Raw genomic sequence first — 109,227 nt, forward strand, 5'->3', positions numbered from 1 at the left:
GCCCATTCTTGTCCCCCCTCCCGCAAGGGGAGGGGGGACAAGAATGGGCATGGCCCGGATACGCCCCTCATGCCGCCTGCCCCGTCACCCCGGCCATCAGCAGGCCGAGGCCGGTCTCGGTGGCCTCGGCGCCGGGCACCTCGGCGATCACCCGGCCCTCATACATCACCAGCACCCGGTCGGAGAGGGCCAGGATCTCGCCGAGCTCGGCCGAGACCAGCAGCACGGCGCGCCCCTTGTCGCGCTCGGCCACCAGCCGGCCATGGATGAACTCGATGGCGCCGACATCGACGCCGCGGGTCGGCTGCTCGGCGATCAGCACCGGCGCCTCATGGTCCAGCTCGCGCGCCACCACCACCTTCTGCAGGTTGCCGCCGGACAGGGTGCCGACCGCCGTGCCCTCGCCCGGGATCTTGATGCCGAAGCGCGCGATCAGGTCGCGTGCCCGGTCCCGCATGGCGATGCGGTCCAGCACGCCGCGGCGGGACAGCGGCGGCCGCCGGTGGAAGCCCATGGAGAGGTTGTCGGTGGCGCTGGCCCGTGGCGCCGTGCCGGTGCGGGCGCGATCCTCGGGCACATAGGCGATGCCGGCGGCGCGGCGGCCGGCAACATCGACGGCGGTGACGTCGCGCCCGTCGACCCGGACCGACCCGGCATCGGCGGCGCGCAGCCCGGCCAGGATCTCGATCAGCTCGGTCTGGCCATTGCCGGCAACCCCGGCGATGCCGACGATCTCCCCCGCCTGCACGGCGAAGGAGACGCCGTCGATCGCCGGCTTCCCCGGCGCCGCCAGGGTCAGCCCCTCGACCTCGAGCAGCGGCCGGCCCGGCTGCGCCGGCGCCTTGTCGACCTTCAGCGTGACGTTGCGGCCGGTCATCGCCCGGATGATCGCCTGCGGGTCGGTCTCGGCGGTGACCATCCGATCCGCCACCCGGCCGTCGCGCAGCACGGTGATGCGGTCGGTCACCGCCATCACCTCATGGATCTTGTGGGTGACGAACAGGATGGTGCGCCCGTCCGCCGCCAGGCCGCGCATCACCTGGAACAGTCCGTCGCGCTCGCCCGGGGTCAGCACCGCCGTCGGCTCATCCAGGATCAGGATGCGGGCGTCGCGGTACAGCGCCTTCAGGATCTCGACCCGCTGCTTCACCCCGACCGGCAGCGTGCCGACGCGGGCGTCGGGATCGACCGGCAGGCCGTGGCGGGCCGCCAGCTCCGCCACCGTGCGGCGGGCGGCGGCGCGGTCGATGAACGGCCCGCGCCGCGGCTCGGCCCGGTACACCACATTCTCCCAGACCGTCAGGCTGTCGAACAGCTTGAAGGCCTGGTGCACCATGCCCAGGCCGGCGGCGATGGCGTCGGTCGGCGACCGGAACGGCCGCGTCCGGCCGTCGATCACGATCTCGCCCCCGTCGGGCTGCACCAGCCCGTACAGGATGCCCATCAGGGTCGACTTGCCGGCCCCGTTCTCGCCCATCACCGCATGGATCTCGCCGGCCTCGACCGACAGGTCGACACCGTCATTGGCCAGCACCCCGGGGTAGCGCTTGACGATGCCGCGCATCTCCAGGAATGCCACGCCCCCGCCCCTCCGCGCAGCGGGTTACTGGCCGGCCAGCATCGGGTCGGGGACCGACACCGTGCCGGCGGCGATGGCGTCGCGCAGCTCCCGCACCTTGGTGATGACGTCGGGATGCTCGGCGATCAGGCATTTCGAATTGGCGACGTCGTCGCCGAGCCCGGTCAGGGTGATGCCACCCTCCTTCACGCCATAGGAGGTCAGCGGCGCCTGGGTGCCGGCGAGGATGCCCTTCACCGCCTCGATCAGGGCGACATCGACCTTCTTCTCGATATTGTCCATCACCACGCCGGGCGCCAGCGGGCACTGGTTGACGTCGACGCCGAAGGCCAGCGTGCCCGGCGTCGCCTCCGCCGCCTTGAAGATGCCGCCATTGCCGCCGGAGGTGGCGGCCAGCACCCGGTCGGCGCCCTCGCTGATCAGCGACACCGCTTGCTGCTGCGCCCGCACCGGGTCGGAGAACGGGTGGTCGCCGCCGACCCAGACGGTCGGGCTGACCACGATCTCGTCATTCACCGCCTTGGCGCCGGCGGCGAAACCGTCGGTGAAGCGGTGCAGGAAGGGGATGTCGAGCGCGCCGATCGACCCGATGGTGCCGCTCTCCGAGGTCAGCGCCGCCTCGGCGCCGGCCAGATAGGCGCCCTCATGCTCGCGGAACACGGCGCAGTAGACGTTCGGCATCGGCTTCTGGATGCACTGGTCGACGATCAGGAACTTGATGTCCGGGAACTTCGCCGCCGCATCCGGCACGATGTCGCCGAACTCGAAGCCGATCACGATCACCACCGCCGCGCCCTCGCGCGCCGCCGCCTCGACATTCTGGCGGCGGGTGGCGGGATCGGTGCTCTCATACACCTTGGCCTCGCCGCCGATCGCGGCGGCCGCCTCCTCCGCCCCCTTGCGGCCGAGCTTGAGGAACTCGTTCACGCCGAGCGGATCGGGCGAGATGAAGACCAGCTTGCCGCCGGCCGCCTGGGCCGGCAGCGCCGCCCCGAGGGAGAGGGCCGCCGCCATGATGGGACCGATGAGATGCCGCCGACGCCCGTGGATGCGCATGGTCTGTTCCCTGTTTCCTCGCGATCGCCGCCCCGCGGACCGACGGTGATCCACCTTTGGCGGCTGCTGTTCGATTCGTCAATCGGCGCAGATCGCCTGCGACTCGGCGCTATCCGGCTGGACAGAGCGAAGAGATTGCAGTTTACTAAAATTGTATTTAATTGATTTGCCTTCCGCCCTGGAAATGATTCCGGCTCTAATCGGCGGAGGCCATCGGGCCATTCGTTCGATCGGGAGATGATTCGGAAGCCATGAGCGGCAGAGTTTCGACCGTCCAGCCGCCGCATGTGGCACTCCAGGCCCTCTTCCGGTCAGGGATGACCGTCCCGGCCCGATGACCGATTCGACTTCCCAATCCCTGGTCGCGCTGGAGCGCGACGCCCTGCAGGCCCTGGTCGACGGCGACCCGATCGACAGCGTCCTTCGCGATGTCGCCCGGGCGATGGGCCGGCTGCAGGTGCCCCCCTTGCATCCCGGCACCGGAGTCGCCTTCCTGCGGCTCGACGAAAGCGGCGCCAGCCTGTCGCTGCTGGCGCAGAGCGGGCTGCAAGGCGCCCCCCTGGACGCGCTGGGAACGATCCGGGTCGGTCCGTCGGGCCCGCCCCCGGGCGTCGCCGTCTTCACCAACGCCCCGGCCGCCGGCGCCCTGGGCCCGGCCGAGGTGACGGCGCTCACCGAGCCGCTGACCGACGATGACGGCCGGATCGCCGGCGCCCTGGTGCTCACCGGCCTGTCGCGGCCGGAGGAGATGCCGGAGCCGCTGCGGCAGACCATCGGCCGGCTGTTCGCCATGGCGCTGCGGCGCGACCGTCGGGACCGCGAGGTCCAGGACCTGATCTACCGGGACCCGCTGACCGGCTTGCCCAACCGACGCTGCTTCGACGAGCGGCTGGCCGAGACCTTCGCCCGCGGAGTCGATGCCGCCAGCCCGGTCTCGGTCCTGTTCATGGACCTGGACGAGTTCAAGAAGGTTAACGATACCCTGGGCCATGAGGTCGGCGACCTGCTGCTGGCGATCGTCGGCAGCCGGCTGCGCCGGGCCCTGTCGACCGAGGCCTTCGTGGCCCGGCTGGGCGGCGACGAGTTCGCCGCCATCGTCGCCGCCGATGCCGGCACCGCGACGGCGGCCGCGGGCCGGATCGTCCGGGCGCTGAAGGAGCCGGCGATGCTGCGCGGCTACCGGCTGCCGATCTATTGCAGCATCGGCATCGCCGCCTGCCCGGACCATGAATCCGACCCGGCCCTGCTGAAGCGCCTGGCCGACATGGCGATGTACTACGCCAAGCAGTCGGCCACCGGCATCGCCTCCGCCGCCACGCCGGAGGTGCGCCGGGCGATGTCGATCTCGGCGGTCGAGTTCGACATCCCGGCGGCGCTGCAGTCGAACCAGATCGGCCTGGTGTTCCAGCCGCGGGTGAACCTGGTCAGCGGCCGGGTCACCGGCTTCGAGGCGCTGGCCCGCTGGCACCACCCGACCCTCGGCGTGCTGGCGCCCAGCCACTTCATCCCCTGGGTCGAGCGCCGGCCCGACCTAGCGCTGAAATACACCGAATGGCTGCTGCAGTCCCTGGTGGATACGCTGATCCGGCTGCCGCGCGACGCGCTGGTGCCGATCTCGATCAACATCCCGGTCTCGATGATGCAATCCGATGCCGTGTTCACCGCCATGCTGAGCCGCATGAGCGAGGCGGGGCTGCCGCTGAGCCTGCTGCAGGTCGAGATCGTCGAGCGCGCCCTGACCCGCATGCCGGCCGAGGTCGAGGCGGTGGTTGAGCGCATGGTCGGGCTCGGCATCGCCTTCGAGCTGGACGATTTCGGCAGCGGCGAGGCCAATCTGGCGGCGCTGTCGCGGCTGCCCTTCTCCGCCATCAAGATCGCCGGCGAGATCGTGCAGACCGTGGCGACCGACCCGCGCTGCGAAAGGCTGATCGACGGCGTCACCCGCTTCGCCGAGACCTTCGGCGTCTCGCTCTGCGCCGAGCATGTCGAGAGCCCGGCGCAGCGGGACATCCTGCGGCGGCTCGGCGTCGAGCAGGGCCAGGGTTATCTGTTCGGCCAGCCCCTGCCGGCCAGCGAACTCGCCGCCGCCACGCGCACCGATCACCGCGGCGCATAGCGTGGGGATTCGAACGATGGTAACGTTCACACGAGACGCCGGGAACCATTTGCCGTCGTATTGATTATCTGCAATTCCTCGCCGGCCGGGATGGCCGGCCTTCAGCACGGGCAGGGCATGCCGACCACGGACAGCGGAGCAGCAGCGGGACATGCGTCATGTCGGAAGCCGCCGGCCTCACCCTCGGGGCAGGCGTCCGTGATCCGGCGGGCCTCGCGGCCGTGACCGGGCAGGCCATCCCGATGAAGATCCTCCTCGTCGACGACGACGAACTGTTCCTGGAATTCGCCGCCGCGATGCTGCGGGCCGACGGCGTCGCCGTCGAGACCTGCGCCAGCGCCGCCGAGGCGATGGCCGCCCTGCATCTCGAGGATGGCGGCCAGCCGGCGGGGGATTTCGACGCCGTGCTGATCGACATCGTCATGCCGGAGGTCTCCGGCACCGAGCTGTGCTCGCTGATCCGCGGCCATGGCGGCTATGGCAGCCTGCCGGTGATCATGATCAGCGCCACCCGCGACATGAGCCTGATCGACCAGGCGCTGACCGCCGGCGGCTCCTCCTACATCCAGAAGCCGATCCAGGCCGCGACCTTCGCCGGCGAGATCCGGCAGAAGATCACCGAAGCGCGCGGCTGAAAACCCGGGCGCCGGTCCTGCCATCAAGCCATCAGCTGCCATCTTGATGGCAGACCGCTGTGGGCGTACCATTCTCCCCTGGATGGAGAATGCCATGGCCGAACCCCAACTATCCGTTCGCAGCGCCAGAGCCCGGGATCTCGCCCACCGCCTCGCCCGCCGCGAAAACCGATCGATCGCCGACATCGTAGAGCGTGCGCTGGAGGCCTACGAAGTCCGCGAAGCCGGGCGTGAGCCCGCAGCCTCGTTCTATGCTCGGCTGGCCAAGGACCGCGATACGGATATCGATCTCGAGGCGGTGATCCGCGGCGCGAGACGCGTCGACCCAGGTCCGGACCTTTGATCTTCCTCGACACCAACGTCGTTTCCGAGACCCTGCGCAAAGCGCCCGATCCCACGGTGATCAACTGGCTGGTCCGGCATGACGCCGAATTGGCTTTGCCGACGGTGGTGATCGCGGAGATCGCCTTCGGTATTCAGAAGATCCGGCCGGATCGGCGCGCGGCCCGGCTTGAGCGGGAACTTTCGGATTGGTGCCACCGGTTCGCCGACAGAATCTTCGGCCTGACCGAAGAGGCCGCCCTTGCCTATGGCGAGATCATGGGCACGGCGTCCCGCCAGGGCCTCGGGATGTCAGCCCCCGATGGCATGATCGCCGCCATCGCCCGGGTCAATGGAGGCCGCCTGGCCACCCGCAACCTGACGGATTTCCGGACGACCGGGCTCGACCTCGTATCCCCATGGGCGCCATAGCCGAAGATACCATCGTCCCTACCCGTTGAACCGGGCCGTCCCGCGATAGGCCCCCAGCAGGGCCTGCCACCATTCGCCGTGGCGCTGCAGGAAGATCCCGTCGGGGAAGCGGTGCCGGGCGACGTGCTGCTGGGGCACGCTGTCCCAGCCGCGATGCTCGACGGTCACACGGGTCTGGTCGTCGACCGGGTCGAACCGGACCTCGACCTCGGTGGCCTGGTCGGGGGTAAAGCTGGCCTGCCGCCAGGAGAACACCAGGCGGCTGCCCGGTTCCCACACCAGGATCCGGCCGATCTCGAAGACCCGCCCGTCGAGATGGGTCTCGGTGAACCGGCCGCCAGGCCCCTGCTCGAAGCGCAGCATGCCGGGCGCGCCCGGGCTGAACTGGAACAGGGCGTTGGGCCGCCACCACAGGCCGATATCGCGGACGAAGGCGGTGAAGGCCCGCTCCGGCGCCGCATCGACGCGCAGGGAAACCAGGATCCTGGATGTCATTCCGGTCGCTCCAGATGCGCCTTGAAGGCGGCGAGCTGGTCGACCCAGAGCCGCTCGGTCTCCGCCAGCCAGGCTTTCAGATCGGCCATCGGTTCCGGCCTCAGGCTGTAGATGCGGACACGGGCATCGAACTCCGGATGCGCCTCCTCGACCAGCCCGCCCGCCTTCAGCGTGCGCAGGTGGCGGCTGAGCGCCGGCGGGTTGAGGCCCAGCGCTTCCGCCAGCTCCCCCGCCCGCCGCGGCCGCTCGCGCAGCAGCTCGACCACGCGCCGCCGGTGCGGATCGGCAAGGGCAGCGAGAGTCTGGTCGAGGCTGGCGGCCGGCCTCACACCCAGCCTTCGATCTTCAGCCCCGAGGCCTGCTCCGCCTCCTCGCGCGAGACCTGGCGGATGGCCTGGCCGAAGACCCAGACATGGCCTTCCGGATCCTGCGCGCGATAGGTGCGATCGCCGTAGAACTGGTCGGCCGGATCCTGCGGGACCACCGCCCCCGCGGCCCGCGCCCGGGCGCAGTGCCCGTCGATGTCGCGATCGACCCGGACATGGAGCATCTGCGTGTTCTTGCCGCCGATCGAGGCCGGGCTGGCGACGAACTCCGCCCATTCGGACCCGACATAGATCAGCCCGTCGCCGCCGACCCGCATCTCGGAATGGGCCAGCGTCCCGTCCTGGTCGGTGATCACCATGCAGCGTTCGAAGCCGAAGGCCTTCTCCAGCCAGTCGAGGGCGGCCCACGGGTCCTTGTAGAAGACGCTCGGCGTCAGCGCCGGGCGCGGGACGGACTCAGCCATGGCTCATCTCCTTCACCAATATGGAAATATTTAACGATATAGAGAAATATCGAGTCAAGAGGTCTCGGCTGCCCGGTGTGCGAGCCCACAACACCGGGACGCGAGCTACGGGCCGATCACCTTGGGCGACACCGACTCCACGAGCGCCTCGGCATTGCCCCGGGCGGTGTCCGCATCGTCGGCAATGGAGCGGATCGTCAGCAGATCGCCATCGCGAAGAATGATGGCGGTCGAGCCGATCATGGGCCCCATGGACCAATTGGTGATCCAGCCGACCGCGGGAGAAACCTTCAACTCGGTCAGGCTGCAGGCCGGGTCCTTGGCCCGGCAGAGCTTTTCCAGGTCGGACATCGACGTCTGGCCCGAGCGCACGCGCTGCTCCGTGCCGTCGGTCTGGCGGCCGATCTTGATGTCGACCATCGGCCCGCCCTTGCAGCCGGAGCAGAACAGCGTGACGCGCCCGGGCTCGGCCTTGTGGATGAAACCGGCCCCGAGCGCAGTGCTGGCCTCCTCCGCCACGGTCGAGAGGTCGTGGACGGCGAAGCCCTCCGCCTGCGCTTCCGTCGCGGCCAGGGCGGCAAGGCTCAGGATCAGGAAACGCATCGGCGGGCTCCTCCGGGAAAGGCCTACTTGATCGCCTGCGCCTTCTCAGCGAAGCGCGGGTCCCAGGTCTTGGACAGGTCGATCTGCGCGTCCTTCAGCTCCGGGCTGAAGCGATGCAGGATGTCGAGCGCAGTCTGCATCCCCTCCGCCTTGATCAGCCCGTCGCGGGAATACATCGGCAGCGAGGCCTTCACCGCCGCGACATAGAGGTCGCGGTCGCCCAACAGGTACTCCTCAGGCACCACGGCCGCGACATCCTCCGGCTTGGCGGTGGCCAGCCAGCGCAGAGACTTCATGAAGGCGTTGACCAGCGCCTGCGTGGTCTCGGGATTGGCCTCGATGAAATCCGCCTTGGCATAGAGCACGGCCGCCGGCACCGGGCCGCCGAACACCGCCTTCACCCCGTCCTCCGTCCGCGTGTCGACCAGCACCGAGACGGCGTCGGTCTGCTGCAGCTTGGAGATCACCGGATCGAGATTGGCCATGGCGTCGATCTCGCCATGCTCCATCGCCGCCACGGCGCTGGGGCCGCCGCCGACCGAGACGAAGGACACGTCGTCCGGCGTCAGCCCTTCCTTGGCCAGCAGCGCGTTGACGAAGAAGTTGGTCGAGGAGCCGGGGGCGGTGACGCCGATCTTGCGCCCCTTGAGGTCGGCCACCGACTTGATCTCGCCGGCCAGCGACTTGCGCACCACCAGCACGATGCCGGGGAAGCGGCCGAGCTCGATCAGCGCCCGGATGTCCTGGCCCTTGGCCTGCATCAGGATGGTGTGCTCATAGGCGCCGGTGGTGACATCGGTCGACCCGCCCATCATCGCCTGCAGGCTCTTGGCGCCGCCGGCGAAATCGCTGATCTCGACGTCCAGCCCCTCTTCCTTGAAGAAGCCCTTCTTCTCGGCGATCGTCAGCGGCAGGTAGTACAAGAGCGGCTTGCCGCCGACGCCGATATTGATATGCGTCTTCTCCGGCGCGGCCATGGCCGCCGGCGCCGCGAGCGCCAGGCCGAGGACCAGCGCCATCCCGCGCAGCAGGGTCTTCATCCGTTTCCTCCCATCATCCTTGGGCCGAGGCGCTGCCCGCGCTCTCCGGCCGCCACACCAGAAGCCGCCGCTCGATCACCGAGACGGCGGCGTCGATCGCCACCACGAAGGCCGACAGCACCAGCATGCCGGAGAACACGCCGACCACGTCGAACACGCCCTCCGCCTGGGCGATGCGGTAGCCGAGCCCGGCGGTGGCGCCGAGATACTCGCCGACCACGGCGCCGACCAGGGCGAAGCCGACCGAGGTGTGCAGGCTGGAGAACACCCAGGACAGGGCCGAGGGCAGGTAGACATGGCGCAGCAGTTGCCGGTCGTTCATCCCCAGCATCCGGGCATTGGCCAGCACGGTCGGGCTGACCTCGCGCACGCCCTGATAGACGTTGAAGAAGACGATGAAGAACACCAGCGTCACGCCGAGCGCCACCTTCGACCAGATGCCGAGGCCGAACCACAGGGCGAAGATCGGCGCCAGCACCACCCGGGGCAGCGCGTTGGCGGCCTTGATGTAGGGGTCGAACACCGCCGCCGCCGTCGCCCGCCGGGCGAACCAGAAGCCGAGCGCGACGCCGCCGAGCGAGCCGATGGCGAAGGCCAGCACCGTCTCCAGCAGGGTGACGCCGAGATGCCGCCAGATCACGCCGGAGGCGAAGTCCTTCCAGGTCCGCTCGATCACGCCGAGCGGCGTGGCGAAGAAGAACGGATCGAGGATCTTCGTCGCCGTCAGCACGTGCCAGGCCAGCAGGCAGAACACCGCGACCGCGATCTGCCAGGCCAGGATGCGGCCGCGCCCCCCTTTCGCAAAGCCCGCTTCAGACGGCATCGCCATAGGCCTTCATCACCTCGTCCTTCAGCGCCGCCCAGATCGCCCGGTGCAGCGCCACGAACTCCGGATCGTGGCGCGATTCCGCCAGCTCGCGCGGCCGGGGCAGCCCGACCCGGTGGTCGGCGATGATCCGCGCCTGGGGACCTGCCGACAGCACCACCACCCGGTCGGCCAGCGCGATCGCCTCCTCCAGGTCATGGGTGACGAACAGCACCGCCTTGCGCTCGGCCGACCACAGCGACAGCAGCAGGTCGCCCATCACGATCCGGGTCTGGGCGTCGAGCGGGCCGAAGGGCTCGTCCATCAGCAGCAGCTTCGGCTCCAGGATCAGCATCTGGGCCAGGGCGACGCGCTTCTTCTGGCCGCCGGACAGTTGGTGCGGATAGCGGTCGCCCATCGACGCCAGCCCGACCCGCGTCAGCCAGGACTGCGCCCGCTCCCGCGCCTCCTTCGCCGCCACGCCGCGCACCGCGAGACCGACGGCGACATTGTCGCGCGCGGTCTTCCACGGCATCAGGGAGTCGGCCTGGAACAGGTAGCCGGCGTCGCGGTTCAGCCCCTGCAGCGGCTTGCCGAACACGGCGCAGCCGCCGGAGGCTGCCGGCACCAGCCCGGCGGCGACGTTCAGCAGGGTGGACTTGCCGCAGCCGGTCGGCCCGACGATGGCGGTGAACTCGCCATCGGCCACCACCAGGTCAGTCTCGCCCAGCGCGACATAGCGCCCGCCGCCCTTCAGCGGATAGGCGACCGAGATCCCGGAAAACGCGATGGCTGGCGGGACCTCTCCGCCGCGCGCCGCCTCGGCGACTCTCTGCACTCCTGGCTTCCCCCGGATGACTGGCCGTGGACGGCCTCTTGGGACTCAAGGCGGCAAGTCTGTCCCAGATCCGGCCCGGCTTTCCAGTCAAACGCGCTCGACAATCGCGATTTGTCCGATCAATTTGGGGCCACCCCACCGCGAAGCCCGATCGGACCGACGATGAAAGCGATCCTCTGCGAGAAGCCCGAGACCCTGCGCCTGATCGACCGGCCGGAGCCGCAGCGCCGCCCGGGCGAGGTGCTGGTGCGGATCCGCCGGGTCGGCATCTGCGGCACCGACTATCACATCTACAAGGGCAACCAGCCCTATTTCGAATATCCGCGCGTGATCGGCCATGAGCTGGGCGCCGAGGTGGTGGAGGCCGATGCCGGCAGCGCCTTCCGCCCGGGGCAGGTCGTCGCCATCCAGCCCTATCTGCATTGCGGCACCTGCGGCGCCTGCCGGCGCCGCCGCACCAATTGCTGCAAGACCCTGTCGGTCCTGGGCGTTCATCGCGACGGCGGCCTGTGCGAATTCCTGTCGCTGCCGGAGGAGAATGTGGTCCCGGCCGAGGGGCTGAGCCTGGACCAGGCGGCGATGGTGGAGTTCCTGGCGATCGGCGCCCATGGCATCCGCCGCGGCGCGCCCGCCACCGGCGACCGGGTGCTGGTGGTCGGCGCCGGGCCGATCGGCATCGCCGCCACCATCTTCGCCAGGCTGCGCGGCGCCCATGTCAGCGTGCTGGACCTGAATCCCGGGCGCCTGGCCTTCAGCCGCGACGTGCTGCAGGCCGATGCGGTGTTCGAGGGCGGCGGCGACATCGACGACCGGCTGAGCCGAGCGACGGACGGCGCGTTCTTCGACCTGGTGGTCGACGCCACCGGCAGCCCGGCGGCGATGCGCAAGGGCTTCTCCTACGTCGCCCATGCGGGCAGCTACGTGCTGCTGAGCATCGTGATGGGCGAGATCGGCTTCTCCGACCCCGAATTCCACAAGCGCGAGACCACGCTGCTGGCCAGCCGCAACGCCACCCGCGAGGATTTCGAGCATGTGCTGGCGTCGATGCAGGCCGGCCACGTGCCGACCGATGCGCTCGGCACCCATCGCGGCGTCCTGGCCGAGGTGCCGGCCCTGGTGCCCGGCTGGAGCCGCCCGGAGGCAGGAGTGATCAAGGCGCTGGTCGAGGTGTGATAACGACGGCCTTTTTGAGACGACCGCGCCCATCGTCTCCCGTCATGGCGAGCCCCGCAGGGGCGTGGCCATCCAGGGGCCGCTCGCACTGGCCCCCTGGATGGCCACGTCGCTTCGCTCCTCGCCATGACGAATTAAATAATTCGAGCTGATCATGTGACCCGTGCTTAGCCGAACTCCGCCGCGAGGCCGGAAGCGGCCTCCTGCTCGGCTTCGGCGAGCAGGTGCTGGAGCCCCTGGCGGATGCTCCGGGCCTCGTGGCTCGTCAGCGGCATCGCCGGCATCTCGCCGGCGAAGACCGCCGCGCGGCGGTCATGCGGCAGATCCAGATAGTTGAGCGCCGAGATCGCGCCCTCCGGAACATCCCGCAGCAGGAAGTCATACCCGCGGCGCAGGAAATGCACCTCCCAGCGATCCTGCACGCGGTCGAGCCTCTCCAGGTACCGCTTCGCCAGCGGTGCTGAGAAGAGATCGTAATAGCTGCGCTTTCCCACGGACATCGGCAGTCCTCGGTTGATTCGGCAGTGGGATCCGACCGGCGTCACCCTGGGCGGGCGGCCGTTAATGCTCCGTGAAGCCTGCGTGCTTCAGGCGATCACATCAGGGTGCGGCCGGCGGCCTGTCCTCGGCCGGGCGGAATGGCCGGGCGCGCAGGTCGAGCCGCCGCTTCAGCCGCCGGATCTCCTCCTGCAGCCGGGCGTTCTCGCTGCGCAGCTGCCGCATCCACGAATCCGCCGCGGCCAGCCGGTCGGTGAACGGGTCCATCCATTGCGACCGGACCGGCCGCGACACCCGGGCCGGCGCCAGCAGGTCCCACCAGGTCCAGCCGCTGCCGCGCACCAGCCTGTCCGCCGCCAGGGCCGCGGCCGCCCGCTCGCCGTCATGGGCGGAGCCGAGCATCCCCAGGATCCGGATCAGCCGAGTCAGATCACCCTTGCGCATCCCGCCTCCCCCCGTCGCCGCACGTCCCCTGAGATGGCCGCGGGACCGCCGCCGGCAACCTTCCGCCCGCCCGGGTCTGGCCTGCCGTTTCCCGGCTGGTCCGGCACGGTCGGATTTGCTATGGTCCCATCATCGAGAAGGCAGCGGGCCGCACCGGAACTCCGGCGCGGCCCGTTCCGTTTCCGCGGCTCGTTTCCGAGGCGCGGCGGCGGGACCGCTTGCAGCGGACCGCCCCTGCCCCCACCATGGCGGCCGGGAAACGCCGGACCGGATATGATGAGCGAGACGCGCCGCCGCCTGGAGACCGTGAAGACTCGCCGGCGGCTGCCCGAGGCGGAATCGGCCGACCCGCCGGTCGACCCCGAGGCGCAGCAGCAGATCCGCATCGCCTGGGCCTATTTCGTCGAGGGCCTGACCCAGGCCGAGATCGCCGAGCGGCTGGGCCTGACCCGGCTGCGGGTGAACCGCATCCTGCAGGCCTGCCGCGAGGCCGGGGTGATCCAGATCCGCATCCAGTCGCCGCTGGCCTCCTGCGTGGCGCTGGAGCGGACGCTGATCCGCCGCTACGGGCTGCGCGACGCGGTGGTGGTGCCGACGCCGCGCGACGAGGACAAGATCCGCACCGCCATCGGCGTCGCCCTCGGCGGCTATGTCGAGAATGCGGTGCATGACGGCATGCTGGTCGGCATCGGCTGGGGCCTGACCCTGCGGCTGGGCCTGCAGTCGATGCGGCGGCGGCGGATGACCGACCTGTCGGTGGTCTCGCTGATCGGCAGCATGACCCGCGGCTCGGGCGAGAACACCTTCGAGATCGTCTCCCGCTTCGCCGACCTGCACGACGCCGACCGCTTCTACCTGGCCGCCCCGGTCTATGCCGATGACGAGGCCCAGCGTGGCAGCCTCCTGGCTGGTGGCGTGCTGCGTGAGATCTACGACAAGGCCAAGGCCGCCGACCTGGCGCTGGTCAGCGTCGGCAACGTCTCCGACCAGAACCTGATGCTGGCGCTGGGCGTGGTCGACCGCGAGGTCGCGGCGCTGCGCGCGGCCGGCGCCGTCGGCGACGTGCTGGGCACCTGGCTGGACGCCGAGGGCCGGCCGGTCGACCATCCGCTGAACCGGCGCATGGTGGCGCTGTCGCTGGACGATCTGGCCCGGATCCCGACCGTGGTGCTGGCCTCCGGCGGCAGCTACAAGTTCGAGATCATCCGCGCCGCGCTGCGCCGCCGCTACGTCAACGTCCTGATCACCGACGAGACGCTGGCGGAACGGCTTGCGGAAGACGGCGAAGGCTGAAGAGACCGTCCGGAAATGCGCTGGTATGAGTCGGCTGGTGGTGGTTTTGAGAACCGGAGCGCAGCGCACATTTGGTGCGTGAGCACCGGAAGCGGAAAAACCGCCATCAGACGGCCATACCAGTAGCATTTGTGGGCAGTCTCTGAGATGACTGGGCTCCGCATCGGCACCCGGCTCGGGTGTCTTCTCCGGATGGCGGACTGACACCATGGATTTCCAGGGCAAGCACTTCCTCTCGACGCGCGAGCTGACCCTCGACTCGCTCGCCGCGGTGTTCCGCGTCGCCGACCTGCTGGCCCCCGTGGCCCAGGGCCGCGCCACCACGCGGGTGCTGGAAGGCGCGGTGCTCGGCAGCCTGTTCTTCGAGGCGTCGACCCGCACCCGGTTGAGCTTCGAGGCCGCGTTCCAGCGCCTGGGCGGCGCCATCGTCAACACCACCGGCTTCACCTTCTCCTCGATCGCCAAGGGCGAGTCGATCTACGACACTGCCCGGGTGGTCGCGGGCTATGTCGACACGGTGGTGATGCGCCATCCGGAGGAGCGGGCGATCCATGAATTCGCCGAGGCGACGCACATCCCGGTGATCAATGGCGGCAACGGCGCCGGCGAGCACCCGACCCAGGCGCTGCTCGACATCTACACGATCGAGAAGGAGTTCGCGCGCATCGGCCGGCCGGTGAACGGCGCCCGCATCGCCCTGGTCGGCGATCTGAAATACGGCCGCACCGTGCATTCGCTGATCCACATCCTGTCGCTGTACCAGGACCTGACGCTGAGCCTGGTCTCGCCCGAGCCGCTGCGCATGCCGGCCGAGCTGGTGGAGCATGCCCGCAGCCGCGGCCATACGGTCGAGGAGCATGACGAGGTGGCGCGCGGCGTTGCCAAGGCCGACCTGATCTATGCCACGCGGGTGCAGAAGGAGCGTTTCGCCGAGGGTGAGCTGTCGGCCGACTACGCGCCGGACTTCCAGATCAGCCTGGGCATCCTGAATGCCCATGGCCTGCCGCACACGGTGGTGATGCACCCGCTGCCGCGCGACAGCCGGCCGGGCGCCAACGATCTGGCGCAGGATTTGAACACCGATCCGCGCCTGGCGATCTTCCGCCAGACCGACAACGGCGTGCCGGTGCGCATGGCGCTGTTCGCCTTGACCCTCGGCGTGGCCGACGGCATCGAGAAGACCTTCCAGCCGGCCCGCTGGTGGCGGCCGGAACGGATCGGCCCGGACGACGCGGAGTTCTACCGGCCGGGGAAGGCCGGGGCGTAAAGCTCTCCAAAACAATAAGAACGTCATCCCCGCGGAAGCGGGGATCTCGCGCAGATCTCCTGGACAGAGATTCCCGCTTTCGCGGGAATGACGACCGGAGGAGAATTGGAGTCCACTCCCAATCCAGCAACGCCCATGCGCATCGCAGTCGATATCCCCGACAACCTACTCGCCGCGCTGAGGGAGATCTGTGCCCGAGAGGGGTTGTCGCTGGATGCTGCGATCCGCGAGGCAGTCGCCTCCTATCTCGCCGATCGGCGGAAGCCGGCGGACGACGCCTTTGGCTCGTGGCAGCGTGACGGCAATGCGTGCGACGGGCCGACCTATCAGCAGACGCTGCGCGACGAATGGTAAGCCCGGACTAGCCACGCGGCTGACGATCTGATATCGGCGGCCGGAAATATTGACCCGTCATGGCGAGCCCCGAAGGGGCGTGGCCATCCAGCGGCACCGGCCCCTGGATCGCCACGTCGCTTCGCTCCTCGCGATGACGAGGAAGGGACCGGAGAGTCGATCTCAAAGGCCGACGATCTAGCCCCTTCCCTACTTCACCGCCCCCATCGTCAGCCCGCGCACCAGCTGGCGCGACACGATCAGGGCGAAGACGATCACCGGCAGCACGATCAGCGTGCCGGTGGCCATGATCTGGCCCCAGGGCAGGTCGTAGCCGCTCATGAAGCTGGTCGCCGCCACCGGCGCGGTGCGGCTGGCGCTGCGCGTCAGCACCAGCGCGTAGAGCAGCTCGTTCCAGGAGAAGATGAAGGAGAAGATCGCCGAGACGGCGACGCCCGGCGCCGCCAGCGGCAGGGCGATGCGCAGGAACACGGTGAAGCGCGAGGCACCGTCGATCCGCGCTGCGTCGTCCAGGTCGCGCGGGATGCCGCGGAACTGGTCGGCGCAGATCCAGACCACGATCGGCAGGTTGAAGGTCAGGTACAAGAGGATCAGCACCAGATGGGTGTCGATCAGGTTCAGGTTGCGAGCCAGGAGGAAGATCGGCAGCGCCAGCACGATCGGGCTGACCATGCGGTTGGTGATGAACCAGAACCACAGGTCGGACTTGCCGCGGAACTCGAACCGCGCCAGGGCGTAGGCCGCCGGAGTGCCCAGCAGGATCGCCAGCGCCGTGGTCGACACCGCGACGATGATCGAGTTCAAGAGGCTGGGGCCGACATCCTTCGGGCCCAGCACCATTCGGTAGTGGTCCAGCGTCGGCTCGAACAGCCAGGCGGGCGGCGAGGCCAGTGCCACCGCCTGGTCCTTCAGGCTGGTCGTCACCATCCAGTAGAACGGGAAGACGCAGATCAGCGCGATCGCGATCAGGGCGACCGCATGCCAGGGCGAGACCCGGATGCGGGCCTTGGCCGGCCGAGACTCCGCCCGCGCCGCTGCCGTCGACGCGACCATCACTCGACCTCCTGGTAGACGAGGCGGATATACATCCGCGACAGCACGATGGTGAGGACCAGGAGCAGGATCGCCTGGGCCGAGGCGACGCCCTGGTCGAACACCCGGAAGCCGACGCGCTGGATGGTGATCGAGATCAGCTCGGTCGCCGCGCCGGGGCCGCCACGGGTCATGGTGAAGATCATGTCGAACAGCTTCAGCGTGTCGGCGGTGCGCAGGATCAGCACGGCGGTGATGCCCGGCAGCAGGAAGGGCAGCTGGACATGGCGCAGGATGTGCCGGAAACGCCTGGTCTCCAGCCGCGCCGCCTCCTCGATCTCCGGCGGCACCATGGTCAGCCCGGCCAGCAGCACCAGGGCGCAGAACGGCGTCCACTGCCAGATGTCCATCAGCGCGATCGAGACGAAGGCCCAGCCCGGGTCGCCCAGCCACTCGATCGGACCGATCCCGACCAGGCCGAGGAACCAGTTCACCACGCCGAAATCGCGGTTGAAGATCAGCCGGCCGATCAACCCGACCACGGCATAGGTGGTGGCCATCGGGATGACGAGGCTGAGCCGGGCCAGCGTCTTCAGCAGGGACAGGCCCGGCTTGTGCAGCAAGAGGGCGACGCCGAGGCCGAGCAGCAGTTCCGCCGGCAGCACGATGACCAGGAACAGCAGCGTCCGCCCCAGCGCGTCCCAGAAGGTCGGGTCGGTCAGCACCGACAGGTAGTTGCCGAGGCCGACGAAGGGCGTCCCCTCGCGCGGGATCTTCGGCAGGATCACCTGGTGCAGCGAGTTCCACAGCGCATAGAGCGTCGGGAAGATGCCGATCGCGAACAGCGCGATCACGGCCGGGGCGAGGAACCAGACCGGGGTCCAGCGGCTGTCGAAACGGTGCGCCATGGGTCTACTCGAGATTGGTGTGCCGCGCCCGCATCGCCTCGGGCGCGACGCCGAGGCGGTCGCGCAGCCGGAGCACGACCAGCTCGAACAGCAGGAACTGTGCGCCCTCGTACAGGCTGCCCATCGGCAGCACCGAGGCGACTGTGGGGCCGGTGTCATTGGCCATGGTCTGGGCCGGCAGCACGAAGACGGTGTCGGCCAGGGCCGCGGCGCTGCCCTGGGGCTGGGCGGTGAACAGGAGGGTCCGCGCCCCGGCATCGCGGGCGACGCGCATCAGCCCGTCGATGGTGGCGAAGCCGCCCGGCCCGGCGCTGACCACCAGCAGGTCGCCCGGCCCGACCGGCGGCGCCGACATGTCGCCGACGACATGGACGTCGAGGCCGAGATGGTACAGGCGCATGGCCAGCGCCCGCATCATCAGCCCCTCGCGCCCGACGCCGTGGCAGACGATCCGGCGGGCGCCGGCCAGGGCGTCCAGCACCGGGTCGATCGCGCCGGATGGAAGCCGGCGGAAGACGCCGCGGATCTCGTCCAGCGCCCCTTCCGCCAGGGCGCCCAGGCTGTCGGGCATGGGGTGGTCTCCGGTCACGATCATCGGTCCGTTATTTTGCCTCTCCCGCGTGGCGGAAGAGGTCGGGCGTCCGCAGGACGACCGGGTGAGGGCCGGCACAGGCGGAGGGAAAGGGCCCTCACCCGGAGCCGCTTCGCGTCTCCGACCTCTCCCGCAAGCGGGAGAGGCAACGCGAAAGGACCATCGGGAGAAGGCCCGACCCTCAGGCCAGCTTACTGCAGCTTGTCCTTCTTGCCGTCGTAGTAGCCGGCCTTCTGCAGCACCGCCTCCATGCGCTCGCCGATCTTCTGGGCGCCGGACTCGGTCGTCTCCTCGCCCAGCATGATCTTGGTGCCGAACTCGGCGACGATCTCGGAGATCGCCGGCCATTCCGGGAAGCGCGGGCGGAAGGACGGCACGCCGCCCTGCCAGGACGCCACCGTCGGCTCGACGAAGGCGTATTTCGCCTTGATCGCCGGGTCGTCATAGACCGCGGTGCGGCCGGAGACGCCGCCGGCCTCGACATAGGGCTTGGCCATCGCCTCGGAGGTGATCCACTGGATGAACAGCCAGGAGGCCTTCTGCTCCGCCTCGCTGGCCTGCGACGCGACGCCGAGCGAGAAGCCGCCCAGCGCCGGCTTCAGCCCGGCCTCGCCTTTCGGCTCGGTGGCGACGCCCAGGCAGTCGCCCAGCTTCGAGGTCGCCGGGTCGACCAGCGTCGAATAGAAGGATGACCATTCGGTGATCATCGCCACCTGGCCCTGGGCCAGCGCGTTGACCGATTCCGCATGGTCGTAGTCGACGATGCCCGGCGGCATGAACTTCATCAGATCCTGCCGGAACTTCAGCCCCTTCTGCGATTCCACTGAGGTCAGATTGGACTTGAAGTCGGCGTTCAGCAGCGACCCGCCGAAGGGCCACAGCACGCGCATGAAGCTGTCGGCCGACTGGGTCTCGCCGCGGCGCGACTGCAGGGCGTAGGCATACTTCCCGTCATGGGTCAGCTTCGGCCCGTAAGTGGTCATCAGCTCGTCCCATGTGGCCGGCGGCTTGTCGAAGCCGGCATCCTTGAGCATGCACTTGTTGTAGAACAGCAGGCCGGAATAGTTGTCGAAGGGCAGGCCGTACAGCTCCTTGTTCCAGGTGCCGAAGCTCTCCAGCAGGATCGGGAAGAAGCCCTTCAGGTTCAGCGCAGGGTCGGCCAGGGCCGGGTCCTCGGTGAACGTCTTCAGCGGCACCAGCCAGCCGCTGTCGGCGTATTCGCCGATCCAGACGACATCGGTCAGGACCACGTCGATCTCGCCGCCGGCCGTGAAATCAAGGACTTCGCGCTCGCGGCTGTTCTCATAGGGCAGGATCTCATAGTCGACCTTGATCCCGGTCTCCTGCTCGAACTGCGGCAGCAGCTGGATCGCGGCGCGGTAGCCCGGCCGGTCGAGGAAGATCGCCTTGATGGTGGTGCCCTTATAGGGCTCCGCCGCCTCCTTCAGGCTCCAGGCCATGGCCTGGCCGGCGGTCAGCAGCGCGGCGATCGCGGCGCCGGAGAACAACAGCTTCTTCATTGGGTTCGCCTCCCTTTCCGATCTGTCATGCCCATTCGCCGGCGAAGGCTCGTTCGCGCCGACGCAAAACATTTGTATCTTCCCGGATACAATCGTCCAGCGGTCGCTCGGGTGTCAAGCCGGGCCGCTAGCGCCGCAGGACCGTGCGGCAGGCGCCGAGGCGGGACTGCCAGCCCTCGCGCTCCAGCTCCGGCACCGATTCCTCCGATTCGGGGAAGCCGAGGCAGAGATAGCCGACCAGATGCCAGTCGGGCGGCACGTCGAGCAGCGCCGCCACCGCCTCCGGCTCCAGGATCGAGACCCAGCCGAGGCCGACGCCCTCGATCCGCGCCGCCAGCCACAGCGTGTGGATGGCGGTCACCGCCGAATGGTCCAGCGTCTCCGGCATGGTCCGGCGGCCCAGCCCGTGCCCCTGCCCGGTCGACCGGTCGCAGAACACGGCGAGCTGCACCGGCGCCTCCTCCAGCCCCGCCAGCTTCAGCCGTCGGTAATGCGCGGCCCGTTCGCCCTCGTAGCCGGACGCCGCATCCGTGTTGCAGCGGCTGAAGACGGCCCGCACCGCCGCACGCCGCACCTCGTCCTCCACCAGCACGAAGCGCCAGGGCTGGCTGTTGCCGACCGAGGGGGCCAGGCAGGCGAGGTCCAGCAGCCGGTCGAGCAGCCCGGGCGGCAGCGGATCGCGGCGGAAGCGGCGGACGTCGCGGCGCCAGCGCAGCAGCGCGGCAAAGCGGTCGCGGAATTCGGGCGGGAAGTCGGGGGCGGCCACAGCGATCCTCCGGACGGCGATGTGCCGCTATAGACCCCCAATCACGGTCCGGGGAAAGGGGTGTCGATGCGGCCGGTTGTCCAGTAGGCGACCAGGCCGATCCATTCATGCATCGCGATGTTCAGCACGTCGATCTGCTCGACCAGATCCACCCGGGGCAGCAGCGTCGGCGGCAGGCCGCGATAGTCGACCGGCCAGGGCACCACCTTCCAGCCGGCCTTGGCGAACAGGCCCATCGACCGCGGCATGTGAAAGGCGCTGGTGACCACCACCCAGTTCTGCCCGGGCTGGGGCTGCACCATCTGCTTCAGCAGCAGCACGTTCTCATCGGTGTTGCGGGCCTGGCCCTCGAGCAGCAGCCGCTGCTCGGGCACCCCGGCCATCAGCATGACGTCGCGGAAGATGTCCGATTGCGGCGGGATGCCGTTCCACGGGTCGCCGAGCCCGCCGGAGAAGACGATCTGCGCCTCCGGGAACCGGCGGGCGAGGTCGAGCGCGGCGAACAGCCGCTCGGCGGCGCCGTTCAGCATCGGCTCGCCCCGGGCCCCGGACAGGACGTTCTGCTCGGCCCCGCCCAGCACGATGATCCCTTCCACCGTGGCCGGCAGCTCCCGCGGCTTGGCGAAGCGGTTCTCCAGCGGCAGGATCATCAGGTCGCCGACCGGCAGCACACAGATGGCGGCGAAGGCCAGGGTCAGCGCGATCACCAGCCGCCGGGCCAGGCGCCGGGAGCGATACAGGAACCCGGCCGTGGCCAGCAGCAGCCCCAGCAGCAGGAGGCCGAGCGGCTGGACGAAGAACCAGATCAGCTTCGACAGGAAAAAGAACACCGCTCACCCACCCGGCGCGACCGCCGAGGAATGGCGGATCGCGGCCGAAGATGCAACCCGCGGGCCATGCGCGCGGGTTGAAGCGGAGACGCGGCAATCGCACATGCGCTAGGCTGTCCGTCCCAGGCCACCGGAGTCCGCCGCCCGTTCATGGAGCTGTTTCCCACCGACCTTCTCGATCGGGCCGGCGAGCTGTTCGACCGTCGCATCCGCCTCGGCGTCACCGGGCTGAGCCGCGCCGGCAAATCCGTGTTCATCGCCGCGCTGGTGCACGGGCTGACCGACCCGCGGCGCTTCGGGCTGCTCGACGCCGTGGCCGAGGACCGGCTGCGCGCCGCGGTGCTGCGGCCGCAGCCGCATCCGGAGCTGCCGCGCTTCCCCTATGAGGAGGCGGTCGCGCGGTTGACCGGATCCGGCGGGTATCCGGACTGGCCGCCCGGCACCCGCAACATCGCCGAACTGCGCCTGTCGCTGCGCTTCGCGCCGAAGGGCGGCCTGCGCAGCCTGCTGGGCGACCAGGTGCTGCATCTCGACATCTTCGACTATCCGGGCGAGTGGCTGATCGACCTGCCGCTCTTGGAGCGCGACTATGCCGGCTGGGCCGAGGAGACGCTGGCCCTGGCCGGCACCGGCGTCCGCGCGCCGCTGTCCCAGCCCTGGCGCGACGCCATCGCGACGCTCGACCCCGCCGGGCCGGCGAAGGAGACCGACGCGATCGCGGCCGCGCGGCTCTACACCGACTATCTTCGCGGCTGCCGCACCCATGCCATCCCCTTGAGCCGGCTGCAGCCCGGCCGCTTCCTGCTGCCGGGCGACCTGGAAGGGTCCCCCGCCCTCACCTTCTGCCCGCTGCCGCGGCCGCGCGAGACGCCGCGCGGGTCGCTGTGGCGGCTGATGGAGGAGCGGTTCGAGGCCTACAAGGCCAAGGTGATCCGCCCCTTCTTCAACGACCATTTCAGCCGGCTGGACCGGCAGATCGTGCTGGTCGACCTGCTGGCCCATCTCGCCGCCGGGCCGGAGAGCCTGGAGGATCTGGGCCGGGCCATGGACGACATCCTGACCTGCTTCAAGACCGGCGGCATCAACTGGCTGTGGCCGTTCGAGAGCCGGATCCGCCGCGTGCTGTTCGCCGCCACCAAGGCCGACCACCTGCCGCGCGAGGGACACGAGCCGCTGGTCGGGCTGATGGACGAGCTGCTGCAGCAGAGCGTGCGCCGCACCGCCTTCCAGGGCGCCACCGCCCGGTCGATGGCGATCGCCTCGCTGCGCGCCACCCGCGAGGTCGACGTCAAGCATGAGGGCGAGACGCTGCGCTGCGTCGCCGGGGTGATCGAGCCGGGCGGCAAGCCGGTCGCCGCCTATCCCGGCGCCCTGCCGCGCAGCCTGCGCGAGGCGCGCGGCGGCGGCCGTTTCGGCGCCCAGCGCTTCCTGCCGCCGGCCGATCTGGGCGCCGACGGCCAGCCCTGGCCGCATATCCGCCTGGACGGCGCGCTGCAGTTCCTGATCGGCGAGGACTTGGCATGACCCGCCCGCCGCTGATCCTGGACCAGCCGCCCGAGCCGGAGCGCGAGACCGGCCGTGCGCCGGCCGTGTTCGCGCTGGATCAGGCCGAGGCCGTGCCGGTGGAGGATGCGCCGGTGCCGGCCGCGCCCGACGCGGTCGATCCGGGGCTGCGCCGCCGCCGCAGCCCCGGCAGCGTCGCCCTGCGCTTCGCCTTCGGTGCCCTGATTGGCCTTGTCGGCCTCGGCATCGGCCTGTGGGTCGAGCGGCTGGTCACCGATCTGTTGAGCCAGGGCGGGCCGCTGCAGGCGGTGACCCTGGCGCTGCTGACCGTGGCCGGGGCCGGGATCCTGGTCTGGGCAGGGTGGGAGCTGCTGGCGCTGCGCCGGCTCGGCCGGGTCGAGGAGATCCGCAGCCTGGGCCGGGCAGCGGCGGGCGGCGACGCCGAAGCGGCCGATGCCGTGATCGCCCGCTTCCGCCGGCTGCACAGCGACGGCCCTGCGGCCGACGGCCTGGCCCGGCTGGAGCGCGAGCGCGACGAGCTGCGCGACCCGGCGGAGCTGATCGCGCTCCTGGAGCTGCACGCCCAGCGGCCGATCGACGCCGCCTGCCGCGCCGCCATCGCCGCTACGGCCCGGCGCACGGCGCTGATCACCACGGTGACGCCCTTCGCCATCGTCGACATGGTCGCGTCGGGCGCCCTGAACCTGCGGATGATACGGCGCATCGCCGAGATCCAGGGCTTCCGCCCCGGCCTGTTCGCGACGCTGTCCCTGATCCGGCGGGTGGCGACGACGCTGCTGATCGCCGGCGGCATCGAGGCCGCGAACGACTATCTCGGCGACTTCCTGGGCGCCGGCCTCTTGCGCGCCTTCGGCCGCCGCGCCGGCGAGGGCGCGATCAACGGCATCCTCAGCGTCCGCATCGGCGTCGCCGCGATGAAGGTGTGCCGCCCCCTGCCCTACCTCCGCGACACCCCGCCCGGCACCATGAGCCTGGCCAAGGCCATCTTCGGCGCGGAGGCGACGCCGAAGGGGAAGGATTAGGTTGAAGGACCGCCGGGTGTTGCCGCGATCTCCTGCTGCAGTCGGTCCAGACTCGTCGCGACTTCCCTGGCGGTGAGCCGCTGTTCGTTCGCCACAGCCGCCGCGAGCTGTTCGCGGATTGCTGCCAGCCGATCGCTTCGGCGTGTTTTAAGGCGGTCCGTCGACTTCATACGACCATCCTCGCCCGGATCGCCGCCTGCCTCAAGATCTCCGGCTCTCAGCCCCTCCCACGTCATGGCGAGCCCCGAAGGGGCGTGGCCATCCAGGGCGGCTCGCACCGGCCCCTGGATGGCCGCGGCGCTGCGCGCCTCGCCATGACGAAGAAGAAGCCAACCTATGCCACTTCCTCAGTTCTGCTTCATCCCCGCGACCAGGTATGAAATGTTATACTGAAACATCTTCGCATACGTCGAAGCCGGTCCGTCCTCGGTCGACAGCGCCTCGGCGTACAGCTCGCCGCCCATCTGCGCGCCGGCGGCCTTGGCCACCTGCTGCACCAGGCGCGGGTCGGTGGCGTTCTCGATGAACACCGCCTTGATGTGCTCGCGCTTGATCTGGTCGATCAGCTTGGCGATGTCGCCCGCCGAGGCCTCGCTCTCGGTCGAGAAGCCGACCGGGGCGTGGAACTCGATGCCATAGGCGGCGCCCAGATAACCGAAGGCGTCGTGGCTGGTGATGACCTTGCGCTTGTTGGCCGGAATGGTCGCCACCTCGCGCCGGGCCCAGGCGTCGAGATCCTTCAGCTGCGCCTCGTACTTCGCGCCGTTGGCCTGGTAGGAAGCGGCATGGGCCGGGTCGGCGGCCGCCAGCGCCTTGGCGATGTTGGCGGCGTAGATCGCGCCGTTCGCTGCGCTGTTCCAGGCGTGGGGATCGGTGATCTCCTGCCCGTCCTCGTCCATCTTGCGGGTCGGCACGCCCTCGGTGGCGACGACGATGGTGGCCTTGCTGCCGGAGGCGGCGACCAAGCGGTCCATCCAGCCTTCCAGTTCCAGCCCGTTGACGACGACGAGGCCGGCCTTGGTCACGGCCTGCGCGTCCTGCGGCGTCGGCTCGTAGACATGGGCGTCACCATTGGGGCCGACCAGGCTGCGGACCTCGACATCGTCGCCGCCGACCTGCTTCACGATGTCGGCGAGGACGGTGATGCTGGTGACGACCGACAGCTTGTCGGCCGCCGCGGCGGGCAGCGACAGGACAACAAGGGACAGGCCGATCAGGCCGGCGCGGAACGGTATCCTCATGCGATGACTCCGTCGGAGTTCAGTGCGCGAAATGCGCGGTGGGCAGGTATCGGGCCCGCAGGCTGTCATGCGTCCCGAAGATCAGCGACAGCAGGTAGAAGCCGCCGGCGGTCAGCACGATGCTGGGGCCGGAGGGCAGGCTGCCGTGATAGGAGACCAGGAGGCCGGAATAGCCGGACAGGAGCGCCAACCCGGCCGCCCAGGCGAAGAGCGACCACAGCGACCGGCTCCAGAACCGCGCGGCGGCCGCCGGCAGCATCATCAGCCCGACCACCATCAGGGTGCCGAGCGCCTGGAAGCCGCCGACCAGGTTCAAGACCACCAGCATCAGGAAGGCGAAGTGCACCATCGCCCCGACGCCGCCGACCATGCGGAGATAGCCGGGGTCGAAGCATTCCACCACCAGCGGCCGGTACAAGAGCGCCAGGGCGATCAGCGTCACCGTGGCGATGCCGGCCATCAGCAGCAGCGCCGCGTCGTCGACCGCCAGGATGGTGCCGAACAGCACATGCATCAGGTCGACATTGCTGCCGCGGGTCGAGACGATCAGCACGCCGGCGGCCAGGGCGATCAGGTAGAAGGCGGCGAAGGACGCGTCCTCGCGCAGCGCCGTGACCCGGGTGACGGCGCCGGCCAGCAGGGCGACGGCCAGGCCGGCGATCAGCCCGCCCAGCCCCATCGACCACAGCGACAGGCCGGAGACCAGGAAGCCGACCGCGGCGCCCGGCAGCACCGCATGCGACATGGCATCGCCGACCAGGCTCATCCGCCGCAGCACCAGCAGCACGCCGACCGGGCCGCAGCCCAGCGACAGCGCCAGGCAGGCCACCAGCGCCCGCTGCATGAAGGCGTAGTCGAGGAAGGGCGTGACCAGGAAGTCCCACACCGCCGTCACGCCGCGCTCCGCACGCAGGCCTCGCCGCGATCGGCCCAGGCCTCGGCCATGGCGCGGGCGCGCAGCAGGTTCTCGGCGCACAGCACGTCGCCGGTCGGGCCCCAGCCGATCGGGTCGCGCGCCAGCAGCAGCGTGTCCGGGCAGACCTCGCGCACCTGGTCCAGGTCGTGCAGCACGGTGATCACCGTGCGGCCCTCGCCGTGCCAGCGGCGGACCACGTCGACCAGGTCGCGCGTGGTCTTGGCGTCCAGCGCGGTGAACGGCTCGTCCAGCATGATCACCCGCCCGTCCTGCAGCAGCAGCCGGGCGAACAGCACGCGCTGGAACTGCCCGGCGGAGAGGCTGCCGATCGGCCGCGCCTCGAAGCCGCCGAGGCCGACCGCCTCCAGCGCCTCGGCGGCGCGGCGGCGCAGCTCCTTCGAGGCGCCGCCGAAGATCCCGGTGCGGGCCCAGCCGCCCAGCAGCACGGTGTCGGCGACCGAGATCGGGAAGCTGCGGTCGATCTCCGCCTGCTGCGGCAGATAGGCGATGTCGCGCCGGCGCAGGCCGCTGAGGTCGACATGGCCGGACAGCGGCGCCAGCAGGCCGGCGATGGTCTTCAGCAGGGTCGACTTGCCGGCGCCGTTCGGGCCGACGATGGCGGTCAGCGTCCCCGGCTCGAAGCTGCCGTCGACATGATGCACGGCCGGGTGCCGCTCATAGCCCGCGGTCAGGTTGGCAAGGCGGATACGGCCCATCGCACTGCTCATGCCGCGCCCCCGAACCAGCCCATGGCCCAGGCCACGGCGACCCACAGCACCGCGATCAGCAGGAGGGCGACGAGCAGCCGAGCCCCGACCGGGGCGGCCAGGGCCGACGGCCCGATCTCCCCGGCCCGGCGGGCGGCGTGGTGGTGATGCGACACGGTCATGGATCAGCCGATGGCGTGAGAAGGTCAGGCACCATAGCGCCCGGCGGGCGCGGCACCATTGACGTTAATGTATAACATCTTTGCGCTATCGGAAAGCGGCGGCCGGGCGGATATCGACCAAGGCACAATAGATCGATCCCTTCCTCGTCATGGCGAGGCGCGCAGCGCCGTGGCCATCCAGAGGCCGGTGCGAGCGGCCCTTGGATGGCCACGCCCCTCCGGGGCTCGCCATGACGGTTCAATATTTCGCGCCGTGGGTTTCGGGATCAATCGCCCGGCTTGCCCGGCAGGTCCTCGAGGTGATGGATCCAGGGCACGGCCGAGCGGCACCACGCCTGGCGTTTCGGCGCCAGCCGGTCGCGCTGGCGGATGCTGCCCCAGCGGATGCCCCAGATTTCGGCATCGGCCCCCTCGCCGGTGACGAACAGCGGCGAGCCGCATTCCGGGCAGAAATACTGCAGCCGCCGGCGGCCGCTGTCGCCGACCTTCACATAGACCTTCGGCTCATGCGCGGTCAGCCGGATGCGGTCGCACGCCGCGGTCACCGTGACCCGGAAGGGCGAGCCGGTCAGCGCCTGGCAATCGGTGCAGTGGCAGATCCCCACCCGCTCCGGGTCGATCTCCGCCTCATAGGCGACATGGCCGCAATGGCACCGGCCATCGATCTTCATCACCACAAGCCTCCAGCGCCGCGCCCTCTCCGGGCCTAGAGCGCCGCCGCCTGCCCGATCAGATAGGTGTCGGCGAAGGTCGCCCCGCTGCGGATCGGGCTGGCCTTGGGACCATAGACCATCTCGGGTGTCAGGACCTTGCCGATGTCGTCCGGGCTGGCGGAGGCGGCATAGCCGAGGATATAGGCGCCGTTGTATTCATAGGCCCGGGTTGCGGTGCCGCCCTCGATCCAGGTCCAGTACGTCATGCAGACGATGAAGGCCTTCGCCCCCTGCGCCTGCAGATTGGCGATGATCGCCGGCTCATTGTTCCGCAGCCAGACCTTCAGGGCGTGGCTCAGCCCCTTCTCATTGAGGGTCTCCATCCCCTGCAGCATCAGGCCGGCGACGTTTCCCATCGTCTGGGCGCGGCTGAAATAGCGGTTCTGGTCCGGCCCGGTGCCATAGTCGAAGGACGGGCCGCGCCCCATGCGCTTGGGCCGCGGGATCAGCGCGTAGGCATCGATCTGCTGCAGCGTCAGGCGCGGTGTCTCGGCGGACAGGCTCGGCATGGGCTCCTCGCAACGGCCAGGGCACGAAAAGGGCTCGCATCGCAGGAACACATCCCGGTTGTGCCGGTTCCGCCTGATCGCGCCCCGCCTGGTGACTATGCGGCCTCCGACGCCCTCAGGCGATCCAGCACCACCCGCTTCAGAGCCGGCGGGATGCGATGCGGCGACGGCCAGTCGACCGACAATCCCAGGGCGGCGCATTCGGCAGCGATCTGGCGCCCGTTCTCGTAGCGCAGCTGGCCGATCCTGGGCAGCGCATCGACATATCGATGGTCGAAGGGCTGGCCGGACTGCGCCTCGCGGAAGCCGTGGTGGAAATCGGGATGGCCCAGCACCCGCCGCGCCTCGGGCCAGTGCCGGGCCCGTCGCGTGGCAACATCGGACGGATCGATTGAGCCGGGCCTCACGGCCGCAGGTCGACCAGCGTCGCCCGGCCGCCGGCATCGCCCGCCGCCAGCCAGCAGCCGTCGGGGGAGAAGGCCAGCGCCTCCACCGCCGCGCCGTTCGGCCGCAGCACCGGGACATAGCCGCTGCCGTCCAGCGGCATCAGCGCCACGAACCCGTCCTTGGCGCCCGCCGCCGCGACCGGCAGCAGCGGATGCGCCGCCACCCGGGTGATCGGCACGCCGCGGGTCCAGCCGCTTTCGCTGGCGGTGCCGCCCATCGGGCCGCCGTGGCCGGTGAAGCGCCAGGACACCACGCCCTCGGAGCCGGAGGTCAGCAGCGCCTTGCCGCCATTGGCCCAGGCCAGCGACCGCGGCTTGGTCGGATAGCCCGGCATCTGCATGTGCACGCCGTCCGACAGGCGCCAGGCATGCAGCGCCCTCTCCTGCATCGCCGAGACCACGAAGCGCGAGCGCGGATGCCACACGACCGCGAGATGCCCCCCCTGCCAGGCGTAGAGCCTGGCTGCCCATGTGCGCTTACGCGGCGACCAGACGGTGACGCCCCCGTAATGCGCCGCGGCGATGCGCCGGCCGCGCGGGTCGAAGGCGGCGCCATCCAGCCCGGCCGGCCCCCGCAGCTGGGTGACGGGCGTTCCATCCCCGTCGAACACCAGCACCTCGCTGCCGGCGACGGCCAGGCACCGGCCGGTGGCGGGCGCGGCGTCGACGGCGCTGATCCAGCGGCCGGACTCCGCGGTGATCTCCACCAGTGTCCCGTCCGGCGCGACGCGCAGCAGCCGGCCGTCATCGCCGCCGCTGAGGAACCCGCCCGCGGCATCCGGCGCCAGCGCCAGCACGGCGCCGCGATGCGCCGGCACGGTGACAGCCTCGGCCCCGCCCGGCAGCGCCAGGCGGATGGTGCCGTCGCCGAGGCCGAAGGCCAGGTAGCCGGCGGCGTCGAAGGCGGCCGCGACCACCGGCGCCGGCCAGGCCCAGACTATGCCCTTCTCCTCCGCCAGGGCCTTCGGCGGCAGCAGCAGGCTCATGCGGCGGCGCAGCCCTCGAAGCCGGCGCGCAGCACCGCGGCATCGAGGTTGCGGCCGATCAGCACCAGCCGGCTCTCGCGCTTCTGGCCGGGCCGCCAGGCCGGGGCGAAATCGCCCTCCTGCAGCATGTGCACGCCCTGGAACACGAAGGGCCGGTCCTCGCCGGCGAAGGCGAGGATGCCCTTGCTGCGCAGGATGTCGGCGCCGCGGATCGCCAGCAGCATGCCGATCCAGTCGACGAAGCGGCGGCCGTCCAGCGGCCGGTCGATCCGGAACGAGACGCTGCCGACGCCCTCGTCATGCTCGTGGTGATGGCGGCCGTGGCTGTCGAGCAGGTCGGGCTCGAGCGCCAGCAGCCGGTCGAGGTCGAAGGCGCCGTCCAGCACGGTGCCGAGATCGGCGTCGCAGCGCCGGGTGCGGATCAGCCGCGCCACCGGGTTGATGGCGCGCAGCCGCGCCTCCACCGTCGCCAGCCCGGCCTCGTCCGCCAGGTCGGTCTTGTTCACCAGGAGGGTGTCGGCGAAGGCCACCTGCTCCTCCGCCTCGTCGCTGTCGGCCAGCCGCGCCTCGATGTTGCGGGCGTCGACCACGGTGACGATCGAATCCAGCGCGGTGCGCTCGCGCACCTCGTCATCGACCAGGAAGGTCTGCGCCACCGGCGCCGGGTCGGCCAGACCCGTGGTCTCGACCAGGATGCGGTCGAAGCCGCCGGCCCGCTTCATCAGCCCGCCGATGATCCGGATCAGGTCGCCGCGCACCGAGCAGCACAGGCAGCCATTGTTCAGCGCGAACACCTCCTCGTCGACGCCGACCACCAGGTCGCCGTCGATGCCGATCTCGCCGAACTCGTTGACGATCACGGCATAGCGCCGGCCATGCGCCTCCGACAGGATGCGGTTCAGCAGCGTCGTCTTGCCGGCGCCGAGAGTGCCGGTCAGCAGGGTGACGGGGATGCGGGACATGGGAAGGCCTCGGGCTTCAGGAATTTAATTGTTATTATATAACATATTGGAAAGATGCAAGCCTGTCGCCGGATGGCCGCCGGGATGCTATGGACGAAGCTGCATCCGGCCGCCCATCTGGCATCGCGCCCCAGAATCGCCCAGATTCTCCGCGAGGGACGATGCCGGGCGGCCGACCGGCCGTCCCGTCACCCGAGGACCGACATGCCCGTTCCCGCCCCGTCCCGCCGCGCCTTCCTGCATGGCTGCGCCGCCGGCCTGTCCCTGGCGCTGATTCGGCCGGCGCTGGCCCAGGACGCGGAGACGCCGCCGCCGCTGGGCTTCCGCGAACTGACCGACGGCATCTGGCTGCACACCAGCTGGCGGAAGGGCGACCAGGGCTGGATTCCGTCCAACGGCCTGGCGCTGATCGGGCCCGAGGAGGCGCTGCTGATCGACGGCGCCTGGACGCCGGCGCAGACCGTGGCGCTGCTGGAACGGGTGGCGCAGGCCGCGCCGAACCGGCCGGTCAACCTGGTGGTGACGCATGCGCATGACGACCGGCTGGCCGGGCTGGCGGCAGTGCATGCCCGCGGCGGCTGGTCGCTGGGCCGCGACGAGACGGTGAAGGAGGCGGCCGGCACCGCCACGATCCAGCGCAGCTGGAGCGGCGAGTCGACCACGGTCACCGGCGGCGGCCGCGCGGTCGAGCTGTTCTATCCCGGCCCGGCGGACACCCGCGACAACACGGTGGCCTTCCTGCCGGACAGCGCCCTGCTGTTCGGCGGCTGCATGGTCCGGGGGGCAGAGCAGGCCAATCTGGTCAGCACCCCCGACTCCGACATCTGCCGCTGGCCGCAATCGGTCGAGGCGGTGATCGCCCGCTACGGCAAAGCGGCGAAGACCGTGGTGCCGGACCAGGGCGAACCCGGTGACGCCGGGCTGCTGACCCACACCCACCAGCTGGCCAAGGCCGAGGCGGCGAAGAGCTGCAGCCCTGCGGGATAAGTCGGCTTCGGGCGCTATCGCATTGCCCTTGCCGCTTGCTGGACCTTTGCACGCCTCCATTCCTCACCGTCATTGCGAGGAGGCGAAGCCGACGAAGCAATCCAGGGGCCGGTGCGCACCGGCCCCTGGATTGCTTCGCTGCGCTCGCAATGACGGTGCTGGAGTTCTGAGAAGCTCGCGCAAACGGCAGAGGCCACCCGCCTCTACGCTCACGACCACTTTCGTCCGACAGGACCCTACCCGGCGGCCACCGCGTTGGCCGCGCAGTCGCGGCAGCGGCCCAGGATCTCGATGGTGCGGCTGTCGGCGACGAAGCCGATGCGCCCGGTCCAGGCCTCGATCAGCCCGTCCACCGCGGGATCGGTGATCTCCTCCACCCGGCCGCAGTCGCGGCAGATGGCGAATTGCGCCGGATGGGTGTGGTGGTGGTCCGGCCCGCCGCAGGCCACATAGGCGTTGAGCGATTCGATCCGGTGCACCAGCCCGCGATCGAGCAGCCCCTTCAGCGCCCGGTACACCACCGGGGGCGCGGTGATGCCGTCGCCCTTCATCTCGCGCAGGATGTCGTAGGCGCTGGCCGGCTCGGCGCTGGCCCGCACCAGGTCCAGCACCCGCTGCTGCCAGTGCGACAGGCCGGCCCGCGGGGGCCGGCCGCGGCGGGCCGGACCGGTCGCCGCCTTGGATGCCGGCTTGCCCTTCGGCGCCGCCGGCGCGCCTTCCAGCTTCTGTCTCATGCGCCGAGTGATAGCATGCGCCCCATCCCCAACGCCACGCCCTGCCCGACCTTGAAACCGACCGGTCACCCCCCATTTCCTCTTTAACGAGAGTGGGGATGCCGCGTGGGCCCCGCTCCGCAGGCGCCGGGGAACCGGGCCGCCCGAGCCGGGGGTTCCGGCAGCTCGCTCTCAGGAGGAGTGACCATGACGCGGGTGTCGCTGTTCAACAGCCCGCTCCTGCTCGGCTTCGAGCAGTTCGAGCGGACACTGGACCGCATCGGCCGGACGCCGAGCGACGGGTATCCGCCCTACAACATCGAGCAGCTCGGCGAGGACCAGCTGCGCATCACCCTGGCGGTCGCCGGCTTCACGGATGCCGACCTGACGGTGCAGATCGAGGACAACCAGCTGGTCGTCCGCGGCAAGCAGACCGACGACAAGGAGCGCGTGTTCCTGCATCGCGGCATCGCCGCCCGCCAGTTCCAGCGCGCCTTCGTGCTGGCCGAGGGCATCGAGGTGACGGGGGCCTCGCTCGACAACGGGCTCCTCAACATCGATCTCCGCCGGCCGGTGCCGGAGAGCAAGGTCCGGACCATCGCCATCAATCGTTCCGCGGGCAAACCCAACGGCAAGACCGCGATCGACGTCTCGACCGACGTCGAAGGGTGAACCGAAACACCTGGTGACCATCATGAATACCAACGCCATCCCGACCTTCACCCAGATGTCGCCGACCGATTTCGCGGCGATCGGCCTGAACCAGATCGCCTTCGTCAAGCCGACGATCGTCGAGGGCGAGGCCGCTTTCGCCGTGCACGGCGCGGACGGCACCCCGCTGGCCGTGGTCAAGGACCGCGAGCTCGCCTTCGCCGTGGTCCGCCAGAACGACATGGAGCCGGTCAGCGCCCACTGAGCGCCCGCGCCTCGTCCTGATGAGCTGATGCGAAAGCCCCGCCGCCCGGCGGGGCTTTTTCTATTTCACGGCCCCGGCCGTCAGCCCGGCGATGAACCAGCGGCCGACGATGCCGAACAGCACGACCACGGGGACGGTCGCCAGCGTCGCCCCGGCCAGCAGCAGGCCCCAGTCGATCTGGTACTGGCCGATGATGCCGGCGAAGCCGACCGGAAGCGTCCGGTTGGCGTCGGACAGGATCAGCACCGAGGCGAACAGGTACTCGGTCCAGCTGGCGATAAAGGAGAAGATGGCGACGCTGGCGATGCCGGGCGCCGCCAGCGGCACCATGATCCTGAGCAGGATCGCCAGGCGCGAGGCGCCGTCGATCAGCGCCGCCTCCTCCAGCTCCGCCGGGATCGAGGCGAAGAAGCTGCGCATCATCCAGATGGCGAAGGGCGAGGCGAAGGTGACGTTGACGATCACCAGCGCCGCCGGCGTGTCGATCAGCCCGGCCTGCGACATCATCCCGTAGAGCGGGATCAGGATCAGGATGCCGGGGAAGGCATAGGCCACCAGCACCGCCCGGAACAGCAGGTCCCGCCCCGGGAAGCGCAGCCGATAGAAGCCATAGGCGGCCAGCACCGACAGCAGCACGGTGATGACGGTCGACCCCAGCCCGACCAACAGGCTGTTGCCGAGATAGCGCGGATAGTCCGAGGCGCCGAGCAGCTTGTCGAAATGCCGCAGCGTGAAGCTCTGCGGCACCAACGTCGGCACCCGGGCGATGATCTCCTGCGGCGCCTTGATCGCGCCGGTGGCGACGAACCAGAAGGGCAGCAGCACCAGCACGGCGAGGCCGAGCAGCCCGCCGCCGATCGCGATGGTCTGGCCGGGGCCGGGGCCGCGCCTCACCCTTCCCCCTTGGGCGCCAGCGCCCGCGTGAGAAGGACGGCCAGCGCCATCAGCAGCAGGCTGACCAGCACCGACATCGCCGCCGCCTGGCCCAGGCGGTACGATTTGAACGCGGTCTCGTAGATCAGCACCGGCAGGGTCTGGGTGGAGCCGGACGGCCCACCCGCCGTGGTCAGCCAGATGATGTCGAAGACGTTGAAGGACAGCAGCGTGCCGACCACACCCAGCACCAGCATGGTCGGCTGCAGCAGCGGCCAGGTGATGCGGCGGAAGCGCTGCCAGGGACCGGCACCGTCGATCGCCGCGGCCTCGTAGAGATCGGCCGGGATGCGCTGCAGCCCGGCCAGCAGCATCACCGCGACGAAGGGGAACCAGCGCCAGGAGTTGATCACCACCAGCGAGGCCATGGCGCTGCCCGGCCCGGCGAAGAAGCCGACCGGCCGGTCGACGAGGCCGAGGGTGACGAGGAGGTAGTTCACCACCCCACCGGAGGTGCCGAGCAGCCAGCGCCAGATGATGACGACGACGATGGTCGGCACAATCCAGGACAGGATCACCCAGACCCGCACCAGCCGCACGCCGCGGAAGCGCTGGTTCAGCAGCAGCGTGGTGCCGAGCGCCAGCAGCGTCTGCAGCACGGCGTTGCCGGCGACCCAGACCAGGCTGCGGCCCAGCGCGGCCCACAGCCGGGCCATCTCCAGTACGTCGATATAGTTGCCGAACCCGACGAAGCCGCCATCGGAGCCGATGACGCGGATGTCGCGCAGGCTGATGGCAACCGCGGCGCCGAGCGGATAGAGGATGGTGGCCGCCAGCCAGAGCAGCACCGGCGCCACCATCAGCATTCCGGCAATCGCCTCCGACCGGGCGCGGGTTCGCGCGGATCTCATGGGCCAGTGCCGCCCCCTCACCCGGAACCGCTAACGCGGTTCCGACCTCTCCCCAAGGAGAGGTATAGGGCCGCCGCACCGTTCCCCTCTCCTCGGGGAGAGGGAGGGGCCCGGCCGAAGGCCGGGAGGGTGAGGGGGTGGAGCAGGACCAGCAGCACTCACCAGCCCCCTACTTCACCGCCTCCTGCATCCGGGCCTGGCCGGCCTTCACCGCATCCGCGGCGGGCATCTCGTCGACCACCACCTTCTGCAGCGTCTCGGCCAGGATGTTCTGGGCCGAGATCGCGGCGATGCTGGGGAAGGTGTGGCCGCCGGTGAAGCCGAACAGGGCGCCGTTGCGGCTGTTGGCGATCATCGCCTCGATCTGCGGCTTGTACTTCACCACCAGCGGGTCGCTCCACAGGCTCTTGGCCTTGGCGCCGTCGGCGGTGACCGGCAGGAACAGCCCCGGCTCCATGTTGAGGAACCGGCCATAGGTCTCCGGCTCCAGCAGCCAGGCGATGAAGGTCTCGGCCGCCTTCCGCTTGGCCTCGTCCTTGGCCAGGATCATCACCGCGTTGGAATAGGCGATGGTGCCCGACTCCTTGCGGTCGTCGGCATGCGGCACCGGCGCCACGCCGAGATCCTGGGCGTCGCCCTCGGCCTGGCTGTCATAGGTGCTGATCACGGTGAACTGCAGGATCATGCCGCAGCCGCCGCTGGCGAAGCAGGCCTCGGCCTCGCCCCAGGTCCAGCCGGGCGCGTCGGCGGCGGAGAACTGGTACAGGTCCTTGTAGAAATCGTAGGCCTTGACCGTCTGCGGGTTGTCGAAGCGCAGCGTGCCGTCCGGGTTGTAGATGTCGGCCGCGCCGGCATTGACCATCAGGTCGTAGACGGTCTGGTCGGTGTAGAGCTGCTTGTTGGCCGGCAGGCCGATGCCGTAGCGGCCGTCGGCGGTCAGCTTCTCCGCCGCCGTCTTCCATTCGCTCCAGGTCTTCGGCGGCTTCAGCCCGGCCTGCTCGAACACGCTCTTCCGGTACCACAGCGACATCGCCATGTTGTACAGCGGCACCGCCCAGACGCCGCCGTCATAGCTGTAGGGCGCCAGCGCGCTGGGCACGAAGTGATGCTCGGCGTCGAGCTGCTTGACGAAGCCGTCGACCGGCTGCAGCGCGCCGAGGCCTTTCAGCACCGGGGCGAAGTCGGGGATCGCGAACAGCATGTCCGGCGCGTTGCCGGCGGCGATCGCGGCCGGCGCCTTGGCATAGATCTCGCCCCAGCTCTGCGGCTCCTGCTTCACCGCGATGTCGGGGTGGCTCTTGTTGAAGGCGTCGATCAACTCCTGCACCCGCGCCACGCGCTGCGGCGGCTGCTCCATATGCCACAGCGTCAGCTGCACCGGCTCCGCCTGGGCCGCCGCGGCGCCCCAGAGCAGCGCCGCCGTGGCCACGCCCGTCACGATCGACCATCTCGTCGCCATTGCCGTCTCCCCTGTTTGATCGGCGGTCCCGTTGCGGCGCCGCGTTGACCGGGCGTCCGCCGGAGCCTCGATTTGCGTCTACAGATGCGGATTGCGCGTGCGGTAGCGCTCCACCAGGGCGGTGTTGCGCTCCTTCGACCCCGGCATGTTCGAGCTGATATAGGCCGGCGCCACCTCGCCCGCTGCCGCCAGCCGGGCCACCGTCTCGGTCAGCACCGCGTTCCAGATCGCGGCGCCCAGCACGGTCGAGATCGGGCCGACGGTCAGCCCCTCGGCGGCGGTGACCAGGGCATCGCCGGGCGGGCCCTGGTTGTCGATGGCGATGTCGGCGGTCCCGGCCAGGGTCGGCCGGCCGGCCGCCGCGGCCTGGGAATAGGCGATCGAGGTCACGGCCACCACCGTGGCCCCCTTCTCCCGGCCGTGGCGCGCGGCCTCGACCGGCACGGCGTTGACGCCGCTGTTGGAGAAGATGAACAGCGTGTCGGCCGGCCCGATCGGGTAGCGGCCCAGCAGCGGCGCGGCCAGGCCGGCCATCCGCTCCAACGCGCCGGACACGACCGCGCCCTCATGCAGCATCACCGAGGAGGCCAGGATCGGCACCACGCAGGCCAGGCCGCCGGCGCGGAAATGCCCCTCCTCCGCCATCAGATGGGAATGGCCGGTGCCGAAGATGTAGATCAGCCCGTCGCGGCGGATTGTCTCGACACAGGCGGCCGCCGCGGCGCCGATCGCCTCGCCCTGGGTGGCGGTCAGCGCGGCGATGCGGTCGGCGATGCCGGCGAGATAGGCGGCGGCGCCGGAGAGGTCGGTCGAGGTCATGGATCCGTCGAATCTGGAGGGGACAGCCGCGCCCGCATCTTGTAGCGGTCGCCGCGATAGGCGGAGCGGACGAATTCGATCACATGGCCGTCGGCGTCGGCGGTGCGCCGGGTGAAGACCAGCACCGGCGCGCTGCGCGGGATGTCCAGCGCCCCGGCGGTCACGGCGTCGGGCAGGTCGGCCTCGACCGTCTGCTCGGCCTGCCAGGGCACCAGCCCGTAGTCGCGGCGCATCACCTCGTACAGCGAGGCGGTGCGGAAGTCGTTGCGGTCGAGAATGCCGGGCACCAGCGCCTCGGGCAACCAGGTGACCTCGAAGGCCATCGGCACGGCGTCGGCCAGGCGGACGCGCTCGAGCAGCACCAGCGGCGCGCCCTCGGCCACGCCCAGCGCCTCGCGCGCCTCGCCGGTCGCCGGCAGCACCGCCTGGCGCAGGATGACGGCGGCGGCGCGGCGGCCCAGCCGGGCCATATCCTCGCTGAAGCCACTCAGCCGCTGCAGCCGCTGGTCGACCTTCGGCCGGGCGACGAAGCAGCCGCGGCCGATCCGGCTTTCGATCAGCCCGTCATCGGTCAGGCTCTTGAAGGCCTGGCGCACGGTCATGCGGCTGATGCCCAGCTGGTCGGCCAGGTCGCGCTCCGACGGCAGCCGGTCGCCGACGGCGAAGGCGCCGGTGCGGATACGGTCGGCCAGATCCTCCGCGATCTGCTGGTAGATCGGCTTGTCCGTCGCGGTCGGCTGTAGGTCGGTCATGGCGGGCCCTGGTGGTCTAGACCACAATCGGCATGATGCAGGCCGATCCGGACCCCGTCAAGAAAGGTCGGACAAAGCGGCCGGCATGCGCAGCAGCGCGTCGCGATGCCTGCCGAAGCGCCGCCAGGCGGCCTCATAGACCTCCCGCAGCGCCGGATCGGGGCGATGCATGCGCCGGACCCTGCGGACCCGGCGCGACGCGTCGCCGATCGAGGGATACCATCCGATGCCGGTCCCGGCCAACAGCGCCGCGCCGCAGGCCCCGTATTCGCCGCCGTCGGGGATCTCGACCGGCAGGCCAAGCACATCGGCGATCATCTGCGACCAGAAGCGGCTGCGGCCGCCGCCGCCGGAGAGCAGGACGCTGGCCGGCCGCTCCGCCATCGCCACGAAGCAGTCGCGGATGGCATAGGCCAGCCCCTCATAGACGGCACGCACCAGCTCGGGCCGGCCATGGCCGGGAGCCAGGTCGGCGAACTGAGCCCGGGCCGTGGCCGAGACCGCCGGGGCGATGATCCCGACCTCGCTGAGATACGGGAGGTAGACGGCGCCGCCGGCGCCCGGCGGGGCGGCCGCGGCCAACGCCTCCAGCGCCGCATAGGGGTCGGGGTCGCGTGCCAGGTCCGGGCACAGGCTGCGGAGGACCCAGTCGAGGTTGCTGGTGCCGGCGACATTGACCATGGAGCGCATCCACAGCCCGCCCGGCAGGCTGAACAGCAGGCCGAGATCCGGCGGCGCGAAGGACGGCGCGTCGAGCACCACGCCGTTCAGGCAGGTGGTGCCGAGCACGGTGCAGGCCGACCCGGCGGCCAGCCCGCCCGAACCGATGACGCTGGCGGCGACATCGCCGGCGCCGATGGCGACCGGGGTGCCGGGCCTGAGGCCGGTCTCCGCCGCCGCGGCCTCCGTCACCGCCCCGGCGATCGCCTCCGATGGCAGCACCGGCGGCAGCAGGTGGCGGTGCGGGCCGAGGCGGAACAGCTCCAGCATCGCCTCGCTGCGGCCCTGGGCCCGGGCGTCGCCCGGCGCCACCGCGGTCTCGGTCGGGTCGGCGGCGCGCCGGCCGGTCAGGCGGAAGCGCAGATAGTCCTTGCAGCCGAAGACGCAATCGGCCCGGGCCATCACCCCGGGCTCATGGTCCAGCAGCCAGCGCAGCACCGGCAGGGTGCAGCCCTGCTGCATGACCGAGCCGGAGGAGGCGAAGATGCGGGACAGGAAGGCCGGGTCCGCGGCCAGCCGCGCCTCGATCCAGGGCTGGCTGCGGCCGTCGTCCCACAGGATGCCGGGGCGCAGCGGCCGGCCGTCGGCATCGATCACCCAGGCCCCGACCATGGCGCCGGTGACGCCGATGGCGGCGACGGCGGATCCGTCGATACCGGCCGCGGCCAGAACCTCGCGGATCACCGCGACGGTGGCGGCCCAGGCGGTCTCCGGGTCGCTTTCCGACCAGGCGGGATGGGGATGCGAGACGGTGGTGCGGCGGGAAGCGGCGGCGCGCTGCCGGCCGTCGCGCCCGAACAGCGCGGCCTTGATGACCGAGGTGCCGGCGTCGAGGCCGAGCAGAACCATGGCAGAACCGCAAAGAAAAGCCGATCCGTCCCGGCTAGCGGAGCGGAGGGCCGGCGGTCAAGCGGCGTTCACGGACTCGCTCTGCGACAGCAGGGCGAAGATGGCGTCGGCGGTCTGGCAGCCGCGCAGCTTCTCGCACAGGCTCTCGTCCCGCAGCATGCGGCTGATCCGGGCCAGCGCCTTGAGATGGTCCGCCCCCGCCCCTTCCGGCGCCAGCAGCAGGAACACCAGGTCGACCGGCTGCTCGTCGACCGCATCGAAGTCGATCGGCCGCTCCAGCCGGGCGAAGGCGCCGAACACGCCCTGCAGATGCGGCAGCTTGCCGTGCGGGATGGCGATGCCGCGGCCGACGCCGGTCGACCCCAGCCGCTCGCGCTCCAACAGCACGTCGAAGATGAAGCGCTCGTGCTGGCCGGTCAGTTCGGCGGCACGGCGGGCCAGCTCCTGCAGGGCCTGCTTCTTGCTGGCAGCCTTCAGATTGGCGAGAATCGCCTCGGGGCGGAGGAAATCAATCATGACGGATCGGATGCGCCGCCCTCAGGCGGCGGCATCCTCGGTCCCTTTCGGATCGACCCAGCCGATGTTCCCGTCGGGGCGGCGGAACACCATGTTGAGCCGGCCATGGGCCTGGTTGCGGAACATCAGCGCCGGCAGGTCGCCCAGGTCGAGGCGCATCACCGCCTGCAGCACCGTCAGGCTCTCGATCGAGGTCGAGACGTCGGCGATGACGATGGGCTGGTTCGGCTCCTCGCCGTCCAGCAGATCCTCGGATTCGGCCTCGAGGATATAGGCCTGCGCCGGCAGGGCCGGCTGGGCCTCGCCATTGTGGTGGTGGTCGCGCAGCCGGCGCTTGTAGCGGCGCAGCCGCTTGGCCAGCTTGTCGGCCGCAGCATCGAAGGCGTGGTACGGGCTCTCGGCCTCCGCATTGCTCTGCAGGAGGATGTTGCGGCCGACATGGACCGACAGGTCGCTCCGGATCAGATGGGCGTTGCGGGAAAAGACGACATTCGCCTCGATCGCGTTGTTGAAGTACTTCGCGGTCGTGCTGTTGAGGGCGTCGCTGACATGGGTGCGCAATGCGTCACCGACGTCGATCTGCTTGCCTCGAACGGTCAGTTGCATGGCTGTCGCTTCACTGCTGCACGATGGAGAACGGGCGCCCAAAAAGAACGGGGCGGCCTTTGGGGGCCGCCTTCGGGCGGCGACCATAGGGACGGGGCGCCTTCCTGTCAACGAAGGGGCCCGGATCCCGGGCTGCGGAGGAAGCTGGGGGAGCGCTCATCGGCTCAGACCCTTCTCTCGTCGTCGCTGGACGGAGGATGGTATCCGCATTCCCTCACGGTACTTGGCGACGGTCCGCCGTGCAATGTCGATCCCCTCCCCGCGCAGGATTTCGACGATCCGGTCGTCGGACAGGATGGCATCCGCCGGCTCGGCGTCGATCATGCTGCGGATGCGGTGCCGCACCGCCTCGGCCGAATGCGCGTCGGCCCCGCCCGCCCCCTGGATCGCCTGGGTGAAGAAATACTTCAGCTCGAACACCCCGCGCGGGGTGGCGATCACCTTGTTGGTGGTGACCCGGCTGATCGTGCTCTCATGCATGTCGACCGCCTCGGCCACATCCTTCAGCGTCAGCGGTCTCAGATACTGCACGCCGCGGACGAAAAAGGCGTCCTGCCGCCGCACGATCTCCGACGATACCTTGAGGATGGTGTTGGCGCGCTGGTCCAGGGCGCGGACCAGCCAGTTGGCGTCGGCCAGGCAGGTGCCGACATAGTCGCGGTCGACCTTGCTGCGGGCGCCGCGGCTGATCTCGGCATGGTAGCGGCGGTTGACCAGCACCCGCGGCAAAGTGTCGGCGTTCAGCTCGACCACCCAGCCGACCTCCGGCTGCGCCCGCATCAGGATGTCCGGGATCAGGGTCTGCGCGATCTCATGGTCGAAGGCGGCGCCCGGCTTGGGGTCGAGGGCGCGGATCTCGGCGATCATCTCGGCCAGGTCCTCGGCGTCGACGCCGCACAGCCGCATCACCGCGGCCAGGTCGCGCCGGGCCAGCAGGTCGAGATGGTCCAGAAGGGTGCGCATCGCCGGGTCCAGGCGGTTGCGCTCGGCCAGCTGGATGGCCAGGCATTCGGCCAGGCTGCGGGCGAAGATGCCGGGCGGGTCCAGCCGCTGGCAGCGGCGCAGCACCGCCTCGACCCGCTCGGGCGGGCAGCCCATGCCGGCCGCCACCTCCTCGACCGTGGCGCCGAGATAGCCCGTCTCCTCCAGCAGGTCGACCAGCCGCGCCGCGATCAGCCGGTCGGCCGGGACGGTGAACTCGATCGCGATCTGGCTCAGCAGGTGGTCGCGCAGGCTCGGCCGTTCGGCCAGCGTCTCCTCCAGCCCGGGCAGATCGTCGGCGAAATCCGCCCGGCCGCGCCCGGCGCTGGCGAACTGCGCCTCGCCGCCATAGTCGTCGTTGCGGTCGGTGGCGCTGGAGCCGGTGAACAGGTTGCCCCAGTCGGTGTCGAGCGGCGCATCGGCGGAGACGATGGCCGGCGGCTCCGCCGCCGTCAGCGCGACGTCGGCCGCCACCGTCCGTCCCGATGCGGGATCGGGCGGGTCGATGTCGTTCCGGTCGCTGGTCGCGTCGCCGCCCTCGTCACCGCGCTCGCCCTCCTCCCGTTCCAGCAGGGGGTTGCGCTCGAGCTCGGTCTCGACAAAGGCCGAGAGCTCGATGTTGGAGAGCTGCAGCAGCTTGATCGACTGCTGCAGCTGCGGCGTCATGACCAGCGCCTGGCTCTGCCGGAGCCCGAGGCGTTGCGAGATGGCCATGGTCGCCCGGTGGTCTACAGGCTGAAGCGTTCGCCCAGATACACGCGCCGCACCTCCTCATTGCCGACGATGTCGGATGGCAGTCCTTCCATCAGAACACGGCCGTCGTGGAGGATATAGGCCCGATCGACGATATCGAGGGTCTCGCGCACATTGTGGTCGGTGATCAGCACGCCGATGCCGCGGTCGCGCAGATGCGCCACCAGGTCGCGGATATCGCCGACCGCGATCGGGTCGATGCCGGCCAGCGGCTCGTCCAGCAGCATGAAATGCGGATGGCTGGCCAAAGCGCGGGCGATCTCGACGCGGCGCCGCTCGCCGCCCGACAGCGCCAGGGCCGGGGTGCGGCGCAGATGGCTGATCGAGAATTCGGCCAGCAGGTCCTCCAGCACCGCCTCGCGCGTGGACCGGTCCGGCTCGGAAATCTCCAGCACGGCGCGGATGTTCTGCTCGACTGTCAGGCCGCGGAAGATCGACGCCTCCTGCGGCAGGTAGCCGATGCCGAGCCGGGCGCGGCGGTACATCGGCAGGTCGGTCAGCTCCTGCCCGTCCAGCAGGATCGTGCCGTAATCCGGCTGGATCAGGCCGGTGATCATGTAGAAGCAAGTGGTCTTGCCGGCGCCGTTCGGGCCCAGCAGGCCGACCGCCTCGCCGCGCTGCACCTGCAGGCTGACGTCGCGCAGCACCGGGCGCTTCTTGTACTGCTTGCCGAGATTGCGGGCGACGAGCCCGTCATTCTTGGCGACGAGGCGCGGGGCGGACGCGGTGTCGGAGGGCTGCAGGCTGATCGGCTTGTTCATCCCCTCCTCCTATTTCTTCGGCGCCGTCTGGGCCGGCGGCTTCGGCGCGGCCTGGCCGGCGGTGCCCGGCAGGCCCGGGGTCTGGCCCTTCTCGTCCGGCACCAGCAGGGCCCGGGCGCGGCCGCCCTGCCCCGGCTTGGTCAGCAGCTTGCTGACGCCGCTGGCCATGTCGACCTCGGCATAGTCGCCGTTCAGCTGGTTGCCGCCGCGGGTCAGGTGGACATTGTCCGTGATCGTCGCGAACTGGGTCTTGACGTCGTAATGGCCGGTCTGGCCGGTGACCACGTCGGTCGCCGTGGTCAGCCGGACATTGCCGTCGGCATCGACCGTCGACAGCGCCTTCTGGCCTTTGTCGTCCGGGGCGAAATGGCCGGTCAGCGTGTCGGCGCGCAGGCTCTTCTGCTCCTTGGCGCGGGTCGCCGTGGCGTTGCCGCGCGCGATCGCCACGTCCTCGGCCTGGCGGTACACCATGCTGTCCGTGGCGGTGATGACGTCGTCCTTGCTGACGAACCGCAGATTGCCGCCGGTCAGGGTGAAGGTCTGGGCGTCGAGCTCGTAGACCCCCTTGCCGCCGGTGACGGTGGTGTCGTCGCCGCGGGTGATCAGCACATTGCCTTCGGCCGTGGCCCGGAAGATCTCGGTGCTCTTGTCCGGCAGCTCGCGGTAATAGGCGGTCAGCAGGTCGGCCTTCACCGTCAGGTCGCCGCGCTTGTACACGGCGTTGCCGCGGGCGATGTAGGTCTTCTCGTTCTGGTGCCACTCCAGCGCGTCGTCGGCCTGGATCTCGGACGGCTCGCCCTTGCCGCCGCCGAGCTGCAGCTGCTGTTGCGCCAGGGCCGGCGTGGCCGCGGCGGCGAGCAGAACAGCGAGAATCAGCGGGCGGATCATTGCGGCGTTCCTTGAAAGGCCTTGTCGGCGCCGGGCTTGAGAAACAGCTTGGTCGGGCCGGTGAAGATGATGACGTCGCCCTGCTGCTCGACCTTGAAGCCCCCGGCCGACAGATTACCGAAGGGCCCCTCCGCCGTCACCGGCGAGGTGCTGCGCGCGCCCTTGTCGGCCAGGTCGATATCCGCGGCGTCGGTGACCAGGGTGGTGCCGTCGCTGCGGCGCAGGGTGACATTGCCGGTGAGATGCACCGACTTGGTGCTGCGATTGAGCTTGCCGGCCTGGGCGTCGAGGGTCATCAGCAGGCCGCTGGGCAGCTTCAGCTCGCCCTTGGGACGGTTCAGGTCGAACACCTCGTCCTGCACCTGCTTGGCCAGCGTCGCCCAGACGGTGTAGGGCCGCGCCGCCTCGTCGACGCCGCTGTAGCGCGGATTCTGGATCTCGCCGGCCGCGGCGGCGGCGCGCTCGGTCGGATTCGAGATGTCGACCTGGGACGGGTGCAGCTCCGGCCAGAGCACGATCAGCGCGACGATCAGCAGGCCGACGATCGGCAGCCCGTATTTCAGCACCCCGACCATGCGGCTGTAGGACCGGCTGAGGCTGCCGGCATGGCCGGCCGCGGCCAGGCGCGCGCGGCGGCTCGCGGCGCCGGCGTTGCGCTGCGTCCGGCCGGGGCCTGGCGTCTGCGGCGCGGCCACCACGCTCAGCTCAGCCCTGCCCGCAGGCAGTCATGCACCCTGAGGATGCCCACCGGCCGGTCCTCCGTCGTGACGAAGAGGTTGGTCACCTTGTAGCGGTTCATCAGCCCGAGCGCCTCGGCCGCCAGCGCCCCGGGGCGGATGGTGCGCGGGCCGGGGGTCATCACCTGGCCCGCGGCCTGGCCGAGCAGCCCGGCGCTCATGTGCCGGCGCAGGTCGCCGTCGGTGATCACGCCGACCAGCCGGCGGTCGCCGTCGACCACGCCGACGCAGCCGAAGCCGACCCGGCTCATCTCGATGATCGCCTCGTCCATCCTGGTCTGCGGGCCCACGAGCGGCAGCTCGGCCTCGGCATGCATCAGGTCCTGCACCCGGATCAGCTTGTTGCCGAGCGAACCGCCCGGGTGGAACACCCGGAAATCGTCGGAGGAGAAGCCGCGACGGTGCATCAGCGCCACCGCCAGGGCGTCGCCCAGCGCCATCATCATGGTGGTGGAGGTGGTCGGCGCAAGCCCGGTCGGGCAGGCCTCCTCCGCCGCCGGCAGCAGCAGCACGGTGTCGCACTGGTCCGCCAGGTTCGACGGCGCGCGGCCGGTGATACCGATCAGCGGGATGGCGAAGCGGCGGGTATAGGCGATGACATCCGCCAGCTCGGCGGTGTTGCCGGAGTTGGACAGCGCCAGCACCACGTCCTGCTGGTGGATCATGCCGAGATCGCCATGGCTGGCCTCGGCCGGATGGACGAACAGCGCCGGGGTACCGGTCGAGGCCAGGGTCGCCGCGATCTTGCGCGCGACGAGGCCGCTCTTGCCGATGCCGCTGACCACGACCCGGCCCGCGGCGCCGAGGACCGTGTCGATGGCCCGGTCGAAGCTGGCATCGAGCGATTCGGCGAGGCGGTCGAGCGCGTCGCGCTCCACCAGCAGCGCCTTGCGGCCGGCCTCGATCCCTGCGGTTGCCACCATACCTTCTCCCAAATGGTCCACGCGGCGGCTGCTATAGCCGGTTCGGAGGGCGCGGACCACGATCTGATCCCGGATCGGCGCCGGCGGCCTCTGCCCGGGCCCGGCCGATCCCCGTACCGCCACAAGACGGCACGAATGTGACCCCATATCGGGCTAGTGGGCGAAGATATCCAGATCCGCCCAGCCGCCGAGGTCGAGCGCGGCCCGCGCCGGCAGGAAGTCGAAACAGGCCTGCGCCAGGGCCTCGCGCCCTTCGCGCCGCAGCATCTCGTCCAGCTTCGCCTTCAGCGCGTGCAGGTACAGGACGTCGCTGGCGGCGTAGCGCAGCTGCTCGGGCGTCAATTGGTCGCTGCCCCAGTCGGAGCTCTGCTGCTGCTTCGACAGCTCGACGCCGATCAGGTCGCGGCAGAGGTCCTTCAGCCCGTGCCGGTCGGTGAAGGTGCGCACCAGCCGGGAGGCGATCTTGGTGCAGTAGACCGGCGCGGTGACGATTCCGAGATAGGCCTGCAGCGCGGCGATGTCGAAGCGGGCGAAGTGGAACAGCTTCAGCCGCGCCGGGTCGGCCAGCAGCGCCTTCAGGTTCGGCGCGTCGTAGGCGCCCTTGCGGAACTGGACCAGATGGACGGTGCCGTCGCCGGCGCTGAGCTGGGCCAGGCACAGCCGGTCGCGCACCGGGTTCAGGCCCATCGTCTCGGTATCGATCGCGATCACGTCCCCGAGATCGAGGCCGTCGGGCAGATCACCGTCATGCAGAATCGGTTCGGACACCGGTCGCCACCTTCCGTCTTCGGCCGCGGCACCATTCCGGCCGCGGCTCACACCGGCCGCGGCCCTGGGCCATCCCCGAGACTGGGCGTCGGCCCCAAAAGGAAAGACCCGCTTGGACAAGCGGGTCATTACCACTGCATCGCATCGTCGGGCCCATCAGAGTGATGGTGCCCAGGAGAAGACTCGAACTTCCACGACCTTTCGGCCACAGGTACCTGAAACCTGCGCGTCTACCAATTCCGCCACCTGGGCGATGCGGCGGGCCGTGATGTAGGATGCCGCCCCACCCCCTGTCAACAGGGGAATTCGCGCTTTGTGAAAGAATGATGATTTCCCGCGGCCGGGGCCCTCGCCGCCCCGCGTCGCATCGCTTGTTCCCTCGGGGCTGCATCGGTACGGTACGGGCGGATTCGGCGACCGGGCCGGCACGGACCACCTCTGGAACAGGCGCATGATCGTCATCGACCCAATCTTCCAAATCATCCAGATCGTGCTGCAGATGTATGTCTGGGTGGTGATCGCCTCCGCCATCCTCAGCTGGCTGGTCGCCTTCAACGTCGTCAACACACGCAACCAGGTGGTCTATCAGATCGGCAACGCCCTCTACCGGCTGACCGAGCCGGCGCTGCGGCCGATTCGGCGGATCCTGCCGAATCTCGGCGGCATCGACATCTCGCCGGTGGTGCTGATCCTGATCATCTATTTCCTGCAGATGGTGCTGGCGAATATCCGAGACAGCCTGCACTGACACGACCGTGGCCGGCCCGCTCTTCGTCGCCGGTCCGCGCGGCATCCGCGTCACGGTCCGGCTGACGCCGCGGGCCGGGCGCAACGCCGTGACCGGACGCGCCGCCGGTGCCGACGGCACGCCGCTGCTCAAGGCCGCGGTCACGGCGGTGCCGGAGCGCGGCGCCGCGAACGAGGCGCTGATCGCGCTGCTGGCCAAGGCCTGGCGCCTGCCCAAGACGGCGCTGACCATCGTCGGCGGCGCCACCGACCGCACCAAGCTGATCGGCATCGACGGCGACGCCGCGCTCGCGGCCCGCCTCGAGGCGTGGGCCGAGACACTGCCGGCGAAGGACTGACCGGCGTCCGGGCTCAGCGCCGCGCCGTCACCCGGCAGCGATGCACCGAATCTCCCTCGAGATTGCCGCGGTCCCCGACCCAGCGGACGTTGCAGTTCATCACGTCCGGCGCCGCGGCGAGCGGCGAGGCGAAGATGGTGACGCAGCTGTCGCCCGCCTCGCTGCGGCTGAGCCGGCCGGTGCAGACCGTGCCGTCCTCGAACCGCCAGTTGCCCTCGCGCAGCTGGATCGGCCGGCCGCTGCCGTCGAGGCCGCTGAGCGTGTACTTGCCGTTGCGGCGGTATTCGAACAGGCGGTCGGGCCCGCCCAGCACGCCCTGCACCAGGAACGGCCGGCCCAGCACCTGGCGGTCGAACTCCGCCCGGGTCATGCGGACATATTGCGGATTGGTGTCGAGCGCCGAAGGCCGCGTGCACGCGGTGAGCCCGAGGACAGCCGCCAGACCGGCGACCAGCACGATCAAACGCATCTTGGCCTCCATTCACGACCCGCCTTTACCGACGGCCGGGCAATTATCTTACGCCTCGCACCGCTTCGCACCAATATTTCAATCAAGCGATGCCATTCATCGGACAATAAATTGACAACCCCATCCTGGAACGGGACGATGGGCATCCAAATGATCCGTTCTGTAATCGATTGCATTGCGCATCGCCCGGACAGGGCGTTAGGCTCGCACATCGAACAAATCATCGCCCAGGGAGCGGGTGCCGCGGCGCGCCCCACGGAGGAGGAAACATGCGAGAGATCAAGGGACCGGCCATCTTCCTCGCCCAGTTTGCCGGCGACGCCCCGCCCTTCAACAGCCTGGACGCGATCGCCGGCTGGGCCGCGGGGCTCGGCTACAAGGGCGTGCAGATCCCGTCCTGGGACGCCCGGCTGTTCAACCTGAAGCGCGCGGCCGAGAGCCAGGACTATTGCGACGAGGTGCTGGGCACCCTCAAGCAGCAGGGCCTGGCCCTGACCGAGTTGTCGACCCATCTGCAGGGCCAGCTGGTGGCCGTGCACCCGGCCTATGACGAGGCCTTCGACGGCTTCGCGGCGCCGGAGGTACGCGGCAACCCGAAGGCGCGGCAGGAATGGGCGGTGCAGCAGCTGCGCTACGCCGCCCAGGCGTCGCGGCGCCTCGGCCTCAAGGCCCACGCCACCTTCTCCGGCGCCCTGGCCTGGCCCTATGTCTATCCCTGGCCGCAGCGCCCGGCCGGGCTGATCGAGACCGCCTTCGACGAGCTGGCGCGGCGCTGGACGCCGATCCTGAACGCCTTCGACGAGGCCGGGGTCGACCTCTGCTACGAGATCCATCCCGGCGAGGACCTGTTCGACGGCACCACCTTCGAGATGTTCCTCGAGCGGGTCGGCAACCACCCGCGCTGCAACATCCTGTACGACCCGAGCCACTTCGTGCTGCAGCAGCTCGACTATCTCGGCTACATCGACCGCTATCACGAGCGGATCCGCGCCTTCCACGTGAAGGACGCCGAGTTCAACCCGACCGCCAGCCAGGGCGTCTATTCCGGCTTCGCCTCCTGGGCCGACCGGGCCGGCCGCTTCCGCTCGCTCGGCGACGGGCAGGTCGATTTCGGCGCCATCTTCTCGAAGCTGACGCAGTACGGCTTCGACGGCTGGGCGGTGCTGGAGTGGGAGTGCTGCATCAAGCATCCCGAGCAGGGCGCGGCCGAAGGCGCCCCGTTCATCGCCTCGCATCTGATCCGCACCACCGAGCGCGCCTTCGACGATTTCGCCTCCGGCGGCACCGACGAGGCGGCGAACCGCCGCCTGCTCGGCATCGACCGGTAAGCGACAGGGACAGGGAGGACAATCATGGTTTCCGGAACCGCGGAACGGGCGCCGAGCCGGCGCCTGCGCCTGGGCATGATCGGCGGCGGCCGCGACGCCTTCATCGGCGCGGTGCACCGCCTGGCGGCGCGGATGGACGACCGCTGGGACTTCGTCGCCGGCGCGCTGTCGAGCGATCCGCAGAAGGCCCTGGCCTCGGCCGCCGATCTGCGGCTGGACCCGTCCCGCGCCTATCCCAGCTGGCAGGCCATGCTGGAGGGCGAGGCGAAGCTGCGCGACGGCGGCGGCCCGGCGATCGACGCCGTCGCCATCGTCACCCCCAACCACGTCCATCACGGCCCGGCCAAGGCCTTCCTGGAGGCCGGCTTCCACGTCATCTGCGACAAGCCGATGACCACGACCGTGGCCGATGCCGAGGATCTGGTGGCGGCGGTCAAGAAGAGCGGCCAGGTCTTCGCCCTGACCCACAACTACACCGGCTATCCGATGATCCGGCAGGCCCGGGCGATGGTGGCCGAGGGCGCGCTGGGCCGCATCCGGCTGGTCGAGGCGGAATATGCCCAGGACTGGCTGGCGACCAAGGCCGAGGACACCGGCAGCAAGCAGGCGGAATGGCGGGTCGACCCGGCGCGCAGCGGCCCGGCCGGCTGCGTCGGCGACATCGGCACCCATGCCTACAACCTGGCCAGCTTCGTCACCGGCGAGGCGGCCCAATCGCTGGCCGCCGACCTGCAGAGCTTCGTTCCCGGCCGGCGGCTGGACGACAACGCCCATATCCTGCTGCGCTATGCCAGCGGCGCCCGCGGCATGATCTGGGCCAGCCAGGTCGCCAGCGGCAACGAGAACGGGCTGCGCCTGCGCATCTATGGCGAGAAGGCCGGGCTGGAATGGGCCCAGGAGAACCCGAACTATCTCACCTTCATGCCCTTGGGCGAGCCGCATCGCCGCCTGACCCGCGGCGGCCCGGGCAGCGGCCCGGCCGCGGCCCATGCCACCCGCGTGCCGCCCGGCCATCCCGAGGGCTATCTGGAGTGCTTCGCCCAGATCTACAGCGACGCGGCCGAGCAGATCCTGGCCCGGCTGGAGACGCGTGACCCGCAGCCGGACAGCCTCTTGGTGCCGACGGTCGAGGACGGCCTGGCCGGGGTGCGCTTCATCGCCGCCTGCGTGGCCTCGTCGCAGCAGGACGCGGCCTGGACGAAGATCTGACGGCCTCTCGCCGTCATTGCGAGGAGGCCAAGCCGACGAAGCAATCCAGGGGCCGGTGCGAGCCGCCCTGGATTGCTTCGCTGCGCTCGCAATGACGGGGATGGAATGGACTTGGCGTCACGGAGAACGTGCGGCTAGGGTGCGCCACCGTTACCCCGTCGAAAGAGCCGCCCCATGAAGATCAGCGCCCGCAACCAGCTCAAGGGCACCATCGTCGAGGTCACCAAGGGCCAGACCACCGCCCATATCCGCATCGATATCGGCGGCGGCGTCATCGTCACCTCCTCGATCACCAACGAGTCGGTCGATTCGCTCGGCCTCAAGCCCGGCCAGGCCGCCTATGCGGTGATCAAGGCCTCCGACGTCATGGTCGCCGTCGACTGATATCCCGCACGCCGCACGCAGCCGTTTCGGCCCTTCGGCCCGGTTGCGTCGCGGCGGCCGCTGTGGTTCGGTGCCGGCGATCTTGCCCCCTGACGAGAGAGCCGAGCCGATGAGCGCCTTCAAGACCCTCGACGACGTGGATGTGCGCGGCAAGACCGTGCTGGTGCGCGGCGACCTGAACGTGCCGGTCGAGGACGGCCATGTCAGCGACACCACCCGGCTGGACCGGCTGGCCCCGACCATCGACGAGATCGCCGACAAGGGCGGCCGCGTCGTGCTGCTCTCCCATTTCGGCCGGCCCAAGGGCGTGACCCCGGAGTTCAGCCTGAAGACCATCGTGCTGCCGGCGCTGGAAGAGGTGCTGGAGCGGCCGGTCGCCTTCGCCGCGGACTGCGTCGGGCCGCAGGCCGAGGCCGCGGTGAAGGCGCTGAAGGACGGCCAGATCCTGCTCCTGGAGAATGTCCGCTTCCATCCGGAGGAGGAGAAGAACGACCCGACCTTCGCCAAGGCCCTGGCATCGCTCGGCGACCTCTATGTCAACGACGCCTTCTCCGCCGCGCACCGCGCCCATGCCTCGACCGAGGGCATCGCCCACCACCTGCCCGCCATTGCCGGCCGGCTGATGCAGGCCGAGCTGGAGGCGTTGTCGGCGGCGCTGGAGGCGCCGCAGCGCCCGGTGCTGGCGATCGTCGGCGGCGCCAAGATCTCGACCAAGCTCGACCTGCTCGGCAACCTCGTCGCCAAGGTCGACCGGCTGGTGCTGGGCGGCGGCATGGCCAACACCTTCCTGGCGGCCCAGGGCGTGGATGTCGGCAAGAGCCTGTGCGAGCACGACATGGCCGACGCGGTGCACACCATCCTCGGCAAGGCCAAGGCCGCCGGCTGCGAGATCGTGCTGCCGGTCGACGGCGTGGTCGCCCGCGAATTCAAGGCCGACGCGCCGCATGAGGCGGTCGACAACGCGGCCATCTCGGCCGATGCCATGCTGCTGGATATCGGCCCGAAATCCGTGGCGAAGCTGAAGGCGCTGCTGGCCGAGACCAAGACCGTGGTCTGGAACGGCCCGCTGGGCGTCTTCGAGAAGCGCCCCTTCGATGCCGGCACCGTGGCGGTGGCGCGCGAAGCGGCCGACCTGACCCAGGCCGGCAAGCTGCTGACCGTGGCCGGCGGCGGCGACACCGTCGCCGCCCTGGCCCATGCCGGGGTCGAGGATCGCTTCTCCTACATCTCCACCGCTGGCGGCGCCTTCCTGGAATGGCTCGAGGGCAAGGACCTGCCGGGCGTCGCTGCGCTGAAGCGCTGAGCTGACCGGGAGGAGAGCGGAGGCTCCGGCCTCTTCCTCTTCCTCTTCCCCTGCCCTGCCTACCGCGCGGCGGCGCGCTTTTGCGGCGCCGCCTGGTCCTGCGGCTGCTGCGCGTGCTTCAGCAGGTTGTCGCGCATCCGGGTGACGGCCTGGCGCATCGCCGCGAACTCCTCCCCCTCCAGGCCCGTCGCCTCGATCAGGTCACGCTGCCCGCCCCGTTCGCGCAGACGGCGGCCGGCCTCGGTCAGGCTGACGATCACCTGCCGCTCATCGGTCGGATCGCGCCGGCGGCTGAGATAGCCGAGCTCCTCCAGCCGCTTGAGGATCGGGGTCAGCGTGTTCGATTCCAGGAACAGCTTCTCGCCCAGCCCTTTGACCGTCTGGTTGTCCTTGTCCCACAGGGCGACGATGGTGATCCACTGGGTGTAGGTGATGCCCAGCTCGTCCAGGATGGGCTTATAGGCACGGCCGAAGGCCAGATTCGCCGAATAGACGGCGAAGCATAGGAAATCGGACAGGTTCGGTAGCGTCCGGTCATCGGAACGGGATCGGGTCACAGGGGCCTCGCGTCGTGAGATACCCCTCCTATATAGATCGCATCCGATTAAATCGGAAGATGTTGACTCGCAGAATCGCCCAGCATATATAAATCGTGCCCGATTGAAGCGGACACGATTTATATAGGAAGCCGCGCCCCTGCGGATCCGTCAACAAAGGAGCAGGATATGAGCAGCACCACTGGGACCAGCGCGTCCGAGCTGAAGCTGGAGGTCGTCACCATCCCGGTCGCCGATGTCGACCGTGCCAAGGCCTTCTACACCGGCCTGGGCTGGCGGCTGGACGCCGACATCTCCGGCGACAATTTCCGGGTGATCCAGGTCACCCCTCCGGGCTCGCCGACCTCGGTGATCTTCGGCAATGGCAATGTCGTCGCCCCCTATTTCATCGTCCCCGACATCGTGGCGACGCGCGCCGAGCTGGCCGCCCGCGGCGTCGAGATCGGCGAGGTCTATCATTTCGACGAGAGCGGCGAGCGCCGCAGCGGGCCGGAGCCGACCCGGCGCAGCTACGCCTCCTGGGCCTCGTTCAAGGATCCGGACGGTAATGCCTGGCAGATCCAGGAGGTGACGCAGCGCCTGCCCGGCCGCGTCGAGGCCGGCGACACCACCTTCCCGTCCTCCAAGGAGCTGGCCGCCGCGCTGCGGCGGGCGGCGGCCGCCCATGGCGAGCACGAGAAGCGCAATGGCGGGCAGCACGACGCGAACTGGCCGGACTGGTACGCCGAGTACATCGTCCGCGAGCAGGCCGGCCAGGAGCTGCCGCTCTAAGCGGCGGTCAAGCAGTCGCCGACCCGGGACCGTTGTCGCAGCCGCGCGCCAGGTCCCGGGCGGCAGCCACGAGCATCTCGGCCGCGCCCGGGGCGAAGGCGGCCGGCATGCCGTAGTAGCGGTGCGCCTCCTCGACCTCATAGCCGCCATGACGGTATTCGCCGGCGGGCGGGATGTAGCCGGGGCAGCCATCGGCGAAGCCGAAGGTGATGGTGGGGCCGGTCAGCGGATCGCCGTCCAGCGCGCGGCGGAAATCGAGCCCGGTCTGGGCGAAGATCTCGCCCGGCAGGCCGATCAGCCGCGCCCCGCCCCAGTCGAACACGGTGATTCGCGCCGGCCAGGGGCTGAGCGCCCGGGGAGCGATCCCTTCCGCCCAGTCGGCCCAGCAGCGCAGCAGCACGGCGCGGGCCGGTTCGGCCGCCGCGGCTTCCTGCCGCCATCCGGCCGCCAAGGCCTCCGGCGGCCGGGTTTCGGTCCGGGCCAGGGGCAGCATCCGCTCGGCACGGACGGCCCGTACCTCACGGCCGAGCGGCAGGTCCGGCGCCTGCAGCGCGGCATCGGCGATCCGGGTCCCGATGCGCTCGGCCTCGGCGAAGGTCCGGTCCGCCCGCGGCGCGGTCGAGATCGAGGCATGCGCGGCATGGCCGGTGTTGACGTCGCCGGTGCAGCCGGTGAGGAAGACCGCGACGGCGCCGGGATGGGCCGCCTCCAGATGGCGACGAACCACGCCCGGATAGTCGGCCGTGAACAGCGTGTTGTCGGCCCCCAGCACCACCGGATGCAGGGCATGGCAGGCCAGCACCGCGATGCCCGCCCCGCCCTCTTCCCGGATGCGCAGCACCGGCAGGGCCGGGTCGACCGGGCCGCCGGCATGGCGGCGGTTGCGGGCGATGCCGGGATCCGCGCCCATTCCGAAGCCCAGCCGGGCCGGCCGCCTTGCAGCGCGGGCTTCGGCGACGGCCTCGACGCACGCATCCTCCAGCCGTTGCAGCCAGGCCGGGTCCAGCCCCAGGCCGAGCCGCCCCGGCATGGCGACCGGCCCGCCATGGGTGTGGGTGGCCGCGACGATCAGATGGCCGTCGGCCAGCCCGGCCCGGTCGCGGATCCGGCGGCAGCTGTCCTCGTGCAGGCCGATGACATCGACGGCCACGATCGCCGTCTCGCCGACCGCCACGGCCCGGACGGTCAGCGGGTCGTGCACGCCGGTGGCCGGGCTGGTGCGGGCGGCGAAGCCGGACATGGCCAGCCCGGCCGGCGGCGTCACGTCGATCACGGCCGCCCCGGCCTGGACCGGCGCGGTCATGCCCGCTCCTCGCCCAGCGCCAGGACGGTGTCGATGCCGAGATCCCGGTCGCCGGGCGCCCAGCGGAAGCGGACCAGGTCGGCCGGCGCGCCCACGGCCAGCACGCCGCGCCCGCCGACGAAGCGGCCGGTATTGACGGTGGCGAGGCGGAGGGCGTCGGCCAGCGAAATACTCGCCATGTCGATCGCCAGAGCCACGTCCTGCTTCAGCGGACGGGCGGCGCCGGCGAGGAAGGGTGTGCCGGCAAGGCCGAGCCGGCCGTCGACGGTCAGCTCCACCCGCCCGCCGATCGGCTGGTCGTAGAGGCCGGGCGCCAGCCCGCCGAGCGCCGCGGCGTCGGAGACCAGGACGGCGCGGTCCAGCCCCTTGGCCCGCAGCATGGCCTTGAGCACCTCGGCCGGCAGGTGGTGGCCATCGGCGATGAAGCTGGCGGTCAGCCGGTCCTCGGCCAGTTGCGACCAGATCGGGTTCGGGTGGCGCGGCAGCGTCGCGGCGATGCCGTTGCCGAGATGGGTCGACAGCGCCGCTCCGGCCGCCACCGCCGCCGCGATCTGCGCCGGCGAGGCATCGGTGTGGCCGATCGAGACATGGACGCCGCGCGCCACGAGACCGCGGATATAGTCCGGCGCGCCGTCATGGTGCGGCGACAGCGTGACCAGCCCGACCAGGCCGTCGCAGGCCGCCTGCCAGCGGTCGAATTCGGCGAGGTCCGGCGGCCGCACCTGGTCGCGCGGATGCGCGCCGCGCGGCCCATCCTCCGGCGAAATGTGTGGCCCCTCGACATGCACCGCGGGGATGGCATGGGCCACCAGCGGGTCGACCGCCCGGGCCGCGGCGATGGCGGCCAGGGCCGCGGTGATCGAGGCCTCCGAGGCGGTGATCAGTGTCGGCAGGAAGGTGGTGACGCCATCCCTGCGCAGCACCGCCGCCAGCCGCGCCACCGTCTCCGGCACCAGGCCGCCGCCGTTCAAATCGTGCCCGGCAAAGCCGTTGACCTGCAGGTCGACCAGCCCGGCCGACAGCCACGCCGTCTCGCCCGCTGGCCCGTCCTCGATCGCGGCCACCCGGCCATCCGCGACCGTGACCGCCAGGCTGCGGCCGCTGGCCGGGTCGCGGCCGGTGATCACAGCGACCGCACCCGGCCGCGGAACCGGCCGATGAAGCGGCCATTGGCCTCGTCGCCGCCGGGGGCGTTGCCGCTGCGCCAGACCGGCGGCTCGATGCCTCGTTCGGCCAGCTTGGCGATGGTGCGGATGACCAGGCAGTTCAGCGCAAAGGCATTGGCGAAGGTGGAGATGGCGGCCACCGGCTCCCCCATCCCCGGGATCCGCACGACTGCGTCGCCGACCGGCACCTTGGTGTCGATCGCGATGTCGGCCAGGTCGTGCAGATTCTGCTTGGTCGGGTGGCGGGCGGGGTGGTCCGGCGCCGTCTGGTCGGCATGGCCGCGCGAGCTGACGCCAATGACGAAGGCGCCGCGCCGCTTCGCCTCGATCGCCGCATCGATCAGCGCGGCATTGATGCCGTAGGCGTTGACCAGGATCAGCAGATCGTCCGGCCCCAGGTCGCGATCGGCGATCACCACCCGGCCATAGCCCGGCGTCCGCTCGATCGCCATCGACCGCAGGGCGCCGTTCGACAGCAGCGTGCCCTCGTCGAGGATGGCCGAGACATGCATCAGCCCGCCGGCGCGGAAGAAGATCTCCTGCGCCGCCAGGTTGGAATGGCCGCCGGGCCCGTAGACATGGACCAGCCGGTCGGCCGCGATCTGGTCGGCCAGGCGGCTGGCGGCGCGGTCCAGGCCGTCGCGCTCGATCTCCAGGATCGCGCGCATCAGGTCCTGCGTGCGGTCGAGATAGGCGGTGCAGAGGGCGTCGGCGTCGATCTCAGCCATGGGGGTCCGACTCCGGGTCCAGGAACAGGGTCACGGTAGGGTGACGGCGCAGCGCGGTCGCCGGGCAGGCGGCGCCGATCGGATCGTGCAGGGCGCGGACCACCGCCTCGCGCTTGGCCGCGCCGGGCACCACGCAGATGAGGTGGTCGGCCCGCAGCAGCCGCGGCACGGTCAGGGTCAGGGCATGGGTCGGCACGTCGTCGAACCCGGGGAAACAGCCATCATCGACCTGCTGCTGGCGGCAGACGGCGTCGAGCTCCACCACCTTCACGTCCAGCGGGTCGTCGAGATCGGCGACCGGCGGGTCGTTGAAGGCGAGGTGGCCGTTCACGCCGATGCCGAGGCAGACGATGTCGATCGGCGCCTCCGCCAGCAGGCGGGCATACGCCGCGGCGGCCGCGGCCGGATCGCTGCCGGGATCGATCAGGTGGACGGCGCCGAAGGGCAGCCGGTCGAACAGATGGCGGCGCAGCCACAGGGCGAAGCGCGCCGGCGCGTCCGGCGCCAGGCCGATATACTCGTCCATGTGGAAGGCGGTGACGCGGCCCCAGTCGATGCCGGGCTCGGCGACCAGGGCATCGAGCATCTCCGCCTGGCTGGGCGCCGCGGCGAAGATCATGCGGACCCGGCCCTGGCCGGCCAGGCGGCGGCGCAGATCCTCGGCCACGGCGGCCGCGGCGGCGCGGCCCATCGCGGCGCGGCCGGGATGGACCTGGACATCGATGCCGCCCACCGGGGCGGTTGCGGACAGGGTCATGCGAAACTCCGTTCGGCCGGCGGCACCTCCGCCAGCCTTTCGATCATCAGCAGCAGGGCCCGGGCGATATGGAACGGGTCTTTCACAGGCAGCGCCACGGTCTTGTCGAGCGGCGCCCCGGCGCGGTCGCGGATCTGCACCCATTCGCGCCCCGGCCCGGCGGGAAAGACGCGCCAGGTATAGGCCGCCAGCCGGTCGTGCCAGGCGGCGAGATCGTCCCGCCCGGTCTCGAGATGCAGCAGCCCGAGCGTGTACAGCGCCTCGGCATGCGGCCACCACAGCTTGGTGTCCCAGGTGTCGGCGACGAGCTCCTCGTAGCGGTCGCCGGTCCGCCGGCCGCGGGGCGCGCCGCCGTCGCGGTCGGCATAACGCAGCAGCCCGCCCTGCTCCGCGTCCCAGCCCAGCGTCGCGGCCCGGATCGCGATATCCGCGAGAGTGTCGGCCTCAAACAGCGGGGACTCCGCCGCGATGCCGCGGCGCCGCAAGGACAGCCCGGCCTGCCACAGGAACCAGCAGGCCTCCAGCACATGGCCCGGGGTGCGGTGGCGGGCCAGCAGCGTGTCGGCATCACTCGCCGCCGCCGGCGCCATCTCGGCGACGTCGTCGCCGGCCAGGAACATCGTCTCGATCTTCTGCACCGCGCCCTGCACCGTCTCGGCGGCCACGGCCGAGCCGGTCGCGTCCAGCACCTCCGCCCCGACGCCGACCAGGATCATCGGCAGCGAGAAGCCGCGGAAGCCGGCTCGGATCGGGTAGGGCTCGGTGCGTGCAGTGCCGGTGGCGATGCGGCCGGCGGCGCTCGCCAGCAGCCGCTCCGCCAAATCGCCCCACTCCCCCTCCCCGCTTTCCGCCGCCAGGGCGGCGAAGCCGAGCGCGGTGAACAGGTCGGCGAAGACGCTGGCGTGCAGCTCCTGCCCCGGCCCCGGCGGCTTCGGCGTGCCGTCCTCCGCCAACAGATACGCCGTGCTGCCGTCCGGCAGCAGCGCGTGGTCGCGCAGCAGCACGGCGGTGCGGCGGGCCCGGTCGAGGCAGGCGGCCCGGTCGATGTCGACCAGGCCGAGCCGCCCGGCGCGGGCCAGCCGCGCCATCAGCCAGACCCACCGCCCCTGCGACCAGATGTATTTGTCGCGCGACAGCAGCCGACCGCCGTCGTTCGACCAGCAGGTGAACACCCCGCCATGGCGATCGTCCGGGCTGGTGGCCAGCCACCACGCCAGAACGTCGTCCGTCAGATGCTGGGCGGTGGCCCGGCGCAGCGCCGCCGGGTCCGCGATCGAGACGGCCTCAGGCACGGCTGACACCCGGGCTCCGGGCCGCCACGCCGGCCACCGCCGTCTCGTCGCTCTCCAGCGCGTCGATCAGGGCGTCGGCCTCGGCGTTGCGCCACGGCGCCACCAGCCCGATCACGACGAACACGGCCAGCGAGCACAGCACCGGCCCGGCCACGGTGATCGAGGTGACCCAGTCCGGGTTCAGCGCCTTGATCTGGTCGACGAAGACGTATTTCACCAGCACGAAGACGATCAGGCCGGTGGCCCAGGAGGCCAGCGCCGCGGTCGGGCCGCAGCGGCGGAAGGCCGGCAGCATGCCGAACAGCATCGGGATCGCGATCGGCCCGACCAGCGCGCCGAACCACAGGATGATCAGCCCCAGCACGCCGCCGAAGCTGTCGGCGGTCAGCGCGATGCCCATCGACAGGGCGATGAACAGGAAGGTGCTGAGCCGGCCGACGAACAGCTCGGTCTGGCCGGACATCGTCTTGGCGCCCTTCCAGATCACCGGCAGGATGTCGCGGGTGACGACGGCCGAGACGGCGTTGGCGTCCGACGAGGTCATGGCCATGGTGTGCGCGAACATCCCGGCCAGCACCAGCCCGATCAGGCCGGTGGGCAGCAGGCTCTGGGTCAGCAGGGCATAGGATTGCTGCGGCTGGTCCAGATTCGGCAGCAGGATCGGCGCCGCCCACATCGGGAAGAACAGGATCAGCGGCCACACCAGGTAGAGGGCGGCGGACAGCAGCGCTGCCTTGCGCGCGTCGCCGCCGCTGGGCGCGGCGATGAAGCGCTGCGCCAGGTTCCAGGTGCCACCATTGTAGGAGAGCGTGTTGATCAGCAGATACACCAGCACGAAGACGATGGTGTACTGGCCGTTGAAGGGCGAGGAATGGCCCGGCGGCAGCTGGTCCCAGATGGTCCAGAGGGCCGAGACGCCGCCCAGCTTGGCCAGCACGGCGATGAACAGCACGATGCCGGCCAGCAGCTGGATGACGAACTGGCTGAAATCGGTCAGCGCATCGGCCCACAGCCCGCCGATGGTGGAATAGATCAGGGTGACGCCGCCGGTCAGCAGCACGCCCCACACCAGCGGCACGTCGGCGAAGACCTTCAGCAGCAGGGCCGTGGCGGTCCATTTGGCGCCGACATCGAACACCTTCAGCGCGCCGCCGCTCCAGGCCAGCACCTGCTGGGTCGGGACGTTGTAGCGGGTCGACAGGTATTCCAGCGGCGAGATGATCGCCAGACGCTGCCTGAGGCGCGACCAGCGCGGCGCGAACAGCACCGACCCGACCACCATGGCGAAGGCGATGCCGATCGCCCACCAGACATAGAGCGTGAACCCGGCGGTGTAGGCGATGGCGGCATAGCCGACGAAGACCGCGGCGCTGTAGCCGGACATGTGGTGCGACACGCCGGACAGCCACCACGGCATCCGGCCGCCGGCGGTGAAGAAGTCGGCCGCCGTCTTGATCTGGCTGCGGGCCCAGACGCCGATGCCCACCATCAGCAGGAAATAGGCCCACAGCACCACCCAGTCGAACGTCCCCATGAAGTCCCCCTTGCTGCCGGCCCGATCGTTGCAGGCCTTCGAACGCCAGGGTGTTGTGCAACCGGTTGCATGTCAAGCCGCAACCGGTTGCATCGACAAATTTTGGAACCGATGTACCATTCCGCCGTGCCGCGCTAAGAGTGTGGGCAGCCGAACCCAGCGGGCCGCCATGGACCAGCCGCCGAAATCCATCCCGACGATCGAGCAGGTGGCCCGCGCCGCCGGCGTGGCGCGGTCGACCGTGTCCCGCGCCTTCAGCCGGCCGGGGATGCTGAGCGCGGAGACCGTGGCCCATATCATGGCCGTGGCCGGCCGGCTGGGCTATGCCCCGAACCAGGTGGCCCGGGCGCTGTCGACCGGCCGCTACGGCAACATCGCGCTGATCGTGCCGGACGTCGCCAACCCCTTCTTCCCGCCGCTGATCCGGGCGGCCGAGGCCCGGGCGGACGCCGCCGGCCTGTGCGTCTTCCTCGGCGATTCGGACGAGGACCCGGCGCAGGAGGAGCGGCTGACCGGCAAGATGGCGGCGCAGGTCGACGGCTTCGTCCTGGCCTCGTCGCGCCTGGCGGAGGATGCGGTGCGGGCGCTGCGCGGCCGTCGGCCGGTGGTGCTGGTCAACCGCGACATCGACGGTCTGGACCGGGTGCTGATCGACAGCGCCCCCGGAACGGCGGCGGCGGTCCGGCATCTGCACGAGTTGGGACACCGGCGGATCGCCTATGTCGGCGGCCCGCCCTTCTCCTGGTCCAACCAGCAGCGGCGGACGGCGGTGCTGCAGACGGCCGGAGAGCTGGCCATCGAGGCCGTCGAGGTCGCGGCCGAACGGCCGTCCTATGAGGGCGGGATGGCCGCGGCCCCGGCCGTGCTGTCCGCCCGGACCACCGCGGCGATCGCCTTCGACGACCTGGTGGCGCAGGGGCTGATGGCCGGCCTCGCCGGGCTCGGGGTCGAGGTGCCGGCCGCCTTCAGCGTCATCGGCTGCGACGACGTGCTGGGCGCCCGCACCTACCCGCCGCTGACCACCATTTCCGCCCGGTCGACCGATGCGGGCCGCGCGGCGATCGAGATGCTGCTGGCGCAGATCGAGGCCGGCCCCTCCTCCGGCACGGCGCAGCGGCTCGGCACCGAGCTGATCGTCCGCGCCACGACGGCCGCGCCCGGGCCTAGCCCTTGACGCTGCCGCTGGTCAGGCCGGAGACGATCGAGCGCTGCAGCAGCAGCCCGACCAGCACCGGCGGCGCGGCGGCGATCACCCCGGCCGTGGCCAGCAGGCCGTAATCCGAGACCCGGCCGCTGGCCAGGTTGGCGATCACCACCGTCAGGGTCTGGGCCCGGCTGTCGCTGGTGAACAGCATGGAATAGAGGAACTCGTCCCACACGATCAGGGCCGAGAACAGCAGGGTGGTGCCGATCACCGGCCGGGCCAGCGGCAGCGTCACCCGCAGCAGGATCTGCCACAGCGGCGCGCCGTCGATCCGCGCCGCCTCCTCCAGGTCGACCGGGATGTTGTCGATGCCGCTCTTCAGCAGCCAGGTGGTGAAGGGCAGCACGATGGTGCAGTCCGCGATCATCAGCGCCCAGGGCGAGTTCAGCAGGTCGAGCGAGGACAGGATGCGGTACAGCGGCACCACGAACATCAGCGGCGGCAGCATGTAGGTGGCGACCACGAGATACAGCAGCCAGCTGAGCCGCCGCGGATAGCGCGAGAACACCCAGGCCGCCGGCACCGCCAGCAGGAAGGAGATGACGGTGGTGCCCAGCGCCACCAGGCAGGTGTTGCGCAGCGCCGCCAGGAAGACCTGGCCGTCGCCATTGTCCGACAGGCTGAGCAGCCGGGTGTAGCGCGAGACGTCGAGCTCGCTGGGGATCCAGGCCAGGGGCAGCGTGGTCAGGTCGCGGGTCGAGCTGACGCTCATCACCACCAGCCAGACCACCGGCACCAGCACGACGATGCCGACCAGATACATGGCGCCATAGGCGGCGATGCGGGCAGGCAGGGACATCCGCATCGCTCAGGCTTTCGGCTGGTTGCGCAGGACGCGGGTGTAGCCGGCGATCAGCAGCAGGCTGAGCGCGACCGACAGCATCGCCAGCGAGGCGCCGTAGCCGGCATGGCGGAACGAGAACGCCTCCTGGTAGATCAGGATGCTGAGCGACTTGGTGCTGTCCAGCGGGCCGCCGCGGGTCATCACCCAGACGATGTCGAACACCTTCACCGCCTCGATCATCCGCAGCACCGCGGCGATGCTCAGCGGCAGCAGGATCACCGGCAGGGTGACGGCGCGGAACCGGGCGAAGAAGCCGGCGCCGTCGATCGTGGCGGCCTCGCGCAGCTCGCGCGGCACGCTCTGCAGCCCGGCGAGCGTGATCAGCGCCACCAGCGAGAAGGTCTTCCAGATGTCGGCGGCGGCGATGGCGAACAGCGCCGTCGCCGGGCTGCCCAGCCAGCTCTGGTATTTGCCGATGAGGCCGAGCTGCAGCAGCAGCGCGTTCAGCGCGCCGAAATCCGGGTTGTAGATCACCCGCCAGGCCATGGCGTTGACCACGGTCGGCAGCGCCCAGGGCACGATCAGCAGGAAGCGGAAGAAGGCGCGGCCCTTCAGCTCCATGTCGAGCAGCAGCCCGACGCAGAGACCGAGGAACAGTTCGATGCTGACGGTCAGCACCGTGAACAGCGCAGTGACGCCGAGCGCCTTGAGGAAGCCCGGCGCCCGCAGCGCGCGGAGATAGTTGTCGATGCCGACGAAATTGCCGCTGGCGTCGCCGAGCCTGGCGTCGGTGAAGCTGAGCCAGACGGTGTCGAGCAGCGGCCAGCCGATGACGGCGGCGAGGACGAGCAGCAGCGGCAGGATCAGCAGCAGCCGGCCGCGGAGCGTCAGCGCCCGCCGCTTCCGGCCGAGGCCCGCGCCTGCCGCCGCCCGCGCAAGGCGGGACGACGGCAGGGACGAGGTGCCTTCGGTTCCGGACAAGCTCAACCGCCGGATGCCAGGTCGGAGGCGGCCGACTTCAGCGCATCCTCGGCCGAGGCCTGGTCCAGCAGCGCCTGCTGCAGGGCCTGCTGCAGCCGGGTCGAGAACTGCTGGTAGTCGACCACGAAGGGCCGGGCGAACAGCGAGGCGAAGGACTTGGCCTGCGCCTCGAGCAGGGACGCGTTCGGGCCGTTCTTCACCGCCGGATCCTCATAGTAGGACTTCCAGATCGACGGGGCCGAGGTCGAGTACTTGGCCTCCACCTCGGGCGAGGCGAGGTAGCTGATATAGGTCCAGGCCGCGTCCTGGTTCTTGCTGCCGGAGGGGATGCCCAGGCCCATGGCGCCGTTGACGGTCGAGACCGTGCTCTTGCCCTCGACGCCCGGCGGCGCCATCACGCCGACCTGGCCGGTGACCTGCGATTCCTTGGCGTTGTTGTTGGCCTGGTCGTACATGTAGGTCCAGTTCAGCGCGAAGGCCGCCTGGCCGCTGGAGAAGACCCGCCGGACATCCTCCTCCAGATACTCGGTTGAATGCGGGTTGGTGGTGCCGTTCTTCAGCGTGTCGACCATGAACTTCAGCGCGTCCAGGCCGCCGCCGCTCTGGAAGGTCGGCTTGCCGTTGCCGTCGACGAAGCTGCCGCCGAAGGCCTGCATCAGCACGGCGTAGTCGCAGATGATCGCCTCGGCCTGGCTCCAGCTCCAGACGATCGGGTATTCGACGACGCCCTTCTGCTTCAGGATCTCGGCGTCCTTGATCACCTCGGGCCAGCTGGCGGGCGGCTTCGCGATGCCTGCCTTCTCCAGCATCGCCTTGTTGTAGAAGAACAGCTTGCTGTCCATCAGCCAGGGCATGCCGTAGGACTTGCCCTTGTAGTCGACCGTGGTCCAGGCGCCGTCCTGCACCCCGGTGCGGGTCTTGGTGTCGATCCGGCTGGTGACGTCGGCCAGGACGTTGTTGGCAGCGAATTCCGCCGGCCAGATCACGTCGAACAGCACCACGTCGTAGCCGCCGCCGGAGCCGGAGGCGAGGGTGATCTTGTCGTGCAGCGCCTCATAGGGCACGAATTCCAGCTTCACCTGGATGTCCGGATGCGCCTTGTGGAAGGCGTCGGTCATGCCGCGGATGTCCGATTCCGAATAGCCCGCCTGCGCCATGAACAGGGCGTTCAGCGTGGCCTCCGCCCGGGCGATGCCCGGCAGGCCCAGCAGCAGCGCGGCGCCCAGCAGCGCGCCGGCCCGGCGACCGATCCGTCCCATGTGCCACCTCCCCTTTTCGCGGGCCGCGGACATGTCGATCCGGGGGATCGCTGCCGGCCCGATTAATGAAACAGTGTTTTATTAATCCTGCCGGCCGGCGGCCTTGTCAACCGGGTTCGCCGCCCCGCCCCCGGCTCAGCCGACCAGCAGGGCCAGGGTCGGATTCTCGGCGCCAAACGACCCCGCCAGCGGCGACAGGCTGGACTGCAGCAGCACCGCCACCGGCAGCGCTGCGGCGCCCATGGCCGGCAGCTCGGCCGCGTGCTCGGCCGGCAGCAGCCGCGGCAGGCTGGAATGGCGATGGGTCATGCTCGGCAGCAGCGGCTGCGCCGCCTCGATCAGCCCGTCCATCAGCTCCGGCGGCAGGCCGCCGCCGATGACGATAGTGTCGGGGTCGAACATCGCCTCGATGTTGCGGATGGCGATGCGCAGGTACTGCCCCGCCTCCTGCCGCCAGGCCAAGAGGCGCGGGTCGCCGGCGCGGACCAGCGCCGCCAGCTCCTCGGCCGGCACCTCGTCGGGCGTCCGCTCCGGGCCGCACACCGCCTCGGCCGCGGCGTAGTAGGACAGGTACTGCTCCAGGCAGCCGCGGCTGCCGCAGCCGCAGGGCCGGCCGCCGGGCTTGACGATCATGTGGCCGATCTCGCCGGCACCGCCGAAGCGGCCGCGATAGGGCTGGCCGTCGACCACGATGCCGCCGCCGAGGCCGAGGTTGAAATGCAGGTAGAAGAAGCTGGCGGCGCTGCGGCCGACGCCGTACAGCCGCTCGCCGATCGCGGCCGCGGTGGCGTCGTTCTCGACCAGCGTCCACAGCCCGGTCAGCCGCTCCAGCTCGGTCGCCAGCGGGAACTTCCCCCAGGCCTCGGCCTCCTGCACCTTGTCGTACCAGGCGGTGCCGTTCTCGACCGTGCCGGGGACGCTGCAGCCCAGCCCCCAGACCCGGCCGCGGCCGATGCCGGAGGAGGCCAGCAGGTCGCCGGCCTGCGCCGCCAGCATCTCCGCCACCGCCTCCGGCTCGCGCGCCGACAGCGGCCGCGAATCCTGGGCGACGACCTGGCCGGCGAGGTCCGCCAGCACCCCGGTGACCTGGCGGTAGGCGAGGCTGAGGCCGATGGTATAGCCGCCGGCCGGGTTGACCGACAGCTCGGCCGCCGGCTGGCCGCGCTGGCCCAGCCGCTTGCCCTCCTGGCGGATCAGCCCCGCCTCCTCCAGCTCGGCCGCGATGTTGGAGACGCCCTGCACGGTCAGGCCGATCAGCCCCGCCAACTCCGCCCGCGTTACCGGCCCGTGCCGCCGCACCGCGTCGAACACCACCCGGCGGTTCAGCGCCCGGGCATGCTCCAGATTGGCGCCCTGGAAGGTGCCGGAGCGGTGCGTCTGGCGCGTCATGCGATTTCCCCTCGACGGTGCGTCCGATCCACTATAATCAAACAGCGTTGAATTAATAGCGCCTTGCCAAGGGCCGCGGAGGGAGACGCACCCATGCAGATCGGCACCTATATCCGCCAGCAGCCCAAGATTCTCGCCGGCCTGCCCGCGACGCTGGCCCCGGCGCTGGCCGGCCTCCCCTCCCTGGCCCGGATGCCGGAGCGGATCGTGCTGCTGGGCACCGGCTCGTCGATGAACGCGCTGCTGGCCGGCGCCGACGCGCTGGAGGCGGCGACCGGCGCCACCATCGTGGCCAAGGAGCCGGAGGCGTTCCTGCGCCGGCCGCCCAGGCCGGGATCGGCGCCGACCCTGGTGCTGGCCGCCTCCCAGTCGGGCATGAGCATCACCTCGATCGAGGCGGTGAGGCTGGCGGTGGCGAACGGCTTCCCGACCGCGGTGATCACCGCCGACGGCGACAGCCCGATCGCCCAATCGGGCGCCGATGTGGTGCTGATCCCGATCGGGGCGGAAACGGTGGGGCCGAAGACCAAGGGCTACACCGCCACGGCCCTGGCCGTGCTGGCCGTCGCCGCGCATCTCGGGCGCCGACCGATCGACGGCCCCGGCCTGGCCGCGGCGCTGGAGCGGACGGTGGAGAGCGCGCGGCTGGCGGCAGACGGCCTGCTGGCCCGATATGGCGTGCCGGACTACATCCTGATCGCCGGCCAGGCCGGCCATGTCGGCACCGCGCTGGAGGCGTCGCTGAAGATCGCCGAGATCAGCGGCGTGCCGACCGCCGCCTTCGACACCGAGGAGGCGCTGCACGGCCATTGCTACGGCACCACCGCGCAAAGCCTGGTGATCGTGATCGCGCAGACCGAGGCGGAGGCGAGTGTCGCCGCCAATCTGGGCGAGGCGCTGACCGAGCTGGGGCCGCGCCTGGCGGTGTGCAACCTGTCCGACCATGCCACCCGGTTCGACTGGGCGGTGGACTGGCCCGCGCATGCCGACGCCGAGCGGCTGGGGCCGGCCTGGGCGCCGATCCCGTTCCAGTGGCTGGCCTGCGCCCTGGCCGTGGCGCGCGGCGTGAACCCGGATGCGATGATCTATCCGGACATCGGCAAGAAGCTGAACGTGCGGCTGCGGCCGGCGGCGGCGTGATGCCGGTCGCGATCGGCATCGATATCGGCGGCACCTCGGTCAAGCTGGGGGCGGTCGACGCGCAGGGCCGGCTGCTCGCCCGCGGCCGCTTCTCGGTGCCGCGCGAGGCCGGCTTCGGCGAGTTCGCCGCCGCCGCGGTGGCGGCGGTCGAGACGCTGCTGCGAAGCGGGCCTGCGGCCGACGCCATCGGCATCGGCGTGCCGGGCTATCCCCTGCCCGACACCGGCATGCTGGTCGGCCAATGCCCAGCGGTGCCGGCGCTGATGCACGGTTCGCTGTCGCAGGTGCTGGGCGGCCGCTTCGGGCTGCCGGTGGCGATCGGCAATGACGGGGTGTGCGCCACCCATGGCGAGATGCGCTTCGGCGTCGCCCGCGACCTGCGGCGCTTCGCCCTGATGACGCTGGGCACCGGCATCGGCGGTGCCATCGTCATCGACCGCCGGGTGGTCGACGGCCCCGCCGGGCTGCCGCCCGAATTCGGCTGCATGTCGCTGGACCCGGCGCGGGAGGACATCGCCACCCCGGTGCCGGGCATGGTCGAGAACCTGGCCAGCGCCTCCGCCCTGGTGGCGCGCTACGCGGCGCTGCGCCCCGGCTTCGAGGCCGGCGGCGCCGAGCATGTCTTCGACCGCGCCAAGGCGGGCGAGGCCGAGGCGCGGCAGGCGGTCGAGGAGGTCGCGCGCTGGCTGGCCCAGAGCATCGGCATCATGGCCAACATGCTGAACATCGAGGCGGCGATCCTCGGCGGCGGCATGTCGCTGGCGGGGCCGATGCTGGCCGAGCGGGTGGCGGCGCATGTGCCGCGCTTCACCCTGGTCCGGCCCGGCCGCTCGCCGCGGGTGCTGCTGGCGGAGCTGGGCAACGACGCCGGGGTGATCGGCGCCGCCGCCCTGGCCCTCGACGCCGCCGCCTGACCGCTCCGGGCCCGCCCTAGCGCAGCATCGCCGCGAGCGGCGCCAGCATCGCCCGGCCCAGGCGGGCGCTGCGCTGCGGCGACCAGCCGAAGCGCGGGTCCGGGGCGCCGACCTGGTCCTTGAACGGCATCTCCAGCAGCACCGTCAGGCAGCCGAAGCGCTCGGCGATCCAGTTCCAGGCCATGCGCAGATCGGCCTCGGCCGGCGAGCCGCCCGGATAGGGATGGCGGCGGTCGTAGTCCGGACTCGCCGCCTCCAGACCGCGCATGAAGGCGACGAAGCGCCGGCGCAGCGCCGGGCTGCGGGACGGGATCTCCAGCGGCCCGCCGAGGAAATTGTAGGGCAACTCCTCGTCGCCATGGACGTCGAGGCAGAAATCGACGCCCTCGGCCTCCATCGTGCCCCTGATCGCCGCCACCTCGGGCGCATCGGTCGCCGCCGGGTCGGCCCAGGCGCGGTTCAGGTTCATGCCCAGCGCGTTGGTGCGGGTGTGGCCGCGGGCGCAGCCGTCGGGGTTGGCCGTCGGCACGATGTGGATCACCGCCGCCTCGCGCAGCCCGGCGGCGAGCGGGTCGGCCGGGTCGAGCAGCCGGTCCACCAGCCCTTCCAGGAACCAGCCGCCCATGGTCTCGGACGGGTGCTGCCGCGCCATGATCCAGAGCCTGGGCTTGCCCGGCCCGGGCCGGCCGAAGGTCAGCCGGTCGATCGGGTGCCCGTCCGGCGTCCGGCCCAGCACGTCATGCGCGACCTGGGGCGAGCGCCGGGCGCAGTCGACCAGGGCCCGGTGCCGCGCCAACGGATAGGGCGCAAAATAGGCGTAGTCGACCGCGTCATGCGCCGGCCGGTCGACGATCGAGAACACGCCGTCCCGAACCTCCGCCCCGACCCGCGGCCACTCCGCCCCGTCATGCGAGGCGACCGGGCGGTAGCCGGTCCAGCAATCCGGGACCTCGTCGCGCCCGGCCAGCCGCGACAGCCGGGCGGAGTTCTCGAACACCATGCGGCAGTCGCGGCCCTTGGCGCCGTGCAGCCGGAAGTGGAACCACTGCATGTCCGGCGCCCGGCCGTCCGGCTTCAGCGCCAACCGGATGGCGCCCGGATCGGCGCAGTCCAGCACCTCGACGCTGCCACCCTCGAAATCGGTGGTGATGTGCAGGTCGGGCATCGGTCCGCGCCCCGCCTATTTCATCCCGGCGGCGATGAAGTCGCCGGTCCTGGCGATCAGCGAATCGACCATCCCGGTGCCCTCGGCCACGTTGAACGAGTGGTCCATCGGCTGCACCCACAGCTCCTCCGGCCCGTCATGGTAGTCGAGCAGGACCTGGCCGGATTCCGGCTGCGGGAACACCACCGTGTCCTTGCTGCCGACCGCGACCAGCAGCGGGCCCTTGTAGCGGGCGATCTCCGCCACCGGGTCGACGGCGTAGAGGCTGTCGAAGAAGGCCTGCTTCAGCGGCACCTCGGCGCCCCAGGGCAGCCTGGCCGTGATCGGCGTGTCGCCGCCGGCCAGCCCCTGGCGCATGATCTCCGGCCCCACCAGCAGCGCCACCGACGCCGGCAGATTGGTGCCGGGCGCCCAGAGCGCGACCGAGGTCAGCCGGTGCGGGGTGCGGCCGGCGACGATGGCGCCGACCGTGCCGCCCATGCTCCATCCGACCAGCGCCATGCGGTCGCGGTCGACCTCCCCCTCCGCGGCGAGGAAGTCCAGCGCCGCCAGCGCGTCCTTCACCTGGCCCTGCAGGGTCAGGTCGGCGAAGGCGCCCTCGCTGTCGCCGTTGCCGCGGAAGTCGATGCGCAGGCTGGCGATGCCCCGCTCCGCCCAGATCCGCGCCGCGCGATGGAAGATCCCCTCCTTCACGGCCGGGATCTCCATCTCGTTGCGGGTGCCGGTGAAGCCGTGCAGCAGCAGCACGACGGGCGGCGCGGCGACGCCGTCCGGCAGGGCGAGCGTGCCGACCACCTTCTGGCCGTCGACGGTGAAGCCAACCGTCTTCTCGGCGGCACGGCCGGCGGACGGGGCGGCAACGAAGGCGCTCAGGGTCATCAGCAGCACCGCCAGCTTCAAGGTCGACATCGGTGGCGCCCCCTATTGCGGCGTCGGCCGCATCACGCCGTCGGGGCCGCGGCGCAGCGGGGCGGGCTGCTTCGGCAGCGGCGCGCCCGGCGCCTCGGCGATGGTGACGCCGTGCGGCCAGTCGGCCGGGGCGATGGCGATGTAGCGGGCATAGCCGCCGGTGCCGCCCAGCGGCCTGGCGAAGCCGATGCTGATCAGCGCCCCGGCCTCCGGCACCTGGTCGAGATTGGCCACGCCCTCGGCCTGGGTGAAGTGGTTGTGCATCAGCCAGGCCTCGCCCTCCAGGTCCGGCGTGGCATCGGTGTCCAGCGGCTCATGCCCGTGGAACAGGATGCGGCGCTGCAGGTGCAGGAACTTCAGCGCGTCCAGCGACACGCCCGGGAACGGCTTGTCGTTGAAATGGGCCACGTCGTCCCACTTCTTCGACCAGTCGGTGCGGACCATGACGACGCTGCCCTCCGGCACCGTGCCGTGCTTGGCCTCCCAGGCGGTGACGTCGTCGACCGTCATGGCGTAGCTCGGGTCCTTCGCCACCTTCTCATGGATGTCGATCACCACCAGCGGCCGCACCGCGAAGGTCGGCGGCAGGTCGCTGATCGTGGCGCCGTACTCGTCCCAATGCGCCGGCGGGTCCAGCTGGGTGCCGTACTGGTCGGTCGGCAGGGCGTAGGCGGTGGCGACGAAGCCGTGCTTGGCATAGGTGAACTCGTCGCCCTTCTTCGCATAGTCCGGCAGGTCGTTGCCGGCCACCGCCGGCTTGACCTCGGCATTGCCGAAGCCCGGCCACACCGGCTGCACCGGGGCGAAGGCGTGGGTCAGGTCGATGTATTTGGCGCCCTTCAGCGCCGAATCGTAGACGCTCCACAACCCTTCCGCGCCCTGCGCCGCCGGCGCCAGGGCGAGCGACAATGCGGCCGTCGCGGCCGTGATCCGCAGCATGTGAGCCCCCTTCGTCAGTCTTCCGCCGCGAGCATCGCCCGGCCCGCGCCCGCCGTCCATGCGGGACGTGCCGGCTTGACGCCCGGCTTGACGCCCTGGCCGGGCCGGAATATCTCTGGACCGCCCCTGACGGCTCGGGAAAGGAGGGTTAGAACGATGGCTGCCATTGTCCGCGCGTTCCGCGCCTCCCCTCGCCGCGCCGCCGTTCGGGCCTCCTGACACGCAGGATTCTCTCGGCTGGCGCCTGACAAGGCCCTCCGATCGAGGATCCTCCATTGATCGACCATTACGGCTGGAGCCCGGCGCTCCAGCAGGAATTCCATCCCCATGCCGCCCGTGGCCTGAGCCCGGCGCGCGTGACCGTGCAGCAGCGCGGCGCCTATCACCTGGTCACCCCACTGGGCGAGATGACCGGGCAGCTGTCCGGCCGCTTCGCCCATGAGGCGCTGGAGGGCGACTATCCCGTGGCCGGCGACTGGGTGGCCGCGGCCCTGCGTCCCGACGAGGGCGGCGCCACCATCCAGGCGGTGCTGCCGCGGCGCAGCGCCTTCACCCGCAAGGCCGCCGGCCCCGGCCGCCCGATGGGCCAGGTGGTGGCCGCCAATGTCGAGGTGGCCTTCCTGGCCGCCTCGCTGAACGCCGACCTCAACCCCCGGCGCATCGAGCGCTACCTGGCCACGGCGTGGGAGAGCGGCGCCTCCCCCGTCGTGGTGCTGACCAAGGCCGATCTGTGCGACGACCGCGACGGCCCGCTGGCCGGGATCGAGGCGGTGGCGCTGGGGGTGCCGGTGCATGTCGTCTCCGCCGTCACCGGCGAGGGCGTCGAGGCCCTGCGCGACAGCTTCGCCCCGGGCCAGACGGCGGTGCTGCTGGGCAGCTCCGGCGTCGGCAAGTCCAGCCTGGTCAACGCCCTGGCGGGGGTGGAGCTGATGGCGACGGGCGCGATCCGCGAGGACGACGCCCGCGGCCGGCACACCACCACCCATCGCGAGCTGGTGCTGCTGCCGAACGGCCGGCTGGTGCTGGACACGCCGGGCATGCGCGAGCTCGGGCTGTGGGAGGCCGGGGACGGCGTCGCCGCCGCCTTCGCCGACATCGAGGCGCTGGCGGCGGAGTGCCGCTTCGCCGATTGCGGCCACGGGGCCGAACCCGGCTGCGCCGTGCGCGCGGCGCTGGAGGATGGCCGCCTGGACCCGGAGCGCTGGCGCAGCTGGGGTAAGCTGCAGCGCGAGCTGGCTCATCTCGAGCGCAAGGAGGACCCGCTGGCCCGGGCCGAGGCGCGCAAGGTCTGGATCCAGCGCCACAAGCAGTACCGCGCCGGCAAGAAGCGCGGCGACTGGGGGTGAGCGGCAGCCGGATGCGGCCTGCCCGCTCGTGACGATGCCGGGCGTCTTCCTGCGCTGCCTCTCCCGCAGGCGAGACCTTTCCGGAATTCCCAGCACCGTCATTGCGAGCGCAGCGAAGCAATCCAGGGCCAGCGCGAACCGGCCCCTGGATTGCTTCGTCGGCTTCGCCTCCTCGCAATGACGGCGAGGAAGCAGATGTTATGAAAAGGTCCCGCAAGCGGGAGTGGCGATAGGATCGGTGACGAGCCCTATCCCGGGGTCAGCCGCCGCCCGGTTTCAGCAGCCAGGGGGCGCGGTCGAGTCGTTCGCCGGTCTCGATGTCGTACCAGCCCGGGTCCGGGATCTTGTCGCTCTCGTCGAGATGCCAGTAGCGGCCGGCATCCGGCCCGTCCTCCGGCCACCAGGGCGCGGCCGACATCATCGATGCCGGTCCTGTCCGGATCCGGCCGGGGCCGTGCGGTGATCCGCTCGGCGCTGGCGTTCCGCGCCGCGCGGCCGNCTGGTGGCCGGAGGACGGGCCGGATGCCGGCCGAACCAGTCGGCGCCGGAATAGTCCGGGTTCAGCCAGGAGGGGTCTGGGCGGATGCGCATGTCGCGGCAGAGCTGGAAGACGATCGCCTCCAGCGAGTGGCCGGCGAAGTCCAGGTCGGCGTCGATCTCCGGGTCGTCGACCAGCCGCTTCCACATCGCGGCGATCTGCGCCTCGCAGGTCTCGGCGTCGAGATCGCGGTTGGCGGCGACCGAGCAGGCGACGGCGCGGGCCACCCGATGGCGGCGCTTCTCCTTCTCCGCGGCCCGGCCTTTGGCCTCGGCGGCGGCCTTGTCCGCCATCTCCTGGCGCTTCTGGGCGAGGTGCAGCTTGAGCGCCAGGAGGCGGCGGACGCCGCGGGCGATGCGGTCGAGCGAGAGCTCGAGATCCTTGGTCGTGGCGGCGTCGCCGGCCCTGATCGCGGCCAGCGAGGCGGCATGCATGGCCTCGGCGCGCTCCATCGCCATCTCGGCCAGCCGGTCGAGCATGCGCCCGGCGCACTCCGCCTCGGCCGGGTCGAGGGCCGGGACGGCGGGCTGCGGGGTCGGGACGGAGTGCGCCTTGTTCATAGAACATATCATGAACGAGAACGAGCCGCCTGCGCAATGAAACATTGCGTGACCTTAAGGCCGCGCCCGCCCCGTCTCGGCCATGCCGGGCATCACCGGGCGCGCTCAGGTCATGGCTGCACACGATGACAATGGGCGGGTCCGGCAGCTCCAGCAGTCGCCCGCCCCGCTCCCTCCGTCACCGCTCCAGCCTCGGGCAGGGGCCGGAAAGGTCAGTTTGCCCCCTCCCCCCGCTTCTCCTTCTGCCGGTGGCGGTGGGCGGCCTGCTTGGCGCGGTTGCCGCACAGCGCCATGCTGCACCAGCGCCGGGCATGGCCGCGGGTGTGGTCGACGAACATCAGGGTGCAGGCCGGCCCCTCGCACGCCTTGACCTGGCTGAAATCCTCCTCGCAGACCACCCTTGCCATCGCCTCGGCGATCGGCAGCAGCAGGCTGTCCGGCGAGCGCCAGCGCCGGAACGGGGCCAGCGCCAGCCGCCCCGCCCCATCCGCCGCGACGATCCGGGAGAAACCCTCGTCCCGCTCCAGCAGCCGGTTCAGCGGCTGCAGTTCGTCCAGCGCATCGCTCGCCAGCGGGCGGCCCCTGCGGCTTCGGACGAAGCCGCGGAACCATTCGCGCAGCCCCCGCGCCTGGGCCGCGATGCCGTCGAGCTCGCCCGGCATCGCCCGCTGCCGCATCTCCGCCAGGACGGCGTCCGGCACCAGCCCGGCCTGGGCCAGCCAGGACAGCAGCCCGTCACCGTCCGGCAGCCAGTCGACCGGGGTGTCGACCGGCGTCGCGATCGAGTTGAGGAAGTCCAGGCCGCGCGCGTCGGCGAGGAACATCGCAGGCGGAAGCTGATGGCTCACGGGGGTCGGCCTCGGATGGGTTCGCTTGACCGAAAAGTAACCTCGAAAACCCCCGTTGACAAGTTATCTCGACTCGGATCATAACCTCTCTATCGCAATTGGAGAGGTTACGGTCATGACGGACGAACGGACCATGCAGGGACCGGCGACCCTCGTCCTGGTCCATGGCGCCTGGGCGGACGGGTCGTCCTGGGGGCCGGTGATCGCGCCGCTGCAGCGTCGGGGCCTGGCCGTGCGCGCCGCCCCGCTGCCGCTGACCTCGCTGGCCGACGATGTCGCCGCCCTCGACCGCGTGCTGGAGCGGGTCGACGGCCCGGTGGTGCTGGCCGGCCACGCCTATGCCGGCGCGGTCATCGCCGCCGCCCGTCCCGACCGGGTCCGGTCCCTGGTGTTCGTCGCGGCCCTGGCGCCGGATCAGGGCGAGACCGTGATGGATGTGTTCCAGCGCGCCGCCCCGCACCCGCTGGCGCCACGGCTGGCGCCCGACCCGCATGGCGCGATCTGGCTGCCGGACGAGGCCTTCCCGGCCGCTTTCGCCCAGCACGCCCTGGCGGAATCGGCCGCGGTGCTGGCCGCCGTGCAGCGGCCGATCCACCTGCCCTGCATCACCACCCCGGTCGGCCGCCGCTGTGGCGGGACCGGCCCAGCTGGTACCTGCTGGCGGAGGAGGACCGGATGATCGCGGCCGAGACCCAGCGCTTCATGGCGACGCGGATGGGTGCGGCGCTGCGCCCCGCCCCGGTCGACCACGCGCCGCTGGTGTCGGCGCCGGAGCTGGTGGTCGAGATCCTGCTCGAGGCCGCTCACGCCTCGTAACTGATCAAAATCAATAAATCAGGTTATGTAACGCTGGGCCATCCACGCCCGTATCCCGTTCGAGGAGAACAGCCATGACGCAGATCCGCTACCGCACCGCCGATGTCGACGGCTTCAAGGTCTTCTACCGGGAGGCCGGGTCGCCCCGCTCTCCCAAGCTGCTGCTGCTGCACGGCTTCCCCAGCTCCGGCCACATGTTCCGGGACCTGATCCCGCTGCTGGCCGACCGCTTCCACATCGTGGCGCCGGACCTGCCGGGCTTCGGCCAGTCCGACATGCCGGACCGTTCGGCCTTCCGCTACACCTTCGACAATGTCGCACGGGTGATCGACCGGTTCACCGAGGTGATCGGCTTCAACCGCTATGCCGTGTATGTCTTCGACTACGGCGCCCCCACCGGCTTCCGCCTGGCGCTGCGGCATCCGGAGCGGATCGCCGCCATCATCAGCCAGAACGGCAACGCCTATGTCGAGGGGCTGAGCGACGGCTGGAACCCGATCCGCGCCTATTGGCAGGAGCCCTCCGCCGCCAATCGCGAGGCCCTGCGCGCCTTCCTGACGCCCGAGACCACGCGTTGGCAGTATGTCCATGGCGTCGCCGACGAAAGCCTGGTCTCGCCCGACGGCCACACGCTGGACAGCCATTACCTGGCCCGGCCGGGCGCCGACGAGGTGCAGTTGGACCTGTTCCTGGACTATGCCAGCAACGTCGCGCTGTACCCGGAATTCCAGGCCTATTTCCGCAAGCACCGGCCGCCCTTCCTGGCGGTGTGGGGCAAGAACGACCCGTTCTTCCTGCCGCCCGGCGCCGAGGCCTTCCGGAGCGACCTGCCGGATGCCGAGATCCGCTTCTTCGACACCGGCCATTTCGCCCTGGAGACGCATGCCCGCGAGATCGCGGATGCCATCCGCGTCTTCCTCGCCCCGTAACCACCCGCCAGAGGAGAGTCACCATGCGCGCCATCGTGCTGGAGAAGTTCGGCGGCCTGGACAGCCTGGTCTACCGCGACATCCCGGAGCCCGAACCCGCCCCCGGCCAGGTCGTGATCGAAATCAAGGCCTTCGGCCTGAACCACGCCGAGATGCATATGCGGCGGGGCGAATGGGCCGAGGCCGCGCAGGTGATCGGCATCGAATGCGTCGGGCTGGTGAAATCCTGCCCCGGCGGTGAGTTCCCGGTCGGCGCCAAGGTGGCGGCGCTGATGGGCGGCCTCGGCCGCACCATCAACGGCAGCTACGCCGAATTCACCCGCGTCTCGGCCGCCAATGTCGCCCTGATCGACGCCGACCTGCCCTGGGCCGGACTGGCGGCGATCCCGGAGACCTATGCCACGGCCTGGACCTGCCTGTTCCGCAACCTGGAGATCGCGCGCGGCCAGTTGCTGATGATTCGCGGCGCCACCTCCTCCTTCGGCCAGGCGGCGGTGAAGCTGGCGGTGAATGCCGGGGCGCGGGTGATCGCCACCACCCGCAACCCGGACCGTTTCGCGATGCTCACCGCGCTGGGCGCCGAGCGGGTGGAGCGGGAAGGGCCCGACCTGTCCAAGCGCATCGCCGAGGCGAAGCAGGTCGACGCGGTGCTCGACCTCGTCGGCAACAGCACCATCCTCGACTCCCTGGCCATGCTGCGCCGCGGCGGCCGGGCCTGCCTGGCCGGCTGGCTCGGCGGCCTCGCCCCGATCGCCGATTTCAACCCGCTGCTGCAGATGGCGAGCGGCGTCTATCTGACCTTCTTCGGCAGCTTCGTCTTCGGCACGCCCGGCTTCCCGCTGTCCGACGTGCCGCTGGGGCAGATTGCCCGCGATGTCGCGGCCGGCCGGCTGCAGGCCAGGCCGGCGCGGGTCTTCGGCTTCGACCAGATCCGCGAGGCCCATCGCGTGATGGAGGCCAACGAGGCCGGCGGGAAGATGGTCGTCGTCCTCTGACCGCGCCGCCCGGCACCCCACCCATCGGGAGCAGACACCATGTCCGTCGCCATCGTCACCGGCGCCAGCCAGGGCATCGGCCGCGCCACCGCCATCCGCCTGGCGCGGGATTTCGACCGGGTCGCGCTGGTCGCCCGCAACCGCGACAAACTCGAAGAGGCGGCCGCGGCGGTGAAGGCCGCGGGGGCCGAGCCGCTGGTGCTGGACCTCGACCTGGCCGAGCCCCCCGCCGCGCAGGCCATCGTCGACGCCGTGCTGCAGGCCTTCGGCCGGATCGACGCCCTCTTGAACATCGCCGGCGCGGTGCCGCAGATCGACCTGTTCGAGATGACCGACGCGCAGTGGGAGGGCGGGCTGGCGCTGAAGCTGCACGGCGCCCGCCGGCTGACCGTCGCCGCCTGGCCGGCGCTGAGGCAGGCGCGCGGGTCGGTGGTGCTGATGTCCGGCAACTCGGCGCTGGTCCCGAAGGCGCCCTATGCCGCGGTGGGCACCATCAACGCCGCCATCGTCGCCCTGGCCAAGGCCTTCTCCGACCGCGGCATCGCCGACGGGGTGCAGGTCAACAGCGTGCTGCCCGGCCCGGTGATGACCGGCCGCCGCCAATCCTACCTGCAGCACTGGGCGCCGCTGCACGGCATGACCGTGGAACAGGCGACCGAGGCGTTCCCGAAGGAGGCGGGCATCGCCCGCTACGGCGAGCCCGAGGAGATCGCGGAGCTGATGGCCTTCCTGGTGTCGCCCGGCGCCCGCTGGATGACCGGGTCGGCGCTGCGCATGGATGGCGGAGAGGTCAAGTCGGCCTGACCGCCGGGCCAGTCCGGTCCGGCGCGTCGACGCCGATGGGCTGGACATGGCGGCCCGGCCGCGCGGCGCGGAACGCCAGCGCCGAGCGGATCACCGCACGGCCCCGGCCGGATCCGGACAGGACCGGCATCGATGATGTCGGCCGCGCCCGATCCGCCCGGCAGCCTCAGACCTTGGCCGCCGCGCGCTTGGCCGGAGCCTTCGCCGGAGCGCTCTTGGCGGCGGCCTTCGCCGGAGCGGTCTTCGCCGGAGCGCTCTTGGCAGCAGCCTTCGCCGGTGCACTCTTGGTGGCAGCCTTCGCCGGAGCGGCCTTCGCCGGCGCGCTCTTCGCGGCAGCCTTCGCCGGAGCGGCCTTCGCCGGTGCACCCTTGGCGGCAGCCTTCGCCGGTGCGCTCTTCGCGGCAGCCTTCGCCGGTGCACCCTTGGCGGCAGCCTTCGCCGGTGCGCTCTTCGCGGCAGCCTTCGCCGGAGCGGTCTTGGCGGCAGCCTTTGCCGGAGCGGCCTTCGCCGGCGCGCTCTTGGCGGCAGCCTTGGCCGGAGCGGCCTTCGCGGGCGCGCTCTTGGCGGCGGCCTTCGCCGGAGCGGCCTTCGCCGGCGCGCTCTTCGCGGCAGCCTTCGCCGGAGCGGCCTTCGCCGGCGCGCTCTTCGCGGCAGCCTTCGCCGGAGCGGCCTTCGCCGGCGCGCTCTTCGCGGCAGCCTTCGCCGGAGTGGCCTTCGCAGGAGCGCTCTTGGCGGCGGCCTTGGCCGGTGCGGCCTTCGCCGGCGCGCTCTTCGCCGCGGCCTTCGCCGGAGTGGCCTTCGCAGGAGCGCTCTTGGCGGCGGCCTTGGCCGGTGCGGCCTTCGCCGGCGCGCTCTTCGCCGCGGCCTTGAGGGGGGTACTCTTCTTCATAGAGACATTCTCCGCTGCAGCCTTGATGGGGGCACTCTTCACAGGGGCGTTCTCGGCCCGGGCCGAAGCCCTCGCGACCTTGGCCGGGGCAGGTTTGGCGGACGGGCCCTTGGCCGCAGGCTGACGCCACAACCCGGCGCCACCCTCCAGCCCCGCCTCGTTCGAGGCGAGGGCCACGCCCTTCGGCAGCTCGAAATCGATGTGCTTCGCGTTGCCGCCGCTGATATGCACCCGGTCCGGGTGCATCAGGATGTCGAGCACCTCCAGCATCCGCTTCACGCGCTTGTTCCAGCGCTTCTTGCCCGCCTTCTCGTAGGCTGCGTTGCCGAGATACTCGTCATAGGTCTTGTTCTTGTGCAGCGGGTGGTGCGCCAGCTCCAGATGCGGCACCAGCGCGCCGTCGCGGAACAGCGCCGTGCCGACCCCGGTGCCCAGGGTCACCACCAGCTCCAGCCCCTTGCCCTCGACCAGGGCCAGGCCCTGCATCTCGGAATCGTTGATCATCCGCACCGGGGCGCCGCCCAGCCGCCGCGACAGGGCGGAGGCCAGGGTGAAGCCGGCCCAGTCCTCGGTGCCGAGATTGGGGGCGGTGATCACCCGCCCGTCGCGGACCACGCCGGGGAAGCCGACGGCGATGCGGTCGAATTCCGGCAGCGGCTTGACCAGCGCTGCGATGGTGTCGAGGAACAGCTTTGGCGGGCAGGGATGCGGCGTCGGCACGCGCTGCCGGTCCGACACCATCTCTCCGCGGTCATCGATCACGGCGGCCTTCAGCCCCGTGCCTCCCACATCGATGGCCAGGATGCCAGGCTTCAAGGCGGTCCTCCCTCGTGGTCTTGGCGACGCATCGACGACAACGCCTTCATCGCATCGCCTGTCCCACCGAATGCGGGAGAAGCTCGGAGGCTCATCCAGCTTTCACCCGATTGTCACAGTGCCCCGACACAGAATGAGGGCTAGTCTTACCAAGCGTCAACCTTCGACTACACAAGGGGTCAATCACCACTACTTGACCCACTACTTGGCTCCCCTGACGGCGTGGCCGGCCGCGACGCCGGTCTCGCCGTCCACGGTCACCAGGAAATCGGCGCCCTCCCACCGCTCGGGGTCGCGCCAGCGGAAGGTGAAACGGATCTTTGTGCCCGGCGGCGCCGATACTGTCGGCAGGTCGAGGACATGCAGCCCGAACGGCGTCTCGGTCGTGGCGTCGTCGCGGATCGTGCCCCAGTCGTCGAGCGTCCAGTGCACCGTGGCGGCCGCCGGCAGCTCGAGGCGCAGCCCCTTGCCGGCCGGCAGCGCCCGCCGCTTCTGGTTGAAGCGCCAGCAGCGGACCGGCGAGGCGATCTTGTCGACCTGGTAGCGCCGCACCGGCTGCGGCGGCAGGTCGAACACCCGGCCGTCGCGCAGCGAGCGCAGCAGCTTGATGTGCTCGGAATGGGCCCAGACCAGCGGCATGGCGCTGCCCGAGGGCCGGCCGCGGAACAGCTCCCGCTCCGGCACATCGTCGGCATCCCACACCTGTTCCGGCAGCAGCCCGCCCTCCCCGGCCGACCGCTCCAGCGTCGCCAGCAATGCCTTGGCGGCGTCGGGCCGGCCGGCCGCCAGCTCGTAATGCGCCCGCTCGCCGGTCAGCAGCGGCCAGGCCCGGCCGATGCCGGTGCCGTCGAAGGGGGCGCCGTCGGCATGCTCGCCATAGCCGTCATCGTTGTAGCGGTACCAGACCGGGCCCTGCGGCAGCTCCGCCTTCAGCACCGCGTCGATGGCCTTGACCGTGTCGACGATGCGCGGGTCGTCCGCCGCGCGCAGGCCGAAGCGCACCAGGGCCAGCGCGTCGGGGCTGATCAGGAGCGCCGCCTTGCGCGCATCGTCGCCCGGCGGCCGGTTCTTCACCGGCACATAGCCGTCGAGCGGCGACGCGGCATCCGCCGCATCGGCCGGGGCGATGCGGACATAGTAGCCGCCGAGGCCGAGCTGGCCGCAGATCGCCGTGCCCTCGGCGAAGGTCCAGCGCTCGACCTCGTCGTTCCAGGTGTCGGCGGTCTCGCGCAGCCAGCGCGCCTCCTCCGCCCCGCCGGACAGGTCGAGGATGTCGGCCGCGGCCAGCAGCGCCGCGATCTCCACCGCCAGGGTGAAGGGCGAATAGCCGGCATCCTCCTCCCACCGGTCCTGGCCGGTGACCGGGCCGTTGCGCAGGATGAAGCCGGCGGCGCGCCGCACCATCGGCGCGAATCGGGCCAGCTCCCGCTCCGTCAGCGCGCCCTCCCGCCGCAGCATGTCGGCCAGCAGGATCGGGAAGGCGCATTCGTCCATCTGCACCCCGTTCCAGTACGGGGTGCCGTCGAGCCAGACATTCTGCGACCAGTGGCCGTCGGCCTCCTGGATCGCCTGCAGGTAGCCGAGGATCGCCTTGGCCTCCGCCGTCGCCCCGGCGGCGAGGAAGCCGCCCGCGGTCTCGACCAGGTCGCGCGGCCAGACCAGGTGATAGCCGCCGAGATCCTCGTCGCCCTTGTGGAAGCCCCAGGGGATCGACAGGGAGGCAATGGCGGCGCCGGGAAACTCGATGGTCTGGTGGCTGGCCAGCACCGCGGTGCTGGTGCGGTAGGCTGTGGGCTCGGAGCCGGCGACGCCGTCCAGCGGCAGCAGCCCGGCCTGCCAGTTCCGCCAGCCCTCGACATAGGCATCACGGGCCTCGGCAAAGCCCCGTTGCAGCCCGGCCAAGGCGTGGTGCGCCGCCTCCTCCGGCCGCTCGCCGAAGCCGAGAGCCAGCAGGAAACGGCCGCCCGGCGCTTCCGCCAGGTCGATCTCCCCGGCCAAGGCGATGTTGCCGTTCTCGGCCCGGCGCCAGGCCGGGTTCAGCGCGCCGCTCCGCGACAACGTCTGCCAGCCGTCGGAGGCGCCGACATAGCCGACCGAACGGGCGCGCCACGGCGCCGAGCAGGCCAGCGCCAGCGACACCCCGTCGGTGCCGCGGGCGAACAGCATCGGCGTGCCCTTGTAATCATCGACCCAGCCGGTGTTGTCGGCGCCGGCATTGACCAGGTGCGGCGCCAAGAGGGCGAACAGCCGGTGGTCGGCCGGCTCGCCCTGCTGCAGGGTGAACACGACCTCCTGCAGCAGCACCGGGCCGCGCGGATGGGCCAGCACCGTCTTCTCGATGCGCCAGCGCCCGTCCAGCGCGGTGTTGACCAGGCGGAAGGCCGGCACGCCCGCCTCCAGCATCCGCGTCTCCGACCGCGCGTCGCGCTTCTCCTCCGCGAAGTACCCGCCGGGGCCGGTGACGATCAGACCCAGGTCGCGGACGCAGGCGGTGTCGATTCGCGGGAAGTAGATCTCGTTCAGGATGCCGTGGCTGAGGGTGAACCACACCCGGCTGGTGCCGGAGAGGGCGGTGCCGACGCCCGATTTGGCGCTGGAGGTCCAGCGGCCCGGCCCGCCGGGCGCGCCCGGCGGCTGATCAGCTCGATCCAATCCCGTATCCTCCCCTCGGGCGCCCGATCGACGCGGCCCCGGCTTTCGGACTCGAAACCGGCGCGCCGCGGGCGCACCATCGCTATGCTTCACGCGATCTACGCTAGCACCACCGCACCGGAAGAAAACGAGAGGATCGACGGAATGCAGCTCGGGATGATCGGACTCGGCCGCATGGGCGGCAACATTGTCCGGCGGCTGATGCGCGCCGGCCATGAATGCGTGGTCTATGACCGCAGCGCCGAGGCCATCAAGACGCTGGCCGCCGAGGGCGCCAAGCCGGCCGCCGACCTGAAGGGCCTGGTGGACGGGCTGACGGCGCCGCGCGCGGTCTGGGTGATGCTGCCCGCCGGCGGACCGACCGAGGACACGATCACGGCCCTGGCCGGCCTGCTGAGCCCCGGCGACATCATCATCGACGGCGGCAACAGCTTCTACAAGGACGACATCCGCCGCGCCGCGGCGCTGGAGCCGAAGGACCTGCACTATGTCGATGTCGGCACCTCCGGCGGCGTCTGGGGGCTGGAGCGCGGCTACTGCATGATGATCGGCGGCACCAAGGCCGCGGTCGACCACCTGGACCCGATCTTCGCGGCGCTGGCGCCGGGGCTGGGCACGGTGGAGCGCACGCCGGGCCGCGACGGCCGCGACCCGCGGGCCGAGAAGGGCTACATCCATGCCGGGCCGGCGGGTGCCGGGCACTTCGTCAAGATGGTGCACAACGGCATCGAATACGGGCTGATGCAGGCCTATGCCGAAGGCTTCGACATCCTCAAGAACAAGGAGTCGAAGGAGCTGCCGGAGGCCGAGCGCTACAGCCTGGACCTGGCCGACATCGCCGAGGTGTGGCGCCGCGGCAGCGTCGTCTCCTCCTGGCTGCTCGACCTCAGCGCCATCGCCCTGGCGGAGAACGAGACGCTGTCGAACTACACCGGCTCGGTCGCCGATTCCGGCGAGGGGCGCTGGACCATCATGGCGGCGCTGGAGGAGGCGGTGCCGGCCGACGTGCTGTCGACCGCCCTCTATGTCCGCTTCCGCTCGCGCCAGGAGCACACCTTCGGCGAGAAGCTGCTGTCGGCGATGCGCAACAAGTTCGGCGGCCATGTCGAACGGGCGGCGGGCGGCTGACCATGGCCGCGATGATCTCCCCTTCCCCCGCCAAGCCGGCGGGCACCCCGGCGGCGCCGCCCTGCACCTTCGTCATCTTCGGCGCCTCGGGCGACCTGACCGGCCGCCTGCTGACCCCCGCGCTGTATCACCTGCAGCGCGAGGGGCTGCTGGATGCCGGCTTCGAGATCCTCGGCGTGGACCGGGTCGAGAACAACGACGAGGGCTTCCGCAAGACCCTGGGCGAGGCGCTGCACACGCTGGGCGCCGACGCCGAGCGCGGCATCGACGAGGCCGCCTGGGGCCAGCTGGCCGCCAACATCCACTACCTGACCGGCGACTTCGCCGACCCGTCGACCTATCAGGGCCTGGCGGCGCATCTGGACCAGCGGCAGCGCGCCACCGGCGCGTCCAACGCGGTGTTCTACCTGGCGGTGGCGCCGCGCTTCTTCGCCCCGATCGCCGCGGCCCTGTCGACCGCCGGCCTGCTGGACGAGAGCGACACCGCCTTCCGGCGGCTGATCGTCGAGAAGCCGTTCGGCACCGACCTGGCCTCGGCACAGGACCTCAACGCCAAGCTGCTGGCCGTCGCCACCGAGAAGCAGATCTACCGGATCGACCACTATCTCGGGAAGGAGACGGTCCAGAACATCATGGCCTTCCGGTTCGGCAACGGCATGTTCGAGCCGATCTGGAACCGGGACCATATCGAGTGCGTGCAGATCACCGCGGCGGAGACGGTCGGGGTGGAGCGGCGCGGCCGCTTCTACGACGGCACCGGCGCCCTGCGCGACATGGTGCCGAACCACCTGTTCCAGCTGCTGTCGATGGTGGCGATGGAGGCCCCGAACTCCTTCGACGCCGACGCGGTGCGCACCGAGAAGGCCAAGGTGGTCGAGGCGGTGCGCGACCTGACGCCGGAGGACGCGGCCAAGGTGGTGGTGCGCGGCCAGTACGATGCGGGGACGGTCCTCGGCAAACCCCGCGCCGCCTACCGGCAGGAGCCGGACGTGGCGCCGGACAGCCGCACCGAGACCTTCGTGGCGATGAAGCTGGCGATCGACAACTGGCGCTGGTCCGGCGTGCCGTTCTACCTGCGCACTGGCAAGTCGCTGGCGGTTCGGCGGACCGAGATCGCGATCCAGTTCAAGAAGGCGCCGGCGGTGCTGTTCCGCGACGCGGTCAACGCCCCGATGCCGAACCTGCTGGTGATCAGCATCCAGCCGGACGAGGGCATCTCGCTGCGCTTCGCCGCCAAGGTGCCGGGGCGAGAGATGCGGCTGGGCCAGGTCGAGATGGATTTCCGCTACGCCGAGCACTTCAAGGCGGAGCCGCAGACCGGGTACGAGACGCTGATCTATGACTGCCTGACCGGCGACCCGACCCTGTTCCAGCGGGCCGACAACATCGAGGCCGGCTGGTTCGAGGTGCAGCAGATCCAGAGGCTCTGGGGCGGACTGACCACCCCGCCGGACCTGTACCCGGCGGGCAGCGACGGCCCGGCCTGCGCCGACGAGCTGCTGGCACGCGACGGCTATGCCTGGCTGCCGCTGACATGACGGGCCCGGCCGGGCGGATCGCGCTGCTGATCTCCGATGTCGACGGCACGCTGGCCGACCCGGACAAGGTGGTGACCCCGGCCTCAGTGGCGGCGGTGCGCCGGCTGGGCGAGGCCGGGGTCGGCTTCTCGATCGTCTCCAGCCGGCCGCCGCGCGGCCTGTCGGAGCTGATCGCGCAGCTGGGCCTCACCCTGCCGCTGGGCGGCTTCAACGGCGGCACCATCTTCCGGCCGGACGGGGAAGTGGTGTCGGCACTGACGGTGCCGGAGCCGGCGGCGCGGATCGCGCTGGCGACGCTGCGCCGCTTCGGCGCCGACCCTTGGGTGTTCGCCGACGACCAGTGGATCGCGACCGACCCGGACGGCGAGTACGTGCCGCTGGAGCGGCGCACGGTGGGATTCGAGCCGACCATCGTCGCCGATCTCGACCCCTATCTGGCGCGCGCCGGCAAGATCGTCGGCGCCTCCGGCGACTTCGAGGGGCTGGCCCGCTGCGAGGCGGAGCTGCGGGGCCTGCTGGGCGGCAGCGCCATCGCGGCGCGGTCGCAGCGCTACTATCTCGACATCAACCATCCCGAGGCCGACAAGGGCCATGCGGTCGGCCGCATCGCGGCGGCGGCGGGGGTGGACCCGGCCGAGGTGGCGGTGATCGGCGACGCCGCCAACGACGTGCCGATGTTCAAGGCCGCCGGCCTGTCGATCGCCATGGGCAACGCCATCGATGAGGTCAAGGCGCTGGCCCATCTCGTCACCGCCGGCAACGACGCCGAGGGGTTTGCGCAAGCGGTGGACCGGTTCCTGCTGCCGCGGGGGCCGAGGGCGTAGGCACGAACGGCGCCGCCCCGCCCCCTCACCCTCCCATTCGCCAACGCGAATGGGCCCCTCCCTCTCCCCGAGGAGAGGGGAACACGGTGCCGACGCCCTCTTACCTCTCCTTGGGGAGAGGTCGAAATCGCGCAGCGATTTCGGGTGAAGGGGTGGCCCGGGCCTATCCGGCCTGACGCGACCGCGCCACGGCGGCACCGCTCTCGCCCAGATCCCAGAACAACCCCGTCATCATCTGCAGGCCTTCGCGGGCCAGCGGGGCCAGCAGATGCTCATCCGGCCCGTGCTGGCGGCAGCCGCCATAGGAGTGCGGCACCCAGACCGTGGCAAGGCCGAGGGTGCCGGCGAAGACCTCGTTCGGCAGCGATCCGCCGACATTGGGCAGCACCATCGGCGCCGCGCCGGTGGTGGCGGCGATCGAGCCGGCGGCCCAGCGCGCCCAGGCATCGTCCGGGTCCAGCCGCGTGGCCAGCATCGGCGTGCCGGATTCGCTGACCTCGATGCCGCGGAAGCCCTGGGATTCGAGATAGGCGCCGACCGTGCCGGGCAGGTCCGAGACGTCGGTGCCGACGACGAAGCGCAGCTGGCAATGCACCCGCGCCGAGGGCGGGATCGCGTTCTGCGGCGCGTCCGGCGTGCCGGCGGTGAAGGCCAGCACCTCCAGCGTGTTCCAGCCGAACACCCGCTCGGCCGGGCTCAACCCCGGCTCGCCCCAGCCCTCGGCCAGCTTCGCGCCCTCGGCGTCGCGGGCGATGGCGACATCGGCCAGGGCGCGGCGCACCGAGTCCGGCACCGGCGGCGGCCGCAGCCCGGGGATGCGGATGGCGCCGCGGGCATCGACCAGCGCCGCCACGGCATTGGCCAGGATGGTGGCCGGGTTGGGCAGCAGCCCGCCCCAATTGCCGGAATGGTGGCTGCCCTCGCGCAGGGTCAGGCGCAGGTCGAAATTGATCACGCCGCGGGTGCCGAGCGCGATCATCGGCCGGCCGGCATCGAGCCGCGGCCCGTCCGACGCGATCAGCACGTCGGCCGCCAGCAGGTCGCGGTTGGCGGCGCAGATCTCGTCCAGGCCGGGCGAGCCGATCTCCTCGCTGGTCTCGACCAGGAAGGCCATGTTGAAGCCGAGGCGGCCGCCGCGCGCCTGCAGCACCTGCTCGACCGCGGCGATGTTGATCGAATGCTGGCCCTTGTTGTCGGCGGTGCCGCGGCCGTACCAGCGGTCGCCCTCGACCGTGATCCGCCAGGGGTCCAGCCCGGACCGCCAGCGCGCCGGCTCGCCCAGCACCACGTCGCCATGGCCGTAGCACAGCACGCCGGGCAGGCCGTCGCCCTCCTGCCGCCGGGCGATCAGCGCCGGGGCGTCGGGCGCGGCCGGGTTGGCGACGAGGTGCAGGTCGAAGCCGAGCCGCGCCAGGCTCGGCCCGATCTCGCGCTGGAGGTAGTCGAGCAGCGGCGCCCGGTCGGCGGCCTGGCTCTCGGTGCGGATGCCGATACGGCGGTCGAGATCGGCCCGGAAGCCGCCTTCGTCGAAATAGCGCGCCGCCCCGGCGATCGCCGCGTCCCGTGTCATCCCTGCCTCCGCTGGAGACCGGGCGGTCGGGGCCCGGCGCTGCAACGGTCGCAAATGGGCGACGGCTCGCCAAGCCCCTGCGGCGCTCCCCCTCACCCTCCCGTCGCCTGCGGCGCCGGGCCCCTCCCTCTCCCCGAGGAGAGGGAAACCGAGCCATGACGCCATTCACCTCTCCTTGGGGAGAGGTCGAAACCGCGCAGCGGTTTCGGGTGAGGGGGTGGCTCAGGCCTGTCCGCAGCGCTCCGGCCTATGCCGCCTCGGCCAGCCGCGCCGCGGCCAGGCCGCGCTCGATATCCACCAGGATGTCGTCGATATGCTCGATCCCGACCGACAGGCGGACATAGCCGTCGGTGACGCCGCTGGCCCGCTGCTCCTCCGCCGTCAGCTGCGAATGGGTGGTCGAGGCCGGGTGGATCGCCAGGCTGCGCGCATCGCCGATATTGGCGACGTGGTACAGCAGCTTCAGCCCGTCGATGAAGCGCCGCCCGGCCTGGGCGCCGCCGGCCAGCTCGAAGCCGACCAGCCCGCCGAAGCCGCCCTTCAGGTATCTCTCCGCCCGCTCCCTTGCCGCGCCGGTCTGCAGCGACGGGTGGATCACCCGCGTCACCTCCTTCTGCCGCGCCAGGAAGGCCGCGACCGCGCCGGCATTGTGGGAGTGGCGCTCGATCCTGAGCGGCAGCGTCTCCAGCCCCTGCAGGATCTGGAAGGCGTTGAAGGGCGACAGCGAGGCGCCGAGGTCGCGCTGCAGCGTCGTCCGCGCCTTGACGATGTAGGCGACGGGGCCGAGCGGCTTCGTCGCCTCGACCCAGACGGCGCCGTGATAGCTGGGGTCCGGCGTGTTCAGCGCCGGCTGGCGCTGCGGGTGCGCGGCCCAGTCGAAATTGCCGCCATCGACGATCAGCCCGCCGATCGAGGTGCCGTGGCCGCCGATGTATTTGGTGGTCGAATACACCACCACGGCGGCACCGTGCTCGAGCGGCCGCAGCAGCACCGGCGCCGCGGTGTTGTCAACGATCAGCGGGATGCCGTATTCGCGGCCGATGGCGGCGACCTCGGCGACCGGGAACACCGTCAGCTTCGGGTTCGGCAGGCTTTCGGCGTAGAAGGCGCGGGTGCGGTCGTCGACGGCGCGGCGGAAATTCTCCGGGTCCGCCGGGTCGACGAAGCGCACCTCGACGCCCTGCTCGCTGAGCCGGTTGGCGAACAGATTCCAGGTGCCGCCATAGAGGTCGGTCGAGCTGACGATGTTGTCGCCGGCCCGCGCCAGGTTCTGCACCGCGAAGGCCGAGGCCGCCTGGCCGGAGGCGACGGCCAACGCCGCGGCCCCGCCCTCCAGCGCCGCGATGCGCTGCTCCAGCACATCGACGGTCGGGTTGCCGATGCGGCTGTAGATGTTGCCCAGCTCCTCCAGCGCGAACAGCCGCCGTGCATGCTCGGTGTCCTGGAACTGGAAGGAGGTCGACTGGTAGATCGGCACCGCCACGGCGCCGGTCGCCGGATCGGCCCGCCAGCCGGCATGGAGGGCCAGGGTTTCAGGGCGAAGCGCCGGTTCGGACATGGTTCTCTCCCTCGATGCGACGGCGGCGTTCGAGGCAGATTAACATGGAGTCCGTGAGGCTCAATTGTAAATTGTCATTACAGTATGTTATTTAACACATATTACATAATCTACTGTTAATATATGATCTGAACCTTAATTCGTCATGGCGAGCCCCGAAGGGGCGTGGCCATCCAGCGGCACCGGCCCCTGGATGGCCACGGCGCTGCGCGCCTCGCCATGACGGGGAGGATGACAGAGAGCCGATCCCAGAAAGGCCGAAGCCGCTCTGGGTGCCCCTGGATTGCCGGGTCAAGCCCGGCAATGACAGGAGGGGGATGGGAGGCCCGGAGGCCTACCCCCCCTACTCCGCCGCCTCGGCCTTCGGGTCGAGGATCACCGGCGGGTCGAAGGCGGTGACGCGCGGCACCGGGCCTTCGAGCTTCGCGATCTCGACCAGGCAGGTGTGGGCGCTGGCGCCCTGGCCGAGGCGGGAGGTGCCCTTGTCCCGCGTCAGGACGTTGGGGTTGCCGTGCTTGCACATCGCCCCGACCTCGCCCGGCACCTCCGGGTCGTACCAGGCGCCCGTGGCAAGCTGGATGACGCCCTGCATCACCCGGTCGGTGACCAGCGCCCCGGCCAGGCAGGCGCCGCGGTCGTTGAACAGCCGCACCACGTCGCCATCCTGGATGCCGCGGGCGGCGGCGTCGGCCGGGTGGATCCACACCGGCTCACGGTCGGCCACCTTCTCCTTGCGGCTGGTCACGCCGGCATCGAGCTGGCTGTGCAGACGGGTCTTCGGCTGGTTCGAGATCAGGTGCAGCGGGAAGCGCTCCGTCTCCGCCGAGCCGAGCCATTCCGCCGGCTCCAGCCATGTCGGGTGGCCCGGGCAGTCGTCATAGCCGAAGCCGGCGATGCGGTCGGAGAAGATCTCGATCCGGCCGCTCGGCGTCGGCAGCTTGTTGGCCACCGGGTCGGCGCGGAAGGCCTGCAGCAGGATCTTCGGCTTCTCCGACAGCGGCAGCTCGACATGGCCGATCTCCCAGAACTCCTGGAAGCCGGGCAGCTCGATCCCCGCCTCGGCGGCGGTGCGGCGGTCGTTCTCGTAGAAGTTCTGGATCCAGCCCATCTCGTCGCGGCCTTCGGTGAAGGCCTGGGCGACGCCGGCCCGGTCCGACAGCTCGGCCAGGATGTCGAAGTCGCTGCGCGCCTGGCCGACCGGCGGGATCGCCTGCGGCATGGCCAGGATGTAGGGGTCGCGCGCGGCACCGCCGATGTCGTTGCGCTCGAAGGTCGTGGTGGCCGGCAGCACGATGTCGGCGCGGCGGGCCACCGGCGTCCACCACGGCTCCTGCACGATCACGGTCTCCGGCCTCGCCCAGGCGCGCAGCAGGCGGTTGAGGTCCTGGTGGTGGTGGAACGGGTTGCCGCCGGCCCAGTAGACCAGCTTGACGTCGGGATAGGTGATGCGGTGGCCATTGTAGTCGTCGGTCTCGCCCGGCCGCAGCAGCAGGTCGGAGATGCGGGCCACCGGGATGTAGCGGCCGGTCGGGTTCGGCCCCGGGATGATGCGGCTGCGGCTGCGGCCGTCGCTGGCGGAGCCGACATTGGCCTCGGCGCCGTAGCCATAGCCGATGCCGCCGCCGGGCAGGCCGATCTGGCCCAGCATCGCCGCCAGCACCGTGCCCATCCAGTAGGGCTGCTCGCCATGGTCGCCGCGCTGCAGCGACCAGCTGAGGCTGATCATGGTGCGCTGCGAGGCCATGCGCCGCGCCAGGTCGCGGATGGTGGCGGCAGTCAGGCCGGAAATGTTTGCCGCCCAGTCGGCGTCCTTCGGCGTGCCGTCGGACTGGCCCATGAGATAGGGCAGGAAGCGGTCGAAGCCGCTGGTGTAGCGGTCGACGAAGCCGCGGTCGTACAGCCCCTCCGCCACCAGCGTGTGGGCCAGGCCCAGCATGATCGCGGTGTCGGTGTTCGGCCGCGGCGCCAGCCATTCGGCCTGCGCCTCGTCCGCCATGTCGTCGCGCACCGGGCCGATATAGACGAACTGCACCCCGGCCTCGCGGCTGCGGCGGTTCCAGTCGCGCTGCTGGTGCTTGCCGGTGCCGCCCGAGGCGATCTGGCTGTTGCGCGGCGGCATCCCGCCGAAGGCCACCACCAGCCGCCCGTCGCTGGCGATGCTGCGCCAGTCGGTGGTCTCGACCAGCACCCGGTTGAAGTCGCCGATGATGTGCGGGATCAGCGGCAGCGCGGCGCCGAAGCTGTAGTTGTTGACCGAGGCGGTGAAGCCGCCGGTGAAGCCCAGCATGCGGCGCAGCAGCGTCGGCGCGTTGTGCAGCCGGCCGGCGCTGCCCCAGCCGTAGCTGCCGCCATAGATCGCCTCGGGGCCATGCTCGGCCCGCACCCGCTCCAGCTCGCCCGCCACCAGCTCCAGCGCCGTCTCCCACGACACCGGCACGAAGGCGTCGGCGCCGCGGCGGCTGCCGTCGCTCTCGTGCCGCTGTGCCAGCCAGCCGGCCCGGACCATCGGCTGCGCGACGCGCAAATTGCCGTGCACCATGCCGGGCAGCGAGTTGATGATCGGCGACGGGTCGATGTCGCTGGCATAGGGCTCGATGCCGACCATCTTGTTGCCCTCGACGACCGCCATGACGGCGCCGTAGTGGCTGGAGGACGGGCTCAGACGGGGCACGGCAGGACTCCCTGGTCGATCATGGGCACGGGCGAGCCCAGATCGTCGCAGCCGGAATCGCCGCGTCAACCGGATTTCCGTCATGGCCGCCAACACTTATGGTCGCCGGACGGAACGGCGGCCGCGAATCGCCGTTCGGACTCATGGGAAACGCGGCGGGAGCGGGATGGCGGCGGAGGGCGGAGCGGCACGGACGGACCGGCGGTGGAAGCGCAGGGCGCGCCGCGCGGGCATCGTGCTGTGGCGGGTGTGGGGCGAGATCGGCGAGGACCGGGTGTTCGCGCTGGCGGCCGGCGTCGCCTACTACACCCTGCTGGCGCTGTTCCCGGCGATCGGCGTCTTCGTCTCGCTGTACGGGCTGATCGCCGACGTCTCGACCGTGCAGCGGAACATCGAGGATCTCGCCCTGATCCTGCCGGCCGGCAGCCTCGACCTCATCGGCGCGCAGCTGCAGCGCATCGCCAGCCAGCCGCAGAAGAGCCTGGGCATCGCCTTCTTCGCCGGCCTCGCCATCTCTCTGTGGAGCGCCAATGCCGGGGTGAAGGCGATGTTCGACGCCCTCAACGTCGCCTATGACGAGGAGGAGCGGCGCGGCTTCGTGCGGCTCAACATGGTGTCGCTGCTGTTCACGCTCTGCGCCATCGGCTTCGCCGCGCTGGCGCTGGCCGTGGTGGTGGCGGTGCCGATCGCGCTGAACCTTGTCGGCCTCGGCTCCGCCGCGGGCACGCTGATCTGGCTGCTGCGCTGGCCGGCGCTGTATGTGGCGACGATCGCGGCGCTGACGCTGGTCTACCGCTACGGCCCCGGCGGCCGGCGCGAGCACTGGCTGAACTGGGGCGGCATCGTCGCCGCCACCATCTGGCTCGGCGGGTCGATGCTGTTCTCCTGGTACGTCGCCCGCTTCGCCAATTACGGCGCGACCTACGGCTCGCTCGGCGCCGTGATCGGCTTCCTGACCTGGATCTGGCTGTCGACGGTGATCTTCCTGATCGGCGCCGAGCTGAACTCCGAGCTGGAGCGGGAGCGCGACCGGCGGCCGGGGCCCGGCCGCTGAGGCGCCTCTCGCCCGTTTCACACCGTCATTGCGAGCGCAGCGAAGCAATCCAGGGCAGTTTGGCGTGGCCCCTGGATTGCTTCGTCGGCTTCGCCTCCTCGCAATGACGAGGAGGGATGACCGTCCTTGATTACCGGGTGATCAGATCCGCCGGCAGGTCGCGGTTGTGGAACTGCTTGAAGGTGGCGTTCAGGCTGCCATCGGCGAAATGCGCCTTGATCCAGTCGTCCAGCCAGGCCTTCAGCTTGGTCTCGCCCTTCGGCAGGGCGATGCCGAGGTTCAGCTCCTGCTGCACGAACTTGGTCTCCAGCTTCTCCGACCGGCCCTTGTTCATCTCCGACACCACCGCGCTCTGGGTCGAGACGATGTCGACCTGGCCGGAGACGGCGGCGGTGATCAGCGTCGCGTCATCCTCGAAGCGGACGATCTCGGCGTCCTTGGCGTTCCTGGTCACCAGCGTGTCGTTGACCGTGGCCCGGGTCACGCCGATGCGCTTGCCGGCGAGGTCGGCATAATCCTTGATCGCGACGCCGGCCGGGGCCGCCACTTCGATGTTCAGCGTGGCGTAGGGGATGGTGAAGTCGACCGCCTTCTTGCGCTCCTCGGTGATCGCCAGGTCGGCGACCAGCAGGTCGGCCTTGCGGGTCTGGATCGTCGGCACCCGGGCGGCGTTGGTGATCTGCACCAGCTCCAGTTCCGCCCCGAGAGACTTGGCGATCATCTTCGCCGTCTCGACATCCGAGCCCGTGGGCTGCAGCTTGTCGTCGACGAAGGCGAACAGCGGCACGCCCATGGCCACGGCGATGCGCACCTTCTTGGTCGACTGGATGTCGTCCAGCGACTCCGCTTGCGCCAGCGGCGCGGCCGCGATCCACAGCGCCGCCGCGGCGGCGGCGACCTTCAGCATTCCTGTCAGCGTCATGACGTTCCTCCACCCGTTTACGTCTTGTGCCGGCCCGGCCCCGACCGGACCGGCATCGGTTTTCCGCGATCAGAGCCCGTTGGACAGGAAGTCGCGGAGCTCCCCTGTCTGCGGCGCCGCGAGCATGTCGCCCGGCCCCGTCTCCCAGACCTTGCCCAGATGCATGAAGATGATCCGGTCGGCGACGCGGCGGGCGAACGCCATCTCATGCGTCACCACCAGCATCGTCATGCCGCCCCGGGCCAGGCTCTCCATCACCTTCAGCACCTCGCCCGTCAGATGCGGGTCGAGCGCCGAGGTCACCTCGTCGAACAGCATCACCTGCGGGCTCATCGCCAGCGACCGGGCGATCGCCACCCGCTGCTGCTGGCCGCCCGACAGCTGCTCGGGATAGGCGCTGATCTTGTCCGCCAGGCCGACCCGCTCCAGCGCCGCGCGGGCCAGGTCGCGGACCTCGGCTCCGCGCATCCGGCGCACCCGGCGCGGCGCCAGGGTGATGTTCTCCTCCACCGTCAGATGCGGGAACAGGTTGTAGCTCTGGAACACCATGCCGACGTCCTGGCGCAGGGCGCGCAGGTTCAGGTCGGCCGCGTCGACCTTGTGGCCGCAGACCTCGATGTGGCCCGACTGGATCGTCTCCAGCCGGTTGACGCAGCGCAGCGCCGTGCTCTTGCCCGAGCCGCTGCGGCCGATGATGGCGATGACCTCGCCCTTGGCGACCTCGAAGGAGACGCCCTTGAGCACCTCGAGCTCGCCGAAGCGCTTGTGGACATCACGCAGCGTGACGACGGCCGACATTCATCTTCCTTTCGAGGGAACGGCTCCAGCGCGACAGCGGGTAGCAGAGGGCGAAGTAGATCAGCCCGGCGATGCCGAAGACGAGGAATGGCTGGAACAGCGAGTTGTTGATGACCTGGGCGGCGCGGGTCAGCTCGACGAAGCCGACCACGGAGGCCAGCGAGGTGCTTTTCAGCACCTGCACCAGGAAGCCGACGGTCGGCGGCGTGGCGATGCGCATGGCCTGGGGCAGGAGGACGTCGGTCAGCACCTGCCAGCGGTTCAGCGCCAGGCATTCGGCCGCCTCGCTCTGGGTCTTCGGCACCGCCTCGACGCAGCCGCGCCAGATCTCGCCGAGGAAGGCGCTGCAATAGATCATCAGCGACAGGCCGGCGGCGAGCAGCGGCGGCACCTCGATGCCGACGATGCCGAGGCCGAAATAGACCAGGAACAGCAGGATCAGCAGCGGCGTGCCCTGGACGATCTGGACATAGACGAAGGCCGCCCGGCGCAGGATCCGGCCGCGCGCGATGCGCAGCAGCATGATTCCGAAGCCGGCGACGCCGCCCAGCGCGAAGGCCAGCAGCGACAGCACCACGGTCCAGGCCGTGCCCTGCAGCAGGTAGATCAGGTGGTTGATGGTGAACGTGCCGCCCATGCCGGCCTCCTCAGAGCGGGGTGCCGAGCCGGCGGCGGCGCGGGAAGATCGCCTGGCCGAACAGGTGGAAGCCGAACTTCAGCAGCAGCGCCATGGCCAGGTACAAGAGCGCCACGACGATGTAGGTCTCGAACGGCCGGAAGGTGTCGGACTGGATGTTGTTGGCGATCGCCGTCAGCTCCTCTGCCGAGATCTGCGAGGTGACGGAGGAGGACAGCATCATCAGCACGAACTGGCTGGTCAGCGCCGGGTACACCCGCTCCAGCGCCGGGCGCAGGATCACGTCCCAGTAGATCTGCGGCGTCGACAGGCCCAGCGCCTGCGCCGCCTCGACCTGGCCGGGCGGCACCGTGTCCATGCCGGCGCGCACGATCTCGGCGGTGTAGGCGCCGACATTGATCACCATGGTCAGCACCGCGGCGGCGAAGATCGGCAGCCTGAGGCCGATGCTGGACAGGCCGAAGAACAGGAAGAAGATCTGGATCAGGTAGGGGGTGTTGCGGACGATCTCGACATAGGCGCCGCACAGCCCGGCGATCCAGCGCGACCGGCCGCGGCGGCCGATGGCGCAGACCACGCCGATGGCGAGGCCGACCACGGTGGCCACCAGCGTCATCTCCAGCGTCATCAGCGCGCCATGGAGGAAGGACGGCCAGTAGTCGCGCAGGCTGTCGAAATCGAACTCGTACTGCATCGGGCCCGCGCCCCCTCCCCTGTGGTCGCCTCGTCCGGCCCGCCGCGGCTCAGAAGCCGGGCGGCGGCGCGTCGACGAAGAAGTCCGGATTGTGGTCCTTGATGCCGCCCAGATCGTCGAGCAGCGCGCCGAGATGCGCCCCCATCCGCGCCGCCGCGCGGTCGGGGTCATGCGCCTCGATCCCGTCCAGGATGGCGCCGTGCTCGGCGATGATCCGGGCCAGCCGGCCCTCCTCCGGCAGGGTCAGGCGGCGGTAGCGGTCGACCTGGATCTTGACCTGCTGCACCAGGGTCCAGATGCCGGGATGGCCGGCGGCCTCGGCGATGCCGGCGTGGAAGGCCTCGTCGGCCTGGTGGAAGCCGTCGCGGTCGCCCGCCGCCTCGGTCTCGCGCAGCCGCTCCATCACCGCGCGCAGGGTGGCGACCTGGCTGCTCCTGGCACGCTCGGCCGCCATCCGCGCCGTCGTCTCCTCCAGCGATTTGCGGATGATGATCGCCTCGGGCAGGGCGTGCACCGGGATGCGCGACACGAAGGTGCCGGACTGCGGGAAGATGTCGACCAGCCCTTCATCGGCCAGGCGCAGCACCGCCTCGCGCACCGGGGTGCGGCTGACGCCGTAGCCCTCGGCGATCTCCTTCTCCGACAGCGGCGTGCCGGGCTTCAGCCGCAGGGCGACGATGTCGCTGCGCAGCGCCCGGCGAATCAGGGCGGAGGCGGTGGCCGGGCGGCCCTGCGACAGCGCGTCGAGGCGCGATGAGCGCGGCATCCGCCGCCGTCCTCCCGGCCCGTCTTCCCCTGCCGTCGCCGCACCGCGCATCCGCGCCCTCCCCGATGATTTCTGGTATGCACCGTATACTAAAATATCAGTTGATCAAGCAGGGCGATCCAACCCGGCGGAATCGAGGGATTCCGCGGCCCGGCGATATGTCCGAAGGAATGACTCGCCATCCGCGACAGGGTGTGACTTGATTCTTCGACAAGAAGCCCATTTGAATCAATTCGACGGACTTCGGCGCCCCTGGGACAGGAGCAAGCGCCGGGGCGACCATTCGAGGGAGAGCGAGGAGCGTATGGCGGTGAAACAGCGGGCCCCCCAGCGGCTGAAGCAGTTGCTGAAGAGTTGCGGCGCACGCGTGGATGCCCGGGTCCGCGAACAGCTGGCGACCTTGCCGGCGGGCTGGTCCCGGTCGGTCAGCGGCATGTTCGCGCGGGTGGAGCGCATCCTGACCGATGAGGAACGCCAGACCTTCCGCTGGACCGAGGTGCGCGACCGCGACGGGCGGCTGGCCGCCTCCTGGTCCGGGGCGCGGGATTCGGGCGTGCTGATCGACCAGATCGTCGAGGAGGCCGCGACCGACGTGTCCGACACCGGCCCGGCCGGCTGGAAGAATTCGGCCGCGGAGCTGGCCACCAGCATCCGCGGCATGGCGGCGAAGGCATCGTCGCCGGCCGCCGCGGCCAAGGCCGCCGCCGCCGCACTGCCGCTGATGATCGCCGAGGCGCAGGCCTATTTCCGCAACCCGGACGCCGAGGCCGGCGCCATCACCCAGCAGATCCGCGAGGCGCTGCAGCGCCTGGACCACGAGGCACGCCGCTCGCTGCGCGCCAAGCTGATCCCGGACGCGTCGTAAGGTCTTTCCGATCCAGAACGGATCGCGTTGCCTCTCCCGCCACGCGAGACCTTTTGAGTGGTCCCAACACCGTCATTGCGAGCGAAGCGAAGCAATCCAGGGGCCGCTCGCACCGGCCCCTGGATTGCTTCGTCGGCTTCGCCTCCTCGCAATGACGGCGAGGGATGGGCGGCGCGAACAGATCCCGCCACGCGGGAGAGGCAAGGCAAACGGAACGACCCGGGCTATCCGGCTTCGCAGGCCTCGGTTCTCTGCGAGACAGCCTCCCGCCGCCTTAGCAGCACATAGGCCGCCAGGGCCGCGGCGAGGGTGGCGGCGACCAGCACGGCCAGCATCGCCTGGAAGGCGCCGCCATAGGCCTGGGCCAGCGTTGCCCGGCCGAGGCCGGGCAGCAGCGCCTCGGCCCGGCCCATGTCGCCGCCGGCCAGGGCGTTGACCGCATCGGCCACCCGGCCCCCCTCGCCCGCGGCGCGGTGCAGGCCGGACTGGCCGAGCGCCACCACCAGCGCGCCGGCGGCGGCGATCGCCACCGCCTCCCCCGCCACCCGCATGGTCGAGAAGATGCCGGTGGCCATGCCGGCGCGCTCGCGCGGCACGACGCTGACCGACAGGTCGTCCATCAGCCCCCAGGGCAGGCCGGTGCCGATGCCGACCACCAGCATCGGCAGGGCCAAGGTCGTGACCCCGGCACCGACCGGCACCGCGGCGAGCCAGCCGAGGCCGAGCGCCGCGACCGCGAGGCCCGCTGCCGACAGCACCGCGGCGGAGATCCGGCGGGCCAGGAGGCCGGCCAGGAACGGCACCACCGCCATCGGTGCCGACAGGGCGATCATCAGCCCGCCTGCCTCGATCTCGCTCATCCCCTCCGCCCCGATGAAGCGCACCGGCAGCAGCACCAGCGGCACCACGAAGCAGACCGCCGTGGCGATCGGCAGGAACTGCGCCCCGACGAAGCGCGGATAGCGGAACAGCGACAGGTCCAGCATCGGCCGCCGCACCCGCGTCTCGACCAGGACGAACAGCGCCAGCATCGCCGCGGCGCCCAGCAGCAGGCCCAGCACCACGGGGCTGCCCCAGCCGCTCTGCGGCCCCTGCATGATGCCGAAGGTCAGCAGGCCGAGAGCGGCGGTGAAGCTGAACAGCCCCGGCCAGTCGACGCCGGTGGCGCCGGGGTCGCGCGATTCCCGCATCCGCGGCACGCCGAAGGCCAGCACCAGGGCCGCGATCGCGGTGCCGGCCAGGAAGATGGCGCGCCAGCCCAGCGTCTCCACCAGCACGCCGGCCAGGATCGGACCGAAGGCCAGGCCGATGCCGAAGCTGGTGCCGAGCAGGCTGAAGGCGCGGGTGCGGGCCGGCCCCTCGAACTCCTGCGCCAGCGAGGCGGCGCCGCCGGCCATGGCGATCGAGGCGGCGACGCCCTGGGCGCCGCGCAACAGGTCCAGCGCCACCACCGAGGGCGCGAAGCCCAGCACCAGCGACAAGAGGCCGAAGCCGGCGACGCCGGTGGCGAACAGGCGCTTGCGGCCGAGCTGGTCGGCCAAGGCGCCTGCGGCCATGACGAAGCTGCCGAAGCACAGCACGAAGGCGTTCACCACCCAGGCCAGGGCCACCGGGCTGCCGCCGAGCTCGCGCCCGATCGCCGGCAGCGCCACGGCCGGGCCGGTGAAGCTGAGCGGCATCATCAGCCCGGCCAGGCAGACGGCGCCCAGCACCCACGGGCCGTGGCCGGACTCGTCGGAGACGGCGCGTGCGGTCATCTCGTCGCTCCTGCGCTCGCGGGGATCAAACAGACATCCCGCCGTCGATGGTGAGGCTGGCGCCGGTGACGAAGCGGCTTTCGGCCGAGGCCACCCAGGCGACCAGCCCGGCGATGTCGTCGCCGCTGCCGTAGCGCGGGATCGCCATGAACGACCGCAGCGCGTCGGCGCGCGGGCCGTCGGCCGGGTTCATGTCGGTGTCGGTCGGGCCCGGCTGCACCAGGTTGACGGTGATGCCCCGGGGGCCGAGGTCCCGCGCCGCCCCCCTGACCAGGCCGGTCAGCGCCGTCTTCGACAGGGTGTAGAGCGTGACCCCGGCGCCCGGCACGCGCTCGGCCAGGTTGCTGCCGATGACGATGATCCGCCCGCCCTCCGGCAAATGCTGCACCGCCGCCTGGGCGGCGACGAAGACGCCGCGGACATTGATCGCGACGGTGCGGTCGAACTCCTCGACCGTGAACTCGCCGAAGGGCCGGTGGACGGCGATGCCGGCATTGGCGACCAGGATGTCGAGCCGCCCGAGCTCCGCCGCCGCCCGGTCCACCGCCGCGGCCGCCGCCGCCGGGTCGGCGCTGTCGGCCTGGATCAGCACGGCGCGGCGGCCCGCCGCCTCGATGTCGCGCGCCACCGCCGCCGCCTTGTCGGGCGAGGCACTGTAGGTCAGGGCCACGTCGGCGCCCTGCCGCGCCAGGCGGCGGGCGATGGCGGCGCCGATGCCGCGGCTGGCGCCGGTAACCAGCGCCGCTTTTCCGGACAGGTCGGCCATGGGAGACTCCATATCTTTAATGATCGATAAATAAATAGCTGGAGCAGTTGCATCGCACGGTCAAGCGATTTATTTATGGATCGCTAAAGAAAGGATCGGAGATGGCGGAGCGCGGCCGACCCCGCGGTTTCGACCGGGATGTGGCCCTGCGGCGGGCGATGGAGCTGTTCTGGCGGCACGGCTATGAGGGCGTGTCGATGGCCGAGCTGACGGCGGCGATGGGCATCGCGGCGCCCAGCCTGTACGCCGCCTTCGGCAGCAAGGAGGCGCTGTTCCGTGAGGCGATCGATCTGTACCGCGCCACCAACGGCGCGGCCACGCGCCGGGCGCTGGATTGCGAGCGGACGGCGCGCGGCGCGATCGAGGCGATGCTGCGTGACAATGCCGACGCCTTCACCGACCCCGGCCTGCCCCATGGCTGCTTCGTCATCCTCGGCGCCGTCAACACGGCGCCGGAGCATGAGGGGGTGCGCGCCCATCTGATCGACCTGCACAAGGAATCCTGCGGCCTGATCCTGCGCCGGCTGGAACAGGGCGCGGCCGCGGGCGAATTCCCGCCGGGCGTCGATCTGGGGCCGCTGGCCGGCTTCTATTCGACCGTGCTGGCCGGGCTGTCGATCAAGGCCCGCGACGGCACCGGCCGCCGGGAGATGCACGCCATCATCGACCACGCGATGGCGGCCTGGGACGCGATGGTCGGAACGGCATCGGTCGAAGCAAGATAGACGGCGCAGCCTGCCCCCTCACCCTCCCGTCGCCTACGGCGCCGGGCCCTTCCCTCTCCCCAAGGAGAGGGAAACAGCACGGCGCCCCTCTTTACCTCTCCCCGGGGGAGAGGTCGAAATCGCGCAGCGATTTCGGGTGAGGGGGGCTCTGGCCCATCAGCATCCGCCGCCCCTGGCTGTGGCTAAGCCGGCGGCCGCTGCCACCTCCGGGTGATCTTGTACACTGCGGCCGGCGGCACGTTCGCCACCGCCCGGCCGATCCGTACCGCCTTGAGGCCGAGCCGGTCGAGGATGGCGCGCGGGATCGGGCAGCGCGGCCCGTAGGTGAACTGGTAGAACGCCCCGTCCGGCCGCAGATGGCCGAAGGCGCCGTTGAGGATGCCGATCACCGTCTTGGGCGGCATCGACAGCACCGGCAGGCCGCTGACCACGGCGCCGGCCTTCTCGCCGTTGAACGGATCCGCCGTGCCCAGCCGGGCCGCGTTCATGCACAGCACCTGCGCCTCGGGGAAGCGCTGGTGCAGCAGCGCCGCGAAATCCGGCCCGGCCTCGACCAGCGCCAGCCGCGATTCCGGCACGCCGCGGCCGATCAGCGCTCGGGTGAAGGCCCCGGTGCCGGGCCCGAGCTCGATCACCGGCGCGCTCTCCGGCCCGATCTCGGCGGTGATCGCCGCGGCCAGGGCCCGCCCCGAGGGCACCACCGCGGCCACCCGCAGCGGCGCCTTCAGCCAGGCGCGGAAGAAGGCGAAATCGTCGGCCGCATCCTGGCGGCGCGACGGACCGGTGGCGGGCCGCGGCGACAGCGCGGGGCCCTGCGCCAGCACAGGCGCACCGGCGGAGGAGACGGCGACAGCCTGCCGTCGGCGGGAGAAATTGCGCCACATCATCGTGCCCATAAGCTCCACCAGCACCAGCGCGACCAGCACTGTCAACGCGAGAGAGGATGCGTTCGGGGCGGGTTCGACCAGCGCCGCGGCGGCATAGCCGGTGCCGATGAACAGCCCGTTCCACAGACCGATCCCGAGGGCGGTCGCAGCGAAGAACATCAAGGGTCTGGCCCGCAAGAGCCCGGCGATGCCGGGCGCCACCAGCCGCACGGTCGGCACCAGCTGCGCCACCAGCGCGAACAGCGCGCCGCGGTCCTGGAACCAGGCGATGCAGCGGTCGACCCGCGCCGGGCCCATGCCGAAGAAGCCGGCGGTCCGCCGCAGCAGCGCGCCGGCCCGGGCCTCTCCCAAGCCCCAGCCCAGCCCGTAGAACAGCGCGCAGCCGGCGACGCCGCCGATCACCGTCATCGTCAGGGCCAGCGGCAGCGACCAATAGCCCTCGCCCACCGCCACCCCGACCGCGACCAGCAGGCCGTAGGAGGGCAGGATCGGCAGCAGGCGCTCGACCAGCATCAGGCCGAACAGGCCGGCAACGCTGCAGACGGCGATCCAGGGCATAAGGGCTCCCAGCGGGTCCAAGGCCGACTCCCCTGTTATCATAGTAGGAACCAGAAGGTCAGGGGAACGCGATAGCGGTGCGTCCCGCTCATATGAGGACGGTGCCCGGCGGCAGGTCGCGGCAGCGGCATTGCGCCGCGGCACGGCCCCCTGCGTCCAGGGGCCGGGCGCCGCCCGCCCCGCTCTCCCGCCGCATGGTCCCGACAGGCTATGGGCGCTCGATTTGCGGCGCCATCCGGAATAATCTGCAAGGGCCATGAAGAAACCCTTCACAATCGAGCGCGACCAGCTGGACGGCGTGATCGCCGTGCTGCGGGTGGCCGAGCGCCGCAGCTTCCGGGCGGCGGCGGCGGAGCTGGGGGTGTCGCCCTCGGCGATCAGCCAGACCATCCGCGGGCTGGAGGCGCGGCTGGGCGTGGCCCTCCTGACCCGCACCACCCGCCGGGTCGGGCTGACCGAGGCCGGGCAGCGCTTCCTCGACCGCGCCCGGCCGGCGGTGGCGGAGATCCTGGCCGCCTTCGACGCGGCGCAGAGCCTGGGTGAGGCGGTGACCGGCCTGCTGCGGCTGAACATGCCGCGGGCGCTGGTGCCGTTCCTGGCCGAGCCGATCCTGGCCCAGTTCGGCGCCGCCCACCCGGCGCTGCAGATCGAGATCTTCGCCGAGGACGGGTTGGCCAACATCGTCGCCGAGGGCTTCGACGCCGGCATCCGCCTGGGCGAGCTGCTGGAGGCCGACATGGTGGCGGTGCGGCTGACCCCGCCCTTCCAGTTCGCCGTGGTCGGGTCCCCCGCCTATTTCGCCCGGCACGGCCGGCCGCAGCGGCCGGAGGATTTGCACCGGCATGCCTGCATCGGCACCCGCCAGTCGCCGCAGGGACCGATCTATCGCTGGGAGTTCGTCGAGGGCAGCCGCGCCTTCGACATCGCGGTGGCCGGGCCGGTGATCGTCAACAGCGGCGGGCTGAACCTGATGGCGGCGGCGATGGGGCTGGGCCTGGCCTATACTGCGGCGCCGGCGGCGCAGGACCAGGTCGCCGCCGGGGCGCTGGAGCCGGTGCTGCAGGACTTCTGCCCCGGCACCCCCGGCCTGTTCCTGTACTATCCAAGCCGGGCCCAGGCCCTGCCCAAGCTGCGCGCCTTCATCGAGTTCGTGCACGACACGCTGCGGCCGGAGACGACGGCCTATATGGGCGCGCGGGACGGGACGCCGAAAAAATCCGTCCCGCCTGTCGGCTTCCGGCTTCCCGGACCGTCCTAGGGTCGATTGCAATCGAACGGAGGAGACGCGCCATGTCCTATGCAGACGGATTCGTGCTGGCGGTGCCGAAGGCGAAGCTGGAGGAGTACAAGGAGATGGCGCGCAACGCCGGCGCGGTGTGGAAGGACCACGGCGCCCTGGCCTATGTCGAATGCACCGGCGACGACACGCCCTATGGCGAGGTGACCTCCTTCCCGCGCTCGGTGCAGGCGAAGGAGGACGAGATCGTGATCTTCTCCTGGATCGTCTACGAATCCCGCGCCGCCCGCGACGAGATCCTGAAGAAGGTGATGGCCGACCCGCGGCTGCACATGGACCCGTCCGCCATGCCCTTCGATGCCAAGCGCATGATCTATGGCGGCTTCGAGGTGTTCGTGGAGCTTTGACGACGGGGCTCCAGCCCCCCGGCACCGTCATGGCGAGCGCAGCGTGGCCATCCAGTCCCGCAGCCGCAGCGGGCTTGGCTAACCTGGATGGCCACGCCCCTGCGGGGCTCGCCATGACGGGATGGGTCGAGAGGCTTGCTCTCTCACACCGGATCGCGGTCGAACTGGCCGGCGCCGGCATCGGCCCGCGGCTCCGGCCGCAGCACGGGATAGTCGCTCATCCGGCTGTCCTCCCATCGTCTCGAAGGAACAACGCCGCGCCGCGACATTCGTCGCCGGGAGCGGTCCGTCAGCCGGCCGCCGGGCGGTCCGTCAGCAGGCCGGAGAGCATCGTCTCGAAGGCCTGCACCGAACGGCGGGACGCGGCGTCCGGGTCGGGGGCGTTGGCGATCCACTGGGCGGCGTGCAGCATCGCCCCGTTGATCAGCCGCGCCGTCGCCTCCGGGTCGACCGGGCGGATCGTGCCGTCGGCGGCCAGCCGGCGCAGCGCCCCGGTCATCGAGGCGATGCAGGCGGACTGGCCGTCCCAGGTCGACGGGTCGCCCAGCACCGACGGGCCGTCGCGCAGCACGATGCGCCGGATCTCCGGCTCCACCGCCATCTCGAGATAGGCGGTGCATTCGGCGACGAAGGCTCGCCAGGGGTCGGCGGCGCGGCGCGAGACCTGCTGCAGCCGGGCGTTCATCTCGGCGTCGATCTCGGCGATCACCGCGCGCAGCAGGCCCTTCTTGTCGCCGAAATGATGGTACAGCGCGCCGCGGGTCAGCCCGGCCCCGGCGGTGAAATCGTCCATCGACGCCGCGGCGTAGCCCGCGGTGCCGAAGGCGTGGCGGGCCGCCGCCAGCAGCTTGGCGCGGGTCTCGGCGATCATCTCGCTGCGGGGTCGGTGGGCCATGCCCCTCCTTTCACATACGCTGCGTATGCCAATTGACATGCGTCGCGCATGTCATTATCTGCTTCACATACGGCGCGTATGCAAGTGGCCGTGTGGTATGTGATATCGGCCGCAGCGGAGACCTGCCATGCCCAACCCCTATGCCGAGATCTTCCGGGCGCCCGGCGCCAAGGCGTTCTCGGCCGCCGGCTTCGTCGCCCGGCTGCCGCAGGCCATGATCACGCTGGGCATCGTCACCATGCTGTCGCAGACCCGCGGCGAATACTGGCTGGCCGGCGGCGTCGCCGCCACCTTCGCCCTGGCCAACGCCCTGATCGCGCCGCGGGTGTCGCGGCTGGTCGACCGCTGCGGCCAGGCCCGCGTGCTGCTGCCGGCCAGCGCCGTCAGCGTCGCCGCCCTGGCCGGGCTGATGCTGGCCGCCCGCACCGGCGCGCCGGGCTGGACCCTGTTCCTGTTCGCCGTGCTGGCCGGGGCGATGCCGGCCATCTCGGCGATGGTGCGGGCGCGCTGGACCCGGCTGTACCGCGACACGCCGCAGCTGCACGCCGCCTTCGCCTTCGAATCGGTGGTCGACGAGGTGATCTACATGACCGGGCCGGTGCTCGCGATCGGCCTCAGCGTCGCCGCCTTCCCGGAGGCCGGGCCGCTGGCCGCCGCCCTGCTGCTGGCCGCCGGCACGCTGCTGTTCGCGGCGCAGCGGTCGACCGAGCCGCCGGTGCATGCGGCCGAGGCCGGCCGGGGCGCCGCCGTCATCCGCCTGGGGTCGCTGCGCGTCATCGTGCTGACGCTGGCGGCGATCGGCGCGATCTTCGGCACCGCCGAGGTCACCGCCATCGCCTTCGCCGAGGCGCAGGGCCAGAAGGCCGCGGCCAGCCTGGTCCTGGCCGCCTATGCCGCCGGGTCGCTGATCGCCGGGCTGGTCTTCGGCACGCTGAAACCGCGGATGGCGCTGGCCGGGCAGTTCGTGCTGGCCATCGGCCTGGCGGCGCTGACGACGCTGCCGCTGCTGGTCATCGGCAGCATCCCGGTCCTGGCCGTGGTGCTGTTCCTGGCCGGCGCCGCCGTGTCGCCCACCATCATCATCTCGATGGGGCTGATCGAGCGGCTGGTGCCGCCGTCGCAGCTGACCGAGGGCATCACCTGGGCGATGACCGGCATCGGCATCGGCGTGGCCTTCGGCTCCTCGGTCTCGGGCTGGGTGATCGACACCTTCGGCGCCCAGAACGGCTTCTGGGTCTCGGTGGCCTCCGGCGCGCTGGCGCTGGCCATCGCCCTCCTGGGCCAGCACCGGCTGCTGGTGCGGGCGCCGGTGCCGGCGGCGGCCTGAGGCTCCCACTTGCGGGACTGGTCGGAATACCCGGCACCGTCATTGCGAGCGAAGCGAAGCAATCCAGGGGCCGGTGCGAGCCGCCCCCTGGATTGCTTCGTCGCTGCGCTCCTCGCAATGACGGTGGGGGTTTCCGTTTGCGCAGACAGTCCCCGGCCTGATCAGAGATGCGGCCCCAGCAGCGACAGGTCGGCGGGGCCGAGCCGGTCCTTGGCGGTGCGCAGCTGGTGCCAGTAGGGGTACAGGACCGGCGGCGCGCTGACCTTGTCCAGCGCCGCCCGCTCCTCCGCCGTCAGCACCAGGTCGGCGGCGCCGAGGTTGTCCTGCAGCTGCGCCTCGGTGCGGCCGCCGATGATCACCGACGTCACCGCCGGCCGGCCCAGCAGCCAGGCCAGCGCCACCTGGGCGCCGGAGACGCCGCGCGCCTCGGCGATCGCCACCAGCGCGTCGACGATGGCCCACAGCCGGTCCTCGTCGCGGATCGGCGGCTCGCCCCAGCCGGCCAGCTGGCGCGTGCCCTCCGGCGTCACGCCGCGGCGGTGCTTGCCGGACAGGAGGCCGCCGGCCAGCGGGCTCCACACCAGGATGCCGAGGCCCTGGTCGATCGACACCGGCACCAGCTCGTACTCCGCCTCGCGCGCCTCCAGCGTGTAGTGGATCTGCTGGCTGACGAAGCGCTGGCGGTGCGTGCGGTCGCTGACGCCGAGCGCCTTCATCAGGTGCCAGCCGGAATAGTTCGAGGCGCCGATGTAGCGGACCTTGCCCTGGCGGACGAGGCTGTCGAGCGCGTCGATCGTCTCCTCCAGCGGCGTCTGCCCGTCCCACTGATGCACCTGGTACAGGTCGATCACGTCGGTGCGCAGGCGCCTCAGGCTGGCCTCGCACGCCTCGATCAGATGGTGGCGCGACAGGCCGCGGTCGTTCGGGCCGTCGCCCATCGGGAAGCGCGCCTTGGTGGCGATCAGCACGCCGTTCTTGCGCCTGCCGCCCAGCACCTCGCCGATGATCTCCTCCGACCCGCCGGTGGAGTAGACGTCGGCGGTGTCGATCAGGTTGACGCCGGCGTCCAGGCACAGGTCGATCTGGCGCCGCGCCTCGGCCACGCCGGCATTGCCGACCTTGGCGAAATTGCCCTTCCCGCCCATGGTCATGGTGCCGAGGGTGATGGTGGAGACCTTGAGGCCGGAGCGGCCGAGCAGACGGTATTCCATGACGGCGCCTCTCTGTGTGGGGTCGACCAGTCCTAGACCCGCCGCTTTCAGCGTTCCAACGGAAAGATCAGATCGCATTCAGCGCCGACGGTGCTGAATGGACGGCCGCGATTGCGCCGCGGGGCCGCCCCCTGCACACTGGATCCGGTCGGCCGCCAGGACCCGCCCCAGGATTCGCCCATGCGATCCACCATCGCCATCCCGGTCACCGTGCACCCGACGCCGGAGCTGCTGGGCCGCGCCATCGCCCAGCGCATCCTGGGCGGGATCGAGCGCGCGGCGGAGGAGAACCGGCGCTATCTGCTGGGCTGCCCGGCCGGCCGCACGGCCGTGCCGGTCTATGCCGCGCTCGGGGCCATGGCCGGGATGACCCGCTTCGACCTGTCCGGGCTGGTGCTGGTGATGATGGACGAGTACCTGGTCGAGGGGCCGGCCGGGGAGCCCGGGCATCCGGCGCTGTGCGACCCGCGGGCGCATTACAGCTGCCGCCGCTTTGCCGAGCAGGAGATCCGCGCGGTCGTGAACGCGAAGCTGCCGGCGCCGCGCCAGCTGCCGGCGGCGGGCGTGTGGTGCCCCGCCCCGGCGGAGCCCGAGGCCTATGACCGGCGCATCCGCGACGCCGGCGGCATCGACCTGTTCCTGCTGGCCAGCGGCGCCAGCGATGGCCATGTCGCCTTCAACCCGCCGGGCAGCTCGGCCGAGGCCGGCACCGGCATCGTCGCGCTGGCGGAGGAGACGCGGCGCGACAACATGGCGACCTTCCCGGGCTTCGCCGCCATCGCCGAGGTGCCGCGGCGCGGCGTCTCCGTCGGCCTCGGCACCATCGCCGGCCTGTCGCGGGCGGCGCTGATGATCCTGCACGGGCCCCACAAGCGCCAGGCGGCGCGGCGGCTGCTGGAGAGCCGGGATTTCGAGCCGGCCTGGCCGGCCACCATCCTGCACCGCTGCCGGCATCCGGAGATCCATCTCGACGCCGCGGCGGCGCCGGAGGCGGCGTGACCATGCCGGAGGGAGCCGAGCTGGCCGGACTGCGCGACCGGATCGCGGCGTCGCGCGCGATGGCGTGCGGCATGGTGCATGAATCGGTGCCGCGCGATCGCGACGGGCAGCCGGTGGCCCATGCGGTCGAGCCGGACACCTATGCCCGCCCGGCGCTGTGCCCGGCCGGGCGGCGCGACACCCAGCTGGCCTGCAGCCACAGCACCGCAAGGCTGCCGCTGCGCCGGGCGATCGAGGCGCTGCAGGCGCGGGACGGCGCCGACGCCGCGGCGTTGGAGAGCCTGCTGGCGGAGTGGATGCGGCTGGACGCGGCGCTGGGCACGCTGGACCACCGCCGCTACGCGGCCGAGACCCGGCTGGCCGACGCGGTCAGGGCGAGCCCGGGCACCGCGACGCAGGAGGAGCGGTCGATCGCGGCGCTCGTCCGGGAGCATCGCGATCTCGCCCTTGGGCTCGACGCGCTGCGGGACCGGATCCTGGCCGCGATCGACCGCGCCCTCGTCAGTTGAACACGGCCTCGTAGAACTTCAGCCCCTGGGCCTTCGGCGCGTCCACCGCCGCCGGCACCACCGGGCTGATGAGGACGCCCTCCATCAGCCCCTTGGACGGGTGCCGGATGTTGTAGACCTGCGCGCCCAGATCCGGCGCCGGCGGCGCCGTGAACAGGATCGCGAAGGGGTGGCGCCGCAGCAGGCCCGGCGACCCGTAGGGCGAGAGACGGACGGCGACCAGGGTCGCCTCCACCCGACCGCCCGGCCCTTCGACCACGAAGGTCTGGCCCCGATGGTCCTTGAAGTCGTCGAAGCTGAGCTCGGCGAGCATCACGGCGCTCCCTCAGCTGCGCGGCGGGAAGATGCCTTCCAGCGCGATGATCCAGTTGATCGCCAGATAGGGCGGCAGGATCGAGAACGGCTGGGTGCCGCCGGCCGGGCCGGTTGCGCCGGTGACCGGGGTGGGCATGGTCACGGTCGGGGTGGTGTTGTTCGGCGCGTAGCTGTTGACGTTCACCGGGCTGCCGGTGCTCGGATCCGGGAAGTTCGCCGCGCCGAGGATCGAGGTGGCGGTCGGCGTCGACTGGGTGGTGCCGCTGACATTGGTCGTGGCGGTCAGCGCGCTGGCCAGCGTGCCGGCGGGGTGGGCGTG

Annotated in this window: 117 protein-coding genes and 1 tRNA gene (1 of these 118 only partly in view); 40 read left to right on the plus strand and 78 right to left on the minus strand. The window is 70.9% G+C overall.

Features of this window, described 5'->3' with window-relative positions:
• Window positions 1-67: 67 nt before the first annotated feature.
• Both BWR60_RS16750 and BWR60_RS16755 read right to left on the minus strand, forming a co-directional pair.
• Window positions 68-1,579 (minus strand): ABC transporter ATP-binding protein, encoded by a 1,512-nt coding sequence (locus BWR60_RS16750; RefSeq protein ID WP_230983081.1) that lies wholly within the window; start codon window positions 1,577-1,579, stop codon window positions 68-70.
• Between the two features lie 24 nt (window positions 1,580-1,603).
• Window positions 1,604-2,593: a BMP family ABC transporter substrate-binding protein gene (locus BWR60_RS16755; RefSeq protein WP_088152278.1), complete on the minus strand. Its 990-nt coding sequence runs from the start codon at window positions 2,591-2,593 to the stop codon at window positions 1,604-1,606.
• A 376-nt stretch (window positions 2,594-2,969) separates the two neighbouring features.
• Between BWR60_RS16755 and BWR60_RS16760 the strand changes: the two genes are divergently transcribed.
• From BWR60_RS16760 to BWR60_RS16775, 4 genes are all read left to right on the plus strand, one after another.
• The gene (locus tag BWR60_RS16760; protein WP_088152167.1) at window positions 2,970-4,751 is read left to right on the plus strand and encodes a putative bifunctional diguanylate cyclase/phosphodiesterase; all 1,782 of its coding nucleotides are present in this window, start codon (window positions 2,970-2,972) and stop codon (window positions 4,749-4,751) included.
• A 158-nt stretch (window positions 4,752-4,909) separates the two neighbouring features.
• The gene (locus BWR60_RS16765) at window positions 4,910-5,386 is read left to right on the plus strand and encodes a response regulator (RefSeq protein ID WP_088152168.1); all 477 of its coding nucleotides are present in this window, start codon (window positions 4,910-4,912) and stop codon (window positions 5,384-5,386) included.
• Window positions 5,387-5,480: 94 nt separating this feature from the next.
• A complete protein-coding gene (locus tag BWR60_RS16770; protein ID WP_088152169.1) occupies window positions 5,481-5,729 on the plus strand; it encodes a plasmid stabilization protein in 249 nt (82 codons plus the stop codon).
• Entirely contained in the window at window positions 5,726-6,139 is a 414-nt protein-coding gene (locus BWR60_RS16775; RefSeq protein ID WP_088152170.1) for a type II toxin-antitoxin system VapC family toxin, read from the plus strand. Before BWR60_RS16770 ends, BWR60_RS16775 begins: the two co-directional genes overlap by 4 nt.
• A gap of 18 nt (window positions 6,140-6,157) precedes the next feature.
• Here the strand turns inward: BWR60_RS16775 and BWR60_RS16780 are convergent, their stop codons facing one another.
• The 7 genes from BWR60_RS16780 to BWR60_RS16805 form a co-directional block, all read right to left on the minus strand.
• The gene (locus BWR60_RS16780; protein WP_088152171.1) at window positions 6,158-6,634 is read right to left on the minus strand and encodes an SRPBCC family protein; all 477 of its coding nucleotides are present in this window, start codon (window positions 6,632-6,634) and stop codon (window positions 6,158-6,160) included.
• Entirely contained in the window at window positions 6,631-6,963 is a 333-nt protein-coding gene (locus tag BWR60_RS37690) for an ArsR/SmtB family transcription factor (RefSeq protein ID WP_218823543.1), read from the minus strand. Before BWR60_RS37690 ends, BWR60_RS16780 begins: the two co-directional genes overlap by 4 nt.
• A complete protein-coding gene (locus BWR60_RS37695; RefSeq protein ID WP_218823544.1) occupies window positions 6,960-7,424 on the minus strand; it encodes a VOC family protein in 465 nt (154 codons plus the stop codon). Before BWR60_RS37695 ends, BWR60_RS37690 begins: the two co-directional genes overlap by 4 nt.
• A 105-nt stretch (window positions 7,425-7,529) precedes the next feature.
• The gene (locus tag BWR60_RS16790; RefSeq protein ID WP_088152172.1) at window positions 7,530-8,027 is read right to left on the minus strand and encodes a hypothetical protein; all 498 of its coding nucleotides are present in this window, start codon (window positions 8,025-8,027) and stop codon (window positions 7,530-7,532) included.
• Window positions 8,028-8,050: 23 nt separating this feature from the next.
• On the minus strand, window positions 8,051-9,067 hold the full coding sequence (locus BWR60_RS16795; RefSeq protein WP_088152173.1) for an ABC transporter substrate-binding protein: 1,017 nt from the start codon (window positions 9,065-9,067) through the stop codon (window positions 8,051-8,053).
• A 13-nt stretch (window positions 9,068-9,080) separates the two neighbouring features.
• Window positions 9,081-9,890, minus strand: a complete 810-nt coding sequence (locus tag BWR60_RS16800; RefSeq protein ID WP_088152280.1) for an ABC transporter permease — start codon at window positions 9,888-9,890, stop codon at window positions 9,081-9,083.
• The gene (locus BWR60_RS16805) at window positions 9,880-10,710 is read right to left on the minus strand and encodes an ABC transporter ATP-binding protein (RefSeq protein ID WP_088152174.1); all 831 of its coding nucleotides are present in this window, start codon (window positions 10,708-10,710) and stop codon (window positions 9,880-9,882) included. The genes BWR60_RS16800 and BWR60_RS16805 overlap by 11 nt, the downstream gene beginning before the upstream one ends.
• Window positions 10,711-10,872: 162 nt before the next feature.
• On the opposite strand from BWR60_RS16805, the gene BWR60_RS16810 reads away from it, so the two are divergent.
• Window positions 10,873-11,883: a zinc-binding alcohol dehydrogenase family protein gene (locus tag BWR60_RS16810; RefSeq protein WP_088152175.1), complete on the plus strand. Its 1,011-nt coding sequence runs from the start codon at window positions 10,873-10,875 to the stop codon at window positions 11,881-11,883.
• A gap of 167 nt (window positions 11,884-12,050) precedes the next feature.
• Here BWR60_RS16810 and BWR60_RS16815 read toward each other — a convergent pair whose 3' ends face one another.
• Entirely contained in the window at window positions 12,051-12,377 is a 327-nt protein-coding gene (locus BWR60_RS16815; protein ID WP_144445645.1) for a hypothetical protein, read from the minus strand.
• 106 nt (window positions 12,378-12,483) lie between these two features.
• Window positions 12,484-12,825 (minus strand): hypothetical protein, encoded by a 342-nt coding sequence (locus BWR60_RS37100; RefSeq protein ID WP_088152177.1) that lies wholly within the window; start codon window positions 12,823-12,825, stop codon window positions 12,484-12,486.
• Between the two features lie 276 nt (window positions 12,826-13,101).
• On the opposite strand from BWR60_RS37100, the gene BWR60_RS37105 reads away from it, so the two are divergent.
• From BWR60_RS37105 to BWR60_RS16835, 3 genes are all read left to right on the plus strand, one after another.
• Window positions 13,102-14,118, plus strand: a complete 1,017-nt coding sequence (locus BWR60_RS37105) for a sugar-binding transcriptional regulator (protein WP_179221805.1) — start codon at window positions 13,102-13,104, stop codon at window positions 14,116-14,118.
• Between the two features lie 208 nt (window positions 14,119-14,326).
• The gene (pyrB, locus tag BWR60_RS16830; RefSeq protein WP_088152179.1) at window positions 14,327-15,385 is read left to right on the plus strand and encodes an aspartate carbamoyltransferase; all 1,059 of its coding nucleotides are present in this window, start codon (window positions 14,327-14,329) and stop codon (window positions 15,383-15,385) included.
• Window positions 15,386-15,520: 135 nt separating this feature from the next.
• The gene (locus tag BWR60_RS16835) at window positions 15,521-15,739 is read left to right on the plus strand and encodes a CopG family ribbon-helix-helix protein (protein WP_088152180.1); all 219 of its coding nucleotides are present in this window, start codon (window positions 15,521-15,523) and stop codon (window positions 15,737-15,739) included.
• 189 nt (window positions 15,740-15,928) lie between these two features.
• Here the strand turns inward: BWR60_RS16835 and BWR60_RS16840 are convergent, their stop codons facing one another.
• The 6 genes from BWR60_RS16840 to BWR60_RS16865 all read right to left on the minus strand — a co-directional run bounded on the left by BWR60_RS16840 (window position 15,929) and on the right by BWR60_RS16865 (window position 21,387).
• A complete protein-coding gene (locus tag BWR60_RS16840; RefSeq protein ID WP_088152181.1) occupies window positions 15,929-16,792 on the minus strand; it encodes a carbohydrate ABC transporter permease in 864 nt (287 codons plus the stop codon).
• Window positions 16,792-17,679, minus strand: a complete 888-nt coding sequence (locus tag BWR60_RS16845) for a carbohydrate ABC transporter permease (RefSeq protein WP_088152182.1) — start codon at window positions 17,677-17,679, stop codon at window positions 16,792-16,794. Before BWR60_RS16845 ends, BWR60_RS16840 begins: the two co-directional genes overlap by 1 nt.
• Before the next feature lie 4 nt (window positions 17,680-17,683).
• On the minus strand, window positions 17,684-18,250 hold the full coding sequence (locus tag BWR60_RS16850) for an SIS domain-containing protein (protein WP_088152183.1): 567 nt from the start codon (window positions 18,248-18,250) through the stop codon (window positions 17,684-17,686).
• Window positions 18,251-18,462: 212 nt separating this feature from the next.
• Window positions 18,463-19,791: an ABC transporter substrate-binding protein gene (locus tag BWR60_RS16855; RefSeq protein ID WP_088152184.1), complete on the minus strand. Its 1,329-nt coding sequence runs from the start codon at window positions 19,789-19,791 to the stop codon at window positions 18,463-18,465.
• 127 nt (window positions 19,792-19,918) lie between these two features.
• Complete coding sequence (gene bluB, locus BWR60_RS16860) at window positions 19,919-20,557, minus strand: 5,6-dimethylbenzimidazole synthase (protein WP_218823545.1); 639 nt, start codon at window positions 20,555-20,557, stop codon at window positions 19,919-19,921.
• Window positions 20,558-20,598: 41 nt separating this feature from the next.
• Window positions 20,599-21,387: a YdcF family protein gene (locus BWR60_RS16865; protein ID WP_088152186.1), complete on the minus strand. Its 789-nt coding sequence runs from the start codon at window positions 21,385-21,387 to the stop codon at window positions 20,599-20,601.
• A gap of 150 nt (window positions 21,388-21,537) precedes the next feature.
• Between BWR60_RS16865 and BWR60_RS16870 the strand changes: the two genes are divergently transcribed.
• Both BWR60_RS16870 and BWR60_RS16875 read left to right on the plus strand, forming a co-directional pair.
• A complete protein-coding gene (locus tag BWR60_RS16870) occupies window positions 21,538-22,911 on the plus strand; it encodes a YcjX family protein (protein WP_088152187.1) in 1,374 nt (457 codons plus the stop codon).
• Entirely contained in the window at window positions 22,908-23,933 is a 1,026-nt protein-coding gene (locus tag BWR60_RS16875) for a TIGR01620 family protein (protein WP_088152188.1), read from the plus strand. Before BWR60_RS16870 ends, BWR60_RS16875 begins: the two co-directional genes overlap by 4 nt.
• Here BWR60_RS16875 and BWR60_RS37110 read toward each other — a convergent pair.
• The 10 genes from BWR60_RS37110 to BWR60_RS16915 all read right to left on the minus strand — a co-directional run bounded on the left by BWR60_RS37110 (window position 23,930) and on the right by BWR60_RS16915 (window position 30,595).
• The gene (locus tag BWR60_RS37110) at window positions 23,930-24,103 is read right to left on the minus strand and encodes a hypothetical protein (protein WP_179221806.1); all 174 of its coding nucleotides are present in this window, start codon (window positions 24,101-24,103) and stop codon (window positions 23,930-23,932) included. The genes BWR60_RS16875 and BWR60_RS37110 overlap by 4 nt on opposite strands.
• A gap of 177 nt (window positions 24,104-24,280) precedes the next feature.
• On the minus strand, window positions 24,281-25,174 hold the full coding sequence (locus tag BWR60_RS16880; RefSeq protein WP_088152189.1) for a metal ABC transporter solute-binding protein, Zn/Mn family: 894 nt from the start codon (window positions 25,172-25,174) through the stop codon (window positions 24,281-24,283).
• Window positions 25,175-25,193: 19 nt separating this feature from the next.
• Window positions 25,194-26,069, minus strand: a complete 876-nt coding sequence (locus BWR60_RS16885) for a metal ABC transporter permease (RefSeq protein WP_429913027.1) — start codon at window positions 26,067-26,069, stop codon at window positions 25,194-25,196.
• Window positions 26,066-26,818, minus strand: coding sequence for a metal ABC transporter ATP-binding protein (locus BWR60_RS16890; protein ID WP_088152190.1), 753 nt, complete (start codon window positions 26,816-26,818; stop codon window positions 26,066-26,068). Before BWR60_RS16890 ends, BWR60_RS16885 begins: the two co-directional genes overlap by 4 nt.
• Window positions 26,815-26,979, minus strand: a complete 165-nt coding sequence (locus BWR60_RS37115) for a hypothetical protein (protein WP_179221807.1) — start codon at window positions 26,977-26,979, stop codon at window positions 26,815-26,817. Before BWR60_RS37115 ends, BWR60_RS16890 begins: the two co-directional genes overlap by 4 nt.
• A 266-nt stretch (window positions 26,980-27,245) precedes the next feature.
• Entirely contained in the window at window positions 27,246-27,650 is a 405-nt protein-coding gene (locus BWR60_RS16895; RefSeq protein ID WP_088152191.1) for a GFA family protein, read from the minus strand.
• Window positions 27,651-27,685: 35 nt separating this feature from the next.
• Complete coding sequence (locus BWR60_RS16900; protein ID WP_088152192.1) at window positions 27,686-28,201, minus strand: hypothetical protein; 516 nt, start codon at window positions 28,199-28,201, stop codon at window positions 27,686-27,688.
• Between the two features lie 95 nt (window positions 28,202-28,296).
• Window positions 28,297-28,536 (minus strand): hypothetical protein, encoded by a 240-nt coding sequence (locus tag BWR60_RS16905; protein ID WP_088152193.1) that lies wholly within the window; start codon window positions 28,534-28,536, stop codon window positions 28,297-28,299.
• Window positions 28,537-28,604: 68 nt separating this feature from the next.
• Window positions 28,605-29,633: a WD40 repeat domain-containing protein gene (locus BWR60_RS16910; RefSeq protein ID WP_088152194.1), complete on the minus strand. Its 1,029-nt coding sequence runs from the start codon at window positions 29,631-29,633 to the stop codon at window positions 28,605-28,607.
• Entirely contained in the window at window positions 29,630-30,595 is a 966-nt protein-coding gene (locus BWR60_RS16915; RefSeq protein WP_088152195.1) for a CobW family GTP-binding protein, read from the minus strand. The genes BWR60_RS16910 and BWR60_RS16915 overlap by 4 nt, the downstream gene beginning before the upstream one ends.
• 204 nt (window positions 30,596-30,799) lie before the next feature.
• Here BWR60_RS16915 and BWR60_RS16920 point away from each other — a divergent pair, with 204 nt between their 5' ends.
• A complete protein-coding gene (locus BWR60_RS16920) occupies window positions 30,800-31,582 on the plus strand; it encodes an MBL fold metallo-hydrolase (RefSeq protein WP_179221808.1) in 783 nt (260 codons plus the stop codon).
• A gap of 236 nt (window positions 31,583-31,818) precedes the next feature.
• Here the strand turns inward: BWR60_RS16920 and BWR60_RS16925 are convergent, their stop codons facing one another.
• Complete coding sequence (locus BWR60_RS16925) at window positions 31,819-32,316, minus strand: Fur family transcriptional regulator (RefSeq protein WP_088152197.1); 498 nt, start codon at window positions 32,314-32,316, stop codon at window positions 31,819-31,821.
• A 186-nt stretch (window positions 32,317-32,502) separates the two neighbouring features.
• Between BWR60_RS16925 and BWR60_RS16930 the strand changes: the two genes are divergently transcribed.
• Together BWR60_RS16930 and BWR60_RS16935 are read left to right on the plus strand one after the other, a co-directional pair.
• The gene (locus BWR60_RS16930) at window positions 32,503-32,967 is read left to right on the plus strand and encodes an Hsp20 family protein (protein ID WP_088152198.1); all 465 of its coding nucleotides are present in this window, start codon (window positions 32,503-32,505) and stop codon (window positions 32,965-32,967) included.
• A 22-nt stretch (window positions 32,968-32,989) separates the two neighbouring features.
• Window positions 32,990-33,211, plus strand: a complete 222-nt coding sequence (locus BWR60_RS16935; RefSeq protein ID WP_088152282.1) for a DUF1150 family protein — start codon at window positions 32,990-32,992, stop codon at window positions 33,209-33,211.
• Between the two features lie 60 nt (window positions 33,212-33,271).
• Here the strand turns inward: BWR60_RS16935 and BWR60_RS16940 are convergent, their stop codons facing one another.
• The 15 genes from BWR60_RS16940 to BWR60_RS17010 form a co-directional block, all read right to left on the minus strand.
• The gene (locus tag BWR60_RS16940; RefSeq protein WP_218823547.1) at window positions 33,272-34,105 is read right to left on the minus strand and encodes a carbohydrate ABC transporter permease; all 834 of its coding nucleotides are present in this window, start codon (window positions 34,103-34,105) and stop codon (window positions 33,272-33,274) included.
• A complete protein-coding gene (locus tag BWR60_RS16945) occupies window positions 34,102-34,995 on the minus strand; it encodes a carbohydrate ABC transporter permease (protein WP_088152199.1) in 894 nt (297 codons plus the stop codon). The genes BWR60_RS16940 and BWR60_RS16945 overlap by 4 nt, the downstream gene beginning before the upstream one ends.
• A 169-nt stretch (window positions 34,996-35,164) precedes the next feature.
• Window positions 35,165-36,454 carry an ABC transporter substrate-binding protein gene (locus tag BWR60_RS16950; RefSeq protein WP_088152200.1) on the minus strand — a complete coding sequence of 430 codons (1,290 nt, stop codon included), beginning with the start codon at window positions 36,452-36,454 and terminating at the stop codon, window positions 35,165-35,167.
• A gap of 78 nt (window positions 36,455-36,532) precedes the next feature.
• Entirely contained in the window at window positions 36,533-37,273 is a 741-nt protein-coding gene (locus tag BWR60_RS16955; protein WP_088152201.1) for an SIS domain-containing protein, read from the minus strand.
• Window positions 37,270-38,025 carry a GntR family transcriptional regulator gene (locus BWR60_RS16960; RefSeq protein ID WP_088152202.1) on the minus strand — a complete coding sequence of 252 codons (756 nt, stop codon included), beginning with the start codon at window positions 38,023-38,025 and terminating at the stop codon, window positions 37,270-37,272. Before BWR60_RS16960 ends, BWR60_RS16955 begins: the two co-directional genes overlap by 4 nt.
• Window positions 38,026-38,082: 57 nt before the next feature.
• A complete protein-coding gene (locus BWR60_RS16965; protein ID WP_088152203.1) occupies window positions 38,083-39,594 on the minus strand; it encodes an FGGY-family carbohydrate kinase in 1,512 nt (503 codons plus the stop codon).
• 57 nt (window positions 39,595-39,651) lie between these two features.
• The gene (gene ptsN, locus BWR60_RS16970) at window positions 39,652-40,110 is read right to left on the minus strand and encodes a PTS IIA-like nitrogen regulatory protein PtsN (protein ID WP_034845261.1); all 459 of its coding nucleotides are present in this window, start codon (window positions 40,108-40,110) and stop codon (window positions 39,652-39,654) included.
• Window positions 40,111-40,131: 21 nt separating this feature from the next.
• The gene (gene hpf, locus BWR60_RS16975) at window positions 40,132-40,716 is read right to left on the minus strand and encodes a ribosome hibernation-promoting factor, HPF/YfiA family (RefSeq protein WP_088152204.1); all 585 of its coding nucleotides are present in this window, start codon (window positions 40,714-40,716) and stop codon (window positions 40,132-40,134) included.
• A 156-nt stretch (window positions 40,717-40,872) separates the two neighbouring features.
• On the minus strand, window positions 40,873-42,411 hold the full coding sequence (rpoN, locus tag BWR60_RS16980; protein ID WP_088152205.1) for an RNA polymerase factor sigma-54: 1,539 nt from the start codon (window positions 42,409-42,411) through the stop codon (window positions 40,873-40,875).
• A gap of 14 nt (window positions 42,412-42,425) precedes the next feature.
• Window positions 42,426-43,211 carry an LPS export ABC transporter ATP-binding protein gene (gene lptB, locus BWR60_RS16985; RefSeq protein ID WP_088152206.1) on the minus strand — a complete coding sequence of 262 codons (786 nt, stop codon included), beginning with the start codon at window positions 43,209-43,211 and terminating at the stop codon, window positions 42,426-42,428.
• A gap of 9 nt (window positions 43,212-43,220) precedes the next feature.
• Window positions 43,221-44,099 carry an LptA/OstA family protein gene (locus BWR60_RS16990; protein WP_088152207.1) on the minus strand — a complete coding sequence of 293 codons (879 nt, stop codon included), beginning with the start codon at window positions 44,097-44,099 and terminating at the stop codon, window positions 43,221-43,223.
• Complete coding sequence (gene lptC / locus BWR60_RS16995; RefSeq protein ID WP_144445647.1) at window positions 44,096-44,794, minus strand: LPS export ABC transporter periplasmic protein LptC; 699 nt, start codon at window positions 44,792-44,794, stop codon at window positions 44,096-44,098. The genes BWR60_RS16990 and lptC overlap by 4 nt, the downstream gene beginning before the upstream one ends.
• A gap of 5 nt (window positions 44,795-44,799) precedes the next feature.
• Entirely contained in the window at window positions 44,800-45,759 is a 960-nt protein-coding gene (locus BWR60_RS17000) for a KpsF/GutQ family sugar-phosphate isomerase (RefSeq protein ID WP_088152209.1), read from the minus strand.
• 153 nt (window positions 45,760-45,912) lie between these two features.
• Entirely contained in the window at window positions 45,913-46,527 is a 615-nt protein-coding gene (locus BWR60_RS17005) for a ribonuclease D (protein WP_230983082.1), read from the minus strand.
• Window positions 46,528-46,692: 165 nt separating this feature from the next.
• Window positions 46,693-46,779, minus strand: a tRNA-Leu gene (locus BWR60_RS17010).
• Between the two features lie 199 nt (window positions 46,780-46,978).
• On the opposite strand from BWR60_RS17010, the gene BWR60_RS17015 reads away from it, so the two are divergent.
• The gene (locus tag BWR60_RS17015; protein ID WP_088152211.1) at window positions 46,979-47,275 is read left to right on the plus strand and encodes a YggT family protein; all 297 of its coding nucleotides are present in this window, start codon (window positions 46,979-46,981) and stop codon (window positions 47,273-47,275) included.
• A gap of 7 nt (window positions 47,276-47,282) precedes the next feature.
• Entirely contained in the window at window positions 47,283-47,612 is a 330-nt protein-coding gene (locus tag BWR60_RS17020) for a DUF167 family protein (RefSeq protein ID WP_088152212.1), read from the plus strand.
• A gap of 13 nt (window positions 47,613-47,625) precedes the next feature.
• On the opposite strand, the gene BWR60_RS17025 is transcribed toward BWR60_RS17020, so the two are convergent.
• Window positions 47,626-48,081, minus strand: a complete 456-nt coding sequence (locus BWR60_RS17025) for a hypothetical protein (protein ID WP_144445648.1) — start codon at window positions 48,079-48,081, stop codon at window positions 47,626-47,628.
• A 269-nt stretch (window positions 48,082-48,350) separates the two neighbouring features.
• Here BWR60_RS17025 and BWR60_RS17030 point away from each other — a divergent pair, with 269 nt between their 5' ends.
• The 4 genes from BWR60_RS17030 to BWR60_RS17045 all read left to right on the plus strand — a co-directional run bounded on the left by BWR60_RS17030 (window position 48,351) and on the right by BWR60_RS17045 (window position 52,305).
• On the plus strand, window positions 48,351-49,409 hold the full coding sequence (locus BWR60_RS17030) for a sugar phosphate isomerase/epimerase family protein (protein ID WP_088152214.1): 1,059 nt from the start codon (window positions 48,351-48,353) through the stop codon (window positions 49,407-49,409).
• 24 nt (window positions 49,410-49,433) lie between these two features.
• Window positions 49,434-50,618, plus strand: coding sequence for a Gfo/Idh/MocA family protein (locus BWR60_RS17035; protein ID WP_088152215.1), 1,185 nt, complete (start codon window positions 49,434-49,436; stop codon window positions 50,616-50,618).
• A gap of 174 nt (window positions 50,619-50,792) precedes the next feature.
• On the plus strand, window positions 50,793-51,002 hold the full coding sequence (locus BWR60_RS17040; RefSeq protein WP_088152216.1) for a TOBE domain-containing protein: 210 nt from the start codon (window positions 50,793-50,795) through the stop codon (window positions 51,000-51,002).
• Window positions 51,003-51,111: 109 nt separating this feature from the next.
• Window positions 51,112-52,305, plus strand: coding sequence for a phosphoglycerate kinase (locus BWR60_RS17045; RefSeq protein ID WP_088152217.1), 1,194 nt, complete (start codon window positions 51,112-51,114; stop codon window positions 52,303-52,305).
• Window positions 52,306-52,364: 59 nt separating this feature from the next.
• Here the strand turns inward: BWR60_RS17045 and BWR60_RS17050 are convergent, their stop codons facing one another.
• The gene (locus BWR60_RS17050) at window positions 52,365-52,862 is read right to left on the minus strand and encodes a MarR family winged helix-turn-helix transcriptional regulator (RefSeq protein WP_088152218.1); all 498 of its coding nucleotides are present in this window, start codon (window positions 52,860-52,862) and stop codon (window positions 52,365-52,367) included.
• Between the two features lie 168 nt (window positions 52,863-53,030).
• On the opposite strand from BWR60_RS17050, the gene BWR60_RS17055 reads away from it, so the two are divergent.
• Window positions 53,031-53,633 carry a VOC family protein gene (locus BWR60_RS17055; protein WP_088152219.1) on the plus strand — a complete coding sequence of 201 codons (603 nt, stop codon included), beginning with the start codon at window positions 53,031-53,033 and terminating at the stop codon, window positions 53,631-53,633.
• Window positions 53,634-53,640: 7 nt separating this feature from the next.
• On the opposite strand, the gene BWR60_RS17060 is transcribed toward BWR60_RS17055, so the two are convergent.
• Genes BWR60_RS17060 through BWR60_RS17085 form a run of 6 tightly spaced genes read right to left on the minus strand, consistent with a single transcriptional unit; the run spans window position 53,641 to window position 60,413 of the window.
• Window positions 53,641-54,936, minus strand: a complete 1,296-nt coding sequence (locus tag BWR60_RS17060) for a neutral/alkaline non-lysosomal ceramidase N-terminal domain-containing protein (protein ID WP_088152220.1) — start codon at window positions 54,934-54,936, stop codon at window positions 53,641-53,643.
• Entirely contained in the window at window positions 54,933-56,063 is a 1,131-nt protein-coding gene (locus BWR60_RS17065) for an N-acetylglucosamine-6-phosphate deacetylase (RefSeq protein ID WP_088152221.1), read from the minus strand. Before BWR60_RS17065 ends, BWR60_RS17060 begins: the two co-directional genes overlap by 4 nt.
• Entirely contained in the window at window positions 56,060-56,830 is a 771-nt protein-coding gene (locus tag BWR60_RS17070; protein WP_088152222.1) for a sugar isomerase domain-containing protein, read from the minus strand. The genes BWR60_RS17065 and BWR60_RS17070 overlap by 4 nt, the downstream gene beginning before the upstream one ends.
• The gene (locus BWR60_RS17075) at window positions 56,823-57,587 is read right to left on the minus strand and encodes a 6-phosphogluconolactonase (RefSeq protein WP_218823548.1); all 765 of its coding nucleotides are present in this window, start codon (window positions 57,585-57,587) and stop codon (window positions 56,823-56,825) included. The genes BWR60_RS17070 and BWR60_RS17075 overlap by 8 nt, the downstream gene beginning before the upstream one ends.
• Window positions 57,584-58,888 carry an AGE family epimerase/isomerase gene (locus BWR60_RS17080; protein WP_218823549.1) on the minus strand — a complete coding sequence of 435 codons (1,305 nt, stop codon included), beginning with the start codon at window positions 58,886-58,888 and terminating at the stop codon, window positions 57,584-57,586. Before BWR60_RS17080 ends, BWR60_RS17075 begins: the two co-directional genes overlap by 4 nt.
• Window positions 58,872-60,413, minus strand: a complete 1,542-nt coding sequence (locus BWR60_RS17085; protein WP_088152223.1) for a sodium:solute symporter family protein — start codon at window positions 60,411-60,413, stop codon at window positions 58,872-58,874. Before BWR60_RS17085 ends, BWR60_RS17080 begins: the two co-directional genes overlap by 17 nt.
• Window positions 60,414-60,582: 169 nt before the next feature.
• Here BWR60_RS17085 and BWR60_RS17090 point away from each other — a divergent pair, with 169 nt between their 5' ends.
• Window positions 60,583-61,587: a LacI family DNA-binding transcriptional regulator gene (locus tag BWR60_RS17090; protein ID WP_088152224.1), complete on the plus strand. Its 1,005-nt coding sequence runs from the start codon at window positions 60,583-60,585 to the stop codon at window positions 61,585-61,587.
• On the opposite strand, the gene BWR60_RS17095 is transcribed toward BWR60_RS17090, so the two are convergent.
• The 4 genes from BWR60_RS17095 to BWR60_RS17110 all read right to left on the minus strand — a co-directional run bounded on the left by BWR60_RS17095 (window position 61,577) and on the right by BWR60_RS17110 (window position 66,030).
• Window positions 61,577-62,416, minus strand: coding sequence for a carbohydrate ABC transporter permease (locus BWR60_RS17095; protein WP_218823550.1), 840 nt, complete (start codon window positions 62,414-62,416; stop codon window positions 61,577-61,579). The genes BWR60_RS17090 and BWR60_RS17095 overlap by 11 nt on opposite strands.
• 9 nt (window positions 62,417-62,425) lie before the next feature.
• A complete protein-coding gene (locus tag BWR60_RS17100) occupies window positions 62,426-63,382 on the minus strand; it encodes a carbohydrate ABC transporter permease (protein ID WP_218823551.1) in 957 nt (318 codons plus the stop codon).
• A gap of 2 nt (window positions 63,383-63,384) precedes the next feature.
• On the minus strand, window positions 63,385-64,641 hold the full coding sequence (locus tag BWR60_RS17105; protein ID WP_088152226.1) for an extracellular solute-binding protein: 1,257 nt from the start codon (window positions 64,639-64,641) through the stop codon (window positions 63,385-63,387).
• Window positions 64,642-64,776: 135 nt separating this feature from the next.
• Complete coding sequence (locus tag BWR60_RS17110; RefSeq protein WP_088152227.1) at window positions 64,777-66,030, minus strand: ROK family transcriptional regulator; 1,254 nt, start codon at window positions 66,028-66,030, stop codon at window positions 64,777-64,779.
• A gap of 93 nt (window positions 66,031-66,123) precedes the next feature.
• Between BWR60_RS17110 and BWR60_RS17115 the strand changes: the two genes are divergently transcribed.
• Window positions 66,124-67,170, plus strand: a complete 1,047-nt coding sequence (locus tag BWR60_RS17115; RefSeq protein WP_088152228.1) for an SIS domain-containing protein — start codon at window positions 66,124-66,126, stop codon at window positions 67,168-67,170.
• Window positions 67,170-68,084 carry an ROK family protein gene (locus tag BWR60_RS17120; protein ID WP_088152229.1) on the plus strand — a complete coding sequence of 305 codons (915 nt, stop codon included), beginning with the start codon at window positions 67,170-67,172 and terminating at the stop codon, window positions 68,082-68,084. Before BWR60_RS17115 ends, BWR60_RS17120 begins: the two co-directional genes overlap by 1 nt.
• 16 nt (window positions 68,085-68,100) lie before the next feature.
• Here the strand turns inward: BWR60_RS17120 and BWR60_RS17125 are convergent, their stop codons facing one another.
• Genes BWR60_RS17125 through BWR60_RS17135 form a run of 3 tightly spaced genes read right to left on the minus strand, consistent with a single transcriptional unit; the run spans window position 68,101 to window position 71,097 of the window.
• A complete protein-coding gene (locus tag BWR60_RS17125; RefSeq protein WP_088152230.1) occupies window positions 68,101-69,249 on the minus strand; it encodes a M14 family metallopeptidase in 1,149 nt (382 codons plus the stop codon).
• A 15-nt stretch (window positions 69,250-69,264) separates the two neighbouring features.
• Window positions 69,265-70,158 carry an alpha/beta hydrolase family protein gene (locus BWR60_RS17130; RefSeq protein WP_088152231.1) on the minus strand — a complete coding sequence of 298 codons (894 nt, stop codon included), beginning with the start codon at window positions 70,156-70,158 and terminating at the stop codon, window positions 69,265-69,267.
• A 12-nt stretch (window positions 70,159-70,170) separates the two neighbouring features.
• Window positions 70,171-71,097 (minus strand): cyclase family protein, encoded by a 927-nt coding sequence (locus BWR60_RS17135; RefSeq protein ID WP_088152232.1) that lies wholly within the window; start codon window positions 71,095-71,097, stop codon window positions 70,171-70,173.
• Window positions 71,098-71,372: 275 nt separating this feature from the next.
• On the opposite strand from BWR60_RS17135, the gene rsgA reads away from it, so the two are divergent.
• The gene (gene rsgA, locus BWR60_RS17140; RefSeq protein WP_088152233.1) at window positions 71,373-72,443 is read left to right on the plus strand and encodes a ribosome small subunit-dependent GTPase A; all 1,071 of its coding nucleotides are present in this window, start codon (window positions 71,373-71,375) and stop codon (window positions 72,441-72,443) included.
• Between the two features lie 259 nt (window positions 72,444-72,702).
• On the opposite strand, the gene BWR60_RS37120 is transcribed toward rsgA, so the two are convergent.
• Window positions 72,703-72,864, minus strand: a complete 162-nt coding sequence (locus BWR60_RS37120) for a hypothetical protein (RefSeq protein WP_179221809.1) — start codon at window positions 72,862-72,864, stop codon at window positions 72,703-72,705.
• A gap of 889 nt (window positions 72,865-73,753) precedes the next feature.
• On the minus strand, window positions 73,754-74,389 hold the full coding sequence (locus BWR60_RS17150) for a CGNR zinc finger domain-containing protein (RefSeq protein WP_230983083.1): 636 nt from the start codon (window positions 74,387-74,389) through the stop codon (window positions 73,754-73,756).
• Window positions 74,390-74,504: 115 nt separating this feature from the next.
• On the opposite strand from BWR60_RS17150, the gene BWR60_RS17155 reads away from it, so the two are divergent.
• The 5 genes from BWR60_RS17155 to BWR60_RS17170 all read left to right on the plus strand — a co-directional run bounded on the left by BWR60_RS17155 (window position 74,505) and on the right by BWR60_RS17170 (window position 77,933).
• A complete protein-coding gene (locus BWR60_RS17155) occupies window positions 74,505-75,068 on the plus strand; it encodes an alpha/beta fold hydrolase (protein WP_218823552.1) in 564 nt (187 codons plus the stop codon).
• On the plus strand, window positions 75,065-75,205 hold the full coding sequence (locus BWR60_RS37700) for a hypothetical protein (RefSeq protein WP_218823553.1): 141 nt from the start codon (window positions 75,065-75,067) through the stop codon (window positions 75,203-75,205). Before BWR60_RS17155 ends, BWR60_RS37700 begins: the two co-directional genes overlap by 4 nt.
• A 74-nt stretch (window positions 75,206-75,279) precedes the next feature.
• Window positions 75,280-76,134: an alpha/beta fold hydrolase gene (locus BWR60_RS17160; protein ID WP_088152236.1), complete on the plus strand. Its 855-nt coding sequence runs from the start codon at window positions 75,280-75,282 to the stop codon at window positions 76,132-76,134.
• Window positions 76,135-76,157: 23 nt separating this feature from the next.
• Window positions 76,158-77,129 carry a zinc-binding alcohol dehydrogenase family protein gene (locus tag BWR60_RS17165; protein WP_088152237.1) on the plus strand — a complete coding sequence of 324 codons (972 nt, stop codon included), beginning with the start codon at window positions 76,158-76,160 and terminating at the stop codon, window positions 77,127-77,129.
• A 39-nt stretch (window positions 77,130-77,168) separates the two neighbouring features.
• On the plus strand, window positions 77,169-77,933 hold the full coding sequence (locus BWR60_RS17170) for an SDR family oxidoreductase (protein WP_088152238.1): 765 nt from the start codon (window positions 77,169-77,171) through the stop codon (window positions 77,931-77,933).
• 166 nt (window positions 77,934-78,099) lie between these two features.
• Here BWR60_RS17170 and BWR60_RS37705 read toward each other — a convergent pair whose 3' ends face one another.
• Both BWR60_RS37705 and BWR60_RS17185 read right to left on the minus strand, forming a co-directional pair.
• A complete protein-coding gene (locus BWR60_RS37705; protein ID WP_218823554.1) occupies window positions 78,100-79,638 on the minus strand; it encodes an ROK family protein in 1,539 nt (512 codons plus the stop codon).
• A 201-nt stretch (window positions 79,639-79,839) separates the two neighbouring features.
• Window positions 79,840-82,290, minus strand: a complete 2,451-nt coding sequence (locus tag BWR60_RS17185; RefSeq protein ID WP_218823555.1) for a glucan 1,4-alpha-glucosidase — start codon at window positions 82,288-82,290, stop codon at window positions 79,840-79,842.
• Window positions 82,291-82,434: 144 nt separating this feature from the next.
• On the opposite strand from BWR60_RS17185, the gene gnd reads away from it, so the two are divergent.
• The 3 genes from gnd to BWR60_RS17200 are packed head-to-tail and all read left to right on the plus strand — an operon-like array spanning window position 82,435 to window position 85,780.
• A complete protein-coding gene (gene gnd, locus BWR60_RS17190) occupies window positions 82,435-83,418 on the plus strand; it encodes a phosphogluconate dehydrogenase (NAD(+)-dependent, decarboxylating) (protein WP_088152288.1) in 984 nt (327 codons plus the stop codon).
• Window positions 83,419-83,420: 2 nt separating this feature from the next.
• Window positions 83,421-84,956 (plus strand): glucose-6-phosphate dehydrogenase, encoded by a 1,536-nt coding sequence (gene zwf / locus BWR60_RS17195; RefSeq protein ID WP_218823556.1) that lies wholly within the window; start codon window positions 83,421-83,423, stop codon window positions 84,954-84,956.
• Window positions 84,953-85,780 carry a Cof-type HAD-IIB family hydrolase gene (locus BWR60_RS17200; RefSeq protein WP_088152240.1) on the plus strand — a complete coding sequence of 276 codons (828 nt, stop codon included), beginning with the start codon at window positions 84,953-84,955 and terminating at the stop codon, window positions 85,778-85,780. Before zwf ends, BWR60_RS17200 begins: the two co-directional genes overlap by 4 nt.
• 163 nt (window positions 85,781-85,943) lie before the next feature.
• Here BWR60_RS17200 and BWR60_RS17205 read toward each other — a convergent pair whose 3' ends face one another.
• The 3 genes from BWR60_RS17205 to BWR60_RS17215 form a co-directional block, all read right to left on the minus strand.
• Window positions 85,944-87,350, minus strand: coding sequence for a M20 family metallopeptidase (locus tag BWR60_RS17205; RefSeq protein WP_088152241.1), 1,407 nt, complete (start codon window positions 87,348-87,350; stop codon window positions 85,944-85,946).
• A 247-nt stretch (window positions 87,351-87,597) separates the two neighbouring features.
• The gene (locus BWR60_RS17210) at window positions 87,598-88,908 is read right to left on the minus strand and encodes an O-acetylhomoserine aminocarboxypropyltransferase/cysteine synthase family protein (RefSeq protein WP_088152242.1); all 1,311 of its coding nucleotides are present in this window, start codon (window positions 88,906-88,908) and stop codon (window positions 87,598-87,600) included.
• Between the two features lie 343 nt (window positions 88,909-89,251).
• Window positions 89,252-91,579: a molybdopterin guanine dinucleotide-containing S/N-oxide reductase gene (locus tag BWR60_RS17215; protein WP_275542386.1), complete on the minus strand. Its 2,328-nt coding sequence runs from the start codon at window positions 91,577-91,579 to the stop codon at window positions 89,252-89,254.
• A gap of 166 nt (window positions 91,580-91,745) precedes the next feature.
• On the opposite strand from BWR60_RS17215, the gene BWR60_RS17220 reads away from it, so the two are divergent.
• Window positions 91,746-92,633 carry a YihY/virulence factor BrkB family protein gene (locus BWR60_RS17220; protein WP_179221810.1) on the plus strand — a complete coding sequence of 296 codons (888 nt, stop codon included), beginning with the start codon at window positions 91,746-91,748 and terminating at the stop codon, window positions 92,631-92,633.
• 130 nt (window positions 92,634-92,763) lie between these two features.
• Here BWR60_RS17220 and BWR60_RS17225 read toward each other — a convergent pair whose 3' ends face one another.
• The 5 genes from BWR60_RS17225 to BWR60_RS17245 all read right to left on the minus strand — a co-directional run bounded on the left by BWR60_RS17225 (window position 92,764) and on the right by BWR60_RS17245 (window position 96,450).
• The gene (locus BWR60_RS17225; protein ID WP_088152244.1) at window positions 92,764-93,555 is read right to left on the minus strand and encodes a transporter substrate-binding domain-containing protein; all 792 of its coding nucleotides are present in this window, start codon (window positions 93,553-93,555) and stop codon (window positions 92,764-92,766) included.
• A gap of 69 nt (window positions 93,556-93,624) precedes the next feature.
• Window positions 93,625-94,353, minus strand: coding sequence for an amino acid ABC transporter ATP-binding protein (locus BWR60_RS17230; RefSeq protein ID WP_088152245.1), 729 nt, complete (start codon window positions 94,351-94,353; stop codon window positions 93,625-93,627).
• Complete coding sequence (locus BWR60_RS17235) at window positions 94,328-94,990, minus strand: amino acid ABC transporter permease (protein WP_088152246.1); 663 nt, start codon at window positions 94,988-94,990, stop codon at window positions 94,328-94,330. The genes BWR60_RS17230 and BWR60_RS17235 overlap by 26 nt, the downstream gene beginning before the upstream one ends.
• A gap of 10 nt (window positions 94,991-95,000) precedes the next feature.
• Window positions 95,001-95,684 (minus strand): amino acid ABC transporter permease, encoded by a 684-nt coding sequence (locus BWR60_RS17240; protein ID WP_088152247.1) that lies wholly within the window; start codon window positions 95,682-95,684, stop codon window positions 95,001-95,003.
• 49 nt (window positions 95,685-95,733) lie between these two features.
• Entirely contained in the window at window positions 95,734-96,450 is a 717-nt protein-coding gene (locus tag BWR60_RS17245; RefSeq protein WP_088152248.1) for a GntR family transcriptional regulator, read from the minus strand.
• 310 nt (window positions 96,451-96,760) lie between these two features.
• On the opposite strand from BWR60_RS17245, the gene BWR60_RS17250 reads away from it, so the two are divergent.
• Complete coding sequence (locus BWR60_RS17250) at window positions 96,761-97,315, plus strand: hypothetical protein (RefSeq protein WP_144445649.1); 555 nt, start codon at window positions 96,761-96,763, stop codon at window positions 97,313-97,315.
• A 224-nt stretch (window positions 97,316-97,539) separates the two neighbouring features.
• On the opposite strand, the gene BWR60_RS17255 is transcribed toward BWR60_RS17250, so the two are convergent.
• Window positions 97,540-99,072: an MFS transporter gene (locus BWR60_RS17255; protein WP_088152250.1), complete on the minus strand. Its 1,533-nt coding sequence runs from the start codon at window positions 99,070-99,072 to the stop codon at window positions 97,540-97,542.
• Between the two features lie 25 nt (window positions 99,073-99,097).
• Entirely contained in the window at window positions 99,098-99,838 is a 741-nt protein-coding gene (locus tag BWR60_RS17260) for an SDR family oxidoreductase (protein WP_088152251.1), read from the minus strand.
• A gap of 101 nt (window positions 99,839-99,939) precedes the next feature.
• Between BWR60_RS17260 and BWR60_RS17265 the strand changes: the two genes are divergently transcribed.
• Complete coding sequence (locus BWR60_RS17265; protein WP_088152252.1) at window positions 99,940-100,563, plus strand: TetR/AcrR family transcriptional regulator; 624 nt, start codon at window positions 99,940-99,942, stop codon at window positions 100,561-100,563.
• Between the two features lie 182 nt (window positions 100,564-100,745).
• Here BWR60_RS17265 and BWR60_RS17270 read toward each other — a convergent pair whose 3' ends face one another.
• On the minus strand, window positions 100,746-102,008 hold the full coding sequence (locus BWR60_RS17270; RefSeq protein WP_179221811.1) for a VTT domain-containing protein: 1,263 nt from the start codon (window positions 102,006-102,008) through the stop codon (window positions 100,746-100,748).
• A 256-nt stretch (window positions 102,009-102,264) separates the two neighbouring features.
• On the opposite strand from BWR60_RS17270, the gene BWR60_RS17275 reads away from it, so the two are divergent.
• Both BWR60_RS17275 and BWR60_RS17280 read left to right on the plus strand, forming a co-directional pair.
• Window positions 102,265-103,266, plus strand: coding sequence for a LysR family transcriptional regulator (locus BWR60_RS17275; RefSeq protein ID WP_088152254.1), 1,002 nt, complete (start codon window positions 102,265-102,267; stop codon window positions 103,264-103,266).
• Window positions 103,267-103,298: 32 nt separating this feature from the next.
• Entirely contained in the window at window positions 103,299-103,652 is a 354-nt protein-coding gene (locus tag BWR60_RS17280; RefSeq protein WP_088152255.1) for a DUF1428 domain-containing protein, read from the plus strand.
• Window positions 103,653-103,795: 143 nt separating this feature from the next.
• Here the strand turns inward: BWR60_RS17280 and BWR60_RS38695 are convergent, their stop codons facing one another.
• Window positions 103,796-103,921, minus strand: a complete 126-nt coding sequence (locus BWR60_RS38695) for a hypothetical protein (protein ID WP_275542387.1) — start codon at window positions 103,919-103,921, stop codon at window positions 103,796-103,798.
• Between the two features lie 20 nt (window positions 103,922-103,941).
• Window positions 103,942-104,547, minus strand: a complete 606-nt coding sequence (locus BWR60_RS17285) for a TetR/AcrR family transcriptional regulator (RefSeq protein ID WP_088152256.1) — start codon at window positions 104,545-104,547, stop codon at window positions 103,942-103,944.
• Between the two features lie 127 nt (window positions 104,548-104,674).
• Here BWR60_RS17285 and BWR60_RS17290 point away from each other — a divergent pair, with 127 nt between their 5' ends.
• Entirely contained in the window at window positions 104,675-105,874 is a 1,200-nt protein-coding gene (locus BWR60_RS17290) for an MFS transporter (protein WP_088152257.1), read from the plus strand.
• Between the two features lie 161 nt (window positions 105,875-106,035).
• Here the strand turns inward: BWR60_RS17290 and BWR60_RS17295 are convergent, their stop codons facing one another.
• Window positions 106,036-107,085, minus strand: coding sequence for an aldo/keto reductase (locus BWR60_RS17295; protein WP_088152258.1), 1,050 nt, complete (start codon window positions 107,083-107,085; stop codon window positions 106,036-106,038).
• Window positions 107,086-107,265: 180 nt separating this feature from the next.
• Here BWR60_RS17295 and BWR60_RS17300 point away from each other — a divergent pair, with 180 nt between their 5' ends.
• The gene (locus BWR60_RS17300; protein ID WP_218823558.1) at window positions 107,266-108,084 is read left to right on the plus strand and encodes a 6-phosphogluconolactonase; all 819 of its coding nucleotides are present in this window, start codon (window positions 107,266-107,268) and stop codon (window positions 108,082-108,084) included.
• On the plus strand, window positions 108,081-108,593 hold the full coding sequence (locus BWR60_RS17305) for a hypothetical protein (RefSeq protein WP_144445650.1): 513 nt from the start codon (window positions 108,081-108,083) through the stop codon (window positions 108,591-108,593). Before BWR60_RS17300 ends, BWR60_RS17305 begins: the two co-directional genes overlap by 4 nt.
• On the opposite strand, the gene BWR60_RS17310 is transcribed toward BWR60_RS17305, so the two are convergent.
• Window positions 108,586-108,906: a DUF6916 family protein gene (locus BWR60_RS17310; protein WP_088152260.1), complete on the minus strand. Its 321-nt coding sequence runs from the start codon at window positions 108,904-108,906 to the stop codon at window positions 108,586-108,588. The two genes, BWR60_RS17305 and BWR60_RS17310, sit on opposite strands and share 8 nt — an antisense overlap.
• 12 nt (window positions 108,907-108,918) lie before the next feature.
• A protein-coding gene (locus BWR60_RS17315; protein ID WP_088152261.1) for a phage tail protein crosses the window boundary here: on the minus strand, window positions 108,919-109,227 show its 3' portion. The gene runs 282 nt beyond the window's last position; only the last 309 of its 591 coding nucleotides appear in the window; the start codon falls outside the window, past its right edge — the gene reads right to left on this strand; the stop codon is at window positions 108,919-108,921.

The organism is Inquilinus limosus, assembly GCF_002195995.1.
Taxonomy (GTDB): domain Bacteria; phylum Pseudomonadota; class Alphaproteobacteria; order DSM-16000; family Inquilinaceae; genus Inquilinus; species Inquilinus limosus_C.

Bases quoted from the DNA above. Each gene is read 5' to 3' on its own strand.
- BWR60_RS16755 (WP_088152278.1), bottom strand. From the start codon at position 2,593: ATGGCGGCGGCCCTCTCCCTCGGGGCGGCGCTGCCGGCCCAGGCGGCC.
- BWR60_RS16760 (WP_088152167.1), top strand. From the start codon at position 2,970: ATGACCGATTCGACTTCCCAATCCCTGGTCGCGCTGGAGCGCGACGCC.
- BWR60_RS16765 (WP_088152168.1), top strand. From the start codon at position 4,910: ATGTCGGAAGCCGCCGGCCTCACCCTCGGGGCAGGCGTCCGTGATCCG.
- BWR60_RS16770 (WP_088152169.1), top strand. From the start codon at position 5,481: ATGGCCGAACCCCAACTATCCGTTCGCAGCGCCAGAGCCCGGGATCTC.
- BWR60_RS16780 (WP_088152171.1), bottom strand. From the start codon at position 6,634: ATGACATCCAGGATCCTGGTTTCCCTGCGCGTCGATGCGGCGCCGGAG.
- BWR60_RS37695 (WP_218823544.1), bottom strand. From the start codon at position 7,424: ATGGCTGAGTCCGTCCCGCGCCCGGCGCTGACGCCGAGCGTCTTCTAC.
- BWR60_RS16790 (WP_088152172.1), bottom strand. From the start codon at position 8,027: ATGCGTTTCCTGATCCTGAGCCTTGCCGCCCTGGCCGCGACGGAAGCG.
- BWR60_RS16795 (WP_088152173.1), bottom strand. From the start codon at position 9,067: ATGAAGACCCTGCTGCGCGGGATGGCGCTGGTCCTCGGCCTGGCGCTC.
- BWR60_RS16800 (WP_088152280.1), bottom strand. From the start codon at position 9,890: ATGCCGTCTGAAGCGGGCTTTGCGAAAGGGGGGCGCGGCCGCATCCTG.
- BWR60_RS16810 (WP_088152175.1), top strand. From the start codon at position 10,873: ATGAAAGCGATCCTCTGCGAGAAGCCCGAGACCCTGCGCCTGATCGAC.
- BWR60_RS37100 (WP_088152177.1), bottom strand. From the start codon at position 12,825: ATGCGCAAGGGTGATCTGACTCGGCTGATCCGGATCCTGGGGATGCTC.
- BWR60_RS37105 (WP_179221805.1), top strand. From the start codon at position 13,102: ATGAGCGAGACGCGCCGCCGCCTGGAGACCGTGAAGACTCGCCGGCGG.
- pyrB (WP_088152179.1), top strand. From the start codon at position 14,327: ATGGATTTCCAGGGCAAGCACTTCCTCTCGACGCGCGAGCTGACCCTC.
- BWR60_RS16835 (WP_088152180.1), top strand. From the start codon at position 15,521: ATGCGCATCGCAGTCGATATCCCCGACAACCTACTCGCCGCGCTGAGG.
- BWR60_RS16840 (WP_088152181.1), bottom strand. From the start codon at position 16,792: ATGGTCGCGTCGACGGCAGCGGCGCGGGCGGAGTCTCGGCCGGCCAAG.
- BWR60_RS16845 (WP_088152182.1), bottom strand. From the start codon at position 17,679: ATGGCGCACCGTTTCGACAGCCGCTGGACCCCGGTCTGGTTCCTCGCC.
- BWR60_RS16850 (WP_088152183.1), bottom strand. From the start codon at position 18,250: ATGCCCGACAGCCTGGGCGCCCTGGCGGAAGGGGCGCTGGACGAGATC.
- BWR60_RS16855 (WP_088152184.1), bottom strand. From the start codon at position 19,791: ATGAAGAAGCTGTTGTTCTCCGGCGCCGCGATCGCCGCGCTGCTGACC.
- BWR60_RS16870 (WP_088152187.1), top strand. From the start codon at position 21,538: ATGGAGCTGTTTCCCACCGACCTTCTCGATCGGGCCGGCGAGCTGTTC.
- BWR60_RS16875 (WP_088152188.1), top strand. From the start codon at position 22,908: ATGACCCGCCCGCCGCTGATCCTGGACCAGCCGCCCGAGCCGGAGCGC.
- BWR60_RS37110 (WP_179221806.1), bottom strand. From the start codon at position 24,103: ATGAAGTCGACGGACCGCCTTAAAACACGCCGAAGCGATCGGCTGGCA.
- BWR60_RS16880 (WP_088152189.1), bottom strand. From the start codon at position 25,174: ATGAGGATACCGTTCCGCGCCGGCCTGATCGGCCTGTCCCTTGTTGTC.
- BWR60_RS16890 (WP_088152190.1), bottom strand. From the start codon at position 26,818: ATGAGCAGTGCGATGGGCCGTATCCGCCTTGCCAACCTGACCGCGGGC.
- BWR60_RS37115 (WP_179221807.1), bottom strand. From the start codon at position 26,979: ATGACCGTGTCGCATCACCACCACGCCGCCCGCCGGGCCGGGGAGATC.
- BWR60_RS16895 (WP_088152191.1), bottom strand. From the start codon at position 27,650: ATGAAGATCGATGGCCGGTGCCATTGCGGCCATGTCGCCTATGAGGCG.
- BWR60_RS16900 (WP_088152192.1), bottom strand. From the start codon at position 28,201: ATGCCGAGCCTGTCCGCCGAGACACCGCGCCTGACGCTGCAGCAGATC.
- BWR60_RS16910 (WP_088152194.1), bottom strand. From the start codon at position 29,633: ATGAGCCTGCTGCTGCCGCCGAAGGCCCTGGCGGAGGAGAAGGGCATA.
- BWR60_RS16915 (WP_088152195.1), bottom strand. From the start codon at position 30,595: ATGTCCCGCATCCCCGTCACCCTGCTGACCGGCACTCTCGGCGCCGGC.
- BWR60_RS16920 (WP_179221808.1), top strand. From the start codon at position 30,800: ATGCCCGTTCCCGCCCCGTCCCGCCGCGCCTTCCTGCATGGCTGCGCC.
- BWR60_RS16925 (WP_088152197.1), bottom strand. From the start codon at position 32,316: ATGAGACAGAAGCTGGAAGGCGCGCCGGCGGCGCCGAAGGGCAAGCCG.
- BWR60_RS16930 (WP_088152198.1), top strand. From the start codon at position 32,503: ATGACGCGGGTGTCGCTGTTCAACAGCCCGCTCCTGCTCGGCTTCGAG.
- BWR60_RS16935 (WP_088152282.1), top strand. From the start codon at position 32,990: ATGAATACCAACGCCATCCCGACCTTCACCCAGATGTCGCCGACCGAT.
- BWR60_RS16945 (WP_088152199.1), bottom strand. From the start codon at position 34,995: ATGAGATCCGCGCGAACCCGCGCCCGGTCGGAGGCGATTGCCGGAATG.
- BWR60_RS16950 (WP_088152200.1), bottom strand. From the start codon at position 36,454: ATGGCGACGAGATGGTCGATCGTGACGGGCGTGGCCACGGCGGCGCTG.
- BWR60_RS16955 (WP_088152201.1), bottom strand. From the start codon at position 37,273: ATGACCTCGACCGACCTCTCCGGCGCCGCCGCCTATCTCGCCGGCATC.
- BWR60_RS16960 (WP_088152202.1), bottom strand. From the start codon at position 38,025: ATGACCGACCTACAGCCGACCGCGACGGACAAGCCGATCTACCAGCAG.
- BWR60_RS16965 (WP_088152203.1), bottom strand. From the start codon at position 39,594: ATGGTTCTGCTCGGCCTCGACGCCGGCACCTCGGTCATCAAGGCCGCG.
- ptsN (WP_034845261.1), bottom strand. From the start codon at position 40,110: ATGATTGATTTCCTCCGCCCCGAGGCGATTCTCGCCAATCTGAAGGCT.
- hpf (WP_088152204.1), bottom strand. From the start codon at position 40,716: ATGCAACTGACCGTTCGAGGCAAGCAGATCGACGTCGGTGACGCATTG.
- rpoN (WP_088152205.1), bottom strand. From the start codon at position 42,411: ATGGCCATCTCGCAACGCCTCGGGCTCCGGCAGAGCCAGGCGCTGGTC.
- lptB (WP_088152206.1), bottom strand. From the start codon at position 43,211: ATGAACAAGCCGATCAGCCTGCAGCCCTCCGACACCGCGTCCGCCCCG.
- BWR60_RS16990 (WP_088152207.1), bottom strand. From the start codon at position 44,099: ATGATCCGCCCGCTGATTCTCGCTGTTCTGCTCGCCGCCGCGGCCACG.
- BWR60_RS17000 (WP_088152209.1), bottom strand. From the start codon at position 45,759: ATGGTGGCAACCGCAGGGATCGAGGCCGGCCGCAAGGCGCTGCTGGTG.
- BWR60_RS17015 (WP_088152211.1), top strand. From the start codon at position 46,979: ATGATCGTCATCGACCCAATCTTCCAAATCATCCAGATCGTGCTGCAG.
- BWR60_RS17025 (WP_144445648.1), bottom strand. From the start codon at position 48,081: ATGCGTTTGATCGTGCTGGTCGCCGGTCTGGCGGCTGTCCTCGGGCTC.
- BWR60_RS17030 (WP_088152214.1), top strand. From the start codon at position 48,351: ATGCGAGAGATCAAGGGACCGGCCATCTTCCTCGCCCAGTTTGCCGGC.
- BWR60_RS17035 (WP_088152215.1), top strand. From the start codon at position 49,434: ATGGTTTCCGGAACCGCGGAACGGGCGCCGAGCCGGCGCCTGCGCCTG.
- BWR60_RS17040 (WP_088152216.1), top strand. From the start codon at position 50,793: ATGAAGATCAGCGCCCGCAACCAGCTCAAGGGCACCATCGTCGAGGTC.
- BWR60_RS17045 (WP_088152217.1), top strand. From the start codon at position 51,112: ATGAGCGCCTTCAAGACCCTCGACGACGTGGATGTGCGCGGCAAGACC.
- BWR60_RS17055 (WP_088152219.1), top strand. From the start codon at position 53,031: ATGAGCAGCACCACTGGGACCAGCGCGTCCGAGCTGAAGCTGGAGGTC.
- BWR60_RS17060 (WP_088152220.1), bottom strand. From the start codon at position 54,936: ATGACCGCGCCGGTCCAGGCCGGGGCGGCCGTGATCGACGTGACGCCG.
- BWR60_RS17070 (WP_088152222.1), bottom strand. From the start codon at position 56,830: ATGGCTGAGATCGACGCCGACGCCCTCTGCACCGCCTATCTCGACCGC.
- BWR60_RS17075 (WP_218823548.1), bottom strand. From the start codon at position 57,587: ATGACCCTGTCCGCAACCGCCCCGGTGGGCGGCATCGATGTCCAGGTC.
- BWR60_RS17085 (WP_088152223.1), bottom strand. From the start codon at position 60,413: ATGGGGACGTTCGACTGGGTGGTGCTGTGGGCCTATTTCCTGCTGATG.
- BWR60_RS17090 (WP_088152224.1), top strand. From the start codon at position 60,583: ATGGACCAGCCGCCGAAATCCATCCCGACGATCGAGCAGGTGGCCCGC.
- BWR60_RS17095 (WP_218823550.1), bottom strand. From the start codon at position 62,416: ATGTCCCTGCCTGCCCGCATCGCCGCCTATGGCGCCATGTATCTGGTC.
- BWR60_RS17105 (WP_088152226.1), bottom strand. From the start codon at position 64,641: ATGGGACGGATCGGTCGCCGGGCCGGCGCGCTGCTGGGCGCCGCGCTG.
- BWR60_RS17110 (WP_088152227.1), bottom strand. From the start codon at position 66,030: ATGACGCGCCAGACGCACCGCTCCGGCACCTTCCAGGGCGCCAATCTG.
- BWR60_RS17115 (WP_088152228.1), top strand. From the start codon at position 66,124: ATGCAGATCGGCACCTATATCCGCCAGCAGCCCAAGATTCTCGCCGGC.
- BWR60_RS17120 (WP_088152229.1), top strand. From the start codon at position 67,170: ATGCCGGTCGCGATCGGCATCGATATCGGCGGCACCTCGGTCAAGCTG.
- BWR60_RS17125 (WP_088152230.1), bottom strand. From the start codon at position 69,249: ATGCCCGACCTGCACATCACCACCGATTTCGAGGGTGGCAGCGTCGAG.
- BWR60_RS17130 (WP_088152231.1), bottom strand. From the start codon at position 70,158: ATGTCGACCTTGAAGCTGGCGGTGCTGCTGATGACCCTGAGCGCCTTC.
- BWR60_RS17135 (WP_088152232.1), bottom strand. From the start codon at position 71,097: ATGCTGCGGATCACGGCCGCGACGGCCGCATTGTCGCTCGCCCTGGCG.
- BWR60_RS37120 (WP_179221809.1), bottom strand. From the start codon at position 72,864: ATGATGTCGGCCGCGCCCTGGTGGCCGGAGGACGGGCCGGATGCCGGC.
- BWR60_RS17155 (WP_218823552.1), top strand. From the start codon at position 74,505: ATGACGGACGAACGGACCATGCAGGGACCGGCGACCCTCGTCCTGGTC.
- BWR60_RS37700 (WP_218823553.1), top strand. From the start codon at position 75,065: ATGATCGCGGCCGAGACCCAGCGCTTCATGGCGACGCGGATGGGTGCG.
- BWR60_RS17160 (WP_088152236.1), top strand. From the start codon at position 75,280: ATGACGCAGATCCGCTACCGCACCGCCGATGTCGACGGCTTCAAGGTC.
- BWR60_RS17165 (WP_088152237.1), top strand. From the start codon at position 76,158: ATGCGCGCCATCGTGCTGGAGAAGTTCGGCGGCCTGGACAGCCTGGTC.
- BWR60_RS17170 (WP_088152238.1), top strand. From the start codon at position 77,169: ATGTCCGTCGCCATCGTCACCGGCGCCAGCCAGGGCATCGGCCGCGCC.
- gnd (WP_088152288.1), top strand. From the start codon at position 82,435: ATGCAGCTCGGGATGATCGGACTCGGCCGCATGGGCGGCAACATTGTC.
- zwf (WP_218823556.1), top strand. From the start codon at position 83,421: ATGGCCGCGATGATCTCCCCTTCCCCCGCCAAGCCGGCGGGCACCCCG.
- BWR60_RS17200 (WP_088152240.1), top strand. From the start codon at position 84,953: ATGACGGGCCCGGCCGGGCGGATCGCGCTGCTGATCTCCGATGTCGAC.
- BWR60_RS17205 (WP_088152241.1), bottom strand. From the start codon at position 87,350: ATGACACGGGACGCGGCGATCGCCGGGGCGGCGCGCTATTTCGACGAA.
- BWR60_RS17210 (WP_088152242.1), bottom strand. From the start codon at position 88,908: ATGTCCGAACCGGCGCTTCGCCCTGAAACCCTGGCCCTCCATGCCGGC.
- BWR60_RS17220 (WP_179221810.1), top strand. From the start codon at position 91,746: ATGGCGGCGGAGGGCGGAGCGGCACGGACGGACCGGCGGTGGAAGCGC.
- BWR60_RS17225 (WP_088152244.1), bottom strand. From the start codon at position 93,555: ATGACGCTGACAGGAATGCTGAAGGTCGCCGCCGCCGCGGCGGCGCTG.
- BWR60_RS17230 (WP_088152245.1), bottom strand. From the start codon at position 94,353: ATGTCGGCCGTCGTCACGCTGCGTGATGTCCACAAGCGCTTCGGCGAG.
- BWR60_RS17235 (WP_088152246.1), bottom strand. From the start codon at position 94,990: ATGGGCGGCACGTTCACCATCAACCACCTGATCTACCTGCTGCAGGGC.
- BWR60_RS17240 (WP_088152247.1), bottom strand. From the start codon at position 95,684: ATGCAGTACGAGTTCGATTTCGACAGCCTGCGCGACTACTGGCCGTCC.
- BWR60_RS17245 (WP_088152248.1), bottom strand. From the start codon at position 96,450: ATGCCGCGCTCATCGCGCCTCGACGCGCTGTCGCAGGGCCGCCCGGCC.
- BWR60_RS17255 (WP_088152250.1), bottom strand. From the start codon at position 99,072: ATGACCGCACGCGCCGTCTCCGACGAGTCCGGCCACGGCCCGTGGGTG.
- BWR60_RS17260 (WP_088152251.1), bottom strand. From the start codon at position 99,838: ATGGCCGACCTGTCCGGAAAAGCGGCGCTGGTTACCGGCGCCAGCCGC.
- BWR60_RS17265 (WP_088152252.1), top strand. From the start codon at position 99,940: ATGGCGGAGCGCGGCCGACCCCGCGGTTTCGACCGGGATGTGGCCCTG.
- BWR60_RS17270 (WP_179221811.1), bottom strand. From the start codon at position 102,008: ATGCCCTGGATCGCCGTCTGCAGCGTTGCCGGCCTGTTCGGCCTGATG.
- BWR60_RS17275 (WP_088152254.1), top strand. From the start codon at position 102,265: ATGAAGAAACCCTTCACAATCGAGCGCGACCAGCTGGACGGCGTGATC.
- BWR60_RS17280 (WP_088152255.1), top strand. From the start codon at position 103,299: ATGTCCTATGCAGACGGATTCGTGCTGGCGGTGCCGAAGGCGAAGCTG.
- BWR60_RS38695 (WP_275542387.1), bottom strand. From the start codon at position 103,921: ATGTCGCGGCGCGGCGTTGTTCCTTCGAGACGATGGGAGGACAGCCGG.
- BWR60_RS17285 (WP_088152256.1), bottom strand. From the start codon at position 104,547: ATGGCCCACCGACCCCGCAGCGAGATGATCGCCGAGACCCGCGCCAAG.
- BWR60_RS17290 (WP_088152257.1), top strand. From the start codon at position 104,675: ATGCCCAACCCCTATGCCGAGATCTTCCGGGCGCCCGGCGCCAAGGCG.
- BWR60_RS17295 (WP_088152258.1), bottom strand. From the start codon at position 107,085: ATGGAATACCGTCTGCTCGGCCGCTCCGGCCTCAAGGTCTCCACCATC.
- BWR60_RS17300 (WP_218823558.1), top strand. From the start codon at position 107,266: ATGCGATCCACCATCGCCATCCCGGTCACCGTGCACCCGACGCCGGAG.
- BWR60_RS17310 (WP_088152260.1), bottom strand. From the start codon at position 108,906: ATGCTCGCCGAGCTCAGCTTCGACGACTTCAAGGACCATCGGGGCCAG.